Source organism: Devosia sp. MDV22-iso42 (assembly GCF_058629155.1).
This window is the reverse complement of sequence record NZ_JBZVWR010000010.1, coordinates 1-114,095: the sequence shown is the minus strand read 5'-3', so window position 1 is coordinate 114,095 and position 114,095 is coordinate 1. Positions and strand designations below refer to the sequence as shown.

The window sequence follows — 114,095 nt, the reverse complement described above, 5'->3', positions numbered from 1 at the left end:
CTTGCGCGACGAGATGAAGGCGGTGCTCGAAGGAGTGGGCGGACGGCTCTCGATCGGCATGATCATGGGCGCGGTGCCGCTGGCCATGGAGGCCCTGTCCCGGCTGCTGCAGAAACAGCCCCAGCTGTCGGTCCAGGTCCACGAGGATACCAGTGCCCGCCTGCTCCACCTCATTGATGACGGCCGGCTCGACATGGCCATCTGTCGCACCAGCGTCAGCCACCGTCCCGAGCAGTACCGCAGCGTCAAGGTCAAGGACGAGCAGCTGTGCATCGCCGTCAGCGTGCAGCATCCCTGCGCCGATCTCAGCGCCGTAACGCTTGATGACGTGGCCAATTACCCCTGGGTGGTCTGCTCGGCCAATATGCCGATGCGGCGCCTGCTGGAGCGCGAGTTCAATGAATATGGCCTGCAGTTCCCGCACAATCTGGTCGAGACCACCTCGGCCTTTGCCACCATGTCGCTGATGCGCCACAGCCACCAGATGGTGGCGCTGCTCTCCACCGATGTGGGCAATTTCTTCTCCCAGTCCGCGGCCATCCGCGTGCTGCCACTGACCCTGCGCACCCGTTCCGAGCCCTATATGCTGGTGACGAGGCTGGACCGTACCGAATCCCCGGTCATGCGGATGTTCATCGAGCAGCTCAGCGGTGGCGAGGCCAAACCGCGGTTCCAGCCTGGCCTTGCCGAGGCGATCCCGGCGTGACGCCGAGGCCCGGCAGGCTGTGGTGGCGGTAGAACTGCCGAACGACCGATGGCGCAGGATGACTGAAACCGTGCTGGCGCATGGACCAGAACCTGCCTGCGACGCCTGGTCCCGCACGGGAAGCGATCCGTTGAGGACAGGTCCGCATGCGGCAGATCTCAGTGCGGTGACAGCGCGCCGTCGCTCACGTCTGTTCCGGGCGCAGGGGCGCGGGCCGGGCCGGATGCAGTACGGTCAGCACCAGCCATTGCGCGACCAGGGCCGGCTTGGGGCCGGCATCGGTCTCCATGGTGACATCATAGGTCAGCAGCAGCCGGTCTGGCGCCTTGCTGTCGACAGCGGCAAGCCCGAAGCGGCCGCGCACGCGCGCAGCCGCCCGCACGGGTGAGACGAACCGAAGCCGGTTGACGCCGTAATTGACGGTCATGGCGGTGTGCTCGATGGCCGGCAAAGCCTCGAAACACATCCTGCTGAGCAGCGAGAGCAGCAGAAAGCCATGCGCGACGGTGCCGCCGAAAGCCGTCCCGGCGGCGCCCGCAGGATCGACATGGATGAACTGCCGGTCCATCGTTGCATCCGCAAACTGGTCGATCATCGATTGGCTGATCTCGATCCAATCCGAGACGCCGACCTCCTCGCCGACGCGTTCAGCCATGCGCGCCGCTGCAATGTCCGGCGGTGACATCCTATAGCACCTCGAACAGTCCGGCCGCGCCCATGCCACCACCGACGCACATGGTGACCACGACATATCTGGCGCGCCGCCGCCGGCCCTCGATGAGGGCGTGACCGACCAGGCGCGCGCCCGACATGCCATAGGGGTGGCCGATCGAGATGGCGCCGCCATCGACGTTCAGCAGTTCGTCCGGAATGCCGAGCTTTTCCTGGCAATAGAGTACCTGGACGGCGAAGGCCTCATTGAGCTCCCACAGCCCGATATCATCCATGCCAAGGCCGAAGCGCTCGAGCAGCCTGGGGACGGCATAGACGGGGCCGATGCCCATCTCGTCCGGCCTGACGCCCGCCACGGCCATGCCGACATAGCGGCCCAGCGGCTCAAGCCCCTGCTTTTCCGCCAGCTGGGCCTCCATCAGCACGCAGGCAGCGGCGCCATCGGACAGCTGGCTGGCATTGCCGGCCGTGATGTTGCCGCCTTCCCGGACCGGCTTGAGCGCAGCGAGCCCTTCGAGGGTTGTTTCGGGCCGGTTGCCCTCATCGCTGGTGATCGTCACCACCTCCGGCGTGGTTTGGCCGGTTTGCCTGTCCACCACCAGCCGCGTGGCGGTCACCGGCACGATCTCGTCGGCGAAACGCCCGCAGCGCTGGGCGGCGGCGGTGCGCTGCTGCGATTGCAGGGCATAGGCATCCTGCCGCTGACGCGAGATGCCATAACGCCCGGCGACCACCTCGGCCGTGTCGATCATCGGCAGGTAGGCATCGCCATGCATGGCGATGAGCTCGGGGTCGATGTCCACGCGCAGCTCGGGCGTCTGCACCAGCGAAATTGAATCCACCCCGCCGGCCAGCACCACCGCCATGCGATCGACGATGATCTGCTTGGCCGCGGTGGCGATGCTCATCAGGCCGGAGGCGCATTGGCGGTCCATGGTCATGCCCGGGACCTCGACCGGCAGGCCGGCACGCAGGGCGGCATTGCGGCCGATCGTATGCTGCGACCCCTGCGGCAGGGCGCAGCCGAGAATGCAGTCGTCAAGCTGCAGCGGATCGATATGGGCCCGTTCCACCGCGGCCCGCAGCGCATAGGCGGCCAGCGTCGACGCCGGGGTGGCATTGAAGCTGCCCCTGTAGGCCCGGCCGATCGGCGTCCGGGCCGTGGAGACGATCACCGCCTCGCGCATGTCACTGCCCCTGTTTGGCTAGCCGGACAAAGCCGGCACTGCGCAGCTCGTGCTCGCCCTGTCGCATGCCGCCATCGGGCAGCAGGTCATCGGCGCGGTCGACGATGGTCTCCCAGGCGGCGACGATCTGTTCGGGCACGTCGTCACCGGCCCCCAGATAGACGCCCTGGGTGAGAGCGATATGGGCGGTCTCGAAGGAGCCGGCGCCGGCGCACAGGATGGTGCGGTTCGGAGCATCGTCTGCGGCCAGCACCAGCACGGCCGGGCTGACCAGGCTGGGATGGAGCCGCTCAAGTTCTTCGGGCGGCAGCAGACCATCGAGCATCTGCGTTGCCGCGCTGGGGGCAATGCAGTTGACGCGGATGTCATATTTGGCGCCTTCGAGCGACAGCGTCTGCATCAGGCCGACCAGCGCCATCTTGGCAGCTCCGTAATTGGACTGGCCGAAATTGCCGAACAGGCCCGAGGACGAGGTGGTAAAGACAATGCGGCCGTAATGGCGCTGCCGCATATGCTCCCACACGGCCTTGGTGCAGTTGACCGAGCCCATCAGGTGCACGTCCAGCACCAGGCGGAAATCGGCCAAGTCCATCTTGGCAAAGCTCCTGTCGCGCAGGATGCCGGCATTGTTGACCAGGATATCGACCTGTCCCCAGCGTCTTATGGTCTCGTCCATCATGGCCGTGACCGCGTCATGGTCAGTCACCGAGGCGGCAAAGCCTGCGGCCGTGCCCCCGGCCTGGCGAATTTCGTCGGCAACCGCCTCGGCGGCTGCCTGGCCGACATCATTGACGACGACCCTGGCGCCACGTCGGGCCAGCAGCAGGGCATGCTCCCGCCCCAGTCCGGCACCGGCGCCGGTAATCACGGCCACGCGTCCCGATAGATCGATCACTGCAATTCCTCCCTGCCGGCGAACCGGACATGTCGTCTGACGATTGACGCAGCCGGCCCGCGCCGCCTGCCAGTTGATTCAGCGGCCTGCCTGGGCCACTAGAACACAGGCGGCTGCTTGCTGCGGAATGCTGCAAGGCCCCTGGCAAGATCGGCGCCGCCCAGATGCCGGGTGAAGCGGTCGAGTTCGGCCTGGATGCGCTCAGCCCGGGCAGCGGACCGGTGCCCCGTCAGCGCCTTGATGTGGCGGTTGACCTCGGGACTGGCCTGGCAGATGCGGCGGGCCAGGTCGCGCGCCCGATCCATGAGCTGGGTGCCCGGCGCCACCTCATTGATCAGCCCCCAGTCCCTGAGCGTCGCGGCGTCCAGCAGGTCGCCGGTATAGAGTAGTTGCGCCGCGCGCGACGGACCGATGCGTTCGGCAAGCCGCACGGTGGACCCGCCCGCCGGCACTATGCCATGCCGGGTGTGGCCATCGCCGATCCGGGCATGCTCGGCGGCCAGCACGATGTCGCAGCACAGCAGGATTTCGAGGCCCCCGGCCACGGCAATGCCATTGGCGGCGCCGATCACCGGTACCGGCAGATCTTCCAGCATCTGGATGACGCCCTGATTGTAGCGCAGCGTCTCGATGAGCGCCGTGCCGCCAGTCTCGAGCATCTCCGCGAATTCCTTGAGGTCGCCACCGGCGCAAAAGGCGCGGCCCGTGCCGGTGATGATGACCGCGCGCAGCCCGGGCAGGTCCCGCACGGCCCGCAGCCGGCGCTCCAGCGAGCGCATCATCGCCTGCGAGGCAGCGTTGAGATTGTCGGGGCGATCGAGGGTGAGCGTGGCCACGCCCGCATCGACATCGAGGCGTACCGGGTCGCCGTTGCTCCCATCCAACCGGCGCAGGGTATAGACTTGTGGCAGGGGCTTCAGCGCCGCCTCAAGCCGGGCCAGTTGATCGGGGGTGGCACCGGCAAGACCGATCTCGACCAGGGTGCGCTTCTGCCCGTCTAACGACACATCGATTTGGCTGGACTGTCCGGGGTCGCAGATCGGCTCGAGTTCCAGCCGCACCTTTTCCTTGATGGCCAGGTCGCGCAGGTCCGGCTTGAAAATCTTGCCCACGGCCGTGACCGGCAGGGCGTCGATGAGCAGGATGCTGCGCGGACGGGCCGGCGGCTCGTTTATCCTGGCCTCGACATAGGCCTTGAGCCCGTCGACATCGATCTCGGCCCCGGGCGCCGGCACCACGAACAGCACGGGCACTTCGCCGGCATACTGGTCCGGCATGCCAACCGCTGCGCTGATCTGCACGCCGGGGAACTGGTTGGCGACATCCTCGATGGCGGCCGGATCGATATTGTGACCGCTGCGGATGATGAGGTCCTTCTCGCGACCGGTCAGCACCAGCCGCCCGTCCTCGCTCAGATAGCCGACATCGCCGGTCGTCAGCCAGCCATCGGCATCGATAATGCCGACATTATGGGCCGGATCGACATAGCCGGCAAAGACCTGCGGGCCGCGCACCTGCACCGCGCCGCTTTCATTGGCGGCGCACAGCTCGCCATCGGCGCCCAGCCGGGCGATGCGGGTCTGCGAGAATGGCGAGCGCAGCCCGACACTGCCCCGCACCCGTTCGCCCAGCGCCGGGGTGAAGGCGATGGCAGCCGCCGTCTCGGTCATGCCATAGGTCTCGCGCAGCACAATGCCGGTCGTGGCTTCAAAGCGCGCGCCCACCGCCGCGGGCAGGCTGGCGCCGCCGGTCAGCGCCAGCCGCACCGAAGAGATGTCGGTGCCCGGCGTCCAGCTATTGGTGATGGCGGCAATGGCGGTGGGCACCCCGCCGATCACGGTGAGGCGGAATCTTTCCACCAGGCGCCAGAAATTGTCGACCACCGCCGGCGAGCGGAAACCATTGGGCGCGGGAATGACCACATGCCCGCCGGCCGACAGCACCGCCAGGCCGACCGTCATGGTGCCGCCGACATGAAAGAAGGGAAAGCCGTTGATGGCGACATCATGCTCGTCATAGGCAAAGACCTGGCCGAAGCCGAAGGCGCCGTGGATCTGGTTGCCATGGCTGAGCGGCACCAGCTTGGGCCGTCCGGTGGTGCCGCCGGTATGAAACAGCGCGCATATTGTGTCGCGGTCCTGTGACGGCGCGACGTCCAGTCCGTCGCCCCGACAACCCTGCAGGGACACGTCGAGGCTGCGGTATCCGGAGCGCGGTTCTGCAAGCTCGCCGATGACGATGACATGTTGCAGGCTCGCCACCTGCTCGAAAATGCCTTCCGCCTTGCTCCAGCAGGTCTGGTCCAGTTCGGGCGACGGCAGGACGAGGATCGTCGCCTGTTCGGCATTGAGCAGGTCGATGATGGCCTCGCGGCTGAGCAGATAGTTCAGCGCGCTGGCTACGCCCGCCACCTGCGCCCCCAGCAGCAGTGCTGGCAGCTCGGGCAGGGTGGGCGTGAGGAAGGCCGCGACGCCCTGGCCCTGGCGCAGGCCGAGCGCGCTGAACATGTTCGCCGCGCGGGTGGTTTCGGCCAGCAGTTCGCGGTGGGTGAGCGAAATGCCGATATCGGCCGGATCGGGCGAGCGCAGCACGGTCAGGGCCTGGCGGTCGCCAACGCGCTGCGCCGTCGCCAGCAGCAGGTCATAGAGGTTGCGGGCCGGCACCAGCTCGTCATAGGGACGCTGCTCGAGCGCAACGATGTCCTCGATGGTGCGGATTTCGGCCGCCGGTCCGGTCATTGTGAGCGCGCGTTCCATCAGTGGACCGCCGCATACATGATGGTCTGCTCGTCGGCATGATGGGTTTCGAACTCCTCGACGATACGGCCCTGCCGGCACACGAGAATGCGGTCGGACAGCTGCAGGACCTCGGGCAGATAGGACGAGATCACCATGACGGCGACGCCCTCGTCCGCCAGCCGGTTGATCAGCTGATGGATCTCGGCGATGGCGCCGACATCGACGCCGCGGGTGGGCTCGTCGAAGATGATCAGCTTGGGCCTCTGTACCAGCGCCTTGGCAACGACCACCTTCTGCTGGTTGCCGCCCGACAGTTCGATGACCCGCGCATCGGCATTGATCGCCCGCACATTGAGCGCGGTCATCCATTCTTGGGCAAGGCTGCGCATCTCGGTCATGCTGACCGTGGCCGACCTGGTCTGCCCACCCGCCATGGCGGCCAGATAGATATTCTCGGCGATCGACATGGTCTCGAAGAAGCCTTCGACCTTGCGGTCTTCGGTGACATAGATGATGCCGTCCCGCACGGCGGGGCGCGGCACGCGGTAACGCACCGGCCTTCCATTGAGCCGCACCTGGCCGCCATGGAAGAGATTGCGCTTCAGCGCGCCGGCAACCACCTTTGCCGCCTCGGTGCGGCCCGAACCGATCAGGCCGAATACGGCGGTGATCTGCCCGGCAAAGATCGAGAACGAGGTGTTGCGCACCACAGTGCCCATCGACAGGTTCTGCACGCTCAGCACCTTCTCGCCCGAGGGGCGCAATTGGCGATCCTTGTACGAACCATAGAGTTCGCCGCTGAGCGTGCGGCCCACCATGGCCCGCACGATCTTCTCGCGGTCAAACGCCGATGCAGCGTCGGTCACCACATGTTCGCCATCGCGCATGACGGTGATGCGGTCGGCCACGGCCAGGGCCTCTTCTAGCGCGTGCGAGATGAAGATCATCGAGACGCCGCGCAGCTTGAGCCGCTGCACCAGGGAGAAGAACTGGTGCTTTTCTTCCGGCGTCAGCGTTGCCGTGGGCTCGTCGAAGATGATGACCTTGGCATTGTGGTGCACGGCGCGGGCAATTTCCACCATCTGCTTCTGGCCGGCACCGAGCCCTGAGACCAGCGCGGTCGGGTCAACGTGGAAATTGAGCGATTGCAGGAATTGCTGGCCGGCAATGTAGATGCCGCGCAGCCGATGGAAACGCTTGGCGTCCGTCAGATTGATGTTCTGGGCAACGGTCAGCGACGGCACCAGGCTGGTTTCCTGATAGACCATGGCCACGCCGCGCTGCAGCGCCGCCGAGGGCGAGGCCAGGTCGACCTTTTCGCCATTGAGCCAGATTTCGCCGCTGCTGGGTCGGACCACGCCGGCCAACATCTTGGTCAGCGTCGATTTGCCGGCGCCGTTCTCGCCCAGCAGGGCGTGCACCTCGCCGCGCCGCAGCGTAAAGGAGACATTGCTGACGGCAAGGGCGCCCCGGTAGTCCTTGGAGACATTGCGGGCTTCGGCGATGGGCGTCATGGCGCGTCTCCCGTGCCTGGCTGCATGTCCGCCAGCGGCAGCGCCACGACGACGCCGTCGCCGCGCGCCGCCACGAACAGCTGCCCCCCGTGCTCGGCCACGCCGGTGACGCCGTGTGTGCGGCCGTCGGCGCGGCTCTGCAGGCTGCTGCGCGGCCGGAATGTTGCGTCCAGCTTTACGCAGAGCCCAGCCGACCTGGTGGGCGCCCAGGGCTTGACCATGCCCAGATGCTTGACGGCGCCGCCCTGCAGCGATTCATAAAAGCTGCTGCCCGAGCGCAGCCGCGGCGCCACCCAGAATGCCTGCGGCACCTCGGTCATCATGCGCCAGCAATAGGTGGGTTCGCGCAGCACGAATTCCACCAGCTGGCTGCGCGGCGCGAACAGTGCCAGCCAGTAGCCATCCGCGGCTGGGGCAAGACGGCCCGGATAGGCGGGCAGATCGGCCTGCAGAGTCTCCAGCCGGCCCGGAAGGGCTTGATCGAGCCGGACGAGGCGATGTCGCCAGGCTTCGGAAAAGACCAGGCTGCCGGCATCGAGGGCCAGGCCGGCAGGCCAGGCCAGGTCACCGGCAAGGCGCGTGGACGTGCCGCTCTTCAGGTCGATGCGCCAGATGCTGCCTGTGGCATTGCGCTCGAGGAGATCGCGCTGCCATTCGGCGGCGGCGGTTGTCGCTGAGCCATTGGCGACATAGAGGCAATCGGGCGTGGCGACGAGGGCGGTGATGCAGGTGACCTGCGCGTCCGCCCGATAGGCCCGCCCGGCAAAGGCGCCGCCCTCGATGACGATCTCGCCATCGGCAAAGGCAATGGCCAGGCCGTCGCTGCCGACCGCCGCCAGGCCGGCAGTGTCCCGGCCATAGCGGCCCCGTTCGCGCCATTGTCCGTCGGCGCCAAGCGCCAGAAGGCGGTTGCCGGCCGCAGCCAGCAGCACGCCGCCCTGGCTGACCAGGCTGTCGACGGCCTCTATGGCTTGGCGTGACGGTGCCGTATCGAGCAGCCGGTTGGGCCGCAAGGGACCATCGAGTGGCGGCACGGTGACGGCCGCGTCGCCCCGGCCAAGCAGGTTGTTATAGGCGCGCACCAGGCTGGCGATCATTGTTGCCCCCAATAGGATTTCTGGCCGGTCCAGCTCTCGTCCATGTCGGCCAGCTTGAGGCGGCCGACCCGGTTGTTGAGGATGCCGCCGATATAGAGGTAACCCTTGTGCTCGCGCATGGAGGTGATCATCGGATGGTTGTCGCCGCCGCGATCCCAGAGGGTCTCGATGATGCGTCCGGCATCGTCGAAGCGGACAATGCAGCCGGTATTGATATTGGGGAACATCCACTCGTCGGGCGCGATGCGCTGCGCCATGCGCCGCCGGAAGCCGGGCATTTTCAGCGCCAGATCGAGCGCGGGCGTGCGCATGCCGACCAGGGCCAGCCAATAGGTGCCATCCGAGGCACGGTTGATATTGTCGGGATAGCCCGGCAGGTCGGCCAGGACGATTTCCACCGTTCCCTGTCTAGGACCATCGAACCAGTAGCGGCTGACGCGGCAGGCCCAGGTTTCGGCGAACAGGAACGATTGCCCGTCATGCATCATGCAGATGCCATTGGGGAAAACCAGGTTCTTCATCACCGTCCGGGTCGTGCCGGTGTTTGGATCAAAGCAGATGATGCGGCCATTGCCGCGCGATTCCAGGCAGTCCACCGGCCATTCATGCATCTCGTAGCGGATGGTCGCCTCGCTGAAGAAGACGCGGCCATCGGGCGCAATGTCGAGATCGTCGGCGAGCCGCAGGCGGGAATCGTCGATGATGGAGAGCAAGGAGCGGCTGGTTTCATCGGTCAGCTTCTCGATGGTGCGGTCGGGCCTGATGCGATAGAGGCCCATGCCCCCAATGCAGCACAGCAAAGCCCCGTCACGGGCAAAGGCCATGCCCAAGGGCCGGCCGCCGACATGGGCGAAGACCTCCTGCTGCCCATAGTCGGGCGCGAGGAAACGGACGATGTCGCCGGTGCGGTTGCCGACATAGATGTTGTCGTCCGCGTCGAGGATGACGTCCTCGGGGCCGTCGATGCGGTCGAGCCCGATCGCCTCCACCGGCTGCAGCCGGTCATTGAGGGCATAGACGGAGCCCTCCGCGGTCGAGGGCGCCGGTGGCAGTTGGGCATAGGCGGGCGACACATAGACGTTGGAGAGAAATTTCAGCCGGTTCTTGAGCCAACGCACGTCGATGGCCACTGCTGCCAGCAGCACCAGGCCAAGCAGCAGCGAACTGCCGCCGCGGGTGATCCCGAGACGGACGAGGCCATTGACCATGATGACCACGATGATCGAGCCGATGATCGCCTTGGCGGCCGAGCCACGACCGCCGCCCAGACTGTTGCCGCCCAGCACCGCTGCGGTCAGCGCGGTAATTTCGAGGCCGACGCCGGTATCGGCGCCGGCGCCGCCCAGCCGGGAGGCAATGAGCGCGCCCGACAGCGCGGCAAGTGTTCCCGACACGACATAGGTCAGGCAGATGACGCGCCGCACGCGGATACCGACATTGTGGGCCGACCGGCGCGAGCCGCCAACCGCCAGCACATGCCAGCCAAGGCGGGTGCGGCTGAGCACGATATGGGCGCCGACGGCGATGGTGAGCGCGACGATGACGCTGAACGGCACGCCCAGCACGCTGCCCTCGCCGAAGAAATACCAAAGCTCGGAATCGGGGAATACGGCGGCGATCGCCACCGAATAGCGCAGCAGCAGCATGTCCACGATCGCCCGGACGATGATGAGCGTCACCAGCGTTGTCAGAAAGGCGCGCAGGCGCAGATAGCCGACCAGGATGCCGTTCACCAGGCCGACGGCCGCGCCGCAGGCCAGCGTGGTGACAATGACGGCGCCGACGGGCCAGCCGGCGACGTTGAGCAGGGCCAGCGCGACGATATTGCCCAGCGCAAAGGTCGAGCCGACGCTCAGATCGATGCCGCCGGCAACCATGACGATCATCAGCGCGAGCACGATCAGGCTGAATTCGCCGCCCTGGCGCGTCAGGTCCGACACGCTGGCGGCGCCGAAAAATCCCGGGATCAGCGTGCCGATCACGGCAGCGACGATCAGCAGGATCAGCACGGGGATGGCGTTGTCTACCCAGCGCTTGCTGAGGATTTCACCGAGAAGATGATCGGGCACCAGGCGGTAGCGCCAGCGTACGATCCGGTCTGAAACGGCCATGAGGTCCTGCACGGTTCTGGAGGATGAGGAGAGGCGCGGGCGGCAAGACGCCGTCCGCAACCCCTGGCGTCTTCGGCTAAGGGGCTACATGTCCCAGCAGGACGCGGCGTTCATGTTGTCCTTGGTCAGGAAGGTCAGCGGCGTGAACAGGGTGGTCTTGCTGGCGCCGGCCGGCTGCTTGAGCTGCAGCAGTTGCTTGATCATGGTGGCCATGTCGCGCGCCTGGCCGGGGACGAAATAGACCACCGCTTCGGAGAAGGCGCCGCTGGTCAGGTTATCGCAGACCATGCGGTTGCCGCCACCCTGGGTCAGCAGGTAGACATCCTTGCCCGATTCCTTGATGGCCGCCGCGGTGCCGACATCCATGACGTCCCAGAAGCCGGTAATGGCGCACAGGTCGGGATGCTGCTGGATGACGGTGGCGGCGATGTTCTTGGCCTTGGTGGCGTCCCAATCGGCGGCCTGGTTGGAGACGAGCTGGATCTCGGGGTGCTGGGACAGCACATTGTTGATCCCCTGCATCTGGTAGACGCTGGCCGCCGCCGTCAGCACGCCCTGGGTAATGGCCACCTTGCCGCTCTTGCCGCTGTCGGGAGAGCAGACCTCGACCATGCGGTTGCCGATCTGCTCGCCCATGCTGACATAGTCGGCCCCGACGAAGACGTCGGTCGAATAGCTCGACCGCATGTTGACCTGCACGACATAGATGCCGGCCTCTTCGGCCCGCTTGAGCAGGCGCGCATAGGACTGCACGTCGGGATTGTGCACGACGAGCACGTCCGGCTTTTCCGAGATCAGCGACGTAATGGCCTGGGCGCCGGCATCGGTGCTCCAGTTCGGATCACGGATGTCGAAGGTGACCCCGAGCGGTTCGAGCGCCTCCTTGAGGCCGGCGGCCCAACCTTCGGTCAGGTCGAAGCCCATGGCCACGGGGACATAGGCGACCCGCTTGCCGGCAAAGGACTCGTAATAGGGTGCCCGCGTGGGATCATCGATCCCCTCCTGCGCCAGCACGGCACCGGCAGTCAGAGCAAGCGCTCCTGCCAGCATATAGGCCTTGATCGATCCCATGGTTTCCTCCCTTTGAGACGACTAGATGTCCCCTTGCTGAGCGGTCTGCTCGTCGCGGGGGTTGACGATGGTGTCGATCACGATTGCGGTGAGCAGGATCACACCCTTGATGATGTTCTGGACGGTGTACTGGATGTTCATGATCGTCATGCCGTTGAGCAGCACGCCGATGAGCAGGGTGCCGACGATGACGTTGCGGATGCCGCCCTTGCCGCCCGACAGGCCGATGCCGCCCAGCACCACGACGAGGATCACGTCATAGACATAGGTGGAGATGCCCAGCCTGGTGTTCATGCTGGCAACGGAGGCGGCCGTGACGATGCCGGCCACAAAGCCGATCAGCGCCGACAGCACATATTGCAGGATCACCACCGGCCGCGCCGGAATGCCTGTCAGGCGCGCGGTCAGCACATTGTCGCCGACGGCACGCAGATAGCGACCGGCCTTGGCATAGCGCAGGAACAGGTGGCCGGCGAGGCAGACCATGGCGAACATGAATATGGGAACGGGGACGCCCAAAAGGGTCCCCTGGCCCAGCCAGAGCAGGCCATTGGCCGCTTCGGGCATATAGACCACGTCGAGCTCGAACAGGAAGTAGCGCCCGAAGCCGAAGATCAGCGTGCCCATGGCCAGGGTGGTGAAGATGGCCGGAATTTCCACATAGGCCACCAGCCAGCCATTGATCAGGCCGGTGGCCAGACTGAACAGCAGGGCCAGGGCCAGCGCCTGCGGCACGGGCATGCCACCGGCGATCAGGGTCAGGCCCCAGGCCACTGAAATGGCCATTACCGAGACTAGCGACAGGTCGATGCCGCGGCCGATCACAACCAGGCCCATGGCCACGCCGAGAATGCCCAGGATGGAAACGCTGCGCACCAGGTTCAGCAGGTTGTTGGGGGCGAGAAAGCCCGGCAGAGCAATGGCGAAACCCACGCAGAGGATGAAGGCAAGGCCGAAGACGATCTGCTCTTGGCTCAGACGACCCAGAAACTGCATGCGGCCCCCCGGTAGCGCTTAGTGAGGTTTGCCCTCATTGGCCCCGACGCTAGGGCCGGCCGCCCGGCCTGTCCTCCACCAGAGCGTAGTGTTTCTGCTTGAGAGCGCAGCTTTGGCCTGCTGGACGCGGTGCCGGCGCGCCACTACTGTAGCCAATGAGTAACGGGTGCACGCGAGGGAGCTGGTTCGAAGAAGCCAGGGCGGAGCAGCCGGACGCGCCAAGGGAGGAGGAACCCATGGATCTCGTCTTCTCGACCGATCAGTATGCCCGGGCCAAACGCTATTCTGCCTGGCGCGATGCCATTTGCGACGTCTATGTCCATGTCGATGTGAAAGCCACCGAGCCGGAGCGCTATCGCGGCTTCATCAGGGAAACCAAGTTCGGTGACGTGGTGATGACGGACATTCTGCTGTCCGAGCAGCGCATCAAGCGGAACGGCCAGCACATTTCAAAACTGGACAAGGAGTGTTTCTATGTCCAGTTCGTGCGCAAGGGCCACATGACCGTTACCCAGCGCGGGCAGGCGCACCGGTCCAATGCGGCCCGCGGGGCCATCTTCTCGGCGACCGAACAGTACGAGCTGCAGGGCCAGGGCGAGGTGCGCTCGCTCTATCTCGAACTGCCGCGCGCGGCCTTTGCCCAGCGCTTCGCCCTGGACCGCATTCCGGTCTCGGCCACGATCGATACCACGCGCGGGGTCGGCAAGATCGCCAGCGAATTCTGCGGCTCGCTGGCCAGCGAGGGCACCGATCTCGATGCTGACCTCCGCTCCGGCCTGGGCAATCAGCTCATGGACATGCTCGCCTTCACGCTGCAGGCGCAGGCCGGCGAACTCCCCGCCGCGGAGGGCTGGGCCCGCAAGGCGCGCCTCAAACTGGTGCAGCAATGGATCGACGCGCATATTGTGGACCCCGAGCTGTCGCTGGACGATGTCGCGGCGGCCAACGGCATGTCGCTGCGCTACCTGCACGTCCTGTTCGAAGCCTGCGACATGTCGGCTTCCGAATGGATCTGGAATCGGCGCCTGCAGCTCGCCTATGACAGCCTCGCCAAGGGCGGGGGGCACAGCATTACCGCGATTGCGCTGGATCACGGCTTCAACAGTCCAACGCACTTCACGACCCGCTTCCGGCGCAAATATGGGGTATCCCCGCGCGACGTAGGGCGCCCGGCATCCTAGCGGTGCGTCACTGCGCGGCCGGCGGCCATCATCGCGCGCAAGCCGGAACGGGTCCGTTCCGTGCAAATCTCAGATTGCCGGCGTACCTCTCACCGGTTGCTGGGGAACTCAAAAGTCTGTAGGCCGCCCTTGAATTCGCTGTCGGATTTTGGCGCGATGAACCCATAATCCTAGTTTCCGCGGACACATAAGTTTGCGGGTATTGATCGTGGTCGACGGGACGGCACGGGAGTTCTGATCCGACGACCTTCGGTTTTGCGCTAGCGTCGGTTTTGGACGTTGCCGCCGCGTCAATGATCGTGCTGTTTCGGGGAACTAGTCTGCTTGGAGCGACTTCAGCCAACACCGTCGGCGGAGGCCGGACCTCGGCAGGGCATCGCGGCGCACCAGTTTAGACCAGTGACTGCTTCGCGCCCCATTTCGGTCAGCCAGCGTCCCTGGTTCAATTCCTAAGAGCAGACGTGGACCCCTGGTATCGCCTGTGGCGTTTCAGCCAAAGAAGGTAGTGATCGCAAGCCAGCCGGCATAGGCAAAGGCGGCAATGACGCCGGAAACGATGACGACTGAAATGAGCGAGACTACGGCGCCGATCAGAATCCAGAGTCCATCGCGCTCGATCTGTCCCAGCGCCAGAATGCAGATGGCGATCGCGGGCAGCATATTGCCGAGTGGTATAGGCAGAAACAGGATGACCGCCAGGAGCAGGACCAGGGCGCCGACGAGGTATTCGGCGGGCGGCTTGGCCAGCATGCCAAGGCGCGGTCGCATCAGCCTTTCCGCCTTTTGCAGCCATGGCCCGACCTTGGCGAGGACCTTTTCGAAATCGCTACGGGCAAAGGATCGGTTGGCAATCAGCCGGGGCAACCAGGGCGATCGGCCCAGCATGAGCTGGGCGCCCAGAAAGACCAGCGGCGCGCCCAAAATGCCGGAAACCCCCGGCGGCACCGGGATCGTATTGGGCACCGCGAAGATGAACAGCATGGCGGCGATGGCGCGATGGTCAAGCTCGGCCAGCAGATCGCGAATATAGATGCGATCGCGGCCGGGCTTGGCCGCGATCCGCAAGAGAGTGGCGGAGAGGCGGTGATCGAGGCCCACGTCAGGCGTCTCGATGCGCTCAGCCTGCAAGGGGGCCGGGTCAGCCATGCCTGGTCAGAATTCCATGTCGCCCATGTCGCCGAAATCGTCGCCGCCACCGCCATGATCCTCTTCGGGGGCAGGCGCTTCCTCAGCCATGGCCTGACCGGGGGACAACATGCCCGCAATGGCGCTGCCCAGCAGCACGCCACCCGTCACGCCCAAAGCCGTCTGGGCGGCGCCGGCAAGGAATCCACCCTGCTGCCCCGACTGGCCCTGCAGGGGTGACTGCCGTTGCGGCTGCTGGCGGGCCGGTTCCTGGCCGCCGCCGAACAGGTTGCCGAACAGACCACCAGCGGGCCGCTGTGCCAGCTGGGCCTCGAGTTCGGCAGTGCGGTGCTGCGCCACGGCTAGGGCATGCTCCTGCACCAGAACAGTCTGCGCCATATAATAGGGCGCGGCAGGATCCTGTGTGATGCGCTGCTCGATCAGCGCCACGGCATCGGCATCACGATCGGGATGCTGAGCGGCAACGGAGTCGAGGCGGTCGAACAGGCCCTCAATGGCCTTGCGGTCTTCGGGTGCGAGCATCGGCTTGTTCCTACTCTTCGCGCTGGCCGGTAAGGCTCAGCAGCAGCTGAAAGATATTGATGAAGTTCAGGTAGAGCGACAGCGCCCCCATCACGGCGAGCTTCTGATTGGCCTCGGCGCCGGCATGTTCGGCATATTGCTCCTTGATGGACTGGGTGTCCCAGGCGGTCAGACCGACAAAGACGATGATGCCGATGATCGAGATGGCGAATTGCAGGGTATCCCAGCCGAGAAAAATGTTGATGACAGAGGCAATGATAACCCCGATCAGGCCCATGATCAGCAGCGAGCCGAACTGGGTCAGGTCACGCTTGGTGGTGTAGCCATAAAGGCTGGTGGCGCCGAACATGGCGGCCGCCGAAAAGAAGGTGCGCACAATGCTGGTATCGGTAAAGACCAGGAAGATCGAGGCCAGCGACAGGCCCAAGACCGCGCTGAAGGCCCAGAAAAATGCCTGGGCGGTCGCCGCGGAGATGGAATTGATCTTGAACGAGAAGAACAGCACAAAGGCCAGCGGCGCCAGCATCACCACCCACTGCAGCGGCGAGGAAAAGATCGGCACGTAGAGGGCCGGCGTATTGCTGACAACGAACGACACCACGCCCGTTACGACCAGCCCGATCGCCATGTAATTATAGACGCGCAGCATGTGGCTGCGCAGGCCTTCGTCAAACTGGACAACCGTATTAGCCGGATTGGCCCAGCGGGATTGAGATTGTGGTGCTCTCATCGGTTCATCTCCAAGGTTCAGTAGAGGGTGTCGGCCAGGCCGAGGGCGGCCGCGCCGAGAATTTCCGAGCTGCCGTCCCCGAGAAGGGCGTAGGCCACCTCGCCGATCTGCCAATGCGCGGCCGACAGATCGCCCAATTCCAGGATATCGACCGGCGCCACGGCAAAGCCGCCCGGTCGCGCTGCAAACAGCGACATCGTGCCAAGCTGGTCAGTCTGGATCGCCATTTCGATGCTCGGGCCGAAACGCGATGGAAAGACCTGGACGTCGGTCACGGTCCAGTCCGCCGGCAGCTCCGGCATGGCAATGGCTGTCGCCGAGAGCAGTTCGGACCGATCATAGTCGGGCACTTCCGGCTGCGAGAACATCGCTGCCCGCAACAGGCTGGTTTGGCGGGCGCTGACCGCCGCTTCGACATAGGCCGGCAGACCGCTGGCGTCTGGACCGGCCGGTGGGGAGACCAGGGCATGGGCTGACCAGCCTGCCGCGATCAGCACTGCCGCAGCCATGGCGGGCCGCAGCCGGTAGAGCCACGCTTGCCGCGTCAATGCGCCATCCATGCGCCGCGCCGCGTCATTGGTGGTGGGGCGCACAAAGCCCGGCTTGATGGCCAGTGCCATGCGCAGCTCATCGCGATTGCGCAGATCCGCCATCACCTGGGCGGCCTCATCGGGCCGCGCCGCCAGATAGGCTTCGACCTCGACCCGGCGGGCGACGTCGAGCTGGTCATCGATATAGGCGTGAAGGTCCTGAAGGGATACCGGATCGCGATGCGTCATTGCGGGCCTCCGACAATCTTGAAGCGAACAACGTCACCCCTTGGGTTGGCCTCGATCTCGCGCAGGCGCTCGCGTGCGCGCGCAACCCGCGACATCACGGTGCCAATCGGAACGCCAAGGACATCGGCCGTCTCCTGGTAGGACAGCTCCTCGATAGCCACCAGATGCAGAACGGCGCGCTGCTCCTCGGGCAGCGCCAGGAAGGCCCGGCGCACTTGCGACAGGCGCACGCTGTCATCCTGTAGCGGCGCGGCAAAGGTGGGCTGCAGCTGGGCCGCCGCCGCATCGCGGCGCGCCATGGCCGCGCTCGAGCGCTTCCGGTCAATGAAGCGGTTATGCAGGATGCCCATCAGCCAGGCCTGCAGGTTGCCGTCCGGCCGAAAGCTGCGCCGGCTTTCATGCGCCTGCAGCAGCGTGTCATGCACCAGGTCTTCCGCATCGGCCTCATGCCGGGTAAGCGAGAGGGCATAGCGCCGCAATCCAGCAAGCTGGCTCATGACATTGGTACGGGGCGCTCGTTGTGGCATGAACTATATGCGTGTCCCGGGCGGCGTTTATTCCACTGGCGACAAAATATTGCGCAGCGGCACTCAGGCCGCAGCGCCTTTGACCGCCGGCAATTGCAGGGCTCTACTGGCAGGAAGCACCCGCTGCAGGATATCGGCAAGCGTGATGATGCCGCGCACGGCGCCATTTTCCATGACAACGGCGAACTGCACACTCGATTCCCGCATGCTGGCGAGCGCCTCGTAGACCGGGGTTGCCGCGTCGAGAAGGAAAGCCGGCCGGGCGCTGACGGCGGCGCGCCCGCCATCATCGAGCAGCAGCGTGTCGCGCACATGCACAACAGAAGGCGCGGCGTCATCTGTGCCAAGCAGCAGGATGCGCATGTGTCCGGAAGCCGTGGCCACTTTGCGCAGCTCGGCGACCGTCGCCGCCGGCGTGACATGGGTCGGCTTGACGTCCTTGGCGACGAGCGCGCTGACCGGCAGCGTGCCAAGGTCGATGAGCCCCGAGATCTGCTGTTGTACGCCCGTTTCCAGCACACCCACCTTGGCGGAATGCTCGACCAGTTGTCGGATCGTGGCGATATCCTGCCCGCCGACCGCAGCGCTTTCCACCGGCTCGACGCCACTGGCCTTGACCAGACCATTGGCGATGGCATTTACCCAGACCAAAAGCGGGCGCAAGGGCCAGATATAGGCCCGCGCAATGATGCCGATGGAGAGCGCCGACTTTTCGGGGTGGGCGATGGCCCAGGACTTGGGGGCCATCTCGCCGACGACCAGATGCAGGAAGGTGACGAAGAACATCGACAGGGCGAAGGCACTGCCGCCCGCCACCCAATCGGGCATGCCCCAGGACAGAAAGATCGGCCCGAGCGCATAGTCCACGGCAGGCTTGGTAACGGCGCCGAGCGCGAAGGTGCATACGGTAATGCCCAGCTGCGCCCCCGCCAGCATGAGGGTGAGGTCGTTCATGCCGCGGAGGGCGGCCCGGGCGGATCGGCTGGTGGCGGCCAGTTCCTCGAGGCGGTGTCGCCGCGCGCCCAGCAGGGCGAACTCGATGATCACGAAGAAGGCGCTCAACGCGATCAGCGCAATGGTGACGAGTATGACGATCAGCGGGCTCATTGGTCGTCCTCGGATGCTTCAATTTCTACCAGACGAACGCGTAATTCGGCGGGAACGTGGCGCTCGACGCGCAACACGTCCACCTCCAAGCGCCGCCGCAGCGGCCGATGATCCACCAGATCTGCAGGATCGACCGGCAAATTCACCACCACGGTCTCGCCTTCCTCAGGCAAGGCCCCCAGCTCTGCGATGAGCAGGCCGGCAATGGTCTCGACATCGCCCCGCGGCAGCTCATGACCGATGGCGCGCTCGACCTCGTCCAGATGCACATCGCCATCCATCATCCAGATGCCATCAGCTTCGAGAGTCACGGCATCACCGAGCTCGGTGTCGTGCTCGTCCGTGATCTCGCCCACGATTTCCATCGCAAGATCCTCAAGCGTCAGGACCCCGGCGAAGCCGCCATATTCGTCGATCACGCAAGCAAGCTGATTATCGCTCTCCATCAACTGGGCCAGCGCATCGGGCAGCAGCATCAGCGTCGGCACCACCGTGGCCGGCTGCATCACGGACGATACCGGCGCGTCAGCTTTCCCATCAGCAAGATGGGCCAGCACGTCCGCGAGATGGATGACACCGATCGGCGCGTCTCCCTCGTCGATGACAGGATAGCGCGTATGGGCGCGTGCCATCATCTCGCGCACCTCGCCAAGCGTCGTCAGGGGATGCACCCAGTCGACATGGGAACGTGGCACCATGGCATGCTCGACGTCACGCTGGGGGAAGTCGAGAATACGATCCATCATCAACGACAGCTCGACCGGCAGGTCGCCGCTCTCACGCGAGTCGGCAATGATGCGCGGCAGATCCTGCGCCGAGGCACTGACGTCGATGTCATGGACCGGTTCGATGCGCAGGGCCTTGAGCAAGAGGTTGGCGGCCATATCGAAAAACCCGATCAGCCAGCCGAAGACAGTCAGGTAGATGACGGTGGACTGGGCAAGGCCGCGGGCCAGCGGCTCCGGGTTGGCGATGGCCAGGTTCTTCGGATAAAGCTCGCCAAAGATCATCTGCACGATCGTGGCAAAGGCCAGGGCCGACACCGTCCCCACCGTGACGCCGATCTCGGCCGGCACACCCACCCCACCCAGCAGCGTACCCAGCGATGAGCCGACCAGCGGCTCGGCGACATAGCCCACCAGCAGGCCGGTAATCGTGATGCCCAGTTGGGCGCCCGACAGCATGAAGCTGGTCCGCTTGGTCACCGCCAGCGCCTTTTCGGCCGCCGCATCGCCCTCGGCTGCGCGTGCGGCAAGCCGCGTCCGATCCACCGACATATAGGCGAATTCCTGCGCGACGAAATAGCCGTTGGCGGCAATGATTGCCAGGATGACCAGGGTACCCAGCAGCAGAAACAGGATGGGTTCGATCACCGGCTGGACTCCAGCACCACCATCACAGGCGCGAGGTTAAGAAAAGTCACTGCGTCCATTGCAGGTTTGACGCGGTCGGGAGGCGAGTTGAGGTAAGGCATGCAAGGGATGCGGATGCAGCACGCCATTTATTCCATCCTATCGAAAATTTTCGCATCCGAGCGCGCTCACGGTGAGCCGTTGCCGTTTAGCGAAGCGTTTCAAAGAGCATCTTGGCGGCACGGCCAACGTCGTCTTGCTGGCCGGTGGAGACCAGCGCGTAAGCCACGTCACCGAGCTGCCAGTAGGCGGTTGTCGTGTCCTGCACGTAGCGGGTGCGCGGCAGCATGATCAGAAACCGACCCGGTCGGGCAGCGAAGAGGGAAACCAAGCCGAACTCGGCCGTTGTCAAGGCCACTTCCACGCTCGGTCCGTAATCGGAAGGGTAAACCTGGACGTCGGTGATTGCCCAACCTGGGGGAAGCGGTGGCAGTCGCAGTTCCGTGCGCGCCAGCAATTCGGCAGGATCATAGTCGGTGCCCGGCATCTGCGAGTGCATGGAGGCGCGCAGCTCGGTGACATGATGCGCCTCGACGGCTGCCGAGACATAGGCAGGGACCGCGCTGGATGCCAAAGCTGTGGTGGTTCCTGCCTGGTCGTGGGCGAGCCAGCCCAAGGAGAGCAGCACCGAGGCGGCCAGCAGCGGTCGCACCCGCCGAAAGAGCTGTTGCCGGTGCAATCGGCGATCAAGACGACGCGCCAGATCCTCGGTTGCCGCCGACGGCTGGGCGTGGTCGCCCGCCAGGACAATCCGCAGCTCGCTGCGCAGCCGAAGATCGGCCAGGACCTGCGCCGCCTCCAGTGGGTTTTGCGACAGCCAGTGTTCCACTGCCATGCGGCGCCGGGTGTCGAGTTGGTCGTCGGCATAGGCCATGAGCTCGACCGGATCGATGGGCTCGGCTTTGCGCATCAGTCGCCTTCCTTGACCAATTTGAGCGGTGGACCGGCTTCCCAGCGGCGCAGCGCCTCGCGACCGCGCGAGAGCCGCGACATCACCGTCCCGGCGGGAATGCCGAGCACCGTGGCCGCCTCCTCATAACTCAATCCTTCGATGGTCACGAGATGCAAAGCTTCGCGCTGTTCCTGGGGCAATAGATCGAAGGCGCGACGGACCTGCGACAGGCGCAGGGTCTCGAACTGGTTGGCCGGCAGGTTTTCGGCCATGCGTGCCACGAATTCCTGTTCATGTCCCGCAGCGCTCGATCTGGAACGCCGGCGATCGACAAAGAGGTTGTGCACGATGGACAAGAGCCAGCCGCGCAGATTGCCGTCGCTCTGGAACGTGGCGCTGCGCTCATAGGCCCGCAACAAGGCGTCCTGCACGAGATCTTCGGCTTCGGTGGCATTGCGCGTCAGGCTGAGCGCATAGCGACGCAGCGCAGGCAATTGCCCGAGAACGTCCGACTGTCGAAACCGCGCTGCTGCCATGCCTGCCTAAAGCCCTCGCTGTGGCGCCTGCCGTTCAGGCAGAGAAGCACCGGAGGGGTCGGCACGCAAGCCATCCTCCCGCACCCCTGGCTCGAACAGGGACAGCAATTGTGCCGAGCAATGATCGAGATCGACCTTGGGATCGTGCGCCAATTGGCCAAGGCCGCTATCGATCGCGCCGAAAATGGCGCCGGCCACGACGTCGACATCGAAATCCTTGAAGACCCCCGCATGCTGCCCGGCCAAGAGGGCCTCGGTCAGCCAGGCATGCTGCTCGCGCCAGATGGCGGGCGGACCGGCATACTTGCGCTTTCCCACGCTTGCCACCCCGATGGCGAGATGGCGCATGGCGACGACGTCGAGGTGCCGATCGCGCAACTGCCAGAGATGGGCGGCAACGAATGCGGAAATGCGGTCCCAGGCATCGTCGTGCATTTCCGCCTCGGCGACGGCTGCGAGGAAGGTCCGCTCTCGCAGGCGCTCGCGCACGGCGGCCAGCAGACCATCCTTGGAGCCGAAGTAGTAGCAGATGATGCCCTTGGCGACCTTTGCCTCCCGGGCGACGCGCGACAGCGAGGTTTCCGCCAGGCCGCCGCGCGCAATCACCCGAATGGTGCAATCGATGATGTGTCTGCGGCGCGCTGCCTCGAGAGACCCCATCATCGCCATGCCTCAGGCGACCTTGGATATGTCGGGCACGGCGTCGAGCAGCATCCTGGTATAGTCGGCCTGCGGGTTGTCAAAGATCGAGTCAGTAGGACCGCTTTCCACCAGGATCCCGTTGTGCAGCACGCCCACATTGCTCGACATCTGCCGTACCACGGCCAGGTTGTGGCTGATCAGCAGGTAGGTGAGGTTGAACTCGTCCTGCAATGCCTTCATCAGGTCGAGCACCTGGGCTTGCACCGACACGTCGAGCGCCGAGGTCGGCTCGTCGCAAACGATGAATTCAGGTTGGCTCGACAGGGCGCGGGCGATGGCGATGCGCTGGCGCTGGCCGCCCGAAAACTCGTGCGGGAACTTGCGCAGCACCGATGGATCCAGCCGCACCTTGACCAGGAGTTCGGCGACGCGGTGCTCCACCTCGGTCTTGTTACGGGCAATGCCGAGCGTGCGCATCGGCTCGGCGATGATATCGGCCACCCGCCAGCGTGGATTGAGGCTGGCATAGGGGTCCTGGAAGATCATCTGCACGCGCTTGCGGCGCTCGCGATGGCCCGAGCCGCCGGCCCAGATGTCGTGCCCGTCGACCAGGATCTGCCCGGCCGTGGGGCGGACCAGGCCGACGATCATCTTGGCACAGGTGGACTTGCCCGATCCGGATTCGCCGACCAGGCCGAAGGTTTTGCCCTTCTCAATGGAAAAGCTCACCGCGTTGACGGCGCGGAACAGCTCGACCTTGCCGGGCAGAAGCCTGGTAAAGCTGCCGCCGCCGATCTCGAAGTCGCGCACCAGTCCCTTGACCTGCACATAGGCCTGATCGTCGCCGGCTGCGGGTGCCGGCGCGATGCTGTTGTCCTGGCGTTTAATCGTCGGGATCGAATTGATCAGCTTGATCGTATAGGGCTCGCGCGGCCGGCGGATGATGTCGCCCACCGTGCCGGTCTCGACCACCTTGCCCTTGTGCATCACCACCATGCGGTCTGCCGTCTGGGCGATCACGCCCATATCGTGGGTGATCAGCATGATGGCGGCGCCACGGCTGGAGCAGAGCTTTTTGAGCACCTTGATGATCTGGGCCTGCACCGAGACATCGAGTGCCGAGGTCGGCTCGTCGGCGATGATCAGCTCGGGCTCGGCCGCAATGGCGAGCGCGATGACCACGCGCTGGCGCATGCCGCCCGAAAACTGGTGCGGATAGCTGTCGATGCGCTCGGCAGCCTTGGGGATACCCGCCTCGGCGAGCAGGTCGATGGCCTTTTGCCGCGCCTCGGCCGCGTTGAGCGGCAGATGCGTGCGGATGGTCTCGACCAGCTGTTCGCCTATCGTGTAGAGCGGGTTGAGGCTGGTGAGCGGGTCCTGAAATACCATGCCGATGCGCCTTCCGCGCAACCTGGCGCGGGCGTCCTCGGGCAGGTTGTCGATACGCTGGCCTTTGAGGCGGATCTCGCCGCTGGCGATATGGCCCGGTGGATCGATGAGGCCGATGACGGCCGAGCCGGTCATGGATTTGCCGGCGCCGGATTCCCCGACAATGCCGACCACTTCGCCGGGCATGATGTCAAAGGAAATGCTGTCGACGGCGCGGAACACCTCGTCACGGAAGGGAAACTCGACCATGAGATCCTTGATGGAGAGAACGGGCTCGGTCATCAGCGCAACTTCGGATTGAGGGCGTCGCGCAGCCAGTCACCCAGAAGGTTGACCGACAGAGCGAGCAGGATAAGGGTGATGGCGGGGAACAGCAGGATCCACCATTCGCCCGAGAACAGGAACTGCTGGCCGATGCGGATCAGGGTACCCAGCGACGGCTGGGTCGGCGGCACGCCGACGCCCAGATAGGAGAGCGTGGCCTCCTCGATGATGGCCAAAGCCAGCCCGATGGTGCCGATGACCAGCACAGGCCCCGTGACATTGGGCAGCACGTGCCGCAGCAGGATGAGGAACGGATTGACGCCCAGGATGCGGGCGGCGGCCACATAGTCCTTCTGTCGTTCGACCATGGTCGCGCCGCGCACTGTGCGGGCGAACTGGGCCCAGTTCGCCAGGCCAATGGCCAGGATCAGCACCCAGATGGCGGCGCCCTCCTGCTGGTTGGGGGGTATGAGGCCCCGCGCGACGCCAAAGATCAGCAGGGCGATGAGGATGGCGGGGAAGGATAGCTGCACATCGGTGATGCGCATGATGATGGCGTCGACTACCCCGCCGACATAGCCGGCAACAAGGCCCAGGCTCACGCCCAGCACCATGGCGAACAGCGTCGCCATGACCCCGACAAAGAGCGAGACGCGCGAGCCGTACATGATCGTCGAGAGGACGTCGCGGCCCTGGCTGTCGGTACCCAGGGTGAAGTAATTGCCGGCATAGGAACTCGAATTGGGGGGCGTGAAGCCGTCCATCAGGTTCAGGGTCGCCGGGTTGAACGGGTTGTAAGGGGCAATCCAAGGCGCCAACACCGCCATCAGGATCAGCAGTGCCGCAACAATCGAGGCCACGATGGCCACCGGCGAATGCCGGTAGGACCAGATGATGTCGGAGGCAATGAAGCTCTTCCAGCGCGAGGTGCTGGCGGCCGGCACAGGCTGCTCGGGCGAATGGGGTAGATCGGTCATCGCGCTACTTCCCTGACTTGGAGCCGTCCCGCAGACGCGGATCGACAATGAAATAGAGGATGTCGACGATGAGGTTGATGACCACGAAAACCAGCGCCACAAAGACGAGGTAGGCGGCCATGACCGGGACATCGACCGCGGCGACGGAATTGACAAACAGCGAGCCGACACCGGGCCACTGGAACACTGTTTCGGTGATGATGGCGAAAGCGATCACCGAGCCGAGCTGCAGGCCGGTAATGGTGATCACCGGCACCATGGTGTTGCGCAGGGCATGGCCAAAATTGATGGCGCGCTTGCTCAGACCACGCGCCTTGGCAAAGCGGATATAGTCGGTGCGCATGACTTCGAGCATTTCGGCCCGAACCAGCCGCATGATCAGCGTCAGCTGGAACAGCGAGAGGGTGATCGCCGGCAGGATCAGCGAGCGCAGCCCCGATGGGGTGAGCAGACCCGTGCGCCACCAGCCGAGCTGCACGGTCTCGCCGCGCCCGAAAGAGGGCAGCCACTTGAGCTCGACGGCGAAGATATAGATCAGTCCGATGCCAATCAGAAAGGTCGGCAATGACACGCCGACCAGCGACAGGGTCATGATGACGCCGCTGGAAAAGGCCCGCTGCCGCAGGGCGGTATAGATGCCGAGCACGACGCCCCCGACCAGGGCGATGATGGAGGACGCGACAGCGAGCTCGACCGTGGCGGGGAGCCGCTCGAGGATCAGCTGGCTCACGGGCTGCTGCAGTCGGTAGGAAATACCGAACTGCCCCTGCAGAGCATTGATCACGAAGTAGAAAAACTGGACATAGAACGGCTGATCGAGACCGAGCCGGGCGCGGGCGGCATCAAAGTCGGCCTGAATGGCATCCTGGCTCAGCAGGGCCGCTAGCGGATCCCCCACATAGCGGAACACCAGGAAGGCGATGAACGCGACCACGAGCATGACGAGGACGGACTGCATGAGCCGTCGGGCGATGAAGGCGAGCATGGAGCCCCCTCAAAAGGAGAACCGCCACGGGAGGTCAAGCATCCCGCGGCGGGTCTGGATTGGCGGGCTTTACTCGAAGGTGACCGTGGTCATGTTGGGCTGGTTTTCCGGCTGAACCGGCAGCGTGATGGTGTCCTTCATGGCATAGGCCAGCACCTGGTTGTGCACCGGCAGCAGCACGCGGTCCGCTTTCACCACTTCCCAGATCTCGGCAACGGTCTGGTTGCGGACGCTCTCATCGCTTTGCGTGCCGAGCGAGATGATCTTCTCGTCGAGTTCGGGATTGGAATAGAGGCCGACATTATAGGTGCCGTGCAGATCGGTCTTGGTGTGGATTAGGTCATTGAAGACATAGGCACTGTCAAAGGTCGGCACGCCCCAGCCGAGCAGGTAGAAGTCGCTCTCGTTGGCGAGAATGATCGGGGAATGCTCTGCGACCGGACGCGAGGCCAGGGTCACCTGGATGCCGATCTGGCCGAGCATGCCGACATAGGCGGTCGAGATGGCCTCATCGTTGACATAGCGGTTGTTCGGCGTATCGAGGGTGACCGAAAAGCCATCCGGATAGCCGGCTTCGGCCATCAGTTCGCGGGCACGCTCCATATCGGGCGCCGGATAGGCGTCAAGTTCTTCGGTCCAGCCGGCCACGAAGGGTGGGTTGGGAATGCCGGTCGGGATCGACTGGCCACGCATCACCACCTGCTGGATGGCGTCACGATCGAGCGCCAGTTCCATGGCTTCGCGCACCAGCGGATTGTTGAAGGGGTTGCTGTCGGTGATGTTGGACGAAGCCAGCGGCTCGTCGCCGAACTTGTAGCCGAAATAGATGAAGCGGTTTTCCGGGCCGGTTTCGACCTTGAAGCCGTCGGTGCTGGACAGGCGCTCGATATCCTGAGGCGGCACGTCCTGGACGATGTCGACTTCACCCGAAAGCAGGGCCGAGATACGGGTCTGCGCGTCGGAAATGACGAAGTATTCGATGTCGGTCACTTCCGGCGTTTCGCCCCACCAGCCGTCATTGGCGGTCAGCACGGTGCGGACGTCGACTTCGCGCGATACCAGGGTGTAGGGGCCGGTGCCATTGGTGTTGAGCACTGCGTGGTTGCTGGCGCCGCCGGCAAAATCCTGCACCGTCTGCAGGTCGTTGGCTTCCGACCAGGTCTTGTCCATGATGAAGGTATTAGTGAGGTTGTTGGGGTAGATCAGCGCGGGACCGGTCATCTGGAATTCGACCGTATAGTCGTCAACGGCGGTCACCGACTCCACTTCAGCATGCAGCTGCTTCATGTTGGAGAATTCGCTCTTGGCCCGCTCGATCGAGAAGACCACGTCTTCTGCAGTGAATTCGGCACCATCGTGGAAGGTCACGCCTTCGCGCAAGGTGAACACCCAAACGGTATCATCGCCTTCCTTGAGCGCCCATTCGGTCGCCAGGCGCGGCGTCAGCGTGCCGTCATTGTCACGGCCGAGCAGGGTCTCGTAGATATGGTGGGCAAGGGTGTGGGTGTTGCCCTGGTTCTGCGAATGGGGATCCATCGTCAGCGCGTCGGACGAACGCGCCCAACGGATAGTCTCGGCATTGGCAACACCAATGAGCACTGTGGAAGAGACAAGAACCGCGGCAAGGCGGGCAATTGGTTTGTGCATCAACGTTCTCTCCGTTCCTGAACGACGACCTCCTCTCTGAATTGATGGGAGGCTTGCCTTACGAGAGACCAGTTTTTGGGTCAAATCAACTGAGCTCCCCGCACGATTTTTAGGTCAGGCGTGGTAGATAGACTTGCAGATGACGTATGATGGCCTGACTCACAGGCGCGATACACGGATTTATGCTCGTTCAAACAAAACATACGACTGCATGCGCAGCACGCGTCGTATACGTCGCCAAGGCGATATTTCTTCCATAGGTCCAAAAAAATATCCGCGAAGCTCCCGCCGAGGCCATCAACAGGCCGGCCAGCGCCGATCCGGGGGCCAGTGTCGTACCAGCGGCCTACTCACGCTGGTACGAAAATCTCAAGCAAGCATTTCGTTTCTTTGCAGTGTGCGAGTGACGTCGAGGCCGAGCTTCCAAGCGGCCCTCTAATCCGCCGACGCCAATTGCCGGGCTGATAAAAGGGCGAATGCCTAGGTGAGTCAGTGCTGCCATGAATCCACCTGCAAGGGGACTGGCTGCAATCTCGCGTTTTGACCGCAAAGCTGACTGACCGCTAACGGCCCCGATGAAGACGTTCGTCATTCTTTAGCCTTCTCAGCAAGGTAGTGTTTCAAGCGTGGGCGATGCATGGGCCTACCTTTTGCTGCTCGCCCCGCCCGACCGCCGATCAGCTGTGCAGCACACAGCCAGTGCTCGATCTTCGTCTGAGCCTTTGCAAGCCATCGGTGGTCATCGACAACACCCTGAACCGGCAGTTCGACGTCGCTGCACCCGATACCGCCTGGGTGACCGACATTACCTACATCAAGACCATGGGGGGCTTTGCATATCTGGCCGTGGTCATCGACCTGTTCTCGCGCCGCGTCATCGGCTGGTCATTGCAAAGCCGGCAGAGCAGCGAAGTCGTTCTGCAAGCGCTTCACATGGCGGTCCGGCGCGGCAAGCCCCAGAACACACGGTGCTGGTCCACTCTGACCAGGCTCCCAATTCACCAGCATGGACTGGGCCAGCTTCCTGCGACACCATAATCTGGTTCACTCCATGAGCCGGCGCAGAAACTGCCACGACAACGCCGTGGTCGAGAGCTTCTTTAATTTGCTCAAGCGCGAGCGCATCAGACGACGCACCTATCGAACCCGGGACGACGCCCGACAGGATGCGTTCGACTACATCGAGATGTGCTGCAATCCGACCCGCAAGCACGTCCGCAACGGCATGCTATCGCCCGTCGAGTTCGAGAAACGGCACCAAATCTAACCCCGAGGGTGTCTACAGAACGCGGGGCTATTCACTCCGCAGTTGTCGAAACCATACATAACCCGCTTCCAACAACTGAACGATCGGGTTCAGCACTCCAATTGGTGAACCGAATTTCGGGTTATCTCATTGGGAAGTCGGTGCTTGGCGCCTCGTTATGTGTTTCCCGAAACAGTCTTTTGAGTCCCCCCGCACCGGTCTCGCGACAAAAACGGCCATTGACGGGTCACGGGTTCAGGCGTATCTGCAGCCTCAGGACATCTCGCCCTAACGCGAGACGCATAGACCTGGGAGGGTCGCTGAAGATGGCTCCAATGCCCCTGACCGCGCCGGCGGTAAAACCGGCCAATCCAAATTTTTCCTCGGGCCCCTGTGCCAAGCGTCCTGGCTGGACGGTTGAAGCGCTGGCCAATGCGCTGGTTGGTCGCTCGCACCGCTCCAAGCCGGGCAAGGCGCGCATCCAGCAGGCCATCGACCTGACGCGGCAACTGCTCGAAGTGCCCGCCGATTACCGCATCGGCATTGTCCCCGCCTCCGATACCGGCGCCGTCGAAATGGCCATGTGGTCCATGCTGGGCGCGCGCGGCGTCGACATGCTGGCCTGGGAGAGCTTTGGCGAGGGCTGGGTCACCGATGTGGCCAAGCAACTCAAGCTCGACGATGTCCGCATCATCAAGGCGCCCTATGGCGAACTGCCCGACCTCAACCAGGTCGATACCGACCGCGACGTGGTCTTCACCTGGAACGGCACCACTTCGGGCGTGCGCGTGCCCGATGCCGACTGGATCAAGGCTGATCGTCAGGGCCTGACCATTTGCGACGCCACCTCGGCCGCCTTTGCGCAAAAGCTCGATTTCGCCAAGCTCGACGTCGTCACCTTCTCCTGGCAGAAGGCGCTGGGTGGCGAAGCCGCCCATGGCGTGCTGATCCTGTCGCCGCGGGCCGTCGAACGGCTCGAAAGCTTCAAGCCCGACCGGCCCCTGCCCAAGATTTTCCGCCTGACCAAGGCCGGCAAGCTGCTCGAGGAAGTCTTCGAAGCCGCCACCATCAATACGCCCTCGATGATCTGCATCGAAGACGCGATCGACGCCATGCAGTGGGGCCTCGATCTGGGCGGACTCAGCGGCATGCAGGCCCGGGCCGATGCCAATTTCAAGGTGCTGGCCGACTGGGTCGCCAAGACCGACTGGGTCGATTTCCTGGCCAAGGACGCGGCCAATCGCTCCAATACCTCGGTGTGTCTGTCGATCGTGGATCCGGCCATCGCGGCGCTGGATGACGCGGCGCAGGCCGCCTTTGCCAAGGCCATGGTGTCCCGGCTCGACAAGGCCGCCGTCGCCTATGATATCGGCGCCTATAAGGACGCCCCTTCAGGCCTGCGCATCTGGGCCGGCTGCACCGTGGAGACGGCGGACCTTGCCGCGCTCGTGCCGTGGCTGGACTTTGCCTTTGCCGAGGAAAAGGCCGCGCTCGACAAGGCCGCTGCCTGAGCCCCTCCCGACGGCGCGCGCGACGCGCCGTCCCTGCACCCCATCATTCATTCATCCACCGCCTGGCGGTGTGACGATATCAAGGAGGGCGTAATGCCCAAGGTTCTCGTTTCCGACAAGCTCAGCATGGCCGCCGTCCAGATCTTCAAGGACAATGGCGTCGAGGTCGACTATCTGCCCGATCTGGGCAAGGACAAGGAAAAGCTGCTCGAAGTCATCGGGCAATATGATGGCCTGGCCATCCGTTCGGCCACCAAGGTGACCGAAAAGATCCTGGCCGCCGCGACCAATCTCAAGGTCATCGGCCGCGCCGGCATCGGCGTCGACAATGTCGACATTCCCGCCGCCACCAAGAAGGGCGTCATCGTGATGAATACGCCCTTCGGCAATTCCATCACCACGGCCGAGCATGCCATTGCCATGATGATGGCGCTGGCGCGCCAGCTGCCCGAGGCCGATGCCTCGACCCGCGCCGGCAAGTGGGAAAAGAACCGCTTCATGGGCGTCGAGGTTACCAGCAAGGTGCTCGGTCTCATCGGGGCGGGCAATATCGGCTCGATCGTTGCCGACCGCGCCCAGGGTCTCAAGATGAAGGTCGTGGCCTTCGACCCCTTCCTGACGCCGGAGCGGGCGCTGGAGATCGGCGTCGAAAAGGTCACGCTGGACGAGCTGCTGGCCCGCGCCGATTTCATCACGCTGCACACCCCGCTGATCGACGCGACGCGCAATATCATCAATGCCGAAGCGCTGGCCAAGACCAAGAAGGGCGTGCGCATCATCAACTGCGCCCGTGGCGGGCTGATCGACGAGGCCGCGCTTTACGATGCGCTCAAGTCCGGCCAGGTGGCCGGCGCGGCGCTCGACGTGTTCCTCGAAGAGCCCGCGACCGCCAATCCGCTGTTCGAGTTGGCCAATGTCATTGCCACGCCCCATCTTGGCGCCTCGACCAGCGAAGCGCAGGAAAATGTGGCGCTGCAGGTGGCCGAGCAGATTTCGGCCTATCTCAATGCCGGCGAGATCACCAATGCGCTCAACTTCCCGTCCATCTCGGCCGAGGAAGCCCCACGCCTGACGCCGTTCATCAAGCTGGCCGAAATGCTGGGCTCGTTTGCCGGGCAGCTGACCGAAACGGCGATCATGGGCATCAAGATCGAATTTGAGGGCGATGTCGCCTCGATGAATACCCGCCCCATGGTGGCCTCGGCCGTCTATGGAGTGATGCGACCGATGATGCCGGACGTGAACATGGTGTCGGCGCCGCAGATCGCCAAGGAACGCGGTATCGGCGTTGAAGTGGTGACGCGCGAGCAGCAGGGCGCCTATGAGAACTATATCCGGCTGACGGTGGTGACCGAACGGCAGGAGCGGGCGGTGGCCGGCACGGTGTTTGCCAGCGGCAAGCCGCGCATCATCCAGGTCAAGAACATCAATATGGAAGCCGAGCTGACGCCCTCTATGCTCTATGTCACCAATGAGGACAAGCCGGGCCATATCGGCCGCCTCGGCACCCTGCTGGGGACGCTCGGCATCAATATCGCCAACTTCAACCTCGGTCGTGCCGAAGCTGGCGCCGACGCCATTGCGCTGGTGTCGATCGACGGGGCCCTCGACGAGGCGCAACTGGGCCAGATCGCGGCGCTCGAAGGCGTCAAGCAGGCCAAATCGCTGCGCTTCTAGGCATTAGCGCCTTGCAAGATTAGGGGGGTCGGCGCGCTGCGCCGGCCCTTTTTTTGCTGGCGACCGGCATGCAACTTATCCATTTTATCCCCGGGCCAGAAACCGCGCATACTTCTCCCATTCCCGCCACACACGCGGCCCCGACGCTGGGCCGGGCGGGGAGGATCGGATGGAGAGGGCGCTCTCCTGCGTGGGCAGAAGCGTGGCAGCCGGACCTGCAACATCGGTACCGCCTGATACCAGACCCCCTAAGCAAGCCGATACCGTGATGGGCGGCCCCTGGCTCCCCGAGTTTGTACACTGGCTTGAGTCAGAGGCCGCCCATTACCCGTGACACCGCAAGCGCAAGCCGGGCGGCGTTTCGGCACGTCGGGTGCGTGGGGTCGGAGCGTGCTAGCGCCGGCGGCGGGCGGCCCATTCGGCCATGGCGATGCCGGCAATGATGATGGCGGCGGCGAGGTAATGATAAAGTTCGAGCCGCTCGCCCAGAATGAGCACCGAGCCCAGCGCGCCAAAGACCGGGATCAGGTTGTGGCTGGGCGCGGCGCGGTTGGGCCCGACCAGTTCGACCCCCCGGGCATAGGCGATCTGGCTGAACATGGAAGGGAAGATCATCACATAGACCAGCACGACCCAGACCGTGGGCGACATGGCGGGGATGCTGGCAAAGGCGGTGATGCCCGGGCCGAACAGCTGCAGCATGACCAAGCCGGTGATCGCGGCGCCGGTAAAGGCGACGGCCATGAAACTCATCATGTGCACCTGGGGCCGGAACCGCAAGGCGAGCGTATAGGCGGTATAGGTCAGGCAGGCGAGCAGGACGAAACCGTCGCCGATATTGATATCGAGCGTGAGGATGCGGCGCAGGTCGCCATGGGTGGCGGTGAGCATGACGCCCGTGATGGCGATCAGCACGCCGACCACCTGCAGAATGGTGGCGCGGACGCGGAAGACGATGAAATTGGCCGCCAGAATCATCATGGGCAGGGCGCCCGTTTCGATCGAGGAATTGACCGCCGTGGTGGTGGTCAGCCCCATATAGAGCAGCACATTGTAGAGCGCATAGCCCAGCGCGCCATAGGCCATCAGCAGCGGCCAGGTGCGGCGGATCACCGGCCAGTCGGCCGCCAGGAAGCGCCAGGAAAACGGCAGGATGAACAGCGTGGCGCCCACGCAGCGGGCCGAAAGCAGCAGAAACGGGTCGATTTCGCCCACCACCAGCTTGGCGGCGACCACATTGCCACCCCAGAACAGCGGCGCCAGAATCAGCAGGAGATAGGGTTGATCGAGCAGTTTGGCGGAAATGCCGCGATTTTGGTGATCCAGCGGCTTTGTCATCGGGACCCGGGTGATGTAAGGACAGTCGGACTTAGCAGTTATTCGGCCCCGTTGAAACGTCAACACCATGGGTCGGGAAGACAGTGGTCCAATTTTGTTGAGGCGCGACAGGCATGTCGGGCCCTTGGTGTCACGCCGATCCTGGAGATGGAATTTCATGGCTAATGTGGTTGTCGTCGGCTCGCAGTGGGGCGACGAGGGCAAGGGCAAGATCGTGGACTGGCTCAGCGAGCGCGCCGATGTGGTGGTGCGCTACCAGGGCGGCCACAATGCCGGCCATACGCTGGTCATCGACGGGGTGAGCTACAAGCTGGCTCTGCTGCCGTCCGGTCTCGTCCAGGGCAAGCTTTCGGTCATCGGCAATGGCGTGGTGGTGGATCCGCACCATTTCGTCGGCGAGCTGGAAAAGCTGCGCGCCCAGGGCGTGGTCATCACCCCCGAAATCCTGCGCATTGCCGACAATGCGCCGCTGATCCTATCGCTGCATCGCGAGCTGGACGCCATCCGCGAGGATTCCAATTCGGGGCTCAAGATCGGCACCACCAAGCGCGGTATCGGCCCGGCCTATGAAGACAAGGTGGGCCGCCGCGCCATTCGCCTCGTCGATCTGAGCGAACCCGATACGCTGATGGTCAAGATCGAACGCCTGCTGACCCATCACAACGCGCTGCGCCGCGGCATGGGGCTGGTCGAGATCGAAGCCCAGAAGATCTTTGACGAGCTGACGGCGGTGGCCGCCGATATCCTGCCCTTCATGGACCAGGTGTGGAAGGTGCTGGACGACAAACGCAAGGCCGGTGCCCGCATCCTGTTCGAGGGCGCCCAGGGGGCGCTGCTCGACAATGATCACGGCACCTATCCCTTCGTGACCTCGTCCAACACCGTTGCCGGGCAGGCTGCGGCCGGTTCGGGCCTTGGCCCCACGGCCATCGGCTATGTGCTGGGCATCACCAAGGCCTATACGACCCGCGTCGGCGAAGGCCCGTTCCCCTGCGAGCTGGACGACGAGATCGGCCGGCACCTGGCAGTGGTCGGGCGCGAAGTGGGCGTCAATACCGGGCGGCCGCGGCGCTGCGGCTGGTTCGACGCCGTGCTGGTGCGCCAGACCGTCAAGACCAGCGGCATTACCGGCATCGCGCTGACCAAGCTCGATATCCTGGATGGTCTGAAAGAGATCAAGGTCTGCGTCGGCTATGAGCTGGACGGATCACGGATTGATTATCTGCCTGCCTCAATGGGGGCACAAGCGCGGGTTAAGCCGATCTACGAGACGCTGGAAGGCTGGTCGGAGACCACGGCTGGCGCCCGTAGCTGGGCGCAGTTGCCGGCCCAGGCGATCAAATATGTGCGGTTCATCGAGGAGCAGATCGGGGCGCCGGTGGCCATGCTGTCGACGAGCCCGGAACGGCTCGATACCATCCTTGTCGTTGACCCGTTCCAAGACTGAGTTTTTTTGTTACAACACGTCGCAGACATCGTGAGTATCAAGTAACCAATGGCGGACTACAAAGAGCTGTTGCGCCGGGCAATCTCGGCGCTGCCGGAGAATAACGGGGCCGCCCGCCGCGCGGTCTATGAGAAGGCGCGTTCGGCCCTTGTCGGGCAGTTGCGGGCTATTTCTCCACCGCTGCCGGCGCGCGACATTACCCAGCACAGGCTGCAGCTCGAAGATTGCATTCGCCAGGTCGAGCAGGAGGCCAGCGAGGCCGTCATCACGCTGGGACGCGAGGGAATGCCCGCGACGCGGGCTTTTGAGCCGCGACCGGCCGAGGTCAAGCCGGCCGAGAGCAAGCCAGCCGAGGTTCTGGAGGTTGTTGCAGAGCCAGTAGCCCAGCCAGCCGCCAACGAGGTGTCCAAGGCGCCGCTGCCGCCGACGGAACACGCCGCGAAATCGACCGCCAACATGTCGATCGAGGAGATCATTGCCGAAGCCGCCGCGACCGGTGGCACCTCGATGATCCAGGTCCCGGTGGTCAACAAGCCGATACCGGGCAGCGAATCAGCTGTCCTGCCGTCGCGGTCAGAGCCGGTCCGCGCCGCGCCGATGGGGCCGGTCCCCACGACGCGCCCGCCGGAATCCCTGATCCTGCCGGTTACGAGCGACAAGCGCCCGACGCCGCCGGTGGCGGCCAATTCGCCCGGCGAGAGCTATCGGCCTGGCGGTCGCCAGGAACCCGTGCTGAGCGGGGCACAGGTCGCCGTGCGCCAGCAGACTGCCCCCGTCAGCGTGACTGCCGTGCAGCCGGCGCTGTCGGCCGTACGCGAAGTCGAGCTTGAAACCGTCGAGCCGGATGCCAGCGAGGCCGAGGGCGCCATTGAACGGGCGATCGAGACGCTCGATCGCGAAGCGCGCGGCGAGAGCAGTGCGGACAGCCCGGAATCCGCCCAGACGGTGGCAGAACGCATGTTTGCGCCGCCGCGTGGCAGCGCCGACGATGGCGATGACAGCGGCTTTGTCTCTTCGCCCACAGCAGGGCGGTCAGGCTCGGGGCTGACGATATTCCTTGTCGTGTTTGCCATCCTGCTGGCCGGCGTCGGTGGTGCCGGCTTCTGGGCCTGGCGCGAAGGCTATATCGATCTCGACCAGATGTTTGGCCAGGCACAGCCCGTGGTGGCCGAAACGGCCGATTCTGCTGTGCCGGGAACACCCACGCTCGATCCCGTGCAACAGCCCGGAACTGCGGCTGATCCGGTTGCCGCGCCTGGCAATACCGCGACAGCGCCGGTGGCCGAGCCGGCCAATACGCTCGAGGGGCTCGAGGCCGATGACCGCCTCGACCCGACGCCGCAGCCGGTGGTGCCGACCGGCAACGAGACCGTGCTGCCGCCGCTTGCCGATGCCGGTGCCGACGCCAAGGGCGAGGAACGCCTGCCGGGGCAGGACGCCAGCACCATTGCCGCCAATGATCCAAGCGCCTCGGTCGACCCGGCCGTCCTAGCGGGCAGCCAGTCGCTGCTGCTCGAGGCCAGCGCCACCGGCACCACCGGTGCGGTGCCATTCTCGGGCACGGTGGAGTGGCGCGAAGGCGTGGACGAACTGGGCCTGCCGACCCTGATCGGCCATGCCAGCATTCCGGCGCGCAATCTGGGGGTCGATGTGACGATCCGCAAGAATTCCGATCCCAGCCTGCCGGCCAGCCACCTGATGGAAGTCGACTTCCAAGTCTCGGACACCTTTATCGGTGGCACCGTGGCCAATCTGCCGGGCGTGCTGCTCAAGGATCAGGAACTGGTGCCGGGCACGCCGCTGGTGGGCGCTTCGGCGCGCGTGGTGGGCAATTCGTTCCTGTTCGCGCTTAGTGCCACGCCAGCCGATGCCACGACCAATACCGACCTGCTGGAAAACCGGAAGTGGATGGATTTGGCCGTGGTCTATGGCACCGGCCGCAATGCCATCATCACCCTCGAAAAGGACGATGACGCGCAGGCCCTGTTCGGCAAGGTCTTTACCGCCTGGGCGGAGTGAGGGCGCGCTAGGCGGGTTCCAGTCGCCGCTCGACCAGGCGGAAGCGCCGGTTGGCGAGGCTGGCAACGTCATCGGCGTGATGGCTGACCAGGATGGTGTGCCAGCCATGGCGCAGGGTTAGGGTGCGGACGAGGTCGCGCACGGTGCCACGGGTCTCGTCATCGAGCGCCGAGAACGGTTCGTCGAGCAAGAGCACTGGCCGATTGCGCAGCAGCGTCCGGGCCAGAGCCACGCGCTGCTTCTGCCCACCCGACAGCGTGGCGGTAATCTGGCCTTCGGTGCCCTCCAGCCCCACTTCGGCCAGCGCTTGGGCAATCCTGTCGTGTGCTTCTGCCCTTGGCGTGCTTGCGGGCAAGCCCAGCCGGACATTGCTGTCGGTGCGCAAGTGCTCGAACAGGCTTTCCGACTGCAGCAGCAGGGAAACCGGCCGCGCCTCAGGTGGCAGGGGCAGCAGGTCGATGCCGTCCAGCGTCAGGCTGCCAGACAGTGGTTGCAGAAATCCGGCTATCAAATCGAGCAGGGTGGATTTGCCCGAGCCGCTGATGCCCGAGACGGCGGTGATCTCGCCCGGATTGGCAGCAAAGCTGAACACATAGTGTGCTGCCTGGCCGGGATGGGCGAAGGTGAGCGCGTCAGCGAGCAGCATTGGCAATCCTTGAAAACAGTCTTGGCAGGCCGACAAAGGCGATGATGGTGCCGATCAGCAGGATGGCGGCAATGGCGGCAGCGTCATTGCTGCGATAGCTGCCCAGGGCGCGGAACATCATCAGGGGCAGGGTCTGGAAATCCTGGGTGCCGAACAGGGCAATGACGCCGAGGTCGCCCAGCGAGAAGCAGAAGGCCAGTGCCAACATGACGCCGATGTCTCGGCCGAGCAGCGGATATTCGACGCTGATGAACTGCCGCCAGCCGGAAAGACCGAGCGAGCGGATCAGCTTGCCGCGGGTACGAGCAATGGCCTCGAGCGGCGGGCCGAGCGTAGCCATGGCAAAGGGCAAAGCGAGCAGGCTGTTGGCGAGGATGACCACAAAGGGTGCCGCTGCCGTTGGCGAGACGCCCAGGCTACGCACCAGCAGAAAGAAGCCGAGCGACAGTACGACTGCCGGCACGGCCAGATAGGCAAAGACCGGCATGCCCAGCAGGGTGCGCCAGAGGCCGTGGGCGGTGGCGGCCCGGCCCAGGGCCAGCCCGAGGGCGAGGGCGAGCGTCAGAGCGGCCGAGGTCGTGCCGATGACGAGGCTGCTGAGCGCAGCCAGCCAGAAGGCAGGTCGCGCCATGAGGTTCCCCATGCCGGCGCCCAGTCCATCGAACAGAACGGAGGCCAGCGGCAGCACGAAGCCGATGCTGCAGGTCAGCAGGATCAGCGTCTGGAGGAGCCGGGCGACGGGGCGGTCGCGCCAGGTTGGCGCCACGGAGGCGCCGAAGCTGGTCGGGATCGGTGCCAGTGCAGAGGCGATCAGGATGACGCCCGAGCAGACGGCAATCTGGGTCAGGGCCAGGTGAACCGCGCCGGTCAGGTCGAAATCCTGGCGCACGGCGGCATAAATGGCGACCTCGATCGTCTGGTTCCCCGGACCGCCGCCCAGCAGTAGCACGATGGGAAAGCTGGTAAAGGCGAGCAGGAAGATGATGGCGGCAAGGCCGGGCATGGTGCCGCGCATGGCGGGCCAGTCGAGTATGGCAAAGCGCTGCCTTGCCGAAAGGCCCAGCGACTGGCCGGTCTTGAGGCGGCTGGCGGGAATGGCGTCTAGCCGGGCCAACAGGATGCGGGCGGCAAAGGCGCCGTCGAGAATCACATGGGCCAGCAGGATGCCGGAGAGGCCGAAGGCCGGATTTCCCAGCGGAAAGCCAAGCAGAGCCTGGCTGGCCTGGTTGATCCAGCCATTGCGGCCCCAGATGGCGAGCAGGCCAAAGGCCACCACCATGCCGGGGGTGACGATGGCCGAGGCGAACAGGCCGACCAGCAGATCGCGCCCCGGAAATCGCAGGCGATTGAGAGCCCAAGCCAGTGCCATGCCGACTGTCAGGGAGAGCATGGTGGTGAGGCCGGCCTGCAGTGTGGTCATGCGCAGCAGGTGGAGGATATCGATGCGCGAGGCGCTGCCCTCGCTGCCGGTGGCGGCAGCGAGGATTGCCCAGAGAACCAGGGTGATGAGCCCGACAATGGCCAGCGCCAGGCCCGTCGCGACGGCGATACGAGCGGGGCGAGCGGGCAGGGTCAGCATGGCGGGGCGGACCTACTGGACGGCGGTCAGCATTTCGTCGATCCAGGCCTTGGCATTGGCGTCGATTTCCGCATCGGTCAGGGTCAGCGTCGTGGCCGGCTGCGGGAGGGCCTTGAACACGGGATCGAGGCCGTCACCGAGATCGGTCACCGGCATCATCCAGTTGGTGGACGGAATGATCTTCTGCCCCTCGGCCGAGCTCAGATAGGCCAGGAACTGGCGGGCCAGTTCCTGATGCTTTGACGATTTGAGGATACCTGCCACTTCGGTCTGGGCCAGATGGCCTTCGTCGAACAGGGCGGCATGGATGGTGTCATCGTCTTCAGAAAGGATGTGGTAGGCTGGCGAGGTGGTGTAGCTCAGCGCCATATCGGCTTCGCCCGTCAAAAACAGGTTGTAACTCTCGCTCCACTCGCGGGTGATGGTCAGGATATGCGGCTTGAGGCCGGCCCAAATTTCGGGAGCGCGGTCGCCATAGGCGGCACGGATCCACAGCACCAGGCCCAGGCCGGGGGTGGCCGAACGCGGATCCTGGATGGCGATCTTGAAATCAGCCGGCAGGGCGATCAGTTCCTCGAAGGATTTTGGCGGCGTGGCGACGCTGTCGCTGTCATAGACAAAGGCAAAGTGGGCATAGTCGAAGGGCACGAACTGCGCGTCGGTCCAGGGTTCTGGCAGGGTGAGGCCGGAAAGGTCGAGGCCGTGATCGGCAAACAGGCCGGTAGCGCGGGCTTCGCCGGCAATGGCGGTGTCGAGGCCCACGATGAGGTCGGCCTCGGTGCTGTCGCCTTCGAGCTGGACGCGGCGCAGCGTGCCGATCGAGCTGTCGGCAGCGATCCATTCGACCGAGCAGCCAGCGCAAATGGCCTCGAAGCCCGCCTTCAGGGCCGGGCCGGGGCCCCATTCGGCAGCGAAGCCATCATAGGTGTAGATCTTGAGGACGGGCGCTTCCTGCGCCAAAACGGGGGTTGCAAACAGTCCGAATAGGACCGCAGCAACGAGACAGGTGGACTTGACCATGGGTCATTCCCTTCGTTGGTTGCGGTCATGAAGAAGGGGATGGTGTCAATGGCGGGACGTCGAGAGACGGCCTTGCCATCTCGAACTTCCTCCGCCAGCATGACCTGGTTCAGGTTCAATGGGTAACTCTCAGCTCCGGAAAACTCCGGAACACCCCAGCGAGACACCCCACACTTAATGAGAGCTTTGTGACAGTGCAAGAGACTTCCGCGCGCCCCACGGACCGCGAGATCATCCGCTTTGAGCGGCCCATGGCCATCGTTGGCGGCGGTTTCGTTGACCCGGAACTGCTGCGCGAACTGGCGGGACGGGGCGTGGCGCTGGTCGGGGCGGATGGCGGTGGAGACGCCATTGGCGTAGCCGGCCTCGTGCCCGAACTGATCGTGGGCGACCTCGATTCGCTCAGCGATCGGGCTGCGTGGGAAGCTCGGACACGAGTCATCCACATCCCCGAGCAGACCACTACCGATTTCCAGAAGGCGCTGCATTCGACCGAGGCGCCGGTGACCCTGGCGCTCGGGATGACGGGCAAAAGGCTCGACCACACGCTGGCCGCCTTGAGCGCGGTGCTGCAATATGCGCCGCAGCGCCGGCTGGTGCTGGTCGATGAAGTCGATGTCGCGCTGGCTGTGATCGGACCAATCGGATTTGCCGCGGGCGCGGGGGAACGGGTGTCGATCCATCCGCTGGTGCCGGTCAGTTTTCGCACCTCACGCGGCTTGCGCTATCCGCTTGATGGATTGCAGCTGGAGCCCGGCGGGCTATTGGGCACCTCCAATGAAGGTACGGGCGGGTGGGTCGAGATCGTGCCGATGGATGGCACGCCCTGGCTTTTGATCCTGGGCAAGGAAAGGCTGTGGGATCTGGTGGCAGCCTGAGGCCAAGGCCGCACAACGCAAAAAGGCCCGCGCAAGCGGGCCTTTGATGCTGGTTCGATCAGGCCTTACTGCGTGCGGAACCGCAAACGGCCGATCTCGTCATATTCCGACTGCTCGATCTTGAGCTGCTCGGCGGCCTCGCGCTGGTGCTCACGCTGATCCAGCAGTTCGACCTTCTTGAGGTCTTCGAGGGCTTCGGCCAGCGCATCCTGCGCCGCTTCGAGCTTGCCGCGCATATCGCTGGCGGAAGCGAGCAGATTGTCGCGCCGGGCCAAGGCCGCCTTGGCAAAGGTGGAATAGGCAAAATGGGCGATGTCGGAGATGCCGGTCTTGGTGTGCTCGATATCGATCTGCTGGTCGAGTTCGGACGCCATGCGCTCGAAGTCATTGACCATCATTTCAATCTGCGCCACCTGGCGTCGCTTCTCGTCCACCTGAAACTTCTTGAGCCGTATGAGGCTCTCACTGCGCGATTTCAAGACTTGTACTCCTTACACACCAAGTCAGTTCCGGGGCCAATACAGCGCCCCATCAGTCTGCCGCGCCCGCTTCGGCGATAATGGCCTCAAGCATCGAATAGCCTTCGGCAACTGTCGTCGTCTCTTCCCGGTCCTGGCTCAGAAAAGCTTCCAGGGCCGGATAGATAGCGATTGCGCGGTCCACTTTCGGATCTGACCCTTTCCGGTAAGCCCCCAGCCGGATCAGTTCCTCCATGTCGGCATAGATCGACATGAGTTCGCGTGCCTTGGCCAGGACCGGTCTGAACTCGACCGGGACACACCCTGGCATGGTGCGCGAGATGGACCGGAGCACGTTGACCGCCGGGTAACGTCCCCGTTCGGCGATCCCGCGCTCCATTACGATGTGCCCATCGAGAATGCCGCGAACGGCATCGGCGATCGGCTCATTGTGATCATCACCTTCAACTAAAACGGTAAATAGACCGGTAACAGAACCGGTGGTTGGCGTGCCCGGACCGGCCCTTTCCAACAATCGTGGCAATTCGGTGAACACGGTGGGCGGATAGCCCTTGGCCGTGGGCGGTTCGCCAATGGCCAGGCCGATCTCGCGCTGCGCCATGGCAAAACGGGTGAGGCTATCCATCATGCAGAGGACGCGCTTGCCCTGGTCGCGGAAATATTCCGACAGGGTCAGGCTCATATAGGCCGCCTGCCGCCGCATCAGGGCGGCTTCATCGGAGGTGGCGACCACCACCACGGCATGGGCGAGGCCCTCCTCGCCCAGATACTCCTGGATGAATTCGTGCACTTCGCGGCCGCGCTCACCGATCAGGCCAATGATGGCCACGTCCACATTGGTATTGCGCGCCAGCATGGACATCAGCACGGACTTGCCGACGCCGGACCCGGCAAAGATGCCCAGGCGCTGGCCCTCGCACACCGTGGTGAAGGTATTGAGACAACGCACGCCCAGATCGAGCGGGTCGCCGACGCGGACCCGGTCATGGGCGAGCAGCGGATTCTGCCGCAGCGGATAGGCAATGGCGCCGCGACGCAGGGGGCCCTTGCCGTCGATGGGCTCGCCATTGGCGTTGATGACTCGCCCCAGCCAGGCTTCGGAGGGAAAGGCGGCGCCGTCATTGCGCTGGAAGATGGCCTTGCAGCCGAGCCGGACGCCGGAGAGCTGGCCAAAGGGCAGACAGAGGGCGTGACCCGCCTTGAAGCCGATGATTTCGGCTGCCAGATGGGCGCCGTCAGTGGTCTCGATCTGGACGCGCCCGCCGACCCGCAATTCACGGACGGGACCGACGATTTCGATCAGCAGGCCCTGGACCGATTTCACGCGACCATAGACCTCGATGTCATCGATGGCCTCAATGGCGGAGATCAATGCTTTCATGGCGGGCTCAACTTGCGTGTCGCATTGCAGGCATTAAGGTTTCCGGACGGCCTCGAATCGAGAGCCTTCCCGAATCGACAGTAACCCAACGTTAAGCAAAAGGCGCTATTTCAGGCGATGGGGCGGTCCGTCTGCGCATTGGCGTGTGACCCCCTCCAAACCCCCCACACAGTCGGCATTGCTTGAATCTAAAGAGTCGGTTGAGCGACGCTCTTAAACCAATTTCTTAAGAAAAATTGATAAGAATAGTCTTTTAATTTCAATAAGTTAGACTAAATTGCGGGGAATGGCATTTGCGTATTGCGGAACCGAATTAAACTTTGTTAACTATTTGGACTTAGGGTTCAGTCATATCCAGTAGGGTTGGCGTGGGCAGGCCAGGTCCCACGGTTCCAGCAGGAACGAATGACAAGGGGAATATAATGCGGGTACTCCTTATAGAGGACGACAGCGCGACAGCGCAGAGCATCGAACTGATGCTCAAGTCGGAGAGCTTCAACGTCTACACCACCGATCTGGGTGAAGAAGGCGTCGATCTCGGCAAACTATATGATTATGATATCATTCTGCTCGATCTGAATCTGCCCGACATGAGCGGCTACGAGGTGCTGCGCACCCTGCGTGTCGCCAAGGTGCAGACGCCGATCCTGATCCTCAGCGGTCTGGCCGGCATCGAGGACAAGGTTCGTGGTCTCGGCTTTGGTGCCGACGACTACATGACCAAGCCCTTCCACAAGGACGAGCTCGTGGCCCGCATCCACGCGATCGTTCGCCGTTCCAAGGGTCATGCCCAGTCGGTCATCACCACTGGCGAACTGACGGTCAACCTCGACACCAAGACCGTCGAAGTGCAGACCCAGCGCGTGCACCTGACTGGCAAGGAATACCAGATGCTCGAGCTGCTTTCCCTCCGCAAGGGAACCACGCTCACCAAGGAAATGTTCCTCAACCACCTCTATGGCGGCATGGACGAACCTGAGCTCAAGATCATCGACGTCTTCATCTGCAAGCTGCGCAAGAAGCTTTCCGTTGCGACCGGCGGCAAGAACTATATCGAGACCGTCTGGGGTCGCGGCTATGTGCTGCGCGAGCCCGATGATGCGGAAAACTATTCCGAGAACGTCGCCTAGTTCTGCACGTCCATCCGAACAAATTTGACCCCACGTGCCCCGTCACGTGGGGTTTTTCGTTGTCGACCTGATTTCGGTCGACGCTGTCGAAGTCTGGACCGCTGTCTCGTCGTCTGCTCAGAAGCGCGCTCCAGGTCGCGCTGATGGCCCGTCCTTGAGGAGACGCATCATGATCCGCAGTGCCATGTTAGCCGGCGCCATTCTGGTGACCAGCGCTGCCTTTGCCCAATCCGGCCAGACGGTACCCGTCAATGGCATGGCGATGTATTACGAGGTTAGCGGCGAGGGCGATCCGCTCATCATGCTGCACGGCGCCTATATGAACATCCCGAGCCATGGGGGCGATCATTCCCAGGCTGGCGGAGACGCACAAGGTCTATGCCATCGAGTTCCAGGGCCATGGCCGTACGACCGATATCGATCGGCCCATCACCTATCCCCATCTGGCGGACGACGTCGCCGTCTTCATGGATGCAGTCGGGCTCGATAAGGCTGATGTGTTCGGCTATTCGATGGGTGCGGCCACGGGCCTGCAACTGGCCATTCGCCATCCCGAAAAGGTCGACAAGCTGGTGGCTGCGTCGGTGTCCTACGACGAGTCCGGCTTTCAGCCGGCCTTTGCCGCCATGATCCCATCCATGACCCCCGAAATGTTTGTCGGTACGCCGATGGAAGACGACTATGGCAAGCTTGCGGTCAACAAGGACGGCTTCCGGGCCTTGGTGGAAAAGCTGATCGCGCTGGAGCACGAGCCCTTGGCATGGGGCGCAGAGGTGGCTGCGCTTGAAACGCCGGTCCTCATCATCACGGGCGATGCCGACGTGGGCACCCTGGAGCACGCCGTGGCCATGTTCCGGCTACTGGGCGGCGGCGAGATGGGTGACATGGGCGCGCCGCTGCCGGCGTCGCGCCTGGCCGTACTGCCGGCCACCTCGCACACAGCGGTGATTGGCCAGACTGAGTTGCTGCATGCCGTCATCGAGCCCTTCCTGCGAGGAGAAACCCCCAAGGGAATGTTCGATCAATAGTCGGCAGCGCCTCGCCGGAGTGCCTTGCCTCTGCCTGCGCGGCCTGCTCAATTGCGGTCCATGACGACCGAGTCCGAGATCCATCGCGCTATCACGGTTACGTGGAAGATCGAGCGGCCCCGCCTTATCGCCGGGCTGACGCGAATGGTGCGCGACATTTCGTTGGCCGAGGAATTCGCCCAGGATGCCCTGGTCTCGGCGCTCAAGGCGTGGCCGGAGGCGGGTGTGCCGCACAATCCCGGCGCCTGGCTGATGCAGACCGCCAAGCGGCGGGCAATCGATCATTTCCGCCACAAGGCGATGGCGGCGACCAAGCTGGCCGAGGTCGGCCGGGGTATCGAGAACGAACAGCCCGACGTCATCGAGAGCCTGCATGAGGCCATTGACGATGAGGTGGGCGACGATCTGCTGCGGCTGATGTTTACCTCCTGCCATCCAATCCTGTCGCCTGAAGCGCGCATTGCGCTGACCCTGCGACTGCTGGGTGGACTGACCACCGAGGAGATCGCGCGGGCTTTCCTGGTGGCCGAGCCGACAATCGGGCAACGCATTGTGCGGGCGAAAAAGACCATTGCCCAGGCCGGCATTCCTTTCGAGGTGCCGCGGGGGCCCGAACGGGCGGCGCGGCTGGGCTCGGTGCTCAGCGTCATCTACCTGATCTTCAACGAGGGCTATTCGGCCACGGCGGGGCAGGACTGGATCCGACCACAGCTCTGCGAGGAAGCCATGCGCCTGGGACGCGTGCTGGCCCGGCTGGCGCCGGAGGAATCCGAAGTGCATGCGCTGGCGGCGCTCATGGAAATCCAGGCGTCGCGGCTGGGGGCTCGCACAGATCGCTCTGGCGCGCCGGTCTTGCTGCCGGACCAGGACCGCGGGCGCTGGGACTGGCTGCTGATCGAACGGGGTCTGCTGGCGCTGGAGCAGGCCCTGGCGCTGGGTGGGGAGGATGGACCCTATGCGCTGCAGGCAGCGATCGCGGCCTGTCATGCGCGGGCCCGCAAGGCGGCCGATACGGACTGGTCAAGAATTGCCGCGCTCTACGGGATGCTGATGGCGCGGACGCCCTCGGCGGTGATCGAGCTCAACCGGGCGGTGGCGGTGTCCATGGCCGAGGGGCCGGCGGCGGGGCTGGTCGTGGTCGACGCGATCCGAAATGATCCTGCCCTGGCAGACTACCACCTGCTGTTCGGCGTGCGCGGGGATATGTTGAGCCGGCTGGGGCGGCAGGCGGAGGCGGCTGCCGAGTTCACGCGGGCTGCGGCACTGACGCGCAATGCGCGCGAGCGGGACTATCTGATGGGACGCGCGGCCGCGGCCGAACAGGGCTAGGCGGCTTGGTCGAGGTCGAACTTGGATTCGAGAATGGTGCGGTCGAAGGGCTTCATCATATAGTCGCTGGCACCGGCCTTGAGGGCCAGCGCAATGGCGCCGATGTCGTTCTCGACGGTGCAGTAGACCACGTAGGGTTTCTCGCCGCCGACATAACCCCTTAAAAGCTTGAGGAATTCCAGCCCGGACAGGATGGGCATGTTCCAGTCGAGCAAGATGGCGTCAGGCATTTCGGCGCGGCATTTGTCGAAGGCTTCCTGGCCGTCTTCGGCTTCATCGACAATGTAGTCCATATTCTCGAGGATGCGGCGTGCGACTTTGCGCACGACGGTCGAGTCATCGACGATCAGGCAGGACTTCATGTCGAAAGGGCTCCGCAGCGACTGACGCGCCATTCATTGTGACGCAGCAGTTCCTAGCATTTGGTTAGCAAAGTGCTGACCGTTACGCCGCCGTTTCGGCCGGGCGAGGGATTGCCGTAAACAGGAAGACGTCATTCTCGATGCCGATGCTGATATCCATGTCGGTCATGCGGGCGAGAATGCCGGTATAGAAGGGCTGGATACCGCGGGCATCGACGAAGCCCTCATCAGGGGTGCCGGCGAGCAGGCCCGCCGCGCCGGATGGGATCAGGGTCTTCTGGCGCTTCTCGGGATCGCTCCTGGAGGTGAACTCGAACCGCTCATTGCCGGCATCGCCATTGATGGCCGCAGTGACCTGGCCGCCGCGCGGGACGGACATGGCGGCAATCAGCAGCATGTTCATGAACAGCTTGGCCTTGTGCTTGGGCAGCAGGATCAGCGGCACATTCCATTCCAGATCGGCCTTTTCGATCTCGAACAGGATGCGGGCGACCCGCTCGCATTCGCGCGTGTCGATGTCGGTGCCCGAGGTGGAGGAAGCGCCATAGGCCAGGCGGGCGAATTCGAGCTTGGCGCGGCTCTGGCGCGCGGCATTGGCGATCAGGTCGCGGGCACCGTCGGCCATGTCGGACTGGGCCGGGTCGCCCAGCACTTCAAGGCCATTGCCGATGGCGCCGATCGGGTTGATCAGGTCATGACAGACGCGGCTGCAGAGCATCGCCGCGAGGTCGGTTGCCTTAAGGTCGATGATGTCGGCCATGCTGCTGTCTCCGTAGCGCGGGAATGTCGGCAAAGAATCACTTTTGCCGACATTAGATGCTGAGGGTTAAAAGTGGACCCCCAATTGATACCGGGGACAGTGCGTCCACCAGGAAGTTCAGTTGATGGAGAGGTTCTTGGACAGTTCGGGCCATTTTTCCTCGGCCGTGCGGGCCGCGGCGTCAGGCGACAGCAGGAAGGCTTCGCGGTTGGCGGCCGAATAGAAAAGATAGAGCCGCTGCTTGAAGACAACGAAAATCGACGCGTCGCTGTCGGAGACGAAGCCGCGCGACACGCCGGTGACATCATGTCCGCCATATTGGGGGGCATAGATGTCGGGCGCGGTAGCGAAGATATCGCGGTTGGCCGCCGTGGCGAACCGCCAGACGACATTCTGCCAGTTGAATTCGTATTCGGCGCGCCCCAGCAGGGGGGCCGGTTCGGTAAAGTAGCTTACCGGGTCCATGCCCGAAATGGCCAGGCCGGTGAGCGGATCGGTGACGATCAGGGTGACCACGGACTGCGCGCGCGCCGGCTGCAGGGTGTTCGCGACCATGCCCAATAGCGGCAAAACAAAGGCGAGAATGGTTAAGATTTGTTTAGAGGTTTGCTTCATCTTCAAATCAATGATCGGCATGCGGGCGGATTTCAGACTGCCTCACAAAAGTTAAGGTCCAAGTGCCTATACGCCTGCAATTGCCGTATTTGCCCTCGCCAGGAGTTCTCCGATGATCAGACGCCTCGTCATTCTGTTTGCCATGCTGTGCGCGGTGGCTGCACCGGTTCCGGCCGCCTTCGCGCAGGGATCGCTCAGCGACACCTATTCGGGCGAAGACCTGGTCAATAACGGCAAGCAGTTCTTTGGCTCTGCCTCGCAAGGCCTGGCCTCGGTTGTGGAACGGGCGGTCAGCCAGTTCGGCCTGCCCAATGGCTATATTCTGGGTGAAGACGCCGGCGGGGCGCTGTTTGCCGGCGCCCGTTACGGCGAGGGGATTCTGCATACCCGCAATGCCGGCGAGTTCAATATCTTCTGGCAGGGGCCCTCGATCGGCTTCGACGTGGGCGGCGACGGCTCCAAGGTCATGATGCTGGTCTACAATCTCAGCCAGGTGCCTGACGCGCTGGGGCGGTTTGCCGGCGTCGATGGCTCGGCCTATGTGCTGGGCGGCTTCGGCATGACCGTGCTGAAGCGCGGCAATGTGGTGATGGTGCCGATCCGTTCCGGGGTCGGGGCGCGGCTGGGGGTGAATGTGGGCTATCTCAAGTTCACCAATGAGCCGACCTGGAACCCCTTCTGAGACATTAACTGCCGCCGATCAATTTTACCATGCCGGGGCTCAAAACCCCGGCATTGTCGTGACGGGGACGCCCATCCGCGTTAGGGTTAAGCACTGGTGATGATGGCGGCACTGCGCCATTGCTGCCAGAACGGGGAGGTCCAGGCGGGTCCAAGCCCCTGGTTTCGGAGTTCGGCCGATGCTCATCGAGAACGTCATGTATTTCGCGCTGGGCCTGCTGGTCGCGAGCCTGGTTGCACTGATCATGCTGCCGGCCGTGTGGAAGCGCGCGGTGCGGCTGACCAAGCGACGCATCGAGGCGGCGACGCCCATCACGCTGGCCGAGTTCCGCGCCGACAAGGATCAGCTGCGGGCCGAGTTTGCGCTGTCGACGCGGCGGCTGGAGATCAATGTCGAGACCTTGCGCAAGCGCTTGGCCGAGCAACTGGGCGACGTCAACCAGAAGCGCAACGAGCTGGTGCTGCTGAAGGCAGAGCGCGACAAGAACCTTGAAATCATCGCCGAACTGGAGAGCCGGGGCAGCGCCCTGCGCAGCCGCGTGACCGAGCTGGAGCGCGAAGCGACCGACCTGACGCAGCGGTTGCGGATGCGCGAGCGCGACCTGGCGCAGCGCGCCAGCGAGCGCGACACGCTGCCCAAGACCGGTCTGGTCGACGGCCATATGCTGACCGGCGATTACGAGCAGGATATCGAGCGACTGGGCGCCGCGCTGCTCATCGAGCAGAAGCGGGCGGGGTTTCTTGAAGATCAGGCCAAGAGCCTGGTCGACCGGCTCGAGACCACGGACCGGCGCAGCGCCGAAACCAACGCGGCCATCGCCCGCATGCGTGCGGCACTCGCCGAGCGCGATGACAGCAAGGCCAGCGACACCGATGGGCTGGTGGCGGCCGAAGCGCGCATGGCCAGTGCTGAAAACCGGCTCAATGCCATCCTGGCCGAGAGCCAGCAGGTCGTCGACAGGGCGACCGGGCGGGCCGAGCATCTGCTGGCCGACAAGCTGGCGCTGGAGGCCGAGGTTGAAACCCTGCGCAAGAAGGTGCTTGGCGTGGAATCGAGCATCATGGCCGATTGGGACAATGAACGGCTCGAAGAGGCCTATCTGCGCGAAAGACTCAACGATATAGCTGCCAGCGTCAGTCGGCTGGTCTATGCCGTCGACACCGACACCCCAGTGGCACCGAACCCCGAAGAGAGCCTGTTTGACCGGGTGCAGCGCTTTGCCGATGACGGGGAAAGCCGCGATGCCCTGCCGGCGGACCCCATGCCGATCAGTCGCCGCGGCTCGGTGTCCGATCGCATGGCGGCGCTGCGGGAAATCCAGGATCGCTAGGTCGAACGGCGTGCTGCTGGCCGTCTGCCGGGCGACAGGACCCTAGCGGATGCCGACGCTGCGGGTTAGCTCGCCGGTTTCCTGATTGAACAAAGCGAGCGTGGTGACGCCGTCGAGCGTATAGGTGACGTTGATGGCGCCTTCACTGACCAGGGCCGAGACCACCACGGCGCCGGCGGGCAGGGAAATGGCCTCGGCGATGGCTGGCGGGGGGGCATCGCGCATCACGCGATAGACAAGGGCGACGCCAATCGCCATAAAGCCCAGCAACAGGATGCCGATCGAGATACCGAACGAGCGGCGTGCCTTCCCCAGCATCGCGAGAGCCTCGGGCGTGAACGGTTCGTCCGCCTTTTGCTCGCTGGGCTCAGTTTCGTTAGGATTAGCCATGGCCGAAGATACCGCACTAGAGTTCGAGGGCGACGAGGTTGAAGTCGTGGTCGATGCCGAGATGGCCGGCGGGCGGCTCGACGCTGCACTGGCCAAGGCCTACAGCGTCCTCAGCCGCAGCCGGATCAAGGACCTTATCCTGACCGGCGCCGTCAGCATCGACGGCAAACCCGTCAGTGAGCCCAAATACCGGCTTAGCGCCGGCGAGACAATCATTCTTCTGGCCCCGCCCCCAGAAGATCCCGAGCCGCAGGCGGAGAATATCCCGCTCGATATCCTGTATGAGGATGACCAACTGATCGTGATCAACAAGCCGGTCGGCATGGTGGTGCATCCGGCTCCCGGCTCCCCCAATGGCACGCTGGTCAATGCGCTGATCTACCACTGCGGGGAAAGCCTGCAGGGTATTGGCGGGGTCAAGCGCCCCGGCATCGTGCACCGGCTGGATCGCGACACTTCCGGCGTCATGGTTGCCGCCAAGACCGAGCGGGCGCATCGGCACCTGTCGGCGCAGTTTGCCGATCACGGCCGCACTGGCCCGCTGCACCGGGCCTATATTGCCTTTGTGTGGGGGTCGACCGAGACGGCCAAGGGCAGCATCGACGCCCCGTTGGGGCGCGACCAGAACAACCGGCTGAAGCAGACCGTGCGCAAGGACGGCCGCGAAGCCATCACCCACTATATGGTGGAGGCGCGTTTTGGCGACGAGGGCTGGGATATTACCCGCATCCAGTGCCAGCTCGAGACCGGTCGCACGCATCAGATCCGCGTCCATATGGCTCATATCGGCCACCCGCTGGTCGCCGACAGCGTCTATGCGTCGGGCTATGCCACCAAGATCAACCGGCTACCACCGGAAGTCGCCGCGCCGATCCAGGCACTGGGCCGGCAGGCGCTGCATGCGGCCGAGCTGGGCTTCGAGCATCCGGTGACCAAGGAAGAAATGTCGTTCGAGGCGCCGCTGCCGCCCGACCTCGAAGCGCTGGAAGAGGCGCTGGGTGATTACAACAAGGCGTTTGCCCGCTAGATTGACCACATGGTGATGGCGCAATAGCGCCGACCATGCATTTGATTCAGATAAGGGGAGGTTTCCGGCGGCGGCGCCACTTGCGCAATGTTGATGCAACGTTCGCATCTTACAATCGCCAAACTGGTCTCCTATATATCCATCGTCGTCTGACGATGGTCTGGCCGGACGTCGATGGACTGATGCTATTCCGCCCGCGGCATGCGGGGGAAAACGAAAGGGGTGCAATGATGGCCCAAACGAATTTGCCAGTGCTTTCAGCCGAAGGCGGGCTCAGCCGCTATCTGCAGGAAATCCGGAAGTTCCCCATGCTGGAGCCGGATGAAGAGTTCATGCTGGCCAAGCGCTACAAGGAACATGAAGATCCAGGCGCCGCGCAGAAGCTGATCACCAGCCATCTGCGGCTGGTGGCCAAGATCGCCATGGGCTATCGCGGCTACGGCCTGCCGATCTCCGAAGTAATCTCGGAAGGCAATGTCGGCCTGATGCACGCGGTCAAGCGCTTCGAGCCCGACAAGGGCTTCCGGCTGGCCACCTATGCCATGTGGTGGATCCGGGCAGCGATCCAGGAATATGTGCTGCGCTCGTGGAGCCTGGTCAAGATCGGCACCACGGCCGCGCAGAAGCGGCTGTTCTTCAACTTGCGCAAGGTGAAGGGCCAGATCGCGGCTCTCGATGATGGCGCGCTGCATCCCGACCAGATCACGCAGATTGCCACCACGCTCAAGGTCACCGAGGCCGATGTGGTGTCGATGAATGCGCGTCTGTCCGGCGATGCGTCGCTCAATTCGCCGATGCGGGCCGATGAAGGCTCGTCGGAGTGGCAGGACTGGCTGGTCGACGACACGCCGAGCCAGGAAACCGCCTTGGGCGAAAGCGAAGAGTATTCCGAGCGCATGGGTCTGCTGACCACCGCCATGGATGTGCTCAATGAGCGCGAAAAGGCGATCTTCCATGCCCGCCGGCTGCAGGAGAACCCGTCGACGCTGGAAGAACTGGCCCAGCAATATGACGTGAGCCGCGAGCGCATTCGCCAGATTGAGGTGCGCGCCTTTGAAAAAGTGCAGGATGCCGTACGGGAAGCCGCCGGCGCGCACTGAGGGCGACGAGAGAACCTGAAAAGGCGGGCCGGTGGCCCGCCTTTTTCGTCGCGTCAGGGCGTAACGATCATACGCTGGATGTCGCGCTCCTGCGCATAGGTCGTCGCATCATAGGCCGGCTGGTCCTCAAGCTGGACCCGGTCGGCGTTGATGAACAGGTAGCGGTTGTCGCTGGTATCGGTCGAAAAGGTCAGGTTTTCATAGGCGACTGCTACGGGCTTGGCCCCGAGGCCGAGAAAGCCGCCGACATCGACGATGATCGCGTCAACACTCCCATCGGCATTTTCCAGCACCTGGGCAATGGTGCCGATCTGCTGGTCGCCAATGCCGTAGACGCCGATACCCAGCATCTGCTCGGTGCTCAGGCCCGCAGTATCGACCGTGGAAAACCCGGTGCGATCCACTACGGTGCCGGCAGCCTGGCGGCCGGGCTGATCGGTGGTCAGCGCGGGGTCGATTGCCGTGACATTGGGATTGCCATCGACCAGCTGTGCCTCTTCTTCGTCAGGAGTCAGGGCGGGTTCGCCGGTGGTCCGTTCGCTGTCGGCCCAGATGAAGGCGGGCGCAGCCGTCAGCGCCTCGACGGTCGTGGCCAATACCCAGCGATAGGTCCCGTCACTGGCCTGCTGCCACTGCAGTTCGGCGAAGTCCACCGCCACGTCCTTGGTGCCGATGCCCAGAAATCCGCCAACGCCAATGACGACTGCCGAAATGCCGATGCTGGGGGTAACGACCATGTCGACTATCTTGCCGATCTCAACGGCATCATCGGCACTTGAGGTATAGACGGTCTTGTCGAGCAGCTTGGTGACGAGGGTATCGGCACCGGTGACGACATAGCCGCGCGCGAGCACCGTGGGCGCGACAATGCCGGTGCGGGCGAGTTCGGAGCCCGGCGCGGGCGGGACGACGTCTTGCGCCCAGCTGGCAGGAGCCAGCAACAACAGGGAAAGCGTGCAAAGAGCGAGACGCATTGAGAAATCCTCCAACGGAACGCGTGAAAAGGGCCGGCTGCGCCGGCCCTTCATAGGGTGATCCGCGATGGATCGTCGGACCGGAAGACCGGTGAGCCGAGACTACATATCGGTGACGCGCTGCGCCGGATCGGTCGCATAGGTGTTTTCGTCGTATTCCGGCTGGGTCTCCAGCTGCTCGCGGGTGAAGTCGCTATAGATCACCAGGTCGCCGCTTTCATTGGCGGCAAACTCGAGATTGTCCAAGCTCACGGCAACGCGCTTCTGGCCGATGCCAAGGAAACCACCAAAGTCGACCACCATCGCATCGATCTGGCCATCGGCGGTCAACAGGATGTCATTGACCTGCGCAATGTCGTCGCCATCGGGGCCGATAACGGTTGCGCCGGTGAGGTTTTCGGCGGTGAGAGCTTCGGTCTCGACGGTTGCGTAACCTTCGCGCGGCATGCTCATGGGCAATGCAGCGCCGTCAGCAGGTGCGACGGCTGGGTCAGCCGGAGCCATGGCGGGGTCCGCCGGCGTCATAGCCGGATCTGCTGGGGCCATGCCATCGGTAGTGCCCATGGCGTCGACATCGGCAGGCTCATCTTCCATCCAGACGAAGTCCGGTGCGGCATTGAGGGCGTCGGCCGTGGTAGGCAGCACCCAGCGCTCAGTATTGTCGGCGGCGAGGGAGAACTCGAGCTCGGAGAAGTCCACGGCAACCGACTTTTCACCGATGCCGAGGAAGCCACCGACGCCGATGATCACCGCAGTGATTTCGCCGTTCTCGCTGAATACCAGATCGCTGACGTTGCCGATTTCCTCGGCGTCATCACCATTGCTGGAGAACACGGGCTGACCGATCAGGCGGGTTGCCAGATTGTCGGTATCGACAGCGCTATAGCCGGCCGAAAGGTCAAAGCCTGGCGACATGGTGTGGTCTGCGGCCATGGCGTCATCGGCATTCGTATCGGTGGTCACGCTGGTATCGGGCGCCGTGTCCACACCGGTCGGTGCGGCGTCAGTCCCAGGGGCTTCCGTGGTCGTCGCCGGGGCCATTGGATCGGTGGCAGGCGCTGCGTCCTGCGCCATGGCGCCAGTCGACATCAAGGCTGCGAGGGCCGTACTGGCCAGAAGGGTGCGGATCATAGTAAGCTCCGTATGTTCATTCTTGAAGTGAACGGGCCGTGCGGTGCAAAACTTGGCTGTGGCGCACCGTGCGGCCCATGATGCTGAAACAACGCATCGATACGCCGAGACGTTCCGAAGGAATTTTTCGGCGCCCTCGGATGTTTGACCGTGGGCTCTCTCATCAGATGCGTTATTGGCGCGCCGGGCGCAGGTTAATCGCTGAGGCGGGCGCTGGCGTGGTCGTAGCTGCGCATGGCGCGGTGCGGCATGCCGCCATCGATGAATTCGGGGCCGAAGGCGGCAAAGCCCAGCCGCTCGTAAAAGCCGAGCTTGTCGGACTGGGCGGTAAGGTAGAAGCGATCGCGCCCGGCCTGGCGTGCATGCGCCATGGCGGCGTGGATCATTGCCTTGGCGATGCCCTGGCCCCGAAAGGCCTGGCGCACGGCGACGCGGCCAATCTTGACATGTTCGGGCTTGTCGAGCAGGCGCAGAGTGCCGACCACTTCGCCCGCGGTGATGGCGACAAAGTGGGTGGCGGTCAGGTCGTCGGCGTCGTTTTCTTCGGCCTCGGGCACCTTCTGCTCCCAGACGAAGACCTCGCGGCGCAGGGCAAAGGCGGCATTGCAGAGGGTGGAGAAGGGCGGGACGATGAGGATGGTACTGGTCATGGCGCCAGGATAGCCGAGTGTGGCCCCGGTTGCCTAGCGGGCACCCAGGGTCCACTGCCGATGCACCAGCTGATGCACGAAGCTGAGCTTTTCTATCACCTGCGGCGTCAGGACGAAGGGATAGGCATCGGGATGGCCCATGGCACGGTTGAGATTGTTCAGCATGCTGGCCACAGGTACCCAGTTGTCGACGATGGTCTGGGCGTCGGGGGCGTTGTAGGGCACGAAGCCGGTCTGGATGGACAGGTCGGCCTCCTGGCCGTCAACGCGGGCATGGACGCCGAAGGCGGATGCCATCTCCACAGTGTCCACGATATGCAGATAATGGGCGAAGGTTTCGGCGAAATCCTCCCAGGGATGGGCGGTGGCGTAGCTGCTGATATAGCTTTGCGACCAGCCGGCGGGGGCGCCGTCGGCATAGTGGGCCTGCAGGGCCTGGGCATAGTCCACCGATTCATTGCCGAACAGCCGGCGGAATTCGGGGAGCGGGGCGCGGCCATCGATCAGCAGGTCCCAGTAATGGTGGCCGATCTCGTGGCGGAAATGGCCGAGCAGGGTGCGGTAGGGTTCGCCCATGCTGGTGCGGCGCGCCTCGCGCTCGGCGTCGTCGGCCTCGACCAAGGCAATGGTGATGATGCCGTTTTCGTGTCCGGTCAGCACCCGTTCATTGGCGATGGGCGTATCGGCCAGAAAGCGGAAGGAGAGGCCGTGGTCGGGATTGCTGTTGCGGGTCTGCAGGGGCAGGTCGAGCCGGAGCAAGGAGTAGAACAGGCGCTTCTTGGCGCGCTCGATCACCTGCCAGCGGGCCAGGTTGAGCGGGTCGCTGATATCGGGAATGGTGTCGTTGTGCCGGCAGGCGGCGCAGAACGTGTCGCCGCCGGGCACGGCACGGATCAGCCAGTTGCAGGCGCCATGCCGGGCATTCTGGCAGAATATGTAGGGCTCGTCGGGAAAGGTCGAGGAGGCCCAGGTGCCGGCCTGCTGGACCAGCGACACCAGGGCGTTCTTGTCGGAACGATAGCCCAGGGTATGACCGCAGCGCTCACAGCTGGCATTTTCGAAATAGACGGTGTTACCGCAGTGGTCGCAGGCAAATAGCTTCATCGGATCCTCGATACGTCACGGCAACAATGCACGAAGCATTGGCATGTTCCGCGACTGGGGAGTTCATCCCAGGATGTCTTGCGCGCCGACTATGCGCATATGATGATGCCCGCCATGGCGCGCAAGAGCGAAAACATCGACACCTACCTGGCCAGCCTGCCCGATGGCATCGCGGACATCTTTGCCGCTTTGCGGGAGCGCATTGCCAGCCTGGCGCCTGAGGCCGACGAGGTGATCAAGTATGGCATGCCGTGCTGGCAGCTTGCGGGTCGCCCGCTGATCTACGCCGCCGCGTGGAAGAACCATGTCGGGCTCTATCCGGTCTATCGCGGCGATGGCGATTTCGAGGCGGCGATCGGCCCCTATCGCGACAAGAAGGACACGGTGCTCTTGGTCTATAGCAAGCCGATCCCGCATGATATCATCGCGCAAATCGTGACGGCGCGCCGCGCCCAACTGGAAGCTGGATCGTGAGTATTGAATTTCTGATCACTACGCTGATTGTCGTGGTCTCGCCGGGGACCGGGGCGCTCTACACCATTGCAGCGGGATTGAGCCGGGGCAGCAGGGCCAGTGTCTGGGCGGCATTCGGCTGCACGCTGGGGATCATCCCGCATATGCTGGCGGCCATTACCGGGCTGGCGGCCATCCTGCACACCAGTGCCCTGGCCTTCGAGATCATCAAATATCTCGGCGTTGCCTATCTGCTCTATATGGCCTGGGCGACACTGCGCGATACCAGTTCGCTCAGCGTGGAGGCCGACAGCGCCGACAAGTCGGTGCGCAAGGTGCTGGTCGAAGCTGTGCTGATCAACATTCTCAATCCCAAGCTGTCGATCTTCTTTTTCGCTTTCCTGCCGCAGTTCGTGCCGGCCAGCGCGCCCCATGCGCTGCGCCAGATGCTCGAGCTCAGCGGCGTGTTCATGGTGATCAGCTTTGTCGTGTTCGCCATCTATGGGCTGTTTGCCGCGGCTATCCGTGGCCAGCTGGTGACGCGCCCGGCGATCATGGTGTGGATGCGGCGGACCTTCGCGGGGGTCTTCGTGCTGCTCAGTGCCCGGCTGGCGCTGATGGAGCGTTAGCCCATCGTGCTGGTTATGGCTTCGGCCACGTCGAGATAGGCGCGGCCTTCCTCGATCTGACCGAGCTGCAGCAGGTGCAGGCCGGTCGATACGCGCTCGATAAAGCCCCATTGCCAGATGGCTTCGCTCGGCACCTGGGTGCGCCGCGTCAGGTGGCGGACATGGCTGCGCGCGATATCGTGGGCGTGCCGGCCGGCAATGCCCTCGTGCCAGGCCCGCAGCAGCACGCCCAGATCATAGGCCGGCTCGATGGCGAGGCCATCGGGATCGATGAAACGGAACTGCAGCGGCTCGCTGTCGGGCAGGACCAGGACATTGGCCGGGTGCGGATCGCCATGCGCCAGCACGGCACTTTCCGGGCGATAGGCCGCGGCGCGATCCTGGCAATACATCAGCGCCAGGTCGATGACGGCCTGGGCGCAGGGCTGGCTGGCGCCGTAGCTGAGCGTGAGAATGGCCTGCGCCAGACTATTGGCCTTATCGGCGCCGGTGGGGCAGGGCAGGTCCGCGGGAGCGGGCATCCAGGCCCGCAGAAGGGTAGCGCACATGATGTCGATCTGCCGCTCATAGGGCAGTTCGAGCGTATCGAGACGCTCGCCCAGGCGCTCGAGCAGCATGGCATGGCGGTCGTGATCGTGGCGGAGCAATTTGACATAGCCGCGGCCGTCGGCGCGGCGCAGCACGTCGGCCTCGTGGCGGCCGACCAGCGTTCCGGGGGTGCCGAGCTTGAGGATGAAAATCTCACCGGTCTGGGTGGTGGCTTCGGCAACAAAGGCGGCGGTGCCGCCCGGAAGAGCGGGGCCGATGGTGAGGCCCCAGTCCCGTTCGAGACTTGCCAGCACGTCGTCCAGATCGGCCAGCCAGGCCAGGCCCGCCTCGCCTTCGGAAACGGCGCGGCGGCTGACCACATCGGGGACGGGAAAGCGGGCCGGTTCGCTCATGGTCAGACGCTGCCGACGGTCTTGAGACGGATGCGCGGATGCACCTCGTTCTGGCTCATGACCACGGTTTGCGGGCGGAAGCGCTCGATGATGGCGCGGACATGGGCGCGAATGCCGGGCGAGGTGATGAGGACCGGGATTTCGCCGGCCTGGGCGGCGCGTTCATAGGCGGTCTGGACCGCGCCGATGAACTGCTGCAGGCGCGATGGGGCCATGGCCAGATGGCGGTTGTCACCCTCGCCGACCATGGCTTCGGCAAAGTCGCGCTCCCACTGCGGCCCGAGCGTCAGCAGCGGCAGGTTGCCGTCGGGCCCCAGATTGGCGGCACAAAGCTGGCGCGCCAGGCGGCTGCGCACATGCTCGGCAATGGTCTGGACCGAGCGGCCATTGCCGGCGATCTCGGCGATGGCCTCGAGAATGGTGGAGAGATCGCGGATCGAGATGCGCTCGTTGAGCAGGGTCTGCAGCACGCGCTGTACGCCCGAGACGGTGATGAGGCCGGGCACGATGTCCTCGACCAGCTTCTGCTGCTCCTTGGGCAGGCCCGACAGCAGGGACTGCACATTGGCGTAGCTGAGCAGGTCGGCCACATTGGCCTTGAGCACCTCGGTGAGGTGGGTGGAGATCACGGTCGACGGATCGATGATGGAGAGGCCGCGCAGTTCGGCCTCGTCGCGCAAAGCCGGCTCGATCCAGGTGGCGGGCAGGCCGAAGGTCGGCTCTGTGGTGTGGTGACCCGGCAGGTCGATCTGGTTGCCATAGGGATCCATGACCATGAGCTGGTTGGCATAGATCTCGCCGGCGCCGGCTTCGACTTCCTTGATGCGGACCTTGTAGGCATTGGGCTCGAGCTGCATGTTGTCGAGAATGCGCACCGGCGGCATGACGAAGCCCAGTTCGGTCGCAAGCTGGCGGCGCAGCGCCTTGATCTGCTCGGTGAGGCGATCGGAGCCGTTTTCATCTTCCTTGACCAGGCTGAGCAGGCCATAGCCCAGTTCGAGCTTGAGCTCGTCGATCTTGAGGCTGTCGGTGATGGGCTGTTCCTGGCTTGGTCCGGCCGGGCCGCCCGGCTGGGCCGCCGCCTTGCTGACCGCGGCAAGGCTGGCATCGGCCGTGCGCTCGTCCTTGGAGCGGGCGGAGCGCCAGGCGACATAGCCGACAAAGCCGGCAATGGACAGAAACGGAATGATCGGCATGCCGGGCAGGAAGGCCAGCAGGGCCATGACTGCCGAGGACATGCCCAGGGCGCGGGGATAGCCGGTGAACTGGGCCGACAGCGCCTTGTCGGCGGAGCCGGTGACGCCGGACTTGGACACCAGGATACCGGCGGCAGTCGAAACGATCAGGGCGGGGATCTGGGAGACCAGGCCATCACCGATGGTTAGCAGGGTATAGACATTGCCGGCCTCCTGGATGGAGAGCCCCTCCTGCATCATGCCGATGAAGATGCCGGCGATGACGTTGATGAAGGTGATGATCAGACCGGCAATGGCATCGCCCCGCACGAACTTGCTGGCGCCGTCCATGTTACCGAAAAAGGCGCTTTCGCCTTCGAGCTCGGCGCGGCGCTTCTTGGCGGTATCCTCGTCGATGAGGCCGGAGCTGAGATCGGCATCAATTGCCATCTGCTTGCCGGGCATGGCGTCGAGGTTGAAGCGGGCGGCCACTTCGGCGATGCGGCCCGAACCCTTGGTGATGACGATGAAGTTGACCAGCACCAGGATGGCAAAGACCACGACGCCGATGACGAAATTGCCACGCATGACGAAATTGCCGAAGGCCTCGATCACGTGGCCGGCGGCGGCCGTGCCGGTATGGCCTTCGGCCAGGATCAGGCGGGTCGTGGCCAGGTTGAGGCCCAGCCGCAGCATGGTGGCAATCAGCAGCACAGTGGGGAAGGAGGAGAATTCGAGCGGCTTCTGGATGAAGAGCGCCGTCATCAGGATCATCACCGAAAAGACGATCGAGATGGCCAGCAGGCCGTCGAGCAGCAGCGGCGGGATCGGCACGATGAGGATGACGATGAGCCCCATGACGCCCATGGCCAGGGCGATGTCGCCCGAGCGCATGATGTCCAGCACCGAAGCGGCGGTCGGCAGCTTGAAAGGGGAATGCGCGCGGCCGGTGGGCAGGTCGGTCATCTAGGTCCTAAGCGACGGAGCGCCGTTCGCCGGGCTCGGGCACGGGGCTGCCCTCGTCGGCATATTGGTTGAGCTTGTTGCGCAGCGTCCGGATCGAGATGCCCAGGATCGTGGCGGCATGGGTACGGTTGCCCAGCGTATGATCGAGGGTATCGAGAATGAGGTCGCGCTCGACATCGGCCACGGTGCGGCCGACCAGGGCCGCCGACATGGTTTGTGCGGTCTGCGCCAGTTGCGATGACAGCGAACTGGCGGCGGCCACATCATTGAGACCCATGCCATCGGGCAGGACGATGGCATCGGGACCGATGACATCGCCTGAAGAGAGCAACACCGCGCGATGCAACGTGTTTTCCAGCTCACGGACATTTCCCGGCCAGGGGGCCTTGAGCAGGGCAGCACGAGCGTCAGGGGAGAGAACGCGCGGTGGCAGGCCATTGGCCTTGGCATATTTGTCGACAAAATGCTCGCTGAGCGCAGCGATGTCGCCGGGGCGATCGCGCAGGGGGGGCAGCTTGAGATTGACGACGTTGAGACGGAACAGCAGATCCTCGCGGAAGCTGCCTTCGCGGACAGCGTCGTTGAGATTGCGGTTGGAAGTGGCGAGGATACGGATGTCGACCGGGACGGGCTTGCCGCCGCCGACGCGGTCGATCAGGCGCTCCTGGATGGCGCGCAGCAGCTTGGACTGCAGGCGTACGTCCATTTCGCTGATTTCGTCGAGCAGCAGGGTACCGCCGGAGGCTTCCTCGAACTTGCCGATGCGTCGGGCAATAGCGCCGGTGAAGGCACCCTTTTCGTGTCCGAAAAGCTCGGATTCCAGCAAGGCCTCGGGAATGGCGGCGCAGTTGATCGAGATGAACGGCTTGTTGGCGCGCTTGCTGCGGGCATGGACGTATTTGGCGATGACTTCCTTGCCGGTGCCGCTTTCGCCGGTGATCAGGATGGAGGCATCGGAGCCGGCGATCTGGTCGGCCATCCGGACGACGCGTTCCATTGCGGGGTCGCGAAACAGAAATTCGGCGCTGTCGCGGGCCACGGCCGCAATGACCGCAGCGATCAGCTCGGCATCGGGCGGCAGGGGGATGTATTCCTTGGCGCCGGCGCGAATGGCATTGACGGCGGCGGCAGCATTGGCCTCGACGCCGCAGGCCACCACGGGAATGGCGATGCGCTCGGCCTCGAGCCCGGCAATGAGCCCGGCAATGTCCATGACCACATCGACCAGCAGCAGGTCGGCGCCGCGTCCGGCGCGCAGGGCGGCCAGGGCGATCTCGACCGAGGGGGCGTGCGCTACCTTGGCGCCGCCATTCATGGCCATCTTGGTGGCTTCACTGAGCTGGCCTTCGAGGGCCCCGATGATTAGCAGACGCATCCTGAGCTCCTCCTATTGCGGCTTGATGATTTCGGTCATGGTGACGCCGAGCTTGGACTCGACCAGCACGATTTCACCACGCGCCACGAGGCGCTCATTGATGAAGATTTCAACAGCCTCGCCGACCTGACGGTCCAGCTCGATGACGGTGCCGGTATCGAGCTTGAGCAGGTCGGAAACGGCCATCTTGGTGCGGCCGAGCACGACCGATATGCGCACGGGAACGTCGAAGACGGCCTCGAGATCGGCGGCGCTGCGCTCGACATAGGCCTCAGGGACGTCATCCTTGACCGCGGCCAGCATCTCTTCGAAGCTGATGGGTTCTTCGGTATCGGGGTCGGTTTCAGAAGCGCTCAATGGCCACTCTCCTGTGCAATGGGTTTGCCGGACTTGACGGCGAGATAGGCGGTGATCTTCTTGTCGATATCCTTGGAGACGGCGCCGATGTCGCGGACCAGACCGCCATCGACCCATTCCAGCTTGCCATCGCCGACGCGCTGATCGGGGTCACCCATCACCACGAGGCGACCGGAAAAGCCCGAAGTCTGCATATGCGCGGTGGCGATATCGCGGATGCCATCGGCAATCGAGGGATGGCAACGCACCACCAGATGGGGGACGCTGCCCAGGCTCTGCATGCATTCGCCGATCAGGCTGTCGAGTTCAGCCGTGGGAAAGCGGGCCAACAGGTGCAATGCAAGCTTGCGGCCAATCGCAGCTGCCAGGTTGATGGCCTCGCGCTGCGCCAGCGCGGTGGCATCATCCAGCGCCGCGGCCATGGCGGCGCTCTGGGTGGCCAGGGCGGCGGCGGCCGACGCCAGGGTTTGGGCGGCCATGGAGGTGGCGTTGCGCTCGCCGGCGGCCAGGCCCTCGGCATAGGCATCTTCGCGCGCCTGGGCAACGAGCTCGGCAACGAGCTCTTCGGGCACGGTCGGCTTGGGCGGCGCGGCCGGGGCCGTCCGGCTTTTCTCGCCCATGTCGAGATTGAAGGTGAACCGTGCGGGTTGAGCCACTTACGCCACCATCTGATCGTCGGACTTGGTCTTCATGATCATGATCTCGCCCTTGGCGGCGAGATCCTTGGCCGTGGAAACCATTCGGCCCTGGGCATCGTCGACATCCTTGAGGCGAACCGGGCCCATGGCCTCCATATCGTCCTTGAGCAGCTTGGCGGTGCGGCCGGACATGTTGTTGAAGAAGGTTTCCTTGATGGTCTCGTTGGCGCCCTTGAGCGCCATGGCCAGTTCCTTCTTGTCCATGCGCGCCAGCAGGGTCTGGATCGCCGAAGATTCGAGCTTGGCCAGATCCTCGAAGGTGAACATCAACGCCTTGATGCGTTCGGCATCGTCGCGGTTGTTCTCTTCGAGCGTGGTAATGAAGCGGGCCTCGGTCTGGCGATCGAAGGAGTTGAAGATCTCGGCCATCTGCTCGTGGCTGTCGCGGCGCTTGGAATGGTTGAGGGTCGACATGAATTCGGTGCGCAGGGTGGACTCGATCTTTTCGAGGATTTCCTTCTGCACCGGGTCGAGGCCCAGCATGCGGGTGACCACGTCCATGGCCAGTTCCTCGGGCAGCACGGCCAGCACCTGGCTGGCGTGATCGGTGGCGATCTTGGAGAGCACCACGGCAATGGTCTGGGGATATTCGTTCTTGAGGTAGGCGGCCAGCACATCGGCCTGCACATTGGACAGCTTCTCCCACATGTTGCGACCGGCCGGGCCGCGGATCTCTTCCATGATGGAATCGACCTTGTCCTGACTGAGGAAGCTCAGCAGCAGGCGCTCGGTGGAATCGGTATTGCCGGACAGCGAGCCATTGGAGGAAACGGCCGTGACGAATTCGATCATCAGGTCATCCAGCATTTCCTGGGTGATCGGACCAAGGCGCACCATGGCCCGGCTGAGCTGCTTGACCTCAAGCTCGTCAAGTTCGTCGAATATGGGCTTGCCGTAATCGGGGCCCAGGGCCAGCAGCAAGGCGGCAGCCTTTTCGTCGCCCTTGAGGACGCGCGTGGTGGTCGCGTCGCTGACCACCAGCTGGCTGGCGGCCTTGGCGGCATCGGTTGATGGCGTTTCGCCGGATTGGGATACGAGGGCCATGAGGGTTACGCCGCGCTACCAAGCCAGTCGCGCACGATCAGTGCGGCCTGCTTGGGGTTCTCTTCAACGAGGTCACCGACCATTTTGAGCGTCTGAAGCTGGGTTTCGCCCATCGACTTGGCATTGGCGACCCAGGCTGGGGTTTTGTCCTTGGACTCGTCGGACTGGGCGGTAATGAGCTGGCCATCAGCGCCAACCACGCCGTTATGGCCAACTTCGGCGGCCGAAGGCAGCGACAGCGGCTTGGTCTCGGGCGTCAGGACCTTCTTGAGCAACGGCCGCATGACGAAGAAGACCAGGGCCAGGGCGATCAGCAGGGTGACGGCCATCTCGGCGCCATTCATCAGGTCGTCGCGGGTGAAGTCGAGCAGGCCACCGGTACCGTCGGTGCCGGGCGGCGCCAGGGAGGGGCGCTCGGCAAACTGCATGTTGACCACTTCGACGCTGTCGCCGCGGGTGTCCGAGTAGCCGACGGCCGAGCGGACCAAAGTGAGAATCTGGGTCACTTCGTCGGCGCTGCGCGGGGCGTAGACCATATTGCCCGCGCCATCGTCGGTATAGGTGCCATCGACCACCACGGCCACCGACAGGCGCTTGATCTGGCCCGCTTCGGTCACGGCTGTCTGGGTGGTCTTGGAGATTTCGTAATTGGTCACTTCCTCGGTAGAGGTGCCCTGCTCGGAAGCGCCGCCGGTGCCGGCGCCCGAGGCACCCGGCAGCTCGTTGGCAACGGTGACCTGGCCATTGGCGCCGGCCGTGAGGTTTTCGGTTTCGCGCAACTGGCTGGACCGCACGACCTGTGATTCAGGATCGAAGGTTTCCTGGGTCGTGGTGGAGCGGTTGTAGTCGATCTCGGCGCTGACTTCGACGCGGGCGCGGCCGGGGCCGACAACATTGGCCAGCATGTCCTCGATGCGGGTGCGCATGAGGTTTTCGTAGCTCAAGGTCCGCTCGGTGGCCTCCCCGGACAGGGCGCCGTCTGCCTCGTCGCCGGAGCCGGAGGCCAGCAGGTTGCCCTGATCGTCGACGATGGAGACACGGCTGGGAGTGAGGCCCTCGATCGCGGAAGACACCATGTGCTGGATGGCGCGGATTTCACCGTTCGACAATTCGCCGCGCACCGACAGGACGATGGAGGCGGAAGGGTCGCTGCGCTCGCGCCGGAACAGCTCACGCTCGGGCAGGACCAGGTGCACGCGCGCCGTCTTGATGCGGGTCAGCGAGGTAATGGTGCGGGCCAGCTCGCCTTCGAGGGCGCGCACATTGTTGATGTTTTGCACAAAGCTGGTGGCGCCCAGGGTCGATTGCTGATCGAAGATCTCGTAGCCGACCTGGCCACGCTGCGGCAGGCCCGAACCGGCCAGCGTCATGCGCAGCGTTGTGATCTGCTCACGCGGCACCAGAATCGTGTCACCTTCACCGCGCAGCTCATAGGGCACGTTGAGAGTCTGCAGCTCGCTGATGATGGCCGAGGAGTCCTCGAGCGCGAGACCGGTATAGAGCGGCGCCAGATTGGGGGTTTGCGCGCGCATGATCAGGAAGGCGAAGAATCCCAGCATGAGCACAGCGACGGTCGCCATTGCTGCCAGGCGCGGCAGCCCGATGCGGGTCATCAACTGTGAGAAACTGTCCAAGCCGACACTCGATTCATACGGGGCCCATGCGACGCAAAGCGGCATGGCGATCGCTGGGCAAAAATTACCTACCTGGTGGTAAACAGAGTCTTAACGAATTGTTGCAGAATGCAAATTCCGGCAGATTGTGCCGGGCTAAGTGAATGAAGGGTTCCCGAATATGGTCAAAATTCTAGGTCGCGTGACGTCGATAAATGTGCGCAAGGCACTTTGGGTGCTCGACGAGCTGGGCATTGCCTATGAGCGGGAGGACTGGGGCCTGCCGCTGCGCGATCCGAAGGTGCCCGAGTTCCTGGTCCTCAATCCCAATGGACAGGTGCCCGTTCTGATCGAGGACGGGTTCGTGCTGTGGGAGAGCATCGCCATCTTGGGCTATCTCAACCAGACCCATGGAGGCGGCGCGCTGCTGCCGGCGGACGCCAGGGAGCAGGCCCTGGCCATGCAATGGGTGCTCTGGCAGAACAATGACATGGGCAGCCACTGGGGCTATCCGCTGCGGTCGATCATTCGCAAGGAAGCGGGCTTTGACGATGCCGACAAGCTGGCCCAGCAGATTGCCGCCTGGACAGGCAAGATGGACATCATCGAGGCGCATCTGGCCAAGAGCGGTCCGTTCGTGATCGGGTCGGCCTTCTCGCTGGCCGATATTGCCATCACGCTGGGCCTGCACCGCTGGTTTGCCATTCCGTTCGACCACGCGCCGATGCCGGCGGCCGAGGCCTACTACCAGGCCATGCTGCAGCGGCCCGCGGCCAAGGCATGGTTGACGGCGCAAACGCCATGACAGCAAAGCCCGCCCGGCGAACCGGGCGGGCTTTGATCACCTGAGCCAGGAGCCTTTCGGCTCAGCCTTCGCGATAGTGCTGGATCCAGGTCGTCCGCAATCCAGCAAGACCATGCTTGTCGATGGCCGCTTGCCAATTCAGAAATTCATCGACGCTGAGTGTATAACGGTCGCAGGCCTCTTCAAGGCTGAGCAATCCGCCGCGCACAGCAGCGACGACTTCGGCTTTTCGGCGAATGACCCACCGCCGCGTATTCGCGGGGGGAAGGTCTGCAATCGTGAGCGGACTTCCGTCCGGCCCGATAACGTACTTAACGCGAGGTCGCATCTGTACGGTCATTTTACTCTCTACTCAAACCTGACCATATGTTGAGTAGACTAGGGCAGTTGCCTTAAAATTCGACTAAGGCAAAGCTTACAACAGGTTAAGGCAAAGCCGTCGATTGATCATGCTGGCGTTGCGCCAAACGGATCGGGGTGCCAGCTGTAAAAACACCCTCAGGCGAGGCCTGAGGGTGCGGTCGCATCAACTGGTCGAAGGCGGGCTTCAGGCCTCGGTGTCGGGCGTCTCGGGGGTGACGGGCTTGGTCACGTCGGGAATGCGCACGTCCGTCACGTCGGTAATGGCGACCCGGCGGCTGCCGATGGTGAGGATTGGCACATTGCCGGTGAAATCCACGGCAGTGACGACGCCGATGGAGGCGGTGCTGACATTGACGGCCTTGCCATTGGCATCGTTGCCCTTGATGTCGATGGTATAGATGCCGTTGGGCTTGGCATTGCCATCGCTGCCGATGCCATCCCAGCGGAAGGTGCCGGGCCCGATATTGAGCGGGCCGTTCTGGGTGTAAACCACCTGCCCATTGGCGTCCTTGATAGTGACGGCGGCATTGGTGACGTTGGCAGCAGCACTGTAAGCCCAGAATACCGCGTCGCTGTCGGTCAGTTCGCCGGTCTTGCCCGAGGACGTGACTTCCTTGCCGATATAGGACACTGCGTCGGACTTGGCGGTGTTCTGGCCGGCCAGCATCAGCGTTTCGAGAAATTCATTGGTCTTGAGCTGCTGCTCGACGCCGGAAAACTGCACCAGCTGCTGGGTGAACTGGTTGGTGTCGAGCGGATCGAGCGGATTCTGGTTCTTCAGCTGGGTGGTCAGGATGCTGAGGAAGGTGTCGAAATTGTCGGCAATACCGGCGCGTGCCGCGGACGATGCCGACGCGTTGCTGGTACCCGATACATTGCTGACAGCCATTACAACTACTCCTTACGCGATGATGTTAACGCCGCTGGCCGTGAGGCTGGCGCGATAGAGATTGACCGTGGGTGGTGCTTCTTCGATGTCGTCAAGCCGGCCGCCATTGAGGCCGAACGGCTGGCCGGAATCGTCCCGCCCCTGCTGCTGGCCGCCACTGAAGGGGCTTTGTTTGAGCGAGAATTCCAGACTGGTCTTGCTGGCGTCGAGGCCGGCCTGCTGCAGCGCCCGTTCCAGGGCGCGCTGATCGCGCTGCATCAGGTCAAGCGTTTCGGATTTTTCCACCACCAGCCGGGCATTGATCTGGCCGGACTTGTCGATATCGAGCTTGACGTCGATGCGGCCCAGTTCGGGTGGATCGAGGCGCATCTGGAAGCGGGTATTGCCGTCATTGACCTGGCGGACCAGCTCGAAGGCCAGCTGCGGCAGGTTGAGCTGCTGCTGACTGGTCTGGTAGCCGGCCTGGATGACGCGCGGCGCCACGGCATCGGCGCGGGCAGCCTGGCTCGTATTCTGGCCGACGCCATGGCTGTCGTCGCGGATCTCGTTGACCGTGGCGGCGGCGGCCGCCGTGGCCTTGGTATCGGTGGGGACCTTGTCGCTGTCATCCCCGGGTTCGGCGTCCTGGCCGGTGGCGGCATCGCCGCCGGAGCCGGCCTTGGCATCGACGCTGAGCGCCGGGGCCGGTGTCGCGCTGTCTGCTGAATCGGGGGTCAGCGTGGGGGCAGTCCCGGCCTCGGCAGGTTTGCCGATCAGCGCGGTTTCGGTGAGGCTGAGGCTGGGCGTGCCGAGCGCCGGTCCGGTGACGCCGGAATCGGCCGCGGCGGGCGCTGCCAGCAATTTGGCCATGGCGGCCGCGAGGTCGGCATCAGCCGCGCTGTCGGCCTGCAGGTTGAGGCTGGCCAGAGCGCTGGCGCTATTACCTTCGCTCTTGAGCGCCTGCGCCAGTTTGGCCAGCTTGTCGCCAATGGACTGCAGCAGTTGGGCCGTATCGGGGGCGGTATCGGTTTTGGTGGGGATCGCCTTGCCACCGAACAGGGCGTGGGCCAGTGGCGCCATGCCCTGGGCGAGGCGCGACGTGGTGCTGGGATCGCCCTTCCCGGCCGCCTGGGTCATGCTGGCGAGATCGGCCAGCGATGGCGTGGCCAGGGCGGACAGGTCGATGTTGAGCTTGGCGCTCAGACCGTCCAGCGCGGTATCAATGCGCTTGAGCAGTTCGGGATCAACCGGCTCGCCGGCCTTCAGGCTCTGCTTGAGCGCCACCAGATCCTTGACCAGGCCGGCAAACATCGGCTTGGTGTCGATCGGGGTGGCAGTGGGCAGGGTGGCGTTGATGGCGGCGGCCACGGCCTCTGGGTCCTGCGGTTCGCTTTCTGCATCGCCCGACCCGGCGTCCCCAAGCACCAGGCCCGCCAGCTTGTTGAGCGCCGACTCCAGCTTGGAGCTAACCGTTGCCTTGCCATCGGCGCCGGGCTCGGTGCCGCCAAGCATGGCGGCAAAGGCACCCATGGCGCCGTTGTCGGCTTCGCCCGCCGGGGCGTTGAAGGCCCTTGTAGTGGATGCGCCCGACGGGGCTTTGGCGGTTACGGTCAGATGAGATGCCACGGTTTGGGCTCGCAGAAATGAGACTAGTCCGACCAGATCAATGCAAGCGCCTTGCCAGTTTGGTGATTTCGGCAAAACTCATTTTCCCGCAATAGCTTGGCTGGGTCGCCAGGGGGCAGCCTGACAATGCGAATATGGGCAGGCGGCAATAGTTGCCGGGCAAATGTTGCGGGCAGGCGACGAAAGCTGTATCTAGCGCCCACCAATTAATCCGCTGGCCCTTGAACCCAACCGGATACAGGACAGATATGAACTCGCTTGATATTGCCAAGCGCCCCGAGGACACGCGCGTTGTAGTCGCGATGTCGGGCGGCGTGGATTCCTCGGTTGTGGCCGGCCTGCTGGCCCGGCAGGGCTATGACGTCGTCGGCGTGACGCTGCAGCTTTATGATCATGGCGAGGCGACCCATCGCAAGGGCGCCTGCTGCGCCGGACAGGATATCCATGACGCGCGCCGGGTCGCCGCGACCCTGGGCATTCCCCATTACGTGCTCGACTATGAAGAGCGCTTCAAGCAGAGCGTCATCGCGCCCTTCGCCAATGCCTATCAGCAGGGTGAGACCCCGGTGCCGTGCATTGCCTGCAACCAGTCGGTCAAGTTCGTCGACCTGATGACGGTGGCGCGCGATCTGGGTGCCGACGTGCTGGCGACGGGGCATTATGTGCAGTCGCGGCAGGGGGAAGACGGGCGGCGGCAGTTGTTCCGTCCTGTCGATGCGGAGCGTGACCAGACCTATTTCCTGTTCGCCACCACCCAGGACCAGCTCGATTACCTGCGCTTTCCGCTCGGCGGCCTCAGCAAGGCGGCGGTGCGTGAAATGGCGCGCGAGATGGGGCTCGAGATCGCCGAAAAGCACGACAGCCAGGACATCTGCTTCGTGCCGCAGGGCAAGTATGCCGACATCATCCGCAAGATGCATCCCGAGGCCGTGGCCGGCGGCGACATCGTGCATCTGGATGGCCGCGTGCTGGGCCAGCATGCCGGGATCGTCAATTACACGATCGGCCAGCGCAAGGGCCTGGGCATTGCTGCGGCCGAACCGCTTTATGTGATCAAGCTCGACTACAAGAGCCGGCAGGTGATCGTGGGACCGCGCGAGGCGCTCAAGACCCATACGGTGCGGTTGCGCAATGTGAACTGGCTGGGCGGCACGCCGCTGGCCGAACTCAGCGCCGGCAATGGCGCGCCGGTCGAGGTCAAGATCCGCTCGACCACCGGGCCGCAGTCGGCGGTGATCCACAGCCGGGATGGCGATGTGTTCGTGACGCTGGTGAGCGGAGAATATGGCGTGTCGCCCGGACAGGCCTGCGTGTTCTACGCTGATGACACGGCCACCGCGGAAGTCTGGGGCGGCGGCTTTATCGCCGAGGCGGTGCCGCAGGTGTTTGCGGCGGCCTGAGGGTGATTATTGCGCTGGCGCCGGACTTGGCGCCGGCGACGTCGCTTCGGCATTGGCTTCGCGCAACTGCTGATAGGCATTGATGCCGCCCAGCGAGGTCGAGATGGCGATGACCACGATGAGGGCTCCAAGCACCAGAATGACGACGCGGCCGCGGTTGAGGGCGAAGGGGCTTGGCTTGGGGTCGTCCATGATGGCCTCGAACTGAGTCTGCAGATGCACGAGGTAACGCGTGCTGGAAGACCACTCATGCACGACAATGGCTGCAAAAGTAAGGCGTGGGCTGCAAAAGCAAGGCGTGACAGCATGTGCTGCGCTGCCCCTCCCCCGCAGGGGAGAGGCGTGCCGGTCGATTACACCAGCGGCTTGAGATTGGCCTCGATGCTGGCGCGGCGGCTTTCGAGGAAGGGCGGCAGCGCCAGGCTTTCGCCCAGGGTTTCCATCGGTTCGTCGGCGGCAAAGCCGGGCACATCGGTGGCGATCTCGAACAGGATGCCATTGGGTTCACGGAAATACAGCGAGGTAAAGTAGAAGCGCTCGACTTCACCGCTGGAACGGATGCCGGCCTGGGTCACGCGCTCGATCCACAGCCGCAGGCTGTCCTGATCGGGGGTGCGGAAGGCGACGTGATGCACGCCACCGGCACCAGGACGGGCGGCCGGCAGCGCCGGATCGACCACGACATGCAGTTCGGCGCCCGGGCCGCCCGGACCCATTTCGAAGACATGGGTTTCCGGCGTGTGGCTGGTCATGGCGTAGGAGCGAACCTTGCGCATGTTCATCACCTGGGTGAGCACGGCCTCGGTACGGTCGAGCCGCGGCACCGCCATGGAGATGGGGCCAAGGCCAATGATCTGGCGCTCGGCGGGCACGGGCGACTTGGCCCAGGGCACGACCTTGTTAACCGCATCGATCACCATGCGGAAGCGCTGGCCTTCGAAATCCTCGAAATCAAGCGAGAGCTGGCCGTTACGCTCCTTGATGGCGCTGGTGCCGACATTGCTCGACTGTAGGTGGTTCTTCCACCAGTTCAGACTGTCTTCGCTATCGACGCGCAGGCCAGTGCGGCTGACAGTATGGTTGCCGCGCTGCTCGCGTGGCGTCTCGAAATCAAAGAAGGTCAGATCGGCGCCGGGAGAAGCCACGCCATCGCCATAGAACAGGTGATAGGCGGTGGTCTGGTCCTGGTTGACCGTCTTCTTGATCAACCGCATGCCCAGCGTCTGGGTATAGAAAGCCAGGTTCTTCCTGGGCTCGGCGGTGACCGCCGTGAGGTGATGGATGCCTCCGAGTTCGAGCGTCATGGTCGTATCTCCTGAACTGGCGCGGGTGCCGCGCTGCTGTTGCGATAGATGTAGAGGACCGCGACGGGTTTGTGCAGACTGACAATACCGACAGACTGATGTCGATACTTGAACAAAGGCGCTGGCAGGCCGAGGTCAGGCGGCGGGGGTGCGGAGAATTTTGCTCATGGCCTTGCCCTTGGCGAGCTCGTCGATGAGTTTGTCCATGATGCGGATTTCGCGCATTGTTGGCTCGGCAATTTCTTCGACCCGCACGCCGCAGACGACGCCGGTGACCAAGGATCGGGCCGGGTTCATGGCCGGCGCCTGGGCGAAGAAATTTTCCAGCGTCACGCCCGATGCAATGGTCTGATCGAGGCTTTGCCTGTCGTGGCCGGTGAGCCAGAAGAGAATTTCGTCGACTTCCTGCCGGGTGCGGTTCTTGCGTTCCGCCTTGGTCAGGTAGAGCGGATAAATGCTGGCAAAGCTGTAATTGTAGAGCCGCTGATTGGTCATGATGCCTCCCACCGCAGGCAGTCTAAAGCATGTTGCGGGCCCGGCAAGCGTCGTCAGCGGCACGTGGCCTATCTTGCGTCGGCGATCACAATTGCCCGAGACCTGTCTTTTTGACATGTCCCTGGCCAGCCTGATGCGCTATCCCTTGCAAGAACATAAAGGGAACGACCATGGCCACGCTGACACTGCGCCGCAAGCTGGCTATCCTCGCCGATGCAGCAAAATATGATGCGTCCTGCGCCTCAAGCGGTTCGGAAAAGCGGAATAGCGCGGGCACGGGCGGCATCGGTTCGACCGAAGGCAGCGGCATCTGCCACTCCTATGCCCCGGATGGCCGCTGCATCTCGCTGCTCAAGATACTGCTCACCAATTTCTGCGTCTATGACTGCGTCTACTGCGTCAACCGCTCGTCGTCCAATGTGGCGCGGGCGCGGTTCAGCGTCGCCGAAGTGGTGCGGCTGACGCTGGACTTCTACAAGCGCAATTATATCGAAGGCCTGTTCCTCTCCTCGGGCGTGATCCGCTCGCCGGACTATACGATGGAGGAGCTGGTGCGGGTGGCGCGGAGCCTGCGCGAGGAGCATCAGTTTGCCGGCTATATCCACCTCAAGGTGATACCCAATGCGGCGCCTGAACTGCTGGTCGAGGCGGGGCGCTGGGCCGATCGGCTCTCGACCAATATCGAAATGCCGACCGATATCGGCCTGGAGCAGCTTGCGCCGGAGAAAAAGCCCAGCGAAATCCGCACCGCCATGGCCAATCTGCGCGGCAAGCTGGACGAGGCAGGGCCGGACAAGAAGGCGCGGGCGAAAAAACCGAAATTCGCGCCGGCCGGGCAATCGACGCAGATGATCGTGGGCGCCGATGCGGCCGATGACAGCGCCATTCTCAACCGGGCGGCGGGGCTCTACTCCGGCTACAAACTGCGGCGGGTGTATTATTCGGCGTTTTCGCCCATTCCCGATGCCAGTGTGCGCCTGCCGGTCAAGGCGCCGCCGCTGATGCGCGAGCACCGGCTCTACCAGGCCGACTGGCTGATCCGGTTTTATGGCTTTGAAGTCCCCGAGATCGTTTCGGGCGGCGAAGACGGGCTGCTCGACCTCGTCATCGATCCCAAGCTGGCCTGGGCGCTCAAGAGCCGGGCGCGGTTTCCGGTAAACGTCAACCGGGCCGACCGGGAAATGCTGTTGCGGGTGCCGGGACTGGGGACGCGCAGCGTTGACCGCATCATCGCCACGCGCCGGCATCACAGCCTGCGGCTGGATGATGTGGCGCGCATTGCCGGCACAATCGACAAGATACGGCCCTTCATCGAGGCGGTGGACTGGACGCCGGGTGGGTTGACCGATGATGCGCGCCTGCGCGCACGCCTCGTGCCGCCGCCGGAACAGTTGAGCCTGTTCTGATGCATGTCGTCCGCCTGCTGGCCCCCAACGACTTTGCCGAATGGCGCGGCAAGGCGCGGCAATTGCTGGCGGCGGGTTTATCCCCCCGGCAGGTGGAGTGGCGTATGCTGGGCGATGCTGGTGGTTTGCTCGACGATGTCGACGCCATGGCTCTGCCGCAGGCCGATCGTCCGATCGGCTCGGTGCCGCGGCAATTCCTCGATCTGGCGCAACAGGCCATCTGCCATGCCGATCCGGCGCGCTTTGCCGTGCTCTATGACCTGCTCTGGGCGCTGCAAAGCAATAACCGGTTGCTCGAAGACGCCACACACAATGCTAACAGTCTGTTAACGAAATGGGCCTCCGCCGTGCGTCGGGACAGCCACAAGATGAAAGCCTTCGTCCGCTTCAAATCCATTGCCGAGGGCGATGGGCTGGAGCGCTATGCCGCCTGGTTCGAGCCCGAGCATTATACGCTGGAAATGACCGCCCCGTTCTTTGCGCGGCGCTTCGACGGCATGATCTGGGCCATCGTCACGCCCTATCGCAGTGCCTATTGGGACGGGGACAGCCTGGGCTTCGGGCCGGGCGGGCAGCGCGCCGACGTGCCGCAGGACGATGCGGTAGAGGACGACTGGAAGACCTATTTCTCCTCCATCTTCAACCCGGCGCGGCTCAAAGTCAGCATGATGAAGTCGGAGATGCCGATGAAGTACTGGCGCAATCTGCCCGAGGCCGAGCTGATTGCGCCGCTGATCCGTGGCGCACGACAGATGGCGACCGAGATGATCGAGCGGGCCGCCAGCCAACCGCCATCCCGACATTTGCGGCAGCAGTCGCGCGAGCCGGAGGCCGAGGATAGCCAGGGGGATATCGCAACGCTCGTCGATGCCCGCGCGGCGGTGCAGGCCTGCCAGCGCTGTCCGCTCTATGAGCAGGCGACGCAGACAGTATTCGGCGAGGGGCCTGAACAGGCCGCCGTGATGTTTGTCGGCGAGCAGCCGGGTGACCATGAGGATCTGGCCGGGAAGCCCTTTGTCGGACCGGCCGGCAAGGTGTTGGACGCGGCGATACAAAAGGCCGGCATCGACCGCTCGGCCGTCTATGTCACCAATGCGGTCAAGCACTTCAAGTTCGTGCCGCGCGGCAAGCGCCGCATCCACCAGCGACCGGACGGCGGTGAAGTGCAGGCCTGCAAGTTCTGGCTCAATCTGGAGATCGGGCTGCTCAGGCCCAGGATCATTGTCGCGCTGGGTGCAACGGCGGCGCAGAGTCTGCTGGGAAAGGCCATCAAGATCAGCGCCTTGCGTAGCGCGCCAGTCATCATGGAGGATGGCACGATCCTCTTCGTCACCAATCATCCGTCCTATCTGCTGCGTATCCCAGATGCCGACGGCAGGGCGCGGGAGAGTGCCAAGTTCGAGGCCGACCTGATGCTGGTGCGGCAGGCACTGGAGGCCTTGCCGTTGCGGCAGCAAAACTTGTCGGGCTAGCGTCTTGACAGGGTGGCGTGGTAAACTTAGTTAGGGCACATGACCGGGGCGACCCGGGCATAACTTATGGCGGAGTAGCTCAGTTGGTTAGAGCAGCGGAATCATAATCCGTGTGTCCCCAGTTCAAATCTGGGCTTCGCTACCAATAAAACGCCGGAAATCCAAAGGTTTCCGGCGTTTTTCTTTTTCAGCCCATGCAGCCTCGACCCAATTAGGACGCGATTAGGACGCCGATCCGGGTTTCTACGCCGGCGCGGCCTCGTTCGATGCCGGTCTGTGGATAACCGTTTCGATCCATGATTCCTGTTTAAAGCCAACAAACCGGTTTTCCAGTTTAAACGCAAAAAGCCCGGCGCGATGGCAGGGCTCTTGGGATCGATGCTGGTGGTGGCTCGGCGATTAAATGCCAGCTGCAAAACTTGTCAGCGGGCCGCGCTGCAGTTCATAGATCTCGGAGATCCGCAGCATGGCCGCCAGCTGCTCAGCCCAAGCGGCATCCCGTTGAATCCAGATGCCGTCGAGGCGGGCCTGCAACTCGTCATAGAATGCGGCGGGCTGGCCCATCGTGAACATCGGCTCCTGCATGACCAGCCACTCTTTATTCAGCTTGCCGGCCAGATCGGCGTTGACGATCACCTGCAGGCGCTCGCGCTCGGCGTTGAGTTCCTGATTTTTGGCGCAAACGGTGTCCTCGCTCATTTCTTCTTTGCTTTCTCTTTTTTGATGGTGACCGCCGGTTCTGTCATCGACGTGAATTGGAATCCGTATTTCGCCATCAGATCCCGCATCTCTGCCAGCCCAACGATGCCCGTCTGCTTCATTTCGTTTTCCAATTCTTTCAACGCCTCGAGTTCCGTCTCACGGACCGGGATGACGCTTCTGATGAGATCGGCGAGCCGTCGATCGAATAGTGCATTTTCAGATTCACTAGCGGCGGCCTCGGCTACGGTCGCACGTCTCATGCCGAGGTCTCTCGCCATCGCCGTGATCCAACCGTGTCTTGGGCGGCCGTTCTCGTCGGCAGAGCGGGCCGAATCCAAAAATGCTATGAACTGACCGGACTCCTAGGGCGACTGACGGCATGCACGGAGGGCACCCGTGAAGTGTCAGCTTTCGAGATTTCAATTGCGTATAAGGACGACTGGTATGGGCTACTGCTGCCAGGTAGAAACGCGCCCCATTTCAGCCGTTGAGCCCGCTTCGGCCGAGGCCGCTAAAGCGGTCGTTCAGCTGAGCGGCCGGCAACGGTGATAGCGGGGTCGGTAACTGCCGGTCGGCACGCGCGCCCAATGAGACGTTCAGATCAGCGCAATCGTTGCCGAAAATCGCCGCTCGGCTTCTTATTGATTGGTCCGCTCCCGAAGCATCTTAGCTAGGATTAGTAACCCGCCCTGATCGGCCGACAAAGCATGGGTCACACCAGCATTATGATCAGTCGGAATTCCACCGTACCCTCCCACCACATGGGAAAGTTCGTACCCCACTTGTTGTTGTAGAGATTAATCCGGATTCCTGCAGCGTAATCCGGGATTTCGCTGCAGAAAGGCATGAAATCGGTCCCGGCGGGGGCGATGAGGCCGGCATCGAGCAGATGGATTTCGAGCGCCCCAGCCGCTGTCATTGTCCGCGCCGCCTCCGCCGCCTGCAACTGGCCGCCGCCGCGCCGGACGATGTTGCTGCCGTCATGCCACAAGCCCATCTTGAGCAGCGACCAATGACGCGCCTGCGCTGGCGTGCAGGTCAGGAACCCGGCCTCGGGCATCCGGTTGGCTGGCTTGTCGTGCACTACCAGCGTCAGCTCTACCCGGTGATCATCGAGACCGCGGATGCTGATCGCGTGGCGGGCGGGCGCGCCGAGCTCAGCGCTGGCGTCGGCCGGCATTTCGGCGATGGCCGTGCGCCCGTCGGGCGCGACACCACCATGGCTCGGCGAAAAGCGCGCCGTCCTTGCCGCGCCGGCCCGCTCCAGCCCCGGCTTGTCATGATCGAGGATGGCCCATTCATCGCGGTGCTGCAGGTAAGAGCCCAGATGACGCTGCAGCTCGGTCCAGTCGTAGCTTTCGTGTCGATAGCCGAACAGCGACCCGGACGTGCCCTCGACCACCTGTCCGCCGGGCCCCGTGAGCCGGGCGATGTCGCCTGTCGCAGCATCGAGCTCGGCGGTCCAGCCATTGTCGCTGAGCATTGTGCCCGGCACGGGCTCTGGCGTCGCGGCCGGCGTCAGCGCGGCCAGGGCCGTATCGGCAGCGGCGCGGTCCGCGGAGCCGAGTTGCATCAGCGCCGCGTCGAGATAGGCGCGCTGCTCGGCCCAGGATTGTTCGGCATAGCTGAAGCGATAGTCATGGCGCCGTGCCTGTTCGAAATCGTCACGATCCCAGGCCCTATCGTCGCGGAGGTAGGTCTTGATGTCGACGCCCCAGGTGTGTTCGGCGACCATGGTCAGGCCGCGGCCGAAGGCCAGACGCGACGGGGTCAGCGTGTCATAGCCATCATAGACCCGCTGCAGGGCACGGAACCGGGCGAGCTTGTGCGGATCACTGGCCGCGCCATGAATCCAGCTATCGCCGATTTCTTTCTCAAGGACGGGAAACTGCTCGCGGCGGGCCCACATTGCCGCGCCAAACGCGTCGAGCGTCGAGGGGACGATGTCGGCATCGGGATGAGCGTGCTGGAGGTGGCGCAAGGCCTCGACGGTCTGGCCGACGCTTTGCGGGCCGATATTGTCATTGGTATGGGCAAAGCTCAGCCCGATGTCGGAACCGGCGGGAAAATCGGTCTCGCCATAGGAGGCCTGATACATCACCACCACCTCCGAACCGTCCGGCGCGCGCCAGCGGAAGATCGGCGGCACGTCGGGGACCGGGCTGGCCGTATTGACCCCCAGATGCAGGAAGCGGATGCCCGCTTCGGCCAGCAGCGGCACCATGCCCAGACTATGCCCGGGCACGTCGGTCATCTTGGCAGCGATGGTGCTGCGCCCGAAACGGCGGTCGAGTTCCTGCCCATAGGACAGGCCTGCGCGGAACAGAGCCGGGGACATGAGCTCGGTATGGGTGGTGAAGGGCAGGCCATGCCAGGCAATCAGCCCGCGCTCGATGGCCCGTTCCAGCCGCCTGACCCGTTCGGCGTCCTGGCTGTTGAGGTGGTCCCATATCAGCCAGGCCCCCGTGGTCCAGATAAAGGCGGGCCGTTCGGGGTTTTCAGCAAAAAAATGCTCGCCGGTGCTGATCGCCTGCGGAATGAACTGCTCATGATATTGCTGCCGCACCCGTGCCGCGTGGTCGGTGAAGCCGATATCGAGATGGGTCTTGAAGACCAGGTGAATGCGTTTGTCGGTCATGGATGTTTTCAGCCTACGGTGCCGCGGACAACAAGCCGGGTTTGCAGGGTTTCCTCGAGGGCGGGCGCTCCAGGATTGTTGAGCCGTCTGAGGATCAGCCGCACCAGCGCCCGCACCCGTTCTTCGAGGTCGAACTTGACCGTGGTGAGGTTGTAGCTTTTCCAGTGCGACTGGGCGATGTCGTCGAAGCCGACCACCTTGACGTCCTCGGGCACGCGCAGGCCCAGTTCGTGTCGCAGGGCATCGATGACGCCGAACGCGCCGACGTCGTTGGCGGCAAAGATCGCATCGGCCCCATGCCCCACGCGGAACAGGTCAAGGGTGGCGGCATAGGCCTTGTCATAGCTGAAATCGCTGGGCGCGATGATCGGCGGCGGCAGGCCGCGCTGTGCCATGACGGTGCGCAGCATCTCCTCACGGGCCGTATTCGCGCGGGTCTTGGCGACACCCGACACATAGGCAATGCGCCGAACGCCATAGCCCTGCAGCAGGGCCACGGCCTGTTCGATACCGGCCCGTTGCAGCACGTTGAGCCGGTCATGCAAGGGGCCGGACGGGGCCTCGTCGGTCGCGTCGGGACTGGGATAATGCACGTAGATCGGGACGGCTCGGTCGAGGAACCGCGCCAGCGTCGTTGGCTTGACGTTCTCGACAAAGGCGATGACCGAATCCGGGTTGAAGCCACGCATATAGGCCAGCAGCTTTTCGTCCATGCTGTAGTCGGTCCGCGTCTTGAACAGCAGGGTGGCAAAGCCTTCGTCCTGCAGGGCGGTGGTCAACGCGTCGATTTCCTGGCTTTCCCAGTAGCTGCAGACATCAGGCACGATGATGCCCACCAGATGCGAGCGGCCGCTGACTAAAGCGCGCGCCGCGCGGTCCGGCGTATAGTCGAGCTCCTGCGCAATGCGCAGAATGAGCTCGCGTTTTTCCGGCTTGAGCGAAGTGTGAGGATTGAACGCCCGCGACACGGCCACGCGCGAAACGTTCGCACGCTGCGCCACCATCTCCGCCGTCGCGCGTCCGCGGCTCACATCACTCAACTGCGCCCCCGAGGATTATGAAATCGTGTTCAAACCTCTGACCGGCTAATGTGACTCTGTCAAGCTGATCCAAAGGCAGGAAGACTGCCGTGATCTGGGTCCTTTGTCACTATAATGTTGCAAAGGCGTGGCATGCCAAAGCAACCTTTCCCGTCCGCGAATTCTCCGCATTGACGGAAAGTGAAAACGTGTTCATTCTTGCCTGGCTGGCCCCTGAGGGGAAGCCAAGCCTGGCTACCGGAGAATTCGGAGCCGCTCCATGGGAGGAATTTTGCGATGAGCAATCGTCTGCGCAGCCTTGCGCTCAGCCTGATCGGCGCCACGGCCTTTGTCGGCCCCACTTTCGCTGTCGACCTCGACATCACCTGCCGCTGCGTCATCGGCGGCGTCAATAGCGGTACGGCAGAGTGGATCGAAAACAGCGTGATCCCCGCCTTCGAAGCGGCCAATCCCGACATCAATGTCAATCTCAACCAGTTCGGCGGCGAAGACGCCCAGCTCACCCAGCAGCTGGCGCTCGATTTCTCGACCGGCGCTGGTCCCGATGTCACGGCCTTTGACGGCTTTCTGATCCCCGGCTTCGTGGAAGGCGGGCTGCTCAAGCCGCTCGAAGAAGTCGCCGGCCCCGAAGTCAACGACTGGGCGGGCTGGGCAGCGCTGTCGGAAGGCTCGCGCGCCCTGATGCAGTATCAGGACAGCTATTACGGCATTCCGCTAGGCACCGACGTGCGCATGATCCACACGCGCAAGGATATGCTCACCGAAGCAGGCATCGACGCTGACACCTGGCAGCCCACGTCCTGGGAAGAAATCCTCGACGCCGCCCGCGCCATCAAGGAAGTCCGTCCCGACAGCTTCCCGATCCAGCTTAATGCCGGCGTCGCCATGGGCGAAGCCACCACCATGCAGGGCTACTGGCTGGCGCTGCTGGGCACCGGCGAAACGGTGATGGACGAGAATGGCAAATATATCGTCTCCAGCCAGGGGATCCTCGATACCCTCAACCTCTACAAGACCATCTATGTGGACGAGCAGCTCGGTGACCAGCGCGCCCAGCTGCTGGCCGATGGCCGCAACCGCTCCTTCGCCAATTTCCGCGACGGCGTGACGGCGCTGCTGTTCGAGGGTGACTATTTCTATCGCTCGGTTACCCCGGAAGGCTCCGAATTCGCCGTGGCCGACCGTGACAATGTCATGGGCTGGGCCAAGATTCCGGCCCGCGAACCCGGCGCCGGCATCCGCGGACAGGATTTCGTCACCATTTCGGGCGGCACCGGCTTCGTGCTCAATCCCGCCACCGATGCGCCCAAGGAGGCCTGGGCCCTGCTCTCGTTCATGAACGAGCCCGAGATGCAGAATGCCTTCCAGGCGATCCAGCCACGCATTACCGCGCGCACGGATATCGAGATCCCCAACAACCCGTTCCTGACCGAGACCAGCCAGAAACTGCTGCCGCTCACCACGGCCCGTCCGAATGACGAAAACTACAATGCCGTCTCTGCCGAAATCCAGCGCATGACGGAGGCCGTCGTGTCCGGCGAGCTGTCGCCGGAAGAGGCCATGGCGCAGTATGCCACCTCGGTCATCGGCATTGTCGGCGAAGAAAACACCGTCAGCCTGCTCTGACACCTCTTGCCTGCACCCGGCATTCTTCGGGATGCCGGGCGTTGCGGCACAGATGTTGCGATGTTTCCTCGCGGCATGGCTCCCCAGCCCTGCTGGCGAGCTTATCGAGCCGCGTGTCGCAGCCATAAAGGTTCTGCGGCGCGACCACCTCCTTCGACAGGTTCAGGATGAGCTCTACTGAACGCGGCGCGAGAAAATCCATGACCACAGATCCCATTGCTGACCAGCCCAAGCGCAAGGTGAAGAATTTTGCTCTCCTGTCCAACAAGGCAGGTGCGGCTTTCCTGACGCCGGCGGGCCTGCTGGTCTCGGTCTTTGTGATCGTGCCCTTCTTCTGGATCATCTTTGTCTCCTTCACCAATCGGACGCTGCTTGGCAGCACGGCGCTCAACCCGGAATTTGTCGGGCTGGCCAACTATGTTGCGCTGTTCGATCCGGCCAATTTCTTCCAGCGCGGGCAGTTCGGCTTCTCGCTGATCCTCACCACCCAGTTCGTGCTGGCATCGGCGCTGTTCGGCCAGGCGCTGCTCGGGCTGCTGCTGGCCTGGCTGATCCAGACCGTGCCCCCTGTCGTCAAGCGGCTGACCGAGACCTTCGTCATCGCCGCCTGGATCCTGCCCGAAGTGGTGATCGGCTTTGCCTGGTTCGCCTTCCTCGATCGCGACCAGGGCACCCTCAATGCGCTGCTTGGCAGCGTCGGGCTGCCGCCGGGCGATTTCCTGCTCGATCAGCCTTTCTGGGTCATCGTGGTGTTCAACACCTGGCGGGGCGCCGCCTTCTCCATGATGCTGTTCAGCTCGGCCTTCTCGTCCATTCCACCTAGCTATTTCCAGGCGGCCGATGTGGCCGGCGCCTCTTCGTGGCAGAAGTTCAAGGATATCGGGCTGCCGCTGATCCGCGGCCATATCGTCACCGACCTCATCCTCATCACCATGTGGACGTTCAACACCTTCACGCCCTTCCTGCTCACCAATGGCGGACCGAGCTACCGCACCGAATTGGTGTCGATCTACAATTACCGCGTCGCCTTCAACGACTTCCAGTTCGGCAAGGGCGCCGCCGTCGGCGTCATCATGATGCTGATCAACCTTGCCTTCGCGCTGGTCTATCTCAGCATCGGCAGAAAGAAGAGGGGCTGACCGCCATGAAGCTCACCCTGCCTGCCTTTGTTGGTCGCATCGCCTTTTCGGCCTTGGCCGCGCTGATCGGCGCCGCCTTCGCGCTGCCGCTGCTGTGGTTCCTGTTTGCACCATTCAACGCCCGGGCCGAGCTGGGGCTCGCCATTCCCGATCCATGGACGCTGTCAAATTTCGTCACCGTGTTCGGCAACAGCTTTGCCGTGCAGGCGCTGTGGAACAGCCTGATACAGTCCGGGGGCGGCGTCATTCTCGTCGGGGCGGCGGCGACGCTGGCGGCTTATGCCCTGTCGCGCTCCTCGCTGCCGGGCAGGGGCGCCGTCACCTATATCTTGCTGCTATTTTCTTCGGTGGTGTCAGGATCGGCGGCGATGGTGCCGATTTTCCTGATCGTTTCGGCTGCGGGGCTGATCGACACCCATCTCGCGGTGATCCTGACCTTTGCCGGTGGTCTGCTCCCCACCGCCATGTTCATCCTGCGCGACTTCATCGACTCGATCCCCAAATCCTACGAGGAAAGCGCCATGGTTGCCGGTGCCTCGCCGGTACAGGCGTTTTTTGACGTGGCGCTGCCGGTGATCCGGCCGGGTATCGTCGTCGTCGTGGTGTGGAGTTTCGTCAATATCTGGGGCAGCTTCCTGATCCCCTTCATCCTGCTGCGCAGCGACGACCAGATGCCCGCTTCGGTCGCCATCTACTCGTTCTATTCCGAGGCTGGCACGCCCATCGTCACCCTCCTGGCCGCCTATTCGCTCATCTACTCGCTTCCCGTCATCGCCCTTTACCTCTTCGTCAGCTGGAAGTTCGGTTTCCGGTTCTTTGGCGGCATCAAGGCCTAACTCACCATGGCATCAGTTGAATTTCGTAACGTCATCAAGACCTTCGGCACCTTCAACGCGGTTTCGGACGTCAGCTTTTCCATCGGCGACGGCGAGTTCGTCTGCCTGCTGGGCCCCTCCGGCTGTGGCAAGACCACCAGCCTGCGCATGATCGCGGGGCTCGAGACGCCGACTGCGGGTCAGATCCTGATCGGGGGCGAGGACGTCACGCACTACCACCCCAAGGATCGCCAGATTTCCATGGTCTTCCAGGACTATGCGCTCTATCCGCACATGAACCTTGCAGACAATATCGCCTACCCGCTCAAGGTGCGCGGCAAGTCCGAGACCGAGCGCCATGGTCGCGCCCAGGAAGTCGCCGACGTGCTCAAGATCGGCCATTTGCTCGACCGGCTGCCAAGCCAGATTTCGGGCGGTCAGCAGCAGCGCACCTCGCTGGCGCGGGCGCTGGTTTATCCGAGCCGGGTCTACCTGTTCGACGAGCCGCTCTCAAATCTCGATGCCAAGTTGCGCCTGGAAGCGCGCGGCTTCCTCAACCACTTGCAGCGCGACATGGGCATGACGGCGGTTTACGTCACCCACGATCAGGCCGAAGCCATGGCCTTGGCCACGCGCATTGCGGTGATGGACCAGGGCAAGATCGTGCAATATGCCCCGCCTATCGAGATCTATCGCCGGCCGGCGACCACATTCGTTGCCAATTTCGTCGGCAATCCGCCGATGAACCTGGTGCCGGTCGAGGCGGTGCAGGGTGATGGGCAGTTGCGTCTTTCCGCCGATGACCTCGTGCTGGGAGGCCTTGCCATGTCGTCCGGCATCGGCACGGCCCTGGGCGCCGGCAAGACGCTGACGCTGGGCATAAGGCCAGAACATCTGGCCATTGCCGAGCCGGGCGCCGCCAATACCATTTCGGGTAAGCTCTTCGCCAACGAGAATATGGGACCCGAGAGTCTGGTGACCATCGAACGCCTTGACGGATCGCGCGTTACCGCCCGCATCTTCACCGATGACCATATCGCACTGGACGAGGCGGTGACCCTGAGCTTTTCGAGCGAGCATGTGCATCTGTTCGACGGCGCCGGAAACCGTATTGCGGCCGATGGAGAAACGGCACTGTGAGCCAGACGATTACGGCGCGGATCACCCGCGCCGACCAGGCCGCCAATCCCTATTTCTACGTGCCTTTTGACGTGCCTGCGGGTACGACGCGGATCGATGTCGCGCTCGCCTATGCCAAGAATGAGGATTGCGTCATCGACCTAGGCGCCTTCGATCCCCGTGACACCGGTTACCCGACGAATGAGGGCTTTCGCGGCTGGAGCGGCGGGGCGCGCGACCGCTTCTTCATCGCCACCGACGATGCCACGCCCGGCTATGTGCATGGCGCCATCCAGCCAGGGCGCTGGTCGGTGATCCTTGGGCTCTACAGGGTTCCTGAGGCGGGCACCGAAGTCAGCGTCACCATAGCGCTCGATGCGGCGCCACGCACCCTTGAGCCGCAGCCGGCCCAGACCTTTCCTGTGCACCGGCAGGCGGGCTGGTACCGGGGTGACCTCCACTGCCACACCTTTCATTCCGACGCCAAGGGCTCGCCCGAACTGCTGCATGCGGCGGCCCGGCAGGCCGGCCTCCATTTCCTGGCCATTGCCGACCACAACACCACCACGCAGCGCCGGTATTTCCACCCGCAATCCTCGCCTGAACTGGTATTTGTGCGCGCCATGGAGGTGACCACGGCCGAGGGTCACGCCAATGTCTATGGCGTGGATGACTGGATCGATTTCCGCATGACGCGCCGGGCCGATTCGCACACACTGGCGCGGCTGGTGCATGACAAGGGCGGGTTGCTCTCGATAAACCACGACAAGCCACCCATTGCCTGGGAGTATGAACTGCCCGAGGCGGATTGCCAGGAAGTCTGGCAGAGCACCTGGATGGCGTGGAATTGGATCGCGCTCGAGCGCTGGCAGCAGCGCCTGGCCTCCGGACTTCGCCTCTCAGCGATCGGGGGGTCCGACTATCACCAGCCGGCCCACCTCATGCCGGAAGGTCCGCTGGTACTGGCGCGCCCGACCACCGTGCTGTGGCTGCCCAAACTCGCCGAGGACGCCATCCTTGCCGCCATGAAGGCCGGCCAGGGCTATATTACCGAGAGCCCGACCGGCCCGGCGCTTGTGATGACCGTCGATGGCCAGCCGATGGGCTCGACCGTCGCCGGACCGCGCATGGCACGCGCCGAGGTCAAGGGCGCCAAAGGTGACCGGTTGGTCTGGATCGATGCCAGTGGTCACGTCGGCTCAGCGCTGATCGAGGCGGATGAGTGGTCCCATGACTTCGCAATTAGCGATGCAAGGGGCTTCATCCGGGCAGAGATTGTGGCCGAGGCCAGTCGCGAGCGCCTCGGTGCCGAATTCCTGGCCCTGATTGAGGGCCGCGAACTGCCATGGCAGCTGCGGGGCGTCAATCTGGTTGACCAGGCGATCCGCCGCGCGCTTGGCAATCCAGTCTATTTCGAGGGCTGAGCCATGCTGATCGCCAACGCGCCCCGCTCCTGGGACATCGCCTATCCGTGTCGATATAACGCGGTAAGAACCAGCTGTGCCGGATTCCGGAACCAGTTCTCACCGATTTAACAAATTTCTTGACCGCAATCCTGGAGTCAGCGCGACTTTGGAAGATGATCGAACCAGACTGGCCAGACTCAGCCAGGGGCGAAACGCCGCGCCCGACAAGCCTTAAGCCGGCTTTGCTCATTTGCGACTGCTGCGCGGTGGCAGCTTTCGGGGCCGCTAAAATATAGGCGCAGTGTCGGGAATGGGGCCGGAAACTGCCCGTCTGCTTTTGGTTGCCGCAAGTCGGAAAGCAGCCATTGCGCATGCGGTCGCACCGATGGCTCATTTGGGCCGATTGCAGATTGACCGGCTTTGAACAGAAATTCGCGTAAGCTGCCTTTCTGCCTTTGAGCAACGCGAGCCCCTGCAAATGACCACGTCGCAAATCCTGATCTTTGTCATTCTGTTTGCAACAATGGCGCTTTTTCTGTGGGGAAGGTTCCGGCACGACATAGTGGCACTGCTGGCGTTGATGGCCTGCGTCGTGGGAGGGCTGGTGCCAGCGGCGGACGCATTTGCGGGCTTTGGCCATCCGGCTGTAATCACCGTGGCCTGCGTTCTGGTGCTGAGCCAGGGTCTGCAGAGCACCGGCGCAGTGGATTGGCTGGCTCGCACCGTGCTGCCACGCGAGCCGGGTCGACTGACCGGCATGGCCGTGCTGATGGGACTGGGGGCGCTCCTGTCGGGCTTCATGAACAACGTCGGCGCCATGGCTCTCTTGATGCCCGTTGCGGTGCAACTGTCCCGCCGACTGGACATGTCGCCCGGCCAGGTGTTGATGCCATTGGCATTCGGCACCATCCTGGGCGGCATGACCACGCTGATCGGCACACCGCCGAACCTGATCGTTTCGGGGTTTCGCGCCGAGGTGGGATTGGGCCATTTCGCGATGTTCGACTTTGCTCCGGTCGGGGTCGCGGTGGCAGTGCTCGGTGTGGCCTTTGTCGCACTGGTTGGCTGGCGCCTGGTGCCCGCCCGCAAAGCGGTCGACACCGAGGGCTTCGAGACGGGCGCCTATATGACCGAAGTGCGCGTGCCCGAAGACAGTAAGGCAGTCGGCCTGACTTTGCGGGCATTCGAGCGCCAGATTGAGGTCAGCGAGGCGCAAGTCGTAGGCCTTGTACGCAACGAGGTTCGGATGACCGCGCCGCATGGCGGCAGACACATCCGCGCCGGAGACATTCTGGTGATCGAGGCGGACGTTGAAGCGCTGGCCGAGGCGCTGTCGGTCTTTGGCGTCAAGCTGGAAGAACAGGGACCCTCGACTGCAGAGGGCGAGGAGGACGGGGATGCGAAGAAATCGCCTGGCCAGGCACAGGATGAAACAGATGACGGCGACAAAAAGCGAGATGAGGACATCGTGCTGCGCGAACTTGTCGTATTGCCCAGCTCCAGCATAGTCGGCCGCTCAGCCTCCGATCTGCGGTTGCGCACGCGTTACGGACTGAACCTCCTGGCGGTGTCGCGTGAGGGACACCGGCCGAAGTCACGGCTGCGGACGCTCACACTGAAATCGGGCGATCTGCTCCTGATGCAGGGTCCAGCCGAAATAGTGTCGGAATTCGTCCGCGACACTGGTTGCGTGCCGCTGGGCGAGCGCGAGCTGCGCATCCCCGACAAGCGCATGGCGATAATCGCGAGCGCCATCATGCTGGGATCGGTGGGCATTGTCACCGCCGGGCTGCTGCCGGCGGCGTTGGCTTTCACGTTGGGGGTGATTGCGTCGATGCTCTTGCGCACCGTTCCGCTGCGCCAGATTTATACTGCCATCGACTGGCCGGTGATCGTCCTGCTGGCCGCCCTAATCCCGGTTGCGGGTGCGATGCAGGTCACGGGGGCGGCAGATGTGCTGGCGCAGTTTCTGGTAAACACCATCGCGCAGGGCAATGCAGTCGCCGCGCTCGCAGTCGTGCTGGTCGCAACAATGTGCCTGTCGGACGTGATGAACAATGCCGCCACTGCCGCAGTGCTCTGTCCAATCGCCATAGGCATCGCCTCCACTTTGGGCGTCAACCCGGACAGCTTCCTGATGGCCGTGGCTATCGGCGCCTCCTGCGCGTTCCTGACCCCCATCGGCCACCAGAACAACACCCTGATTCTTGGGCCAGGCGGATTTGGCTTTGGCGACTACTGGAAGCTGGGTCTGCCGCTTGAAATACTGGTGGTGGGGGTCAGTATCCCGCTGCTGCTGATCGTCTGGCCGCTGTGAGGCAACGACCCACGACCGTACGGGGCGCGTTCCTGTCCGGCAGCAGTCGACCCCAAGTTTCCGTTCATGACCGGGACTCAGATTCCCAAAACCTGCCGTTGGTTGGTGAAGGTCGACTCGAACTAAGATACGGTAGTGGAGGCGACGCCCGAGGGTCAGAATACTCCCACCATGCCTCCACAGCTTGCCAGTTGGAACGTCAGGCTTTCGGATTTCACTGTTTGCTCTTTGCCGTGGCGCCGAAGCTAAGTCGAATCTGCTTCTCTATCTCAATGATCGCGAAGAAAATCGCGCCGATGGCAACGATCAACAGGCCGTCTGCCATTGGCACGGGCTCCGTCCCCAGAACGGCTTGGAGAGGGGGAATGTAGGTAACAGCGAACTGGGCACCGGTTATGGCGAGGACAACCACCCACACCACTTTCGTCCCCCGTATGGCGCTCCATGTCAGTGAGGTGCCGTAGATGTTGCGGATGAAGAAAAGGTGGAAGATCTCAAGCACCACCAAGGTGTTCATCGCCATGGTCTGAGCCAGTTCGAGAGAATACCCCCGCTCGATGGCATAGGTGAATATGCCGAAGACGGAAGTGACAAACAGCAGCGTCATCAGCACTACATGCCACACGAGGTCGCTTGTCAGGATAGGGGCATTGCGGGGGCGGGGCGGACGGGCCATGGTGCCAGCTTCGGTTGGTTCAAAGGCAAGCGCGATTCCGAGGGTGATGCCGGTGATAAGGTTGATCCAGAGGATCTGTACCGCAGTTATTGGAAGAGCGACCCCGAGCAAAATTGCCAAGACCACCACCATCGTCTCCCCGGCATTGGTAGGCAAGGTCCAGCTGATGACCTTTTTCAGGTTGTCATAAACCGTTCGTCCCTCGCGCACTGCCGCTGCTATCGAGGCGAAGTTGTCGTCGGTCAGGACCAAATCTGCCGCTTCCTTTGCAGCCTCGGTTCCCTTCAGCCCCATGGCTATCCCGGCATCTGCACGCTTCAGCGCGGGGGCGTCGTTCACGCCGTCGCCCGTCATGGCGACTGACAGCCCGTTAGCCTGCAGTGCCGTGACAAGCCTGAGCTTGTGCTCGGGGGTCGTGCGGGCGAACACATCCACCGACGCCACCTCGATGGCCAGTTGAGCGTCATCAAGCCGGTCCAGATCTGCGCCAGTCAGCACCTGGGTGGGGTTCTGCAGGCCAATCTGTGCGGCTATTGCAGCGGCGGTCCCGGCGTGATCGCCGGTAATCATCTTGACGCGGATCCCCGCCGCCTGGCACTCCGCGACCGCGGCAATGGCCTCGGGCCTTGGTGGATCAATGAGGCCGACAAGCCCAAGGAACGACAAGCCGTTCTCTAAGCCCGGCGCATTGATCCGCTCATTTTCCTCGATGCGCTCGGCAAGCGCCAGAACGCGCAGGCCCCGGCGGGCGAGCGCCTCAGCCCGCTCATGCCAATGTTGCAGGTCAAGGCCGGCGCACATGCGCAAGACCCGTTCCGGCGCCCCCTTCACATAGACCAGCCGACCTTCCGGCCCCTCCGTCAAAACGGCCATGAAGCGGTGTCGGCTGTCGAAGGGGATGGCGTCGAGGCGTCGGTCCGCATCGCCGCCCCCCGCCTTGCCGGCGAAGGCCAGAAGTGCCCCCTCCATGGGGTCTCCCTCGACCGTCCATATCCCCTCGCGGCAGCGCAGGGCGGCGTCGTTGCACAGGGCTGCGGCTCTCGCGAGGCTCTGCAGGTCTCTTGCGGGCACAATCGCGCCTTCCGGTGCGTATCCCTCACCACCAACCTCGAATACCCCGTCAGGCGTCTCCACCACGGTAACGACCATTTCGTTATGAGTAAGCGTGCCCGTCTTGTCGGTGCAGATGACGGACACCGATCCGATGGACTCGATAGCGGGCAGCCGGCGGACGATGGCGTGTCGGTGCGCCATGGCCTGCACGCCGATGGCCAGGGTGATCGTCATCACCGCCGGCAACCCTTCGGGGATTGCGGCTACCGCGACGCCAACTACGACCATGAAAAGCTCAGAGAAATCGTGATGCCCGACGAAATAGCCGTAGGCGAGCAAGAGACCTGAGGTGAGTAGCACCAACAACGAAAGCCAGCGCGCGAAATGGTCCATCTGGGCCACCAGTGGCGTAGTCAGTTGCTCGACGCCGGCCAGGAGTCCCCCGATGCGACCGATCTCGGTAGCCTCGCCGGTTGCCACCACCAGACCCCGTGCGGTTCCCTGGGTAATCAACGTACCCGACCACAGCATCGACTTCCGGTCAGCGAGCGGTGCGTCGGTCGAGACTGGATCACCGGTCTTCTCCACCGGCACGGACTCGCCGGTCAGGATCGCTTCCTGTGCCGCCAGCCCCCGGGCCTCCAGCACCCGCAGATCGGCGGGCACCCTGTCGCCGGCCTCCAGAAGCACCAGGTCACCCGGTACAAGGTCGGCGGCATCTACCGTTACGCGCTGACCGTCACGCAGCACCGCAGCGCGAGGAGCCAGCATCTGCCTGATCGCCGACATGGCCGCCTCGGCCTTGCCCTCCTGGATGAATCCTATTGCGGCATTGGCAAGAACTACGGCCAGGATGACGCCGGTATCGACCCAGTGCTGCAAGGCGCCTGTGACCAAGGCCGCCCCGAGCAGCACATAGATCAGAACATTGTTGAACTGCGCCAGGAACCGGACGATTGGTCCGCGAGAGCGCGCTTCCGGAAGGCGGTTCGGTCCGTGGATTGCCAGACGGTGTGCCGCATCGTTCCCAGAGAGCCCTTGCAGTCGCCCATCCAAGGCGACGAGGCACTCTCCAGTGGATCGGCCATGCGGTGCCGGGAGTGTCATCGTCTTTGGAGCATTTGCCGAAGTCATTGGTCAGGCTCCATGTCTGGATCGTCGACAGGCTCGTCCGGCTTGCGCGGTGCTGTCTCACGGGAGTTCAGAAAACGTGACAAATCCGCGTCGGCAATGCGCCAGCCCTTGCCGATGTCGATGGCGCGAAGCTGCCCGCTCTTGATCCATTGCCTGACGGTTGCTTCGGCGACCTCAAGCCTCTGGGCAAGCTCCTGCACCGTCTGATACCGGTCCTGCGGCATCCTGCACCTCCCTTCAGCCACTTCACTGTAGCCAATAGTAGAGAATAGTCGCGTTTGGTGCCGTTGACTTGATTCAGGTCAAATCTTGCGTGGTTGGCTTCTGGCACACTGAGACGGCTCTTGGACCTCCGTTTGTTCCCCCACCGAAGCTCACTCGTATGGAGAAGCTGACATGACGCGCACCCGTTTCGCCTACATGCCCCTGTCCTCCTATCCTGAAGCGGTTGACGACGAGGCGATCAAGACCGCTGTCGGTTTCGCGACGTCGCTTGAATGCGCGCTCAAGGTAACCGCCTTCTCGGTGGATATCCCCCGGATGTCATCGGGGTTGGGAGACTTCCTGATCAACGTCCCTGGTCTTGTCCAAGGCGCCGAGGAACGGAGCAAGGCCGAAACCCTGCGCCTGCAGGATCTGGTTCGACAGGTTGCGAAATCGGAGCCGGAGGTGCGCTGTGCGAGCCGGCAGGTTCCATTGGGATCTTTATCGGAACGAGCGGTGACAGAGGCGCGGTACTATGACCTCACACTGCTCCCGTGGTCAGCCGGTACTGGTGGCGTGCAGGACTTGGCGCAGGCCATCGTGTTTGGGTCTGGCCGCCCAGTTGTCTTGATCCCGCAATCAACTCAACCTGCCGCTTCCCTAACGCACATCGCCATCGCCTGGGACGCAAGCCGGGTGGCAGCAAGGGCGCTGGGTGACGCTTTGCCCCTCTTGGCCGAAGGTGGCTGCATCTCGGTGCTGACGGTTCAGGACGACAAGCCTTTGGGTGGCCCCGATGTTGCAGCACAGCTCGCAAAAGCCTTGGGATCGCGAGGGATTGCCGCAACGCCCGTGGATATCCAGCTTGGCAGAATGAGCATCTCCGAGGCGCTGCAGGAAACAGCCTTGTCGCTGATGCACAACGCCTCGCCATGGGTGGGTACGGCCATTCCCGGATTCGCGACTTCATCCTGGGCGGCGCCACAAAGGGGGTCCTGACGCGACTGCAACTCCCAGTGCTGCTTTCCCACTAAGCCGGGCAGCGACGGCGGCAAACGACCTGCACCAGCCAGGTCGCTTGCTGTCCGGGCCGTCTAGACCCTCACGACAACAATCGCGCCAACGTTGTGAAGACTGGAATGCCCACGAGCACGTTGAATGGGAACGTGATGGCCAGTGACATTGCGAGCGGCAGGACAATGTGGCTTCCGGCAGGGCCAGCCGTTTGGTGGCTGGTGTCGTAACATAGCTAGCGCTGCCGGCCAGGATTCCCTAACGCTGCCGCGGAAACTGTATTGAGCCGATCAGCGACCGGCCAGCACGCCCACCGTATCGGCTTTGGTGCCACCTAGTGTCCGAATTCGGCTGGCTGCTTTAAAGGTTTGCGGCCTTCCTCATCGCCACGGGCATCCGCATGATGATGGCCGGGCACGGCCAGGCGGCCCAGTTCGAGAGGCCGAGATAGCGGACGTCACCGGCGGCAACGAGCGCGTCGAAGGCCTCAAGGGTTTCTTCGATCGGCGTTGTGGGATCGAAGCCGTGCAGGTGGTAGAGATCGATATGATCGACGCCGAGCCGCCTCAGGCTGTGACGCACCTCGCTCATGATGTGACCTCGCGAGCCGCCGCGGCGGTTGGGACCCGCGCCCATGGCCCCGTGGACCTTGGTCGCGATCACCACGTCGTCCCGGTCGACGCCGAGGTTCTTGAGCGATTGCCCAAGGATCTCCTCGCTTCGTCCATTGGCGTAGATATTCGCCGTGTCGAAGAGGTTGATGCCGGCGTCGAGGGCTGCCTTCACCAAGACATCGGCTTCGTCCTGCCCCAGTCGGCCTACCTGCCCCCATAGCCCATCGGTGCCGCCGAACGTCATGGCACCGAAGGCCAATTCGGAGACAAACAGGCCGCTGCTTCCCAATCTGCGCATGCGCATCACAGTGTCCTTCCATTGAGATCGTGTTGCCGGTCGGTCTTGCTGACCGACCGGCAGGTGCGTCTGCTAATCGAGCTGATCGAGGTCAGGCGAGATCGCGCTGCCGCTCGCCAGTCTGCGCGGCCCGCTCCACGGCCTCGACGAGGCGGCTGTTCCGCAGGGCATGGGCAAATCCGGGCGTCTCAAAGGTGCCGGCTGTTAGGTCGCGACCGAGGGATGCATAGACCTCGCCGACATTGATCGAGGAGCCGTCCCAGATTTCGGCGGCCGTCGGGCCGGAGCCGGTGGCGACAGGTGCGTCCGGCGCGACGAAATCGACGCTGGAAGAGAGCGTCAGGTCGCCGACCTGTACGCCGGCGGGATGGCTGCCTGTGAGTCTAAGCCACCCTTGCGAGCCACGGACTTCGAAGCTGAAGCTGGCCTGGTCCGGCGAAACGCCGGCCAGGACCTGAACGGATACCGGTGCACCGCTCTGCGTCTTGGCGATGAGATCGAGGTGATCCGGGATATCGCGCACCGAGGTCTCGCCGGTATCCACAATCTCGATCTGCGGCCAAAGCAGTTCGGTGCGGGCGTCCACTTCGTTGATGTTGCCGAGCACGGTTTCGATCACGTCCAGGACATGGCCCGTGGTGATGGTCATGAAGCTGGCACCGGAGGCGCGCTTGTTGAAGTAGTCATAGACGCTGGGCGACTGCGGGCCGTAGCCGAAGGTCGTAGCGCCGACACGCGCCGAAAGCAGACGGCCGAGCTTGCCTGACGCCACCAGTTCTGCAGCGCGGCGAACGGCCGGGTTGTGACGACCCTGCAGACCGATGGCCGTATGGAGACCCTTGGCCGCTATGGCCATTTCCTCGGTCTCGGCGAGCGTCGCGCCAAGCGGCGATTCCGAATAGACCGTCTTGCCGGCTGCCAGCGCTGCTAGGACTAGTTCCTTGTGGGCCGGCACCTTCACGGCGACGGTGACGACATCGATGTTTTTGTCCGCGATCATCGCATATGGATCGGAGAACCAGCGGTCCGCCCCGAAGGCCTCGGCCGCAGCCTTGGCGCTCTCTTCCCGCCGTGTCGCCACGGCGTGAAGCACCAGGAAAGGCTGTGCCGCAAGGGCGGGGACGTGCGACGCGCCAGCCCAGCTGGCCTTGGTGTCCGCGCCGATGATCCCGACGCGAAATTTGTTGTTCGACATTTCAATGCTCCAGACGAATGAGCGCTGGAGGGTGAACCGGAAAGTGCATGGGCACTCATGGGCTTGCTTGATCTCCAACGACGCGCCGACATTGTCATCCAAATTGAAAAGCACTGAGCCATCAATCTTGACATGAGTGGTAAGCTGGAATTTACAATCGAGCATGGATCCATCGCTACTTCCCTCCCTCGCCTGGTTTGCGCGAATTGTGCGCCACGGCAGCTTCACGCGCGCAGCGGAGGAGATGGGAGTGTCACGGGCCGCTCTGTCGCAGAACCTCAAAGCGCTGGAGCGCCAACTGGACACGAGACTGCTCTACCGGACCACCCGCCACATGTCCTTGACGGAAGCTGGTCAAAGGCTGTTCGACGCGCTCGCTCCGGCGCTTGGGGAGATCGAGCATGCGATCCAGACGATGAGCGATACAAGGGATGCGCCTTCGGGCCTGATCCGGATCAACACGTCGCGCATGGCGGCGAAAGCCTTGATCGAACCCCATCTTGCCGAATTCCATGAGCGCTTCCCCAAAGTCGCGCTCGAATTGGTCATGGCTGACTCATTGTCCAATATCATCGCCGATGGCTTTGACGTCGGGATCAGGCTGGGGCAAACCTTGGTGGAGCATGTCGTGGCCGTCCCCATCAGTCCGCCTCTATCCATGGCTGTTGTCGCCTCACCGGCCTATCTGGAGCGCAACGGGACGCCCAAGGTCCCCGACGACTTGGCCCAGCACGACTGCATCAACTACCGGTTTTTGGGAACAGGTGCCGTTCACGCATGGGACTTCAGCGAACCCGGCAAGGACGGGCGGCACTTCACCCAGGCCGTGACTGGAAGGCTGACGACCAATGACGACCAGAGCATGACCAGAGCGGCGCTGCAGGGGCTTGGCTTGATGCAGATCGTCGACATCGCTGTTGAGGATCATCTCGCAGAGGGAAGACTGGTCCGGGTCTTGGGCGATTGGGCCTATGAACACGCAGCATTCTATCTTTATGCGCCGTCTCGGGAGCATATGCCGCCCAAGGTGCGCGCGCTGATCGACTTTCTCGTCGAGAAGCGCAAGGCAATATCGCTGCTCTAGGCGTCCTTCCCGCGTGTAGTGAGGCTGCTGTTGCCGATCTGGGCCACGCCTATGTGCCCGAAATCATTATGCAGCAGAAATTCACCGATGGCTGCTGGTTGAGTCGCTCAACGACTCGTCCCCATTCTTCGCCGGTTACTATCGCTATTGTCCGAGCCGGCGGCAGAACTTGTCAGCATTTTCCGTGCTCGTCGAAGCACTGGGCACCTAGCGCCAGTGACACGGATCAATGGCAGCTATCAGGCATCGCCTTTTGGATCGCGAATGGCCGCAATGGGGTCGATAACTGCCAGGCGGGAACGCGTGCCATTCCGGCCGCTTGAAGCGCTCCGCGGATCTCCAAAAGCGGACTCATCCTTACAACTCGGGATTATTGCCGCGCATTCGAGCAATCGACCTGTCGATAACAATCCAGTTCTCGGTCGCGATCGTATAAGAGGCCTGAGGTAGCCCATGTCCGATGATCGAAACAACCGCGCTGTGCCCACCGGGAGGCTGGGGCGATTGCTGGGCATTGGTGGCATGGCAGCGTCCATCGGGGCCGGCGTGGCATTGTCGTCCGCCCGACAGATATTGAGCGGCAAGCCGCCGAGCCTTGCTGACCTGCTGCTCGCGCCCGCCAATGCCCTGCGCGTCGCCGACCAGCTTTCACACATGCGCGGCGCTGCGATGAAACTGGGGCAGTTGCTGTCTATGGATGCCGGGCAAATCCTGCCGGGCGAATGGTCCACTATCCTGGCGCGCCTGCAGGCTGACGGATCGCCCATGCCGCGCTTTCAGCTTGAACAGCAGCTGGTCCGGCAGTGGGGTGGTGCCTGGCGGGACCGGTTCGACGATTTTTCGATGGCCCCGGTCGCCGCCGCGTCGATTGGCCAGGTGCACCGTGCCACAACCCGTTCGGGCCGCGACCTGGCGATCAAGGTCCAGTATCCGGGCGTTGCCGCCAGCATCGACAGCGACATCGACAACGTGGTCGCGCTGCTGCGCCTGTCGCGGATGATCCCGCCGGGGGTGTCGCTCGACGCCGTGGTGGCAGAGGCCCGCCGGCAGCTGCAGCAGGAAGCAGACTATCTCGGCGAAGCCTCCCACATTACCCGGTATGCCGGCCTGGTTGCCGGCGATGCGACCCTGCTGGTGCCCGAGGTGGATAGCGACCTGACCGGCCCGGGCGTGCTGGCGATGGCCTTTATCGACAGCGAGCCGATCGACTGGCTGATGGGCCGCCCGCTGGCGGAACGAAACCGTATTGCCGAACGCCTCATCCGCCTGACGCTACAGGAGGTGTTCGACTTCGGAGTTATCCAGACCGACCCGAACTTTGCCAATTTCCGCTACCAGCCGGCCAGCGGGCGCCTGGTCCTGCTCGATTTCGGCGCGACGCGCACCATTCCCGCCGAGCTGACCGAAAAGTTGCGGCGGCTACTGCGGGCGGCGCTGGCGCGAGACAGGGCCGGGCAAATGGATGCCATGGTGGATATCGGCTATTTCGAACCAAGCCAGCATCGGCTGGTCCAGTTGGTGCTTGACCTGCTGGCCCTGGGCATGGACGCGGTCATGGCCGGGCCGATGTTTGATTTTGCGGCGGCAGACCTGCCGCGCCACGCGCGTGACCGCGCCCTGAGCGCCGGCTTTGGCGCCGACCTCTGGTCGATACCGCCCGTCGACACCCTGTTCATCCACCGCAAGATTGGCGGCATGTACCTGCTGGCCAGCCGGCTTGAAGGAACAATCGACATGCGTGGTCTGCTGGAAGAGTTTGCCGGCGGCCAAGCCTAACCTGTCGACCGGTCACCAGCCGAGCGAGCCCGGCTGACCCTTGAACGGGCCGACAATGGCGGCGGTGATCCAGCCCCCATAAAAGCCGCCCGGCTGGGGCGTCACGACCTCGCCCCCGACCGTGCACTGATCCATCGGCCCGGCATAGAAGGCCAGGAAGCCGGCAATGGGGGCAAAAGGCGGCGTCGGCGCGGCGTAACGCCAAGCGGCCCGCGCCGCGACCCTGCCATTGGCCGCGACATCGAAATAGTCGGCACGCCCTTTCCACTCACACACGCTCGAGCCGGCAACGGGGATGACGACACCGGCCGCAACAAAGTCGGGGGCGATGTAGTAGACGGGTGGGTGGCTGGTTTCGAGCACCCGGAAGCATTCGGGCGCCTCCACGATGACGGTGCCAGCAAACACAATCTGGACGGACTTGGCGACATGATCCAGTCGTGGCGGGCGCGGATAGTCCCACACGCTTTCCTCGCCTGGCCCAGGCTTGATCGGGATGGGAAAATTCACGGTGACGGCCCCCTGGCGCAAGGCTCTGCGATTTCCTTTTATCCCGTTTCTACGAGCAGGTCAGGGTTTTGGATCTTTTGGCCGGTGGCGCCAGTTCAGTCACCGATGCCGGGCGTCATGGTCAATTGCGCCGGTGCCGCGCGTTCACGCTGCACCGGCGCCGCAATTACCCCTTCCAGCCGGTGACCGTATGGCCGCCAAACAGCATGGCGCGGATGGCGTCGCCGTCAGGCTGGCGCTGAAGGTCAGCGGCGGAGTGCTTGCCGTGTCGAGCCGTTCGGTCTGACTGGCACTGAGCTTGATTTCGGTGGCCGCGATATTGCTGTGCAGTTGCGTCAGCTTGCTGGCGCCGATCAGCGTCGAGGCGATTCCCGGGCGGGCCATGGTCCAGGCCAAAGCCGTCTCGGCCATCGACCGATCCAGTTCCAGCGCCACGCTGCGCAAGACATCCAGAATTGCCCAGTTCTGCTCGGTGAACTTGCTGTTGCCGAACGGATTGGGACCGCTGAGGCGGCCAGAGCCACAAGTGTCGGTCTTGCTATACTTGCCACTGAGAAGGCCGCCGGCCAGCGGGCTCCAGGGCATGACCCCCATGCCAGCCTCGCGCGCCACCAGCAGGTGCTCGCTCTCAACGTCGCGCGCCACCAGCGAATATTCGAGCTGCATGGCGATCGGGCCGGGCACACGACGCTCAGCCGCAATGGTTGCCGCCTTCATCGCCACCCAGGCCGGCATATCGGAAAAGCCGAAATAGCGGATCTTGCCGGCGCGAAGGGCCAGCGGGCTGACCACAAGGCCGGAACGCCCCAGGGTGCGGAAATCTGTAAGAGACATCAACTTACTTTCAAAGTGATCGATATGGAACGAGTAGGGCACTTGCCTGAACGGCAGCCATGGGGATCACAGCCCCCAGCCTCTACGCCGCCTATGGCGACAAGCAGCAGCTTTTTCTCGAGGCGATGCGGCTATACGCCGGTTCGCCGTACGATATGGAGCAAGCACTATCCGAGGCACCAACTGCGCATGAGGCCGCCCAGTGCATGCGGGTCGCAGCAGCTGAGGCCTTTACCGGGGACCTGACGCCACGCGGCTGCCTGCTGGCCAGTGCCACGGCAAGCGGCTCTGACGCGTCGGCAGAAGTCCGGCATGCAGTAGCGCAAATCCGGCGTCAGATTCGGCGGCGGATAAAAAGACCGGATCGACCGAGATTTGTCCGAAGGCCTGTTGCCTCCAGATACAGAAAGCGAAAGCCAAGCCGGCTTGGTCATTGCCGTGATCCAGGGACTATCGGTATTGGCCCGCGATGGCGCAGACCGGCCGCAGTTGCTCGCCATAGCGCGTGCGGCGACAAACTCTTGGCCGAAACCGGTGCCAAATGACGGCTACGAACAGAGTAGCGACGTTGCAGAGAGATGATTTCATCGCTTGAAGGACCAAAACTCGATTGAAAACCGCTGGGAGGGTATGTGCCCCATTCTGGCCGCACGACGGGTGACGGCGACTTCCCAAGACCAGCCGCTCGATAGCGTCCGTTGGCCATAACCGTTTAGGGTAGGAACCGACCATACCGGCATCCACCAGCAAATGGCAGCATACGCCCGAAGCGGTCATCGATTATCTGAATTCTGGTTGCACGACCGAAATGGCGGTATGACCGATCAATTCAAGGGATGCATGGGAGGGCCACATGTTCGCTAGGTTTCTGCGGCTTGGTCCTGCAATCGACTGGCGGTCGGTGGTGCCGATCCTCGCCTGTACGGCATTGGCGGCTGCGCTGCCGGTCGGCGTGCCACTACTCTCCGGCCGTATCATCGATTTAGCAGTGCGCGGGGCCGGCCTTGTCGAGTTGCTTCCGCCGAGCGGATCGCCGCTAATCGTGGCGAACGTTTCTTGGTAATCAAAGGCGTTCCTTGCGCAGAAAATCGAAATCACAACCTGAGGTCGCATTGCCGACGTGGCGCCCATACAACCACTGATAGCCGCGGGTGTGGTGGTCCTGGGGCGCCGGCCGCAGTCTTGCGCGCCGGGCTTCCAGCTCGGATTGAGGAACCAGAAGATCGAGGCTTTTGCCCGAGGCTGAGAGGCGGATGCGGTCGCCGGACTGCACCAGCGCCAGCGGCCCGCTCGCCGCAGCCTCAGGGGTCACATGTAGCACGACGGTGCCGAAGGCCGTGCCGCTCATGCGGGCGTCAGAGATGCGGACCATGTCCTTGACGCCCTGGCGCGCTAGTTTTTTGGGGATCGGCAGGTAGCCCGCCTCGGGCATGCCCGAGGCACTGCGGGGGCCGGCATTCTGCAGCACCAGGATGTCGTCGGCGGTGACGTCGAGATCGGGGTCGTCGATGCGGGCGGCCAGGTCTTCGAGCGACGAGAAGACGACGGCGCGACCCTCGTGCTCCAACAGACGTTCGGTGGCTGCGGCCCGCTTGAGGATCGCCCCGCCGGGCGCCAGATTGCCGTGCAGGGCGATCAGTCCCCCTACCGGACTGACCGGTTCGTCGGCGGGACGGATATAGCGGGTATCGATCGGATCGAGCAGGGGCTTGTCCAACCGCTCGGCCAGCGTCTGCCCGGTGACGTCGAGCGTGTCTAGATGCAGCTTGTCGGCAATACCACGCAGCACCGCCTCCAGCCCGCCGGCCGTGTTGAAGTCCTCCATATAGCCTTCGCCGACCGGCTTGAGATTTACCAGCACCGGGGTTTCGTCGGACATGTCGTTGAAGGCGGCGAGGTCGATGTCGATCCCCACGCGCCCGGCAATGGCGGCCAGGTGGATCACCGCATTGGTGGAGCCGGAAACGGCCAGGAGGACGCGCAGCGCGTTCTCGATCGAGGCGCGGGTGATGAACTTGTCGGGTGTCGCATCAGTGCCGGCGAGGGCTGAGGCCAGGGCCCCCGTCTCCTCGGCGGCGCGCAGGCGGTCGGCATGGACCGAGGGAATAGCCGAGGTGTTGGGCAGCATCATGCCGAGCGTTTCGGCGAGCAGCGCCATGGTGCTGGCGGTGCCCATCACTGCACAGGTGCCCGAGGTCACCGCCAGTCGGCCCTCGACCTGGTTGATTTCGGTCTCATCGACGTCGCCGCCGCGGAAACGGCCCCAGAAGCGCCGGCAGTCGGTGCAGGCGCCGAGCCGCTCGCCGCGATGGCGGCCGGTCATCATCGGCCCCGACACCAGCAGCACCGCCGGCTTGCCTGCCGAGGCTGCTCCCATCAGCAGGGCCGGCACGGTCTTGTCGCAACCGCCCATAAGCACCACCGAATCCATCGGCTGGGCGCGGATCATCTCCTCGACATCCATTGCCATGAGGTTGCGGAACTGCATACTGGTGGGGCTGAGGAACACCTCGCCCAGCGAGATGACCGGAAACACCACCGGCAACGCGCCCGAGGCCAGCACCCCGCGCTTCACCGCCTCGAGCATCTGCGGGAAGTCGCGGTGGCAATTGTTGAAGCCGCTCTCGGTGTAGCAGATACCGACGACGGGCTTGTCCAGCGCCGCGTCGGTATAGCCCATGGATTTGGCAAAGGAGCGCCGCAGGTAGCGGGCGAAGTCCTTGTCGCCGTAATTGGTGAGGCCGCCGCTCAGGCCCTCATGCGGCTTTCTGGTCGTCATGGCCGGGCTCCTTCGATGCTGAGGCGGTGGCGGATATATTTGGCTTCCAGGTAGTCCTTGATGCCGAGGGCACCGCCCTCGCGGCCAAAGCCGCTTTCCTTGACGCCGCCGAACGGCGCTTCGGCGGTGGCGAGCAGGGTCTCGTTGATGCCCACCATGCCGGCCTCTATCCGCTCGGCGGTGATCGCCGCCAGGGCGGTACTGTTGGTAAAGACATAGGCGGCGAGGCCGAACGGGGTGCCGTTGGCGCGGGCCAACACATCCTCAAGATCGGTGAAGCCAGCGATCGGGGCGATGGGCGCGAAGGGCTCATCGCGCATGATCAGGGCGTCATCCGGCACGTCGGTCAGTACGGTCGGCTCGATGAAATTGCCGGCATTGAGCCCCGCCGGACGCTGCCCGCCGGTAAGCAGGCGGGCCCCCTTGGCGCGGGCGTCCTCGATCAGCGTGAAGGCCTGGTCGAGCGCGCGTTCGCGGATCATCGGACCCATATTGACGCCATCCTGCAGGCCGTCCCCGACCACGAGGCCCCTGGCCACATCGGCAAAGGCTGCCTCGAAGGCGGGGCGGATTGTCTCATGCACATAAAAGCGCGATGGTGAGATGCAGACCTGTCCGCAATTGCGGAACTTGGTGGCGGCGAGCTTGCGCGCGGTGGCGACGGGATCGACATCGGCATGCACGATTACCGGGGCATGGCCACCAAGTTCCATGCTCACGCGTTTGACACCCCGGGCGGCCAGTTCGAGGATATGCTTGCCCACCGGCACCGAGCCGGTCAGCGAGACCTTGCGCACAACCCGGGCGGTGACCAGCTTTTCGGAAATCATCGCGGCGTCGCCGGTCAGGATGCCCAGGGCGCCGGCGGGCAGCCCCGCTTCCAGCAGGGCCTCCCCGATAGAGAAACACGCACCGGGCGCCTCAGAGGCCGGACGGGCGATGATCGAGCATCCTGCCGCCAGGGCGGCAGCGATCTTGCGGGCCGGCAACAGGGCAGGGAAGTTCCAGGCCGAGAGCGACACGCAGACCCCCACCGGCTGGTAGATGACGCTCAGCCGCTCGTCGGCATGGCGTCCGGGTATGGTCTGGCCATAGATGCGCTTGGCTTCCTCGCCATACCATTCGAACTGGTCGGCGGCGGCCTGGGTTTCACCGCGCGCCTCGGCGAGGGGCTTGCCCGTCTCCGTGCTCATCAGGCGGGCAACGTCCTCGACTCGGTCGCGGAGGAGGTCAGCCGCCTTGCGCAGCACCTTGGCCCGCTCCCAGGCCGGCACCTGGCGCCAGCGCTCGAAGCCACGCTGCGCAGCGGCGAGGGCGGCGTCGATATCGGGCGGGCTGGCGGCGGGGATGTTGCCCACCACCAGGCCGCTGACCGGACTGTGGACCGGCGTGGAGAGGCCGGTCGAGGCCGGCACCCAGCAGTTGTCGATGAGCAGGCCAAATTGTTGGTACATTGAGATTCCTCGTCAGATCAGCGTTGCGGCATAGTCCTGCTGCACATCCGCGCACCAGTTGCCGACATTCCAGCGCCCATAGGCGCCCATGCCACCGGCTTCGTCGTCGCCGTGATAGACCGGCACATGCACCAGGCTCAGCCCTTTATAGGCATGTGCCTGCGCGATGGCGGCGGCCAGTTCCTGTCGCGTGGTGCCGCCCCAGAAACCGCGCACCCCGTCGATCGCCCTGGCGAATTGCAGGTAGTCGACCGCGACCCCGTCGCTGGTTTTGTAGTCCTCGCCATACTGGGAGAGCTGCAGGTCAGTGATGGCGGCCATGCGGCGGTTGTCGAACAGCACGATCATGCCCTTCACGCCGTGGGCGATGGCGTCGATGAGGACCTGGGGGTTCATCATGAAGGAGCCATCGCCGGTAAAGGCCATGCCATAGCGCGGCCGGTCGGCGGCAGCGGCGGCCAGCAGGGCCGACACTGCGAAGCCCATATAGGAGGCGCCCGTTTCGGTGATGGTGTCGGTGGGCACGTCATCCTCGACGATCTGGAAGCCGTTGGCCTGCACGTCGCCGGCGTCGAAATACTTGATCGCCCCGATCCGCCCAGCAAAATCGGCGACGGTCTTGATGGCCGCAGGCTGGGTGAGCACGGGCCGCTGCCACACCACGTCATGAAGGGGCGGCGCGTCATACCGGTCCTGCTTGAAGGCCTGCCAGGTCCGCTTCTGCGCCAGGCACTCGGCAAGCCAGGCCTGCGTGTCCGCCCTTGCGGGTGCGTGGTGTGCCTCCAGTCTGGCGTTGAGCCGGTCGAGGATGGCCCCGATATCCCCGAACAGGGGCAGGCTCTGGTTGTAGTGCTGCACGTCGTCGGCATCGGCATTGATGTTGATGACCTGGCGCACTTGGGGATAGCCGATGCCCGAGCAATCGCTCTGGCACACCGCGCGCGACCCCGCGACGATCAGCAGCTCGGCATGCTCCATGCCGTAATTGCCGCTCATCGAGCCCTTGCTGCCCGCCACGTGCAGGTTCTGTGGATGCGCGTCGGGCATCACTCCGATCGATCCCGGGCTGAGCAACACGACGGCGCCGGACAGCTCGGCCAACCGGCGCACTTGGTCGGCGAAGCGGCGGGTGCCGCCGCCGGCCTTGATGGCAATGCGCCGGTGGTCGAGGATGATGTCGACTGCCCGCTCGAGCGCGGCATCGTCGGCCGGAACCTGCGGCGCCAACTCGGCGCGGCGCGGCAGGGCATCGATCCGCAGCATTACCGCCTGGGGCTGCACATTGATCGGGGTCAGCAGGTAGAACGGGCCGGCATGGGTCGGGTGGAACACGGTGGCGGCCCCCTGCCGCAGTGCTTCGCGCAGCGCCTCGGGCGTATGCAGCGTATAGGATCGCCCCATCAGCGCGGTGAGCTGGCCATAGATGCCCTGTTCCCGCTTGGGCACCTGCTGCATGTTGTAGCCTTCGCCATGCGTCGTCTCGTCGCCATAGATGTGGTAGACGCCGATGCCGTTCGAGCTTGCCGCGAGCGACGCCGCCATGGCCTGCAGCGCGCCGGGGCCGATCGAGGTGATGACGGCGCAGGTCTCGCCATAGGTCCAGCGCAAGGCGGTCGCGGCATGGGCCATTTCCACCTCATTGCGGAACTGCCAGGTGCGCACCAGCCCATGCGCCTCATAGACGCGCAGGGTCTCGGCCAAGGCGGTGGAGCCGTGGCCGAAGATGGCGAAAAACTTGCTGACCCCCTGGCGCATCAGGCCCAGCAGCATTGCCTCGCAGCAGGACAGCGTGACGAGGCCGGCCAATTCGCCCGAGGCAATGGCCGCCTCCACCCCGCCCGCGGCGGCAATGGCGGCTGCCCGGCTCTCGATGGCCGTCGCCGATGACGGTGCGTTTTCCTGGTGCATGGCTCAGCCTGCCGGGTCGAGGCTGACGGCGCGCCCGCTGCGGGCGGACTCCTCGGCGGCGAGGGCGAAACGCAGGATGGTGCGGCCTTCCCGGGCGCTCAGCTTGGGCGCCGTACCGTGGCGCAGCGCCTCGATATAGGCGCGGGTGGAGTGAACGAAGCTGGCTTCCCAGCCGGTCTCGAGATTGTGGAAGGTCTGCACCGAGCCGTCTCGGTAGAGCGCCAGCGGCGGCGGATCGCCGATCCGACCATGACCGCAATTGATCCATATGACGCCCTTGCTGCCGGTGATCTCGATCCGGTCGTCTTGGGCATAGTGGCGGGTGATGATCTCGAGTTCGGGCGAATAGACCACTTCGAGATTGCCCATCCGGTTGCCGGGGAAGCGGAAGGAGACCATGGCCGGGGCGTCGAACACGAAGCCGGTCGGCGATACCGTCTCGCCGATGAAGGCATGCACCATTTCCGGATTGCCCATGAAATGCCAGGCCAGCGCAAACTTGTGGTGCCCGTCGTCAAAGACCAGCGGGCCACCGCCGGCCTGTCCCTTGTCCTGCCGCCAGGCCTCCGCCCGGGGCGGAACCTTCCACGCCGTCTTGCTGGCGCCGGGATTGCTTTTCAGCCGAATGGTCAGCGGCTCGCCGATGGCACCCTGATCGATGAGTGCCTTGGCCTTCATCACCGGCGGGTAGAAGATGAAGTTTTCGAACACTTTGAACGGCTTGCTCGATGCCTCGGCGGCGGCGACCAGCGTGTCGGCCTGGGCCAGGTCGAGCGTCATCGGCTTTTGCAGCGACACGGCCTTGCCGGCCGCAATAGCCGCCAGCGCCACCTCGAGATGCAGGTGATGCGGCAGCAGGATCTCGACCAGGTCCACATTGGGATCGGCCAGCACCGCCCTGTAGTCGTCGCTGATGCGCGCGTCCCCAACGCCCCAGGCGAGCGCCCGGCCGCGCGCCGTGGTGATGTCGTTGTCGCACAGGGCCACGATCCGGGCATGCGGGTTGGCCAGGTACTCGATGGCGTGCAGGTCTGAGATGCGGCCCGTGCCGATAATCCCCACACGGACAGTGTCGAAGGTCATGCCTTGCTCCAATTGGATAAAGTGCTGCTGTAGTTGATGAGAAGTGCGCCCAGCTCGGTCAGTCGTTCCAGGCTGATGCGCGCCGTCGGGCCGGAGACGCCAATGGCTGCGATCATCTCGCCCGAGGCGGTGAAGACCGGGACGGCGGCGCAGCGAATGCCGGGGGAGAATTCCTCGTCATCCTGCGCATAGCCGCGTCGGCGCGAGGCCTCGATTTCGGCCTCCAGCGCTGGCTGCCGGGTAATGGTTCTGGGGGTGAAGGCTTCGAGCTTCCCGCAATCGCCGGCGCTGCCGAAGGCCAGGAAGGCCTTGCCCAGAGCCGTGCAGTGCAGCGGCGCGAGCGACCCGATCGGGTGGTCGACCTTGAGCGGCAGGGGCGAAGCCACCTTGTCCACATACCAGACGCGCGCCCCGACCCGCACGGCCATATGCGCGCATTCATTGGTCACCTGCACCAGCTCGACCAGCCTGTCGTGCAGGGATTCGCGGCATTCGATGATGTCTTCCAGGTCGTGCCCCCGGCGCGGCCGCACCTTAGTGGTAGCGCTGTAGCGGCGGCCGTCAGTCTGCTCGGCATATCCCGCCGCGACCAGCGTGCGCAGCAGGTGGGAGGCGTTGGATTTGTCGACGTTGAGGTGGGAGGCGATGTCGGTCAGGCGTGAGGGCTCGGACTGTCGGGTCAGGTAGTCAAGGGTTTCGAGGCCCCGGTTCAGTGATTGCAGCAGGCGCATCTCATCGTTCTCCAACTTGCGATGACCAAGTTTAATATACGGCAATCAATAGTTCAACCTAAGGCAACAAATATGACAAAAGGCGCCGAACACCAACATTACGTCAGAAAGTTCGTCCATGTGCAACAGTTTCGTTGACATCTCCGCAATTATGCGTCGATATTGGGTCCTATAGTTGCGCTTGTTGAACATGAGGCAACTTTGAACGCGGAGGAACCATGATGCGTCGAACCAAACTAGCCGGTGTCTTGCTGACATCGGCCTTGACCGTGACCACCAGCCTCTTGGCGCTGGGGCCGACCTATGCCGAGGGCGAGGTCACCATCAGTCATTACTTCAGTGGCGAACTGGGTCGCGAAGGCCTGGTTGAAATCTTCAACCAGTTCACCGAGGAGACCGGTATCGCCGTATCCGACACGCCGATCGGCTCGGAAGATTTCAAGACGGGCATCCTGGTCCGCGCTGCCGGCAACAGCCTGCCGGACGTGTTCAGCTACTGGGCCGGTGCGCGCACGCAGTTCGTCGTCAATGCGGGCAACCTGCATCCGCTGGCCAACATGTGGGATGCCGACGGTCTCGATGAGGTCGTCGCCAAGTCGATCGCCGACGGCTCTACGCTCTATGATGGCAAGCGCTACCTGGTGCCGTTCGGCTATCATTATGCCGGCATGTTCTACAACAAGAAGGTCTTCGCCGACGCCGGCATCAACGATCTGCCCAAGACCTGGGACGAGTTCCTGGCACTGTGCGAGACGCTCGAATCCAAGGGCATCACGCCGATCGCGCTGGGCTCCAAGAATCGCTGGCCGGCCCAGTTCTGGTTCGACTACCTGGTGCTGCGCACCGCCGGGCCGGACTACCGCGCTGCATTGATGAACGGCACCGCCTCCTACACTGATGCTGAAGTCAAGCTGGCCATGTCGAAGTGGAAGGAACTGGTGGATGCCGGTTACTTCGCTCCCAATGCCAATGCTGACGACTGGACCGACGCTGCCGACAAGGTGGCCCGCGGCGACGCCGCCATGACCCTGATGGGGACCTGGATCACCGGATACTGGGGCGGGCTCGAGCTCAAGCCCGGCGAGGATTACGAGTTCTTTGAATTCCCCACCATGGTCGAGGGCATTCCCAACGCTGCCGTGGGTCCGGTGGACGGGCTGGTGATTTCAGCCAATGCGGCGAACCTCGAAAATGCCGAGAAGCTGTTGAGCTTCCTCGTCAGCAACCCGGACGTGCAGGCCAAGTGGGCCGGCATCCAGGGTGCGCTGTCGGCGAATGTGAATGTTGACCCGTCCAACTATACGTCGGTGATGCAGCACGCGCTCGACACCATCAACAAGGCCGAAGCCTTCGCCTTCAACTACGACCTGGCGACGCCGCCGCCCGTGGCTGAAGTCGGCCTGTCGATGTTTGCCCGCTTCATGGACGATCCCTCGGCCTATGAAACCATCCTCGAAGAGACCGAGACCGGCGCGGCCGCGGCCTTCAAGGAATAATCGCTTCAGCGTGGTCGGGCGAGCCATTGCCCGGCCACGACACTAGGGAGACACCGGTGGAACAACGTACGCGACTGTGGCAGATCGGACTTCTGGCTTTGCCACTGGCCGTATTCGTGCTGATTGTGGTCTGGCCCCTGTCGAGCTCGTTCTATTACAGCTTCACCAACTGGAACGGCTTTGGCGCCGACTATGATTTCGTCGGCCTCGACAATTTCGCCAAAATCGCCAGCGACCGGCTGTTCTTCAACGCGGTTACCAACACGCTGATCTGGATGCTGGCCGCCGTCGTCCTGCCGACCGGTCTGGGACTGGTGCTCGCCCTGCTGATCGATTCGCAGGTTCCGGGCGCTTCGATTTTCAAGACCATCTTCTATCTGCCGATCTGCCTGTCGGCGGTCGTGGTGGGGCAGATCTGGATCTGGATCTATCAACCCGACTGGGGCCTGCTGAACACGCTGATCGGCGTCGTCACCGGCGAGGACGCCAACTTCGCCTGGCTCGCAAAGCCTGGCACGGCCCTCTACTCGGTCATTATCGCGTGGTCCTGGCAACAGACGGGGCTTTCCATGGTGATCTTTCTGGCCGGCCTCACCGCCGTGCCCCCCGACCTGCTCGAGGTGAGTGACATCGAGGGCGCCACCCCTTTCCAGTGCATCTGGCATGTCGTGCTGCCGTTGCTGCGGCCGGCCACGGTGGTGGTCATTGCACTCAGCGTCATCAACTCCCTCAAGGGCTTCGACATTTTATACATCATGACCGGGGGGGGGCCGTTCAACAGCTCCGACACGCTGGCCATGCACATGTACAACGAGTCCTTCAAGAAATACCTGATGGGCTATGGCGCGGCGATTTCGGTGGTGCTGTTCCTCATCGCCATCGTCATCATCCTGCTGTATTTCCGCCAGCTCAAGAAGGTGGACGAGACCTATGACTAGTGCCCCCCACCTGACAGCCGCCCAGCGGTTCAACCCCTGGAAGGCGGCAACGCTGGCGGTACTCATCATCCTGGCTGTGGCGTTTCTCGCCCCGACCATCGGCGTCGTGCTGTCGTCGCTGAAATCCACCCGCGACATTGCGCTGGGCAATCTGTGGTCGCTGCCCGATACGCTGTTCCTCGACAACTATGTCGAGGTGCTGTCCAACCCGGCGGTACATACCTATCTGCTTAACACCCTGCTGGTGGCAATTCCGGCGACCATCGGCTCCATCGGCCTCGGCATCCTGGCGGGCTATGTCTTCGCTAAGCTGCCGTTTCGCGGCAGCAACCTGCTGTTCCTGGTGCTGGTGGCCGGCATGTTCTTCCCGCCCCAGGTCATCCTGATCCCGCTGTTCCGCATGTTCAACATGCTGGGGCTGATCGACACGCTGTGGCCGGTGATCATCGTCCATATCGGGCTCGGCATCCCCATCTGCACCTTGATGATGCGCAACTTCTTTGCGTCCGTCCCGGCGGCCTTGCGCGAGGCCGCCATTCTCGAAGGCGCCAATGAGTGGCAGGTGCTGACACGGGTGGCGCTGCCGATCAGTCTGCCGGCGCTGGCCGTGCTGGTGACGCTGCAGTTCACCTGGATCTGGAACGATTTCCTGTGGCCGCTGATCTTCACCCAGTCCGACGACAAGCGCACCATCATGCTCGGGCTGGTGTCCCTCAAGGGCCAGTACAGCGTCGCCTGGGGCGTGCAGGGCGCCCTGTCGCTGATCGCGACGCTGCCCACCCTCGTCGTATTTCTCTTCTTCCAGCGCTACTTCATCAAGGGGATGACGATGGGCGCGGTTAAAGGCTGATGGACAACACATGACCGATCTTACCCTCAACGCCATACGCAAATCCTATGGTCCGCTCGAAATCGTCAAGGGCATCGACCTCACGGTCAGGTCCGGCGAGTTCGTGGTCTTTGTCGGCCCGTCCGGCTGCGGCAAGTCGACCCTGCTGCGCATGGTCGCCGGCCTCGAAAGCGTCACCTCGGGCCAGATCGTCATCGACGGACAGGACGTGACCGACACGCCTCCCGCCGCGCGCGGCATCGCCATGGTGTTCCAGTCCTACGCTCTGTTCCCGCATATGAACGTGGCCGACAATATCAGCTTCGGCATGCGCCTTGCGCACCAGCCGCGCGAGCTGATCGAAAAGCGCATTGCCGAGGTCGCCGAGGTGCTCCAGATAAGCCACCTATTGGACCGCCGGCCCAAGCAGCTCTCGGGCGGGCAGCGTCAGCGCGTGGCCATTGGCCGCGCCATCATCCGCAACCCTAAGGTCTTTCTGTTCGACGAGCCGCTCAGCAATCTCGATGCCGCCCTGCGGGTGCAGATGCGCCTTGAGATCGCCCGGCTGCACGCCACGTTGGGGGCCACCATGGTCTATGTAACACATGATCAGGTGGAGGCCATGACGCTGGCCGACCGCATCGTGGTGCTCAATGCCGGCCGGATCGAGCAGGTTGGTACGCCGATGGAGCTCTATGAAGCGCCATCCAACCTGTTTGTGGCGCGGTTTATTGGTTCGCCTGCCATGAACCTGTTTGACGGCTTGGTTGCCGAAGAGGGTAGCCTGTCGCTGATTGGCGGCGCGCGCTTGGGGGCCCGTGTGGCCGCTCCCGTCGGAAGCAGCGTGACTCTAGGTGTGCGCTCCGAGCACCTGGGCATCACCGTCCCCGACGCGGCGCTATTCGACGGCAAACTACTGGCGGTCGAGCGGCTCGGCAGCGAGAACATAGCCTATCTTGAGATCGACCCCAGAACCGACCCCATTGCGGTGTCTCTGCCGCCGGTGGTGGTGCCCCGGCTGGGGGAACGCATGTCGATCGGCCTCACGCACCACCTGCTGCATGCCTTCGATGCCGATGGCCAGCGGCTCGAGCTTCAACCGGACTGTGGGATATCCTAGATGGATTTCACATCTCCAGGGATGGAAGACGACGACCGCTAGCTGCAAGGCCATACCCGGGAAGCAGATCGTCGCATTGGTCTCAAGTCACCTGATTGGCAAGTGAGTGCCAAACGTCCGCTATCGCCGGCCGATTCACCAAAAACGGCCGGTCCGCTAACGGCCCGAGGCTGTGTGAAAACTCCCGATTCTGCTATGATCTGGCACTGCTTCGGAGGTGCCAGATGGGACGTTTCGTTGAAGTTGCTAACCGACAGCAGGCGAGCTTTCTGCCGGCCTGTCTTGAGGATTATGTGGATGCTGACAACCCGGTCCGCATCATCGATGCTTCTGTCGATGAACTCGATCTGACCGAACTCGGCTTCGCGCGCGTGCAGCCGGCAGCGACCGGCAGACCCGGTTACGCCCCGGGCACGATGCTCAAGCTTTATGTCTATGGATACCTCCATCAGCTGACGTCGAGCCGGAAGCTGGAGCGCGAGGCCGGTCGCAATATCGAGCTGATGTGGCTGACCGGCAAGCTGGTACCTGACTTCAAGACCATTGCCGACTTCCGCCATGACAATGCTGGTGCGATCCAGATCGCCTGCCAGCGCTTTGTTGCCGTCTGCCGAGCCCTTGGCCTGGTCGGTGGTGGCATGGTTGCGATCGATGGCTCACGTCTGCGCGCGGTGAACACGCACGAGAAAAACTACACCAAGGGCAAGCTGGCGCGGCGCAGGGCCCATGTCGAAGAGAGCATCGCGCGCTATCTCGCCGAGCTCGAGCAAGCCGACGGTGCAGAGACCGGCCCGGCCACGCCGCGGATCGAGCACCTGACCGAGCGACTGGCATCACTGCGCGGCCGCCTTGGCGAACTCGAGGAGATTGGCCGGCAGCTGGGAGCCTCCCCTGACGGGCAGATCTCGCTCACCGATCCGGATGCCCGCGCCATGGCAACCGGCAGCGACCATCGCGGCGTCGTCGGCTATAATGTGCAGGCGGCCGTCGATACCGAGCACCATATTGTGGTGGCCAATGCTGTGACCAACCGGGGCCATGACCGCTCGCACCTGCTGGAGATGGCCAAGGCCGCCCAGGCCGAGACCGGCGCTGCCCAAATGCTCGCCCTTGCTGATCGCGGCTACTATGAGGGCGAGCAGATCCGCTCCTGCGCGCAAGCCGGCATCGTCCCCATGGTGCCCAAGCCCAATACATCACCGGCTCAGGCGCGTGGCTTCTGGGGCAAGGCCATGTTCGTGCATGAGCCGCAGACCGACGCCTATCGTTGCCCTGTCGGTGAGCAGCTTCAGAAGCGCCATACCACGGTTGAGGCTGGCAAGCTCATCAACGTCTATTACAACCAGAAGGCCTGCAGTGCCTGCCCATCGCGCGCCCTCTGCACGGCCGGCAAGGAAAAGCGCATCCGGCGATGGGAGCATGAGGCGGTGCTCGATGAGATGGAGCGCCGGTTCGAGGCGATGCCCGACGCGATGGCGGTCCGCCGCTGCACCGTCGAGCATGTCTTCGGCACCATAAAAGGCTGGATGGGTGCCACCCACTTCCGAACGAGGGGCCTCAAGCACGTTACCACCGAAGCCAGCCTGGCAATCCTGGCCTACAACATCAAGCGCGCCGTAGCGGTCGCCGGCGTGGCCTCAACCCTCAAAGCGATAACCGGGTGAATGAAGCTGACGCCTGCTATCGCAAAACAACCTGAGCGATCGGCTTCGCCGAGTTCTCACACGGCCTCGACCCCATTTCCGCCATTCACAAGACACAGGCAACGGCAAGAACGGGGTGGGAAGGTGCCCGGCGGCTTTCGGGTTGCCGAACGGGAAAGCGGCCAAGCACTTGGCGTCTGCTGGGTCGCCCAAGTGCAGAACTGGCGTATCCGGCTAGATACGTCTAAGGGCGATCACGTTGTGTGCGGCGCGACTTCCACGATCGTGCATCGGTGGCGATGTAGCGTATCGCGAAGCCTGGTGGGTCGGAGATGCGAACTGCATTTGCATGTTAGAAATCTTGGCGGCCGTCAATCAGCTCGCCGACCTCATCAGCCAGAGTCGATATTGCATCCCGAAGCACACCAAGGGATGCCCGTGGCGAGGCCGAAGAGCATCATTGAAATCCGGTTATCGCTGACCCTGACCCCTAGCTGCCGGGAAGACCACGGGTGCTACCCGCGCGAGTTACCAGGTGGGCTGGTGCAGATTATGATGGGACCTCTGGCAGGATAGATGGTATCGGTTACCCCTGACGGTCCCCTATCTTCGCCTATGCAAGTTTGGTTGACGCGAGCTTATTCTCTTCGTTCATGACCAAATCCTGCAAGGTCAGAAGCATCCAGGTTACCGCAGCAAAGCGAAGAAGAACCCACTATGGCCTACACGCAGAAATTTCAGGAACTTGCCGATGCAGCCCAAGCCCGGGTTTCGCAAGTTGCTCCAGGAGAGGTCGGCGGCCTGGTGGCCAGCGGCGCCGTCTTGCTCGATATCAGGGACAATGACGAGCATCAGGTCGATCATATCCCGGGCTCGATCAATGTCAGCCGGGGTAAACTCGAGATGAATATTGAGAGCGCCGTGCCCGATCTAGATACGACGATCCTTTGCTACTGTAATGCCAACAACCGCGGTGCGCTATCGGCTGATACCCTGCGCGCTATGGGCTATAAAAATGCCAGGTACATCGCCGGTGGCCTGAAGGCCTATCGCGCTCAGGATTGATCCTGTTCCCGTCACATTGCCAGTCCGGTGCCAGGAGCATTCTGGCGATGAACAGGAGGGCAGACTCGGTGGCATCGGCCAGAAGACAGTTGGGACGTTGGCGCTAGCGGGGAGCCCCCCTGGCAGTCGCCTGAGGCTGATGGTTGGGAAGACGGAAAAAGCAAGACGGGCCGCTTCAACGGGCCATCAGGTTGCTGTCGACATCCCGGCTGACCCACACCTAGTTGGTTATGTCCTTCCAGCCCTGATCGAGGGGGGATGCGGACGAAAACTTGGACTATCAAAGGAGGTAGTTCATGTATTCTTACG

Annotated in this window: 100 protein-coding genes, 1 tRNA gene, 3 pseudogenes and 1 riboswitch (1 of these 105 running past the window's edge); of the genes and pseudogenes, 37 read left to right on the top strand and 67 right to left on the bottom strand. The window is 63.6% G+C overall.

All coding sequences use genetic code 11. The features are described 5' to 3' along the window. On the top strand, nt 1-706 hold the 3' portion of the coding sequence (locus AC4NN3_RS12420; protein ID WP_491927409.1) for a LysR family transcriptional regulator. Its footprint begins 263 nt before the window's first position; only the last 706 of its 969 coding nucleotides appear in the window; its start codon lies beyond the left edge, outside the window; the stop codon is at nt 704-706. Nucleotides 707-890: 184 nt separating this feature from the next. On the opposite strand, the gene AC4NN3_RS12415 is transcribed toward AC4NN3_RS12420, so the two are convergent. From AC4NN3_RS12415 to AC4NN3_RS12375, 9 genes are all read right to left on the bottom strand, one after another. Next, on the bottom strand, nt 891-1,391 hold the full coding sequence (locus AC4NN3_RS12415) for a MaoC family dehydratase (protein WP_491927408.1): 501 nt from the start codon (nt 1,389-1,391) through the stop codon (nt 891-893). Nucleotide 1,392: 1 nt separating this feature from the next. Next, complete coding sequence (locus tag AC4NN3_RS12410; RefSeq protein WP_491927407.1) at nt 1,393-2,565, bottom strand: acetyl-CoA C-acyltransferase; 1,173 nt, start codon at nt 2,563-2,565, stop codon at nt 1,393-1,395. A gap of 1 nt (nt 2,566) precedes the next feature. Next, nucleotides 2,567-3,460: an SDR family NAD(P)-dependent oxidoreductase gene (locus AC4NN3_RS12405; RefSeq protein ID WP_491927406.1), complete on the bottom strand. Its 894-nt coding sequence runs from the start codon at nt 3,458-3,460 to the stop codon at nt 2,567-2,569. Nucleotides 3,461-3,558: 98 nt separating this feature from the next. Continuing rightward, the gene (locus AC4NN3_RS12400) at nt 3,559-6,216 is read right to left on the bottom strand and encodes an AMP-binding protein (protein ID WP_491927405.1); all 2,658 of its coding nucleotides are present in this window, start codon (nt 6,214-6,216) and stop codon (nt 3,559-3,561) included. Next, nucleotides 6,216-7,712 carry a sugar ABC transporter ATP-binding protein gene (locus AC4NN3_RS12395; RefSeq protein ID WP_491927404.1) on the bottom strand — a complete coding sequence of 499 codons (1,497 nt, stop codon included), beginning with the start codon at nt 7,710-7,712 and terminating at the stop codon, nt 6,216-6,218. Before AC4NN3_RS12395 ends, AC4NN3_RS12400 begins: the two co-directional genes overlap by 1 nt. Further along, the gene (locus AC4NN3_RS12390; protein WP_491927403.1) at nt 7,709-8,809 is read right to left on the bottom strand and encodes an SMP-30/gluconolactonase/LRE family protein; all 1,101 of its coding nucleotides are present in this window, start codon (nt 8,807-8,809) and stop codon (nt 7,709-7,711) included. The genes AC4NN3_RS12395 and AC4NN3_RS12390 overlap by 4 nt, the downstream gene beginning before the upstream one ends. Beyond that, complete coding sequence (locus AC4NN3_RS12385; RefSeq protein WP_491927402.1) at nt 8,806-10,920, bottom strand: ABC transporter permease; 2,115 nt, start codon at nt 10,918-10,920, stop codon at nt 8,806-8,808. Before AC4NN3_RS12385 ends, AC4NN3_RS12390 begins: the two co-directional genes overlap by 4 nt. An 84-nt stretch (nt 10,921-11,004) precedes the next feature. Further along, a complete protein-coding gene (locus AC4NN3_RS12380) occupies nt 11,005-11,991 on the bottom strand; it encodes a sugar ABC transporter substrate-binding protein (RefSeq protein WP_491927401.1) in 987 nt (328 codons plus the stop codon). 21 nt (nt 11,992-12,012) lie between these two features. Next, nucleotides 12,013-12,987 (bottom strand): ABC transporter permease, encoded by a 975-nt coding sequence (locus tag AC4NN3_RS12375; protein WP_491927400.1) that lies wholly within the window; start codon nt 12,985-12,987, stop codon nt 12,013-12,015. A gap of 236 nt (nt 12,988-13,223) precedes the next feature. Between AC4NN3_RS12375 and AC4NN3_RS12370 the strand changes: the two genes are divergently transcribed. Beyond that, nucleotides 13,224-14,168, top strand: a complete 945-nt coding sequence (locus AC4NN3_RS12370; RefSeq protein WP_491927399.1) for a helix-turn-helix domain-containing protein — start codon at nt 13,224-13,226, stop codon at nt 14,166-14,168. Nucleotides 14,169-14,657: 489 nt separating this feature from the next. Here the strand turns inward: AC4NN3_RS12370 and AC4NN3_RS12365 are convergent, their stop codons facing one another. The 14 genes from AC4NN3_RS12365 to AC4NN3_RS12300 form a co-directional block, all read right to left on the bottom strand. Next, a complete protein-coding gene (locus AC4NN3_RS12365; protein ID WP_491927398.1) occupies nt 14,658-15,314 on the bottom strand; it encodes an exopolysaccharide biosynthesis protein in 657 nt (218 codons plus the stop codon). A 6-nt stretch (nt 15,315-15,320) separates the two neighbouring features. After that, on the bottom strand, nt 15,321-15,836 hold the full coding sequence (locus tag AC4NN3_RS12360) for a DUF2076 domain-containing protein (protein WP_491927397.1): 516 nt from the start codon (nt 15,834-15,836) through the stop codon (nt 15,321-15,323). 10 nt (nt 15,837-15,846) lie between these two features. Beyond that, the gene (locus tag AC4NN3_RS12355; protein WP_491927396.1) at nt 15,847-16,566 is read right to left on the bottom strand and encodes a Bax inhibitor-1/YccA family protein; all 720 of its coding nucleotides are present in this window, start codon (nt 16,564-16,566) and stop codon (nt 15,847-15,849) included. A gap of 17 nt (nt 16,567-16,583) precedes the next feature. Further along, the gene (locus tag AC4NN3_RS12350; RefSeq protein WP_491927395.1) at nt 16,584-17,345 is read right to left on the bottom strand and encodes an anti-sigma factor family protein; all 762 of its coding nucleotides are present in this window, start codon (nt 17,343-17,345) and stop codon (nt 16,584-16,586) included. Then, nucleotides 17,342-17,872, bottom strand: coding sequence for a sigma-70 family RNA polymerase sigma factor (locus AC4NN3_RS12345; RefSeq protein ID WP_491927394.1), 531 nt, complete (start codon nt 17,870-17,872; stop codon nt 17,342-17,344). Before AC4NN3_RS12345 ends, AC4NN3_RS12350 begins: the two co-directional genes overlap by 4 nt. Nucleotides 17,873-17,935: 63 nt before the next feature. Beyond that, nucleotides 17,936-18,979, bottom strand: a complete 1,044-nt coding sequence (locus tag AC4NN3_RS12340) for a CNNM domain-containing protein (protein ID WP_491927393.1) — start codon at nt 18,977-18,979, stop codon at nt 17,936-17,938. Further along, entirely contained in the window at nt 18,976-20,352 is a 1,377-nt protein-coding gene (locus AC4NN3_RS12335) for a hemolysin family protein (RefSeq protein WP_491927392.1), read from the bottom strand. Before AC4NN3_RS12335 ends, AC4NN3_RS12340 begins: the two co-directional genes overlap by 4 nt. A 187-nt stretch (nt 20,353-20,539) precedes the next feature. Next, nucleotides 20,540-21,301 (bottom strand): anti-sigma factor family protein, encoded by a 762-nt coding sequence (locus AC4NN3_RS12330; protein ID WP_491927391.1) that lies wholly within the window; start codon nt 21,299-21,301, stop codon nt 20,540-20,542. After that, on the bottom strand, nt 21,301-21,819 hold the full coding sequence (locus AC4NN3_RS12325; protein ID WP_491927390.1) for a sigma-70 family RNA polymerase sigma factor: 519 nt from the start codon (nt 21,817-21,819) through the stop codon (nt 21,301-21,303). Before AC4NN3_RS12325 ends, AC4NN3_RS12330 begins: the two co-directional genes overlap by 1 nt. A gap of 6 nt (nt 21,820-21,825) precedes the next feature. Beyond that, the gene (locus tag AC4NN3_RS12320; protein ID WP_491927389.1) at nt 21,826-22,482 is read right to left on the bottom strand and encodes a TetR/AcrR family transcriptional regulator; all 657 of its coding nucleotides are present in this window, start codon (nt 22,480-22,482) and stop codon (nt 21,826-21,828) included. Nucleotides 22,483-22,491: 9 nt separating this feature from the next. After that, on the bottom strand, nt 22,492-24,132 hold the full coding sequence (locus tag AC4NN3_RS12315) for an ABC transporter ATP-binding protein (protein ID WP_491927388.1): 1,641 nt from the start codon (nt 24,130-24,132) through the stop codon (nt 22,492-22,494). Then, nucleotides 24,132-25,091, bottom strand: coding sequence for an ABC transporter permease (locus AC4NN3_RS12310; protein WP_491927387.1), 960 nt, complete (start codon nt 25,089-25,091; stop codon nt 24,132-24,134). Before AC4NN3_RS12310 ends, AC4NN3_RS12315 begins: the two co-directional genes overlap by 1 nt. Before the next feature lie 4 nt (nt 25,092-25,095). Next, on the bottom strand, nt 25,096-26,076 hold the full coding sequence (locus AC4NN3_RS12305; protein ID WP_491927386.1) for an ABC transporter permease: 981 nt from the start codon (nt 26,074-26,076) through the stop codon (nt 25,096-25,098). Between the two features lie 69 nt (nt 26,077-26,145). After that, nucleotides 26,146-27,723: an ABC transporter substrate-binding protein gene (locus AC4NN3_RS12300; RefSeq protein WP_491927385.1), complete on the bottom strand. Its 1,578-nt coding sequence runs from the start codon at nt 27,721-27,723 to the stop codon at nt 26,146-26,148. Nucleotides 27,724-28,449: 726 nt separating this feature from the next. Between AC4NN3_RS12300 and AC4NN3_RS12295 the strand changes: the two are divergent. The 3 genes and pseudogenes from AC4NN3_RS12295 to serA all read left to right on the top strand — a co-directional run. Next, nucleotides 28,450-28,990: pseudogene (locus AC4NN3_RS12295) on the top strand (IS3 family transposase); the annotation flags it as partial. Between the two features lie 314 nt (nt 28,991-29,304). Next, a complete protein-coding gene (locus AC4NN3_RS12290) occupies nt 29,305-30,480 on the top strand; it encodes a phosphoserine transaminase (RefSeq protein ID WP_491927384.1) in 1,176 nt (391 codons plus the stop codon). Nucleotides 30,481-30,573: 93 nt separating this feature from the next. Beyond that, on the top strand, nt 30,574-32,157 hold the full coding sequence (gene serA, locus AC4NN3_RS12285; protein ID WP_491927383.1) for a phosphoglycerate dehydrogenase: 1,584 nt from the start codon (nt 30,574-30,576) through the stop codon (nt 32,155-32,157). 393 nt (nt 32,158-32,550) lie between these two features. On the opposite strand, the gene AC4NN3_RS12280 is transcribed toward serA, so the two are convergent. Further along, a complete protein-coding gene (locus tag AC4NN3_RS12280; protein WP_491927382.1) occupies nt 32,551-33,495 on the bottom strand; it encodes a DMT family transporter in 945 nt (314 codons plus the stop codon). A 157-nt stretch (nt 33,496-33,652) separates the two neighbouring features. Between AC4NN3_RS12280 and AC4NN3_RS12275 the strand changes: the two genes are divergently transcribed. Beyond that, nucleotides 33,653-34,942, top strand: a complete 1,290-nt coding sequence (locus AC4NN3_RS12275; RefSeq protein WP_491927381.1) for an adenylosuccinate synthase — start codon at nt 33,653-33,655, stop codon at nt 34,940-34,942. A gap of 48 nt (nt 34,943-34,990) precedes the next feature. After that, a complete protein-coding gene (locus AC4NN3_RS12270; RefSeq protein WP_491927380.1) occupies nt 34,991-36,961 on the top strand; it encodes a hypothetical protein in 1,971 nt (656 codons plus the stop codon). A gap of 7 nt (nt 36,962-36,968) precedes the next feature. Here AC4NN3_RS12270 and AC4NN3_RS12265 read toward each other — a convergent pair whose 3' ends face one another. Genes AC4NN3_RS12265 through thiB form a run of 3 tightly spaced genes read right to left on the bottom strand, consistent with a single transcriptional unit; the run spans nt 36,969 to nt 40,206 of the window. Then, complete coding sequence (locus AC4NN3_RS12265) at nt 36,969-37,607, bottom strand: ATP-binding cassette domain-containing protein (protein WP_491927379.1); 639 nt, start codon at nt 37,605-37,607, stop codon at nt 36,969-36,971. After that, complete coding sequence (locus AC4NN3_RS12260) at nt 37,594-39,186, bottom strand: ABC transporter permease family protein (protein ID WP_491927378.1); 1,593 nt, start codon at nt 39,184-39,186, stop codon at nt 37,594-37,596. Before AC4NN3_RS12260 ends, AC4NN3_RS12265 begins: the two co-directional genes overlap by 14 nt. A 12-nt stretch (nt 39,187-39,198) precedes the next feature. After that, on the bottom strand, nt 39,199-40,206 hold the full coding sequence (thiB, locus tag AC4NN3_RS12255) for a thiamine ABC transporter substrate binding subunit (RefSeq protein ID WP_491927377.1): 1,008 nt from the start codon (nt 40,204-40,206) through the stop codon (nt 39,199-39,201). Nucleotides 40,207-40,273: 67 nt separating this feature from the next. Beyond that, nucleotides 40,274-40,374: riboswitch (TPP riboswitch) on the bottom strand. 26 nt (nt 40,375-40,400) lie between these two features. Here thiB and AC4NN3_RS12250 point away from each other — a divergent pair. Next, nucleotides 40,401-41,084 (top strand): thiamine diphosphokinase, encoded by a 684-nt coding sequence (locus AC4NN3_RS12250; protein WP_491927376.1) that lies wholly within the window; start codon nt 40,401-40,403, stop codon nt 41,082-41,084. Nucleotides 41,085-41,149: 65 nt separating this feature from the next. On the opposite strand, the gene fliJ is transcribed toward AC4NN3_RS12250, so the two are convergent. Together fliJ and fliI are read right to left on the bottom strand one after the other, a co-directional pair. Next, nucleotides 41,150-41,563 (bottom strand): flagellar export protein FliJ, encoded by a 414-nt coding sequence (gene fliJ / locus AC4NN3_RS12245; protein ID WP_491927375.1) that lies wholly within the window; start codon nt 41,561-41,563, stop codon nt 41,150-41,152. Between the two features lie 52 nt (nt 41,564-41,615). Continuing rightward, nucleotides 41,616-42,944: a flagellar protein export ATPase FliI gene (gene fliI, locus AC4NN3_RS12240; protein ID WP_491927374.1), complete on the bottom strand. Its 1,329-nt coding sequence runs from the start codon at nt 42,942-42,944 to the stop codon at nt 41,616-41,618. 422 nt (nt 42,945-43,366) lie between these two features. Between fliI and ctrA the strand changes: the two genes are divergently transcribed. From ctrA to AC4NN3_RS12225, 3 genes and pseudogenes are all read left to right on the top strand, one after another. After that, nucleotides 43,367-44,074 carry a response regulator transcription factor CtrA gene (gene ctrA, locus AC4NN3_RS12235; protein WP_212656912.1) on the top strand — a complete coding sequence of 236 codons (708 nt, stop codon included), beginning with the start codon at nt 43,367-43,369 and terminating at the stop codon, nt 44,072-44,074. Between the two features lie 169 nt (nt 44,075-44,243). Then, nucleotides 44,244-45,102 (top strand): annotated as a pseudogene (locus AC4NN3_RS12230) (alpha/beta fold hydrolase). Between the two features lie 60 nt (nt 45,103-45,162). After that, nucleotides 45,163-46,431: an RNA polymerase sigma factor gene (locus AC4NN3_RS12225; protein WP_491927373.1), complete on the top strand. Its 1,269-nt coding sequence runs from the start codon at nt 45,163-45,165 to the stop codon at nt 46,429-46,431. Here the strand turns inward: AC4NN3_RS12225 and AC4NN3_RS12220 are convergent. The 3 genes from AC4NN3_RS12220 to AC4NN3_RS12210 form a co-directional block, all read right to left on the bottom strand. Then, nucleotides 46,428-46,793, bottom strand: coding sequence for a response regulator (locus AC4NN3_RS12220; RefSeq protein ID WP_193334721.1), 366 nt, complete (start codon nt 46,791-46,793; stop codon nt 46,428-46,430). The genes AC4NN3_RS12225 and AC4NN3_RS12220 overlap by 4 nt on opposite strands. An 82-nt stretch (nt 46,794-46,875) precedes the next feature. After that, nucleotides 46,876-47,553: a histidine phosphotransferase ChpT gene (gene chpT / locus AC4NN3_RS12215; protein ID WP_491927372.1), complete on the bottom strand. Its 678-nt coding sequence runs from the start codon at nt 47,551-47,553 to the stop codon at nt 46,876-46,878. Nucleotides 47,554-47,670: 117 nt separating this feature from the next. Then, nucleotides 47,671-48,108, bottom strand: a complete 438-nt coding sequence (locus AC4NN3_RS12210) for a YHS domain-containing (seleno)protein (protein ID WP_491927371.1) — start codon at nt 48,106-48,108, stop codon at nt 47,671-47,673. A gap of 172 nt (nt 48,109-48,280) precedes the next feature. Between AC4NN3_RS12210 and AC4NN3_RS12205 the strand changes: the two genes are divergently transcribed. After that, nucleotides 48,281-48,850: a DUF1134 domain-containing protein gene (locus AC4NN3_RS12205; protein ID WP_491927370.1), complete on the top strand. Its 570-nt coding sequence runs from the start codon at nt 48,281-48,283 to the stop codon at nt 48,848-48,850. Nucleotides 48,851-49,028: 178 nt separating this feature from the next. Further along, nucleotides 49,029-50,180 (top strand): hypothetical protein, encoded by a 1,152-nt coding sequence (locus AC4NN3_RS12200; RefSeq protein WP_491927369.1) that lies wholly within the window; start codon nt 49,029-49,031, stop codon nt 50,178-50,180. 42 nt (nt 50,181-50,222) lie between these two features. On the opposite strand, the gene AC4NN3_RS12195 is transcribed toward AC4NN3_RS12200, so the two are convergent. Further along, entirely contained in the window at nt 50,223-50,570 is a 348-nt protein-coding gene (locus AC4NN3_RS12195) for a DUF6476 family protein (protein ID WP_491927368.1), read from the bottom strand. On the opposite strand from AC4NN3_RS12195, the gene AC4NN3_RS12190 reads away from it, so the two are divergent. Beyond that, nucleotides 50,569-51,597, top strand: coding sequence for an RluA family pseudouridine synthase (locus AC4NN3_RS12190; RefSeq protein ID WP_491927367.1), 1,029 nt, complete (start codon nt 50,569-50,571; stop codon nt 51,595-51,597). The two genes, AC4NN3_RS12195 and AC4NN3_RS12190, sit on opposite strands and share 2 nt — an antisense overlap. Nucleotides 51,598-51,827: 230 nt before the next feature. Continuing rightward, a complete protein-coding gene (gene rpoH, locus AC4NN3_RS12185; protein ID WP_491927366.1) occupies nt 51,828-52,697 on the top strand; it encodes an RNA polymerase sigma factor RpoH in 870 nt (289 codons plus the stop codon). Nucleotides 52,698-52,750: 53 nt separating this feature from the next. Here the strand turns inward: rpoH and AC4NN3_RS12180 are convergent, their stop codons facing one another. The 4 genes from AC4NN3_RS12180 to AC4NN3_RS12165 form a co-directional block, all read right to left on the bottom strand. Next, nucleotides 52,751-53,671, bottom strand: coding sequence for a PRC-barrel domain-containing protein (locus AC4NN3_RS12180; RefSeq protein ID WP_491927365.1), 921 nt, complete (start codon nt 53,669-53,671; stop codon nt 52,751-52,753). Nucleotides 53,672-53,773: 102 nt separating this feature from the next. Beyond that, nucleotides 53,774-54,802, bottom strand: coding sequence for a PRC-barrel domain-containing protein (locus tag AC4NN3_RS12175; RefSeq protein WP_491927364.1), 1,029 nt, complete (start codon nt 54,800-54,802; stop codon nt 53,774-53,776). A gap of 194 nt (nt 54,803-54,996) precedes the next feature. Beyond that, nucleotides 54,997-55,452 (bottom strand): GNAT family N-acetyltransferase, encoded by a 456-nt coding sequence (locus tag AC4NN3_RS12170; RefSeq protein ID WP_491927363.1) that lies wholly within the window; start codon nt 55,450-55,452, stop codon nt 54,997-54,999. A gap of 33 nt (nt 55,453-55,485) precedes the next feature. Further along, complete coding sequence (locus AC4NN3_RS12165; protein WP_491927362.1) at nt 55,486-56,556, bottom strand: zinc-binding metallopeptidase family protein; 1,071 nt, start codon at nt 56,554-56,556, stop codon at nt 55,486-55,488. Nucleotides 56,557-56,670: 114 nt separating this feature from the next. On the opposite strand from AC4NN3_RS12165, the gene AC4NN3_RS12160 reads away from it, so the two are divergent. Further along, complete coding sequence (locus AC4NN3_RS12160) at nt 56,671-57,030, top strand: iron chaperone (RefSeq protein ID WP_491927361.1); 360 nt, start codon at nt 56,671-56,673, stop codon at nt 57,028-57,030. Then, nucleotides 57,027-57,638, top strand: coding sequence for a LysE family translocator (locus AC4NN3_RS12155; RefSeq protein ID WP_491927360.1), 612 nt, complete (start codon nt 57,027-57,029; stop codon nt 57,636-57,638). The genes AC4NN3_RS12160 and AC4NN3_RS12155 overlap by 4 nt, the downstream gene beginning before the upstream one ends. Here AC4NN3_RS12155 and AC4NN3_RS12150 read toward each other — a convergent pair. The 7 genes from AC4NN3_RS12150 to fliF are packed head-to-tail and all read right to left on the bottom strand — an operon-like array spanning nt 57,635 to nt 65,828. Beyond that, a complete protein-coding gene (locus AC4NN3_RS12150) occupies nt 57,635-58,579 on the bottom strand; it encodes an aminoglycoside phosphotransferase family protein (protein WP_491927359.1) in 945 nt (314 codons plus the stop codon). The two genes, AC4NN3_RS12155 and AC4NN3_RS12150, sit on opposite strands and share 4 nt — an antisense overlap. Before the next feature lie 2 nt (nt 58,580-58,581). Then, entirely contained in the window at nt 58,582-60,720 is a 2,139-nt protein-coding gene (gene flhA / locus AC4NN3_RS12145; protein ID WP_491927358.1) for a flagellar biosynthesis protein FlhA, read from the bottom strand. 7 nt (nt 60,721-60,727) lie between these two features. Continuing rightward, a complete protein-coding gene (flbD, locus tag AC4NN3_RS12140; RefSeq protein WP_491927357.1) occupies nt 60,728-62,095 on the bottom strand; it encodes a sigma-54-dependent transcriptional regulator FlbD in 1,368 nt (455 codons plus the stop codon). A gap of 12 nt (nt 62,096-62,107) precedes the next feature. Continuing rightward, complete coding sequence (gene fliN, locus AC4NN3_RS12135) at nt 62,108-62,398, bottom strand: flagellar motor switch protein FliN (RefSeq protein ID WP_491927593.1); 291 nt, start codon at nt 62,396-62,398, stop codon at nt 62,108-62,110. Nucleotides 62,399-62,448: 50 nt separating this feature from the next. Continuing rightward, nucleotides 62,449-63,108 (bottom strand): FliH/SctL family protein, encoded by a 660-nt coding sequence (locus AC4NN3_RS12130; RefSeq protein WP_491927356.1) that lies wholly within the window; start codon nt 63,106-63,108, stop codon nt 62,449-62,451. Beyond that, nucleotides 63,109-64,194 carry a flagellar motor switch protein FliG gene (gene fliG, locus AC4NN3_RS12125; protein WP_491927355.1) on the bottom strand — a complete coding sequence of 362 codons (1,086 nt, stop codon included), beginning with the start codon at nt 64,192-64,194 and terminating at the stop codon, nt 63,109-63,111. It lies immediately after the preceding gene. 5 nt (nt 64,195-64,199) lie between these two features. Next, on the bottom strand, nt 64,200-65,828 hold the full coding sequence (gene fliF / locus AC4NN3_RS12120) for a flagellar basal-body MS-ring/collar protein FliF (protein ID WP_491927354.1): 1,629 nt from the start codon (nt 65,826-65,828) through the stop codon (nt 64,200-64,202). A 160-nt stretch (nt 65,829-65,988) separates the two neighbouring features. On the opposite strand from fliF, the gene AC4NN3_RS12115 reads away from it, so the two are divergent. Beyond that, the gene (locus AC4NN3_RS12115; protein ID WP_491927353.1) at nt 65,989-66,612 is read left to right on the top strand and encodes a glutathione S-transferase family protein; all 624 of its coding nucleotides are present in this window, start codon (nt 65,989-65,991) and stop codon (nt 66,610-66,612) included. A gap of 61 nt (nt 66,613-66,673) precedes the next feature. Here AC4NN3_RS12115 and sciP read toward each other — a convergent pair whose 3' ends face one another. The 3 genes from sciP to AC4NN3_RS12100 all read right to left on the bottom strand — a co-directional run bounded on the left by sciP (nt 66,674) and on the right by AC4NN3_RS12100 (nt 69,469). Next, entirely contained in the window at nt 66,674-66,952 is a 279-nt protein-coding gene (gene sciP, locus AC4NN3_RS12110) for a CtrA inhibitor SciP (protein WP_035102845.1), read from the bottom strand. Nucleotides 66,953-67,159: 207 nt separating this feature from the next. Then, nucleotides 67,160-67,864 (bottom strand): flagellar hook assembly protein FlgD, encoded by a 705-nt coding sequence (locus tag AC4NN3_RS12105; protein ID WP_491927352.1) that lies wholly within the window; start codon nt 67,862-67,864, stop codon nt 67,160-67,162. Between the two features lie 12 nt (nt 67,865-67,876). Further along, complete coding sequence (locus AC4NN3_RS12100) at nt 67,877-69,469, bottom strand: flagellar hook-length control protein FliK (protein ID WP_491927351.1); 1,593 nt, start codon at nt 69,467-69,469, stop codon at nt 67,877-67,879. 248 nt (nt 69,470-69,717) lie between these two features. Here AC4NN3_RS12100 and mnmA point away from each other — a divergent pair, with 248 nt between their 5' ends. After that, the gene (gene mnmA, locus AC4NN3_RS12095; protein WP_491927350.1) at nt 69,718-70,869 is read left to right on the top strand and encodes a tRNA 2-thiouridine(34) synthase MnmA; all 1,152 of its coding nucleotides are present in this window, start codon (nt 69,718-69,720) and stop codon (nt 70,867-70,869) included. A gap of 6 nt (nt 70,870-70,875) precedes the next feature. On the opposite strand, the gene AC4NN3_RS12090 is transcribed toward mnmA, so the two are convergent. The 3 genes from AC4NN3_RS12090 to AC4NN3_RS12080 all read right to left on the bottom strand — a co-directional run bounded on the left by AC4NN3_RS12090 (nt 70,876) and on the right by AC4NN3_RS12080 (nt 72,668). Then, nucleotides 70,876-71,091, bottom strand: coding sequence for a hypothetical protein (locus tag AC4NN3_RS12090; protein WP_491927349.1), 216 nt, complete (start codon nt 71,089-71,091; stop codon nt 70,876-70,878). 131 nt (nt 71,092-71,222) lie between these two features. Further along, entirely contained in the window at nt 71,223-72,173 is a 951-nt protein-coding gene (locus AC4NN3_RS12085; RefSeq protein ID WP_491927348.1) for a ring-cleaving dioxygenase, read from the bottom strand. Nucleotides 72,174-72,308: 135 nt separating this feature from the next. Continuing rightward, nucleotides 72,309-72,668 (bottom strand): DUF2200 domain-containing protein, encoded by a 360-nt coding sequence (locus AC4NN3_RS12080; protein WP_491927347.1) that lies wholly within the window; start codon nt 72,666-72,668, stop codon nt 72,309-72,311. A gap of 170 nt (nt 72,669-72,838) precedes the next feature. On the opposite strand from AC4NN3_RS12080, the gene AC4NN3_RS12075 reads away from it, so the two are divergent. The 3 genes from AC4NN3_RS12075 to AC4NN3_RS12065 all read left to right on the top strand — a co-directional run bounded on the left by AC4NN3_RS12075 (nt 72,839) and on the right by AC4NN3_RS12065 (nt 75,691). After that, nucleotides 72,839-74,074: a putative DNA modification/repair radical SAM protein gene (locus tag AC4NN3_RS12075; protein WP_491927346.1), complete on the top strand. Its 1,236-nt coding sequence runs from the start codon at nt 72,839-72,841 to the stop codon at nt 74,072-74,074. Continuing rightward, entirely contained in the window at nt 74,074-75,546 is a 1,473-nt protein-coding gene (locus AC4NN3_RS12070) for a UdgX family uracil-DNA binding protein (protein ID WP_491927345.1), read from the top strand. The genes AC4NN3_RS12075 and AC4NN3_RS12070 overlap by 1 nt, the downstream gene beginning before the upstream one ends. 68 nt (nt 75,547-75,614) lie before the next feature. After that, a tRNA-Met gene (locus AC4NN3_RS12065) sits at nt 75,615-75,691 on the top strand. 254 nt (nt 75,692-75,945) lie between these two features. On the opposite strand, the gene AC4NN3_RS12060 is transcribed toward AC4NN3_RS12065, so the two are convergent. From AC4NN3_RS12060 to AC4NN3_RS12045, 4 genes are all read right to left on the bottom strand, one after another. Continuing rightward, nucleotides 75,946-76,245 carry a hypothetical protein gene (locus tag AC4NN3_RS12060; protein ID WP_491927344.1) on the bottom strand — a complete coding sequence of 100 codons (300 nt, stop codon included), beginning with the start codon at nt 76,243-76,245 and terminating at the stop codon, nt 75,946-75,948. Beyond that, nucleotides 76,242-76,508 (bottom strand): hypothetical protein, encoded by a 267-nt coding sequence (locus AC4NN3_RS12055; protein ID WP_491927343.1) that lies wholly within the window; start codon nt 76,506-76,508, stop codon nt 76,242-76,244. Before AC4NN3_RS12055 ends, AC4NN3_RS12060 begins: the two co-directional genes overlap by 4 nt. A 452-nt stretch (nt 76,509-76,960) precedes the next feature. Then, nucleotides 76,961-78,886 carry a DUF5054 domain-containing protein gene (locus AC4NN3_RS12050; RefSeq protein WP_491927342.1) on the bottom strand — a complete coding sequence of 642 codons (1,926 nt, stop codon included), beginning with the start codon at nt 78,884-78,886 and terminating at the stop codon, nt 76,961-76,963. A gap of 8 nt (nt 78,887-78,894) precedes the next feature. After that, the gene (locus AC4NN3_RS12045; RefSeq protein ID WP_491927592.1) at nt 78,895-79,890 is read right to left on the bottom strand and encodes a LacI family DNA-binding transcriptional regulator; all 996 of its coding nucleotides are present in this window, start codon (nt 79,888-79,890) and stop codon (nt 78,895-78,897) included. Nucleotides 79,891-80,202: 312 nt separating this feature from the next. On the opposite strand from AC4NN3_RS12045, the gene AC4NN3_RS12040 reads away from it, so the two are divergent. After that, nucleotides 80,203-81,552: an extracellular solute-binding protein gene (locus AC4NN3_RS12040; protein ID WP_491927341.1), complete on the top strand. Its 1,350-nt coding sequence runs from the start codon at nt 80,203-80,205 to the stop codon at nt 81,550-81,552. Here AC4NN3_RS12040 and AC4NN3_RS12035 read toward each other — a convergent pair. Beyond that, a complete protein-coding gene (locus AC4NN3_RS12035) occupies nt 81,539-81,754 on the bottom strand; it encodes a hypothetical protein (protein WP_491927340.1) in 216 nt (71 codons plus the stop codon). The two genes, AC4NN3_RS12040 and AC4NN3_RS12035, sit on opposite strands and share 14 nt — an antisense overlap. Here AC4NN3_RS12035 and AC4NN3_RS12030 point away from each other — a divergent pair. From AC4NN3_RS12030 to AC4NN3_RS12010, 5 genes are all read left to right on the top strand, one after another. Further along, nucleotides 81,753-82,691, top strand: a complete 939-nt coding sequence (locus tag AC4NN3_RS12030; RefSeq protein ID WP_491927339.1) for a carbohydrate ABC transporter permease — start codon at nt 81,753-81,755, stop codon at nt 82,689-82,691. The two genes, AC4NN3_RS12035 and AC4NN3_RS12030, sit on opposite strands and share 2 nt — an antisense overlap. 5 nt (nt 82,692-82,696) lie before the next feature. Beyond that, entirely contained in the window at nt 82,697-83,527 is an 831-nt protein-coding gene (locus AC4NN3_RS12025) for a carbohydrate ABC transporter permease (RefSeq protein WP_491927338.1), read from the top strand. Between the two features lie 6 nt (nt 83,528-83,533). After that, nucleotides 83,534-84,646: an ABC transporter ATP-binding protein gene (locus AC4NN3_RS12020; protein WP_491927337.1), complete on the top strand. Its 1,113-nt coding sequence runs from the start codon at nt 83,534-83,536 to the stop codon at nt 84,644-84,646. Further along, a complete protein-coding gene (locus AC4NN3_RS12015; RefSeq protein ID WP_491927336.1) occupies nt 84,643-86,049 on the top strand; it encodes a CehA/McbA family metallohydrolase in 1,407 nt (468 codons plus the stop codon). Before AC4NN3_RS12020 ends, AC4NN3_RS12015 begins: the two co-directional genes overlap by 4 nt. A gap of 460 nt (nt 86,050-86,509) precedes the next feature. Further along, nucleotides 86,510-88,348, top strand: a complete 1,839-nt coding sequence (locus AC4NN3_RS12010) for an SLC13 family permease (protein WP_491927335.1) — start codon at nt 86,510-86,512, stop codon at nt 88,346-88,348. Nucleotides 88,349-88,562: 214 nt separating this feature from the next. Here AC4NN3_RS12010 and AC4NN3_RS12005 read toward each other — a convergent pair whose 3' ends face one another. Together AC4NN3_RS12005 and AC4NN3_RS12000 are read right to left on the bottom strand one after the other, a co-directional pair. Continuing rightward, nucleotides 88,563-91,211 (bottom strand): cation-transporting P-type ATPase, encoded by a 2,649-nt coding sequence (locus AC4NN3_RS12005; RefSeq protein WP_491927334.1) that lies wholly within the window; start codon nt 91,209-91,211, stop codon nt 88,563-88,565. Beyond that, a complete protein-coding gene (locus AC4NN3_RS12000) occupies nt 91,208-91,435 on the bottom strand; it encodes a helix-turn-helix domain-containing protein (RefSeq protein WP_491927333.1) in 228 nt (75 codons plus the stop codon). The genes AC4NN3_RS12005 and AC4NN3_RS12000 overlap by 4 nt, the downstream gene beginning before the upstream one ends. A 172-nt stretch (nt 91,436-91,607) precedes the next feature. On the opposite strand from AC4NN3_RS12000, the gene AC4NN3_RS11995 reads away from it, so the two are divergent. Further along, the gene (locus tag AC4NN3_RS11995; RefSeq protein ID WP_491927332.1) at nt 91,608-92,414 is read left to right on the top strand and encodes a universal stress protein; all 807 of its coding nucleotides are present in this window, start codon (nt 91,608-91,610) and stop codon (nt 92,412-92,414) included. Nucleotides 92,415-92,517: 103 nt separating this feature from the next. On the opposite strand, the gene AC4NN3_RS11990 is transcribed toward AC4NN3_RS11995, so the two are convergent. From AC4NN3_RS11990 to AC4NN3_RS11980, 3 genes and pseudogenes are all read right to left on the bottom strand, one after another. Further along, nucleotides 92,518-92,610 (bottom strand): sodium-dependent bicarbonate transport family permease, encoded by a 93-nt coding sequence (locus AC4NN3_RS11990; RefSeq protein ID WP_491927591.1) that lies wholly within the window; start codon nt 92,608-92,610, stop codon nt 92,518-92,520. 239 nt (nt 92,611-92,849) lie between these two features. Next, a pseudogene (locus AC4NN3_RS11985) lies at nt 92,850-93,347 on the bottom strand (aldo/keto reductase); the annotation flags it as partial. Nucleotides 93,348-93,432: 85 nt separating this feature from the next. Further along, nucleotides 93,433-94,701, bottom strand: coding sequence for a Gfo/Idh/MocA family protein (locus AC4NN3_RS11980; RefSeq protein ID WP_491927331.1), 1,269 nt, complete (start codon nt 94,699-94,701; stop codon nt 93,433-93,435). Between AC4NN3_RS11980 and AC4NN3_RS11975 the strand changes: the two genes are divergently transcribed. Both AC4NN3_RS11975 and AC4NN3_RS11970 read left to right on the top strand, forming a co-directional pair. Beyond that, nucleotides 94,700-95,620, top strand: a complete 921-nt coding sequence (locus tag AC4NN3_RS11975; RefSeq protein ID WP_491927330.1) for a LysR family transcriptional regulator — start codon at nt 94,700-94,702, stop codon at nt 95,618-95,620. The genes AC4NN3_RS11980 and AC4NN3_RS11975 overlap by 2 nt on opposite strands. 453 nt (nt 95,621-96,073) lie before the next feature. Further along, on the top strand, nt 96,074-97,396 hold the full coding sequence (locus tag AC4NN3_RS11970; RefSeq protein ID WP_491927329.1) for an ABC1 kinase family protein: 1,323 nt from the start codon (nt 96,074-96,076) through the stop codon (nt 97,394-97,396). A 12-nt stretch (nt 97,397-97,408) separates the two neighbouring features. Here AC4NN3_RS11970 and AC4NN3_RS11965 read toward each other — a convergent pair whose 3' ends face one another. From AC4NN3_RS11965 to AC4NN3_RS11935, 7 genes are all read right to left on the bottom strand, one after another. Beyond that, nucleotides 97,409-97,906, bottom strand: coding sequence for a DUF427 domain-containing protein (locus tag AC4NN3_RS11965; protein ID WP_491927328.1), 498 nt, complete (start codon nt 97,904-97,906; stop codon nt 97,409-97,411). 144 nt (nt 97,907-98,050) lie between these two features. Next, nucleotides 98,051-98,740 carry an aldo/keto reductase gene (locus AC4NN3_RS11960; RefSeq protein WP_491927327.1) on the bottom strand — a complete coding sequence of 230 codons (690 nt, stop codon included), beginning with the start codon at nt 98,738-98,740 and terminating at the stop codon, nt 98,051-98,053. Between the two features lie 1,063 nt (nt 98,741-99,803). Continuing rightward, nucleotides 99,804-101,519 (bottom strand): dihydroxy-acid dehydratase, encoded by a 1,716-nt coding sequence (locus tag AC4NN3_RS11955; RefSeq protein ID WP_491927326.1) that lies wholly within the window; start codon nt 101,517-101,519, stop codon nt 99,804-99,806. After that, complete coding sequence (locus AC4NN3_RS11950) at nt 101,516-102,973, bottom strand: NAD-dependent succinate-semialdehyde dehydrogenase (RefSeq protein WP_491927325.1); 1,458 nt, start codon at nt 102,971-102,973, stop codon at nt 101,516-101,518. The genes AC4NN3_RS11955 and AC4NN3_RS11950 overlap by 4 nt, the downstream gene beginning before the upstream one ends. 12 nt (nt 102,974-102,985) lie before the next feature. Then, nucleotides 102,986-104,881 (bottom strand): thiamine pyrophosphate-dependent enzyme, encoded by a 1,896-nt coding sequence (locus tag AC4NN3_RS11945; protein WP_491927324.1) that lies wholly within the window; start codon nt 104,879-104,881, stop codon nt 102,986-102,988. Between the two features lie 3 nt (nt 104,882-104,884). Continuing rightward, entirely contained in the window at nt 104,885-105,964 is a 1,080-nt protein-coding gene (locus AC4NN3_RS11940; RefSeq protein ID WP_491927323.1) for a Gfo/Idh/MocA family protein, read from the bottom strand. After that, a complete protein-coding gene (locus AC4NN3_RS11935) occupies nt 105,961-106,695 on the bottom strand; it encodes an IclR family transcriptional regulator (protein WP_491927322.1) in 735 nt (244 codons plus the stop codon). The genes AC4NN3_RS11940 and AC4NN3_RS11935 overlap by 4 nt, the downstream gene beginning before the upstream one ends. A gap of 218 nt (nt 106,696-106,913) precedes the next feature. Between AC4NN3_RS11935 and AC4NN3_RS11930 the strand changes: the two genes are divergently transcribed. The 6 genes from AC4NN3_RS11930 (at nt 106,914) to AC4NN3_RS11905 (ending at nt 113,786) form a co-directional block, all read left to right on the top strand. Beyond that, nucleotides 106,914-108,191 carry an ABC transporter substrate-binding protein gene (locus tag AC4NN3_RS11930; protein WP_491927321.1) on the top strand — a complete coding sequence of 426 codons (1,278 nt, stop codon included), beginning with the start codon at nt 106,914-106,916 and terminating at the stop codon, nt 108,189-108,191. Between the two features lie 56 nt (nt 108,192-108,247). Further along, nucleotides 108,248-109,129 carry a carbohydrate ABC transporter permease gene (locus tag AC4NN3_RS11925; RefSeq protein WP_491927320.1) on the top strand — a complete coding sequence of 294 codons (882 nt, stop codon included), beginning with the start codon at nt 108,248-108,250 and terminating at the stop codon, nt 109,127-109,129. Continuing rightward, nucleotides 109,122-109,979, top strand: coding sequence for a carbohydrate ABC transporter permease (locus tag AC4NN3_RS11920; protein ID WP_491927319.1), 858 nt, complete (start codon nt 109,122-109,124; stop codon nt 109,977-109,979). Before AC4NN3_RS11925 ends, AC4NN3_RS11920 begins: the two co-directional genes overlap by 8 nt. A 10-nt stretch (nt 109,980-109,989) precedes the next feature. Next, nucleotides 109,990-111,078: an ABC transporter ATP-binding protein gene (locus AC4NN3_RS11915; protein WP_491927318.1), complete on the top strand. Its 1,089-nt coding sequence runs from the start codon at nt 109,990-109,992 to the stop codon at nt 111,076-111,078. Nucleotides 111,079-111,302: 224 nt separating this feature from the next. After that, on the top strand, nt 111,303-112,742 hold the full coding sequence (locus AC4NN3_RS11910) for an IS1182 family transposase (RefSeq protein WP_491927317.1): 1,440 nt from the start codon (nt 111,303-111,305) through the stop codon (nt 112,740-112,742). Between the two features lie 696 nt (nt 112,743-113,438). Beyond that, on the top strand, nt 113,439-113,786 hold the full coding sequence (locus AC4NN3_RS11905; RefSeq protein ID WP_491927316.1) for a rhodanese-like domain-containing protein: 348 nt from the start codon (nt 113,439-113,441) through the stop codon (nt 113,784-113,786). The last annotated feature ends 309 nt before the right edge of the window (nt 113,787-114,095 follow it).

Bases quoted from the DNA above. Each gene is read 5' to 3' on its own strand.
- AC4NN3_RS12415 (WP_491927408.1), bottom strand. From the start codon at position 1,391: ATGTCACCGCCGGACATTGCAGCGGCGCGCATGGCTGAACGCGTCGGC.
- AC4NN3_RS12410 (WP_491927407.1), bottom strand. From the start codon at position 2,565: ATGCGCGAGGCGGTGATCGTCTCCACGGCCCGGACGCCGATCGGCCGG.
- AC4NN3_RS12400 (WP_491927405.1), bottom strand. From the start codon at position 6,216: ATGGAACGCGCGCTCACAATGACCGGACCGGCGGCCGAAATCCGCACC.
- AC4NN3_RS12395 (WP_491927404.1), bottom strand. From the start codon at position 7,712: ATGACGCCCATCGCCGAAGCCCGCAATGTCTCCAAGGACTACCGGGGC.
- AC4NN3_RS12390 (WP_491927403.1), bottom strand. From the start codon at position 8,809: ATGATCGCCAGCCTGGTGCGCGCCTATAACAACCTGCTTGGCCGGGGC.
- AC4NN3_RS12385 (WP_491927402.1), bottom strand. From the start codon at position 10,920: ATGGCCGTTTCAGACCGGATCGTACGCTGGCGCTACCGCCTGGTGCCC.
- AC4NN3_RS12380 (WP_491927401.1), bottom strand. From the start codon at position 11,991: ATGGGATCGATCAAGGCCTATATGCTGGCAGGAGCGCTTGCTCTGACT.
- AC4NN3_RS12375 (WP_491927400.1), bottom strand. From the start codon at position 12,987: ATGCAGTTTCTGGGTCGTCTGAGCCAAGAGCAGATCGTCTTCGGCCTT.
- AC4NN3_RS12370 (WP_491927399.1), top strand. From the start codon at position 13,224: ATGGATCTCGTCTTCTCGACCGATCAGTATGCCCGGGCCAAACGCTAT.
- AC4NN3_RS12365 (WP_491927398.1), bottom strand. From the start codon at position 15,314: ATGGCTGACCCGGCCCCCTTGCAGGCTGAGCGCATCGAGACGCCTGAC.
- AC4NN3_RS12360 (WP_491927397.1), bottom strand. From the start codon at position 15,836: ATGCTCGCACCCGAAGACCGCAAGGCCATTGAGGGCCTGTTCGACCGC.
- AC4NN3_RS12355 (WP_491927396.1), bottom strand. From the start codon at position 16,566: ATGAGAGCACCACAATCTCAATCCCGCTGGGCCAATCCGGCTAATACG.
- AC4NN3_RS12350 (WP_491927395.1), bottom strand. From the start codon at position 17,345: ATGACGCATCGCGATCCGGTATCCCTTCAGGACCTTCACGCCTATATC.
- AC4NN3_RS12345 (WP_491927394.1), bottom strand. From the start codon at position 17,872: ATGCCACAACGAGCGCCCCGTACCAATGTCATGAGCCAGCTTGCTGGA.
- AC4NN3_RS12340 (WP_491927393.1), bottom strand. From the start codon at position 18,979: ATGAGCCCGCTGATCGTCATACTCGTCACCATTGCGCTGATCGCGTTG.
- AC4NN3_RS12330 (WP_491927391.1), bottom strand. From the start codon at position 21,301: ATGCGCAAAGCCGAGCCCATCGATCCGGTCGAGCTCATGGCCTATGCC.
- AC4NN3_RS12325 (WP_491927390.1), bottom strand. From the start codon at position 21,819: ATGGCAGCAGCGCGGTTTCGACAGTCGGACGTTCTCGGGCAATTGCCT.
- AC4NN3_RS12320 (WP_491927389.1), bottom strand. From the start codon at position 22,482: ATGATGGGGTCTCTCGAGGCAGCGCGCCGCAGACACATCATCGATTGC.
- AC4NN3_RS12315 (WP_491927388.1), bottom strand. From the start codon at position 24,132: ATGACCGAGCCCGTTCTCTCCATCAAGGATCTCATGGTCGAGTTTCCC.
- AC4NN3_RS12310 (WP_491927387.1), bottom strand. From the start codon at position 25,091: ATGACCGATCTACCCCATTCGCCCGAGCAGCCTGTGCCGGCCGCCAGC.
- AC4NN3_RS12305 (WP_491927386.1), bottom strand. From the start codon at position 26,076: ATGCTCGCCTTCATCGCCCGACGGCTCATGCAGTCCGTCCTCGTCATG.
- AC4NN3_RS12300 (WP_491927385.1), bottom strand. From the start codon at position 27,723: ATGCACAAACCAATTGCCCGCCTTGCCGCGGTTCTTGTCTCTTCCACA.
- AC4NN3_RS12290 (WP_491927384.1), top strand. From the start codon at position 29,305: ATGCCCCTGACCGCGCCGGCGGTAAAACCGGCCAATCCAAATTTTTCC.
- serA (WP_491927383.1), top strand. From the start codon at position 30,574: ATGCCCAAGGTTCTCGTTTCCGACAAGCTCAGCATGGCCGCCGTCCAG.
- AC4NN3_RS12280 (WP_491927382.1), bottom strand. From the start codon at position 33,495: ATGACAAAGCCGCTGGATCACCAAAATCGCGGCATTTCCGCCAAACTG.
- AC4NN3_RS12275 (WP_491927381.1), top strand. From the start codon at position 33,653: ATGGCTAATGTGGTTGTCGTCGGCTCGCAGTGGGGCGACGAGGGCAAG.
- AC4NN3_RS12270 (WP_491927380.1), top strand. From the start codon at position 34,991: ATGGCGGACTACAAAGAGCTGTTGCGCCGGGCAATCTCGGCGCTGCCG.
- AC4NN3_RS12265 (WP_491927379.1), bottom strand. From the start codon at position 37,607: ATGCTGCTCGCTGACGCGCTCACCTTCGCCCATCCCGGCCAGGCAGCA.
- AC4NN3_RS12260 (WP_491927378.1), bottom strand. From the start codon at position 39,186: ATGCTGACCCTGCCCGCTCGCCCCGCTCGTATCGCCGTCGCGACGGGC.
- thiB (WP_491927377.1), bottom strand. From the start codon at position 40,206: ATGGTCAAGTCCACCTGTCTCGTTGCTGCGGTCCTATTCGGACTGTTT.
- fliI (WP_491927374.1), bottom strand. From the start codon at position 42,944: ATGAAAGCATTGATCTCCGCCATTGAGGCCATCGATGACATCGAGGTC.
- ctrA (WP_212656912.1), top strand. From the start codon at position 43,367: ATGCGGGTACTCCTTATAGAGGACGACAGCGCGACAGCGCAGAGCATC.
- AC4NN3_RS12225 (WP_491927373.1), top strand. From the start codon at position 45,163: ATGACGACCGAGTCCGAGATCCATCGCGCTATCACGGTTACGTGGAAG.
- AC4NN3_RS12220 (WP_193334721.1), bottom strand. From the start codon at position 46,793: ATGAAGTCCTGCCTGATCGTCGATGACTCGACCGTCGTGCGCAAAGTC.
- chpT (WP_491927372.1), bottom strand. From the start codon at position 47,553: ATGGCCGACATCATCGACCTTAAGGCAACCGACCTCGCGGCGATGCTC.
- AC4NN3_RS12210 (WP_491927371.1), bottom strand. From the start codon at position 48,108: ATGGTCGCGAACACCCTGCAGCCGGCGCGCGCGCAGTCCGTGGTCACC.
- AC4NN3_RS12205 (WP_491927370.1), top strand. From the start codon at position 48,281: ATGATCAGACGCCTCGTCATTCTGTTTGCCATGCTGTGCGCGGTGGCT.
- AC4NN3_RS12200 (WP_491927369.1), top strand. From the start codon at position 49,029: ATGCTCATCGAGAACGTCATGTATTTCGCGCTGGGCCTGCTGGTCGCG.
- AC4NN3_RS12190 (WP_491927367.1), top strand. From the start codon at position 50,569: ATGGCCGAAGATACCGCACTAGAGTTCGAGGGCGACGAGGTTGAAGTC.
- AC4NN3_RS12195 (WP_491927368.1), bottom strand. From the start codon at position 50,570: ATGGCTAATCCTAACGAAACTGAGCCCAGCGAGCAAAAGGCGGACGAA.
- rpoH (WP_491927366.1), top strand. From the start codon at position 51,828: ATGGCCCAAACGAATTTGCCAGTGCTTTCAGCCGAAGGCGGGCTCAGC.
- AC4NN3_RS12180 (WP_491927365.1), bottom strand. From the start codon at position 53,671: ATGCGTCTCGCTCTTTGCACGCTTTCCCTGTTGTTGCTGGCTCCTGCC.
- AC4NN3_RS12175 (WP_491927364.1), bottom strand. From the start codon at position 54,802: ATGATCCGCACCCTTCTGGCCAGTACGGCCCTCGCAGCCTTGATGTCG.
- AC4NN3_RS12170 (WP_491927363.1), bottom strand. From the start codon at position 55,452: ATGACCAGTACCATCCTCATCGTCCCGCCCTTCTCCACCCTCTGCAAT.
- AC4NN3_RS12165 (WP_491927362.1), bottom strand. From the start codon at position 56,556: ATGAAGCTATTTGCCTGCGACCACTGCGGTAACACCGTCTATTTCGAA.
- AC4NN3_RS12160 (WP_491927361.1), top strand. From the start codon at position 56,671: ATGGCGCGCAAGAGCGAAAACATCGACACCTACCTGGCCAGCCTGCCC.
- AC4NN3_RS12150 (WP_491927359.1), bottom strand. From the start codon at position 58,579: ATGAGCGAACCGGCCCGCTTTCCCGTCCCCGATGTGGTCAGCCGCCGC.
- flhA (WP_491927358.1), bottom strand. From the start codon at position 60,720: ATGACCGACCTGCCCACCGGCCGCGCGCATTCCCCTTTCAAGCTGCCG.
- flbD (WP_491927357.1), bottom strand. From the start codon at position 62,095: ATGCGTCTGCTAATCATCGGGGCCCTCGAAGGCCAGCTCAGTGAAGCC.
- fliN (WP_491927593.1), bottom strand. From the start codon at position 62,398: ATGCTGGCCGCGGTCAAGGATGACGTCCCTGAGGCCTATGTCGAGCGC.
- fliG (WP_491927355.1), bottom strand. From the start codon at position 64,194: ATGGCCCTCGTATCCCAATCCGGCGAAACGCCATCAACCGATGCCGCC.
- AC4NN3_RS12115 (WP_491927353.1), top strand. From the start codon at position 65,989: ATGGTCAAAATTCTAGGTCGCGTGACGTCGATAAATGTGCGCAAGGCA.
- sciP (WP_035102845.1), bottom strand. From the start codon at position 66,952: ATGACCGTACAGATGCGACCTCGCGTTAAGTACGTTATCGGGCCGGAC.
- AC4NN3_RS12105 (WP_491927352.1), bottom strand. From the start codon at position 67,864: ATGGCTGTCAGCAATGTATCGGGTACCAGCAACGCGTCGGCATCGTCC.
- mnmA (WP_491927350.1), top strand. From the start codon at position 69,718: ATGAACTCGCTTGATATTGCCAAGCGCCCCGAGGACACGCGCGTTGTA.
- AC4NN3_RS12085 (WP_491927348.1), bottom strand. From the start codon at position 72,173: ATGACGCTCGAACTCGGAGGCATCCATCACCTCACGGCGGTCACCGCC.
- AC4NN3_RS12080 (WP_491927347.1), bottom strand. From the start codon at position 72,668: ATGACCAATCAGCGGCTCTACAATTACAGCTTTGCCAGCATTTATCCG.
- AC4NN3_RS12075 (WP_491927346.1), top strand. From the start codon at position 72,839: ATGGCCACGCTGACACTGCGCCGCAAGCTGGCTATCCTCGCCGATGCA.
- AC4NN3_RS12070 (WP_491927345.1), top strand. From the start codon at position 74,074: ATGCATGTCGTCCGCCTGCTGGCCCCCAACGACTTTGCCGAATGGCGC.
- AC4NN3_RS12060 (WP_491927344.1), bottom strand. From the start codon at position 76,245: ATGAGCGAGGACACCGTTTGCGCCAAAAATCAGGAACTCAACGCCGAG.
- AC4NN3_RS12055 (WP_491927343.1), bottom strand. From the start codon at position 76,508: ATGAGACGTGCGACCGTAGCCGAGGCCGCCGCTAGTGAATCTGAAAAT.
- AC4NN3_RS12050 (WP_491927342.1), bottom strand. From the start codon at position 78,886: ATGACCGACAAACGCATTCACCTGGTCTTCAAGACCCATCTCGATATC.
- AC4NN3_RS12045 (WP_491927592.1), bottom strand. From the start codon at position 79,890: ATGGTGGCGCAGCGTGCGAACGTTTCGCGCGTGGCCGTGTCGCGGGCG.
- AC4NN3_RS12040 (WP_491927341.1), top strand. From the start codon at position 80,203: ATGAGCAATCGTCTGCGCAGCCTTGCGCTCAGCCTGATCGGCGCCACG.
- AC4NN3_RS12030 (WP_491927339.1), top strand. From the start codon at position 81,753: ATGACCACAGATCCCATTGCTGACCAGCCCAAGCGCAAGGTGAAGAAT.
- AC4NN3_RS12035 (WP_491927340.1), bottom strand. From the start codon at position 81,754: ATGGATTTTCTCGCGCCGCGTTCAGTAGAGCTCATCCTGAACCTGTCG.
- AC4NN3_RS12025 (WP_491927338.1), top strand. From the start codon at position 82,697: ATGAAGCTCACCCTGCCTGCCTTTGTTGGTCGCATCGCCTTTTCGGCC.
- AC4NN3_RS12020 (WP_491927337.1), top strand. From the start codon at position 83,534: ATGGCATCAGTTGAATTTCGTAACGTCATCAAGACCTTCGGCACCTTC.
- AC4NN3_RS12010 (WP_491927335.1), top strand. From the start codon at position 86,510: ATGACCACGTCGCAAATCCTGATCTTTGTCATTCTGTTTGCAACAATG.
- AC4NN3_RS12005 (WP_491927334.1), bottom strand. From the start codon at position 91,211: ATGACTTCGGCAAATGCTCCAAAGACGATGACACTCCCGGCACCGCAT.
- AC4NN3_RS12000 (WP_491927333.1), bottom strand. From the start codon at position 91,435: ATGCCGCAGGACCGGTATCAGACGGTGCAGGAGCTTGCCCAGAGGCTT.
- AC4NN3_RS11995 (WP_491927332.1), top strand. From the start codon at position 91,608: ATGACGCGCACCCGTTTCGCCTACATGCCCCTGTCCTCCTATCCTGAA.
- AC4NN3_RS11975 (WP_491927330.1), top strand. From the start codon at position 94,700: ATGGATCCATCGCTACTTCCCTCCCTCGCCTGGTTTGCGCGAATTGTG.
- AC4NN3_RS11980 (WP_491927331.1), bottom strand. From the start codon at position 94,701: ATGCTCGATTGTAAATTCCAGCTTACCACTCATGTCAAGATTGATGGC.
- AC4NN3_RS11970 (WP_491927329.1), top strand. From the start codon at position 96,074: ATGTCCGATGATCGAAACAACCGCGCTGTGCCCACCGGGAGGCTGGGG.
- AC4NN3_RS11960 (WP_491927327.1), bottom strand. From the start codon at position 98,740: ATGTCTCTTACAGATTTCCGCACCCTGGGGCGTTCCGGCCTTGTGGTC.
- AC4NN3_RS11955 (WP_491927326.1), bottom strand. From the start codon at position 101,519: ATGACGACCAGAAAGCCGCATGAGGGCCTGAGCGGCGGCCTCACCAAT.
- AC4NN3_RS11950 (WP_491927325.1), bottom strand. From the start codon at position 102,973: ATGTACCAACAATTTGGCCTGCTCATCGACAACTGCTGGGTGCCGGCC.
- AC4NN3_RS11945 (WP_491927324.1), bottom strand. From the start codon at position 104,881: ATGCACCAGGAAAACGCACCGTCATCGGCGACGGCCATCGAGAGCCGG.
- AC4NN3_RS11940 (WP_491927323.1), bottom strand. From the start codon at position 105,964: ATGACCTTCGACACTGTCCGTGTGGGGATTATCGGCACGGGCCGCATC.
- AC4NN3_RS11935 (WP_491927322.1), bottom strand. From the start codon at position 106,695: ATGCGCCTGCTGCAATCACTGAACCGGGGCCTCGAAACCCTTGACTAC.
- AC4NN3_RS11930 (WP_491927321.1), top strand. From the start codon at position 106,914: ATGATGCGTCGAACCAAACTAGCCGGTGTCTTGCTGACATCGGCCTTG.
- AC4NN3_RS11920 (WP_491927319.1), top strand. From the start codon at position 109,122: ATGACTAGTGCCCCCCACCTGACAGCCGCCCAGCGGTTCAACCCCTGG.
- AC4NN3_RS11915 (WP_491927318.1), top strand. From the start codon at position 109,990: ATGACCGATCTTACCCTCAACGCCATACGCAAATCCTATGGTCCGCTC.
- AC4NN3_RS11910 (WP_491927317.1), top strand. From the start codon at position 111,303: ATGGGACGTTTCGTTGAAGTTGCTAACCGACAGCAGGCGAGCTTTCTG.
- AC4NN3_RS11905 (WP_491927316.1), top strand. From the start codon at position 113,439: ATGGCCTACACGCAGAAATTTCAGGAACTTGCCGATGCAGCCCAAGCC.